This window comes from Streptomyces sp. NPDC017936 (genome assembly GCF_044328485.1).
Classification (GTDB): Bacteria; Actinomycetota; Actinomycetes; order Streptomycetales; family Streptomycetaceae; genus Streptomyces.
Genome location: NZ_JBIRHK010000004.1, coordinates 357560 through 470246 on the forward strand (window position 1 = coordinate 357560; position 112687 = coordinate 470246).

Below are 112687 nucleotides of genomic sequence, written 5' to 3' on the forward strand. Positions count from 1 at the left end.
CCCCGCCGGCCCTGGCGGCCCGGGGCTTGCCCCCCCCCCCGGCCGGGGGGCGGGGGGCGGGGCGGGGGGGGCGGGGGGCCCCCCCCCCCCCCGCGCCGGGGGGGGGGGGGGGGGGGCCGCCGCGGTCGCAAGGGGCTACTTCACGAACAGCCGGCGCGGGTCGACGCCGCCGATGACGTCGTCGTACACGAGGCCGCCGATCCGGGAACCGGCGATCTGGGTCTGCTTGTAGTAGGCCGTGGGAACGTTGGAGACGACGTCCTTCACGATGTACTCGTTGATGGCGTTCCACGCCTCCGCGGCCTTGACCGGGTCGGTGACGACGCTCGCCTTGTCGATGTCGGCGTTGACCTTCTCGTCGTCGATGTGCGAGTAGTTCGAGGCGCCGTCCTGGATCTGGCGCCCGTCGTACAGCGGCGGGATGACGGTCGAGGCGCTCGGCCAGTCGGCTCCCCACGCGGTGTGGAAGATGTCGAAGTTGTTGTCGACCTTGCTGACCTGGTCGTAGTACGTCTCGGCCGGGATCTCCTGGCGCTGCACGTCGAAGCCGGCCTTCTCCAGGCCCGCGGCCATGGCGGTGGAGTACTGCTGGCCCTCGGGGGTGTTGATGTAGCCGAAGGTCAGCTTCAGGCCCGTCTTGCCGGCCTTCTCCAGCAGTTCCTTGGCCTTGGCCGGGTCACCGGCGGGCTTCTTCTTCTTGCCGAAGGGGTCGAAGGACGGGTCGTAGCCGGAGACGGTCGGGCTGATCAGGCCGCCGGCGACCTCCATCGCCTGGGTGCCTCCGAAGGCGCGCACGAACGGCGTGATCGGCAGCGCGTGGGCGATGGCCTCGCGGACGGTCCTGTCCTGCATCTCCTGGTGGCTCAGGTTGATGTTGATCTGGCCGACGTACGGCTGGTAGCCGGAGACCGTGCGGGGCTTCAGCGCCGGGTCCGCGAGCACCTTGGACAGGTTGCCGGCGTCGACCTGGTTGTTGAAGCTGATCGCGGTCGCGTTGGCCCCGGAGTCGTCGAGGATGGCCTTGGTGGAGTCCTCGTACTGCTTGTTGAACGCGATGTCGAACCGGTCGACGTACTGGTGCCGGATGGGGTCGGAGGCGGGGTCCCAGTGGGAGTTCTTCACCAGCGTCATGGACTTGCCGGACTTGAACTCCTGGATCTTGTACGGGCCGGCCGTCATCGGGGCCTTGTCGTACCGCTCCTTGGTGTCCTTCTTCTGGGAGACGATCGAGTAGCCGGCCATGGCCAGCGCGTACGGCAGGTCCGGCCTGGCCTTCTTGAACGTGAAGACGATGGTCTTGGCATCCGGTGTCCGGAGGACGGTGTCCGGCAGGTGCTTGCCGCCGTACGGACCGCCCTTGAGCAGGTCGCGGTATCCGGTGCCCGGCGTGTCGGCCAGCCACTGCTGGATGTAGGTCGGGCCCTGGGAGATGAACGGCGCGAACAGGCGCTCGAAGGTGTGGCGCACGTCGGCGGAGGTGATCGCGGAGCCGTCGGCCCACTTGACCCCGTCCTTGAGCGTGTACTTCCAGGTCTTGCCGCCGTCCGAGGTGGTCCCGCTGTCGGTGGCCAGGTCGCCGACGACCACGTGCCCCTTGCCGTCGTCGCCGGTGGCCTTGTAGCCGGTCAGGCCTCTGTGGATCAGCTGCGACAGGGCCATCTCGTCGGAGACGTAGATCTGCCCGGGGTCGAGGTGCGCGTAGCTGTCGCGCTGGAGGACCGTGACCGTGCCGCCGGGCTTGGCGCCGGGGATCTCCGCGGCCGGGCCGGCCGAGGCCTTGGCGTCGCCGAACTCGATGGACGACTGCTGCCGTTCGGCGTTCTCCTTGTCCCCCTTGTCGCTGCCTTCCTTGCTGCCGCCCTCGCTGCAGCCGGAGAGCACGAGGGCTCCCGCCGCGAGCAGTGAGAGCGCGCCGTACGCGCGGCGTCCACGCTTACCCATCACTCAATTCCCACCCATCCGTGTGTTCACAGGTGCCGACGAAGTGCTGTCCGGTGTGCGGGCCGGCGCGGTGCGGGCCGGCCGGAAGGTGGGGCGAGGACGCCCCGACGTGCTGGTCAGCGGGCCGTCTTGGGATCGAAGGCGTCCCGGACCGAGTCCCCGAGCAGGTTGAACGCCACGATGAAGACGATCATCGAGACGCCGGGGAAGAACATGTAGGTGATGTCGTTCTGCATCACGAGTTCGGTGGCGGCCTTGGAGAACATCTGGCCCCAGTCCGGGGTCGGTTCGACCAGGCCCACGCCGAGGAAGGACAGGCCGGCCTCCGCGGTCACGAAGTTCGGCAGCATGTAGGTGGCCTGCACCAGGATCGGCGTGACCACGTTGGGCAGGATCTCCCTGCGGATGATCCGGCCCGGGGGCGCCCCGCTCACCTTGGCGGCCTCGATGAACTCCCGCTCCCGCAGGGCGAGACTGGTGCCGCGCAGGATGCGGGCCAGGCTCATCCAGCCGAGGAACCACTGCACCGCGATCAGCGCGACGACCCGGACGTAGACGGGTGTCTCGTCGCGCGGGCTGACGAACAGGGAGACCACGACCGGCATGCTCGCGATGAAGAACAGCTGGGCCGGGATGGCGAGCAGGAAGTCGATCAGACGGCTGATTAGGTAGTCGGTCCGGCCGCCGAGATAGCCGGCCGCGACGCCGAGCACGATGCCCGTCAGCACGGTGGCGACGGTGACCGCCAGCGAGATGCCCAGGGAGTTGCGGATGCCGTAGAGCAGTTTGATGAAGACGTCGTAGCCGTTGCCCGGTTCGAGGCCGAACCAGAACTCGCCGCTGATGCCCCCGTTGGGCTGCACCGGCACACCCGCGCTGTCGAACAACTCCGGCCGCTCGTCGGCGTAGACGGTGTACGGGGTCTTGCCGTAGAGCTTCGAGATCAGCGGGGCGAGCAGTCCGATCAGGAAGAAGAACGCCACGACGCAGGCCGACACGACGCCCGTGCGGTCGCGTTTGAAGCGGATCCACATCAGCCGGCCCGGGGACCGGCCCGCGACCACCGCGGCCCCGGGGTCCGGCCGCGGCACGTGGTCGCCGTCGACGACGACCGACGTACCGCCGCCCTCGATGTCGGTAGGACTTGTCACGGTTCGCCCATCTCACAGGTGTGGGTGCGCCGAACCGGCGGCCGCGGCAGGGTGCGCGCGATCACCGGACGGTGCGGGAAGGGACGTCAGGGCGCGCCGGAACCGGCGGGCGAACCCGCAGCCGGACGCGCGTAGTCGAACGGCCGCACGCGGCGGCCGGACGCGAGCTCAGTGACGGTCGTCGGGGGCGGGAACGGATGGACCGGCCATGGACGGCATGGAACTCCTCCTTGTGACATCACGTGTTCACCGGCAGGAGGGGGCGCTCGTCTGTCCTCCGACACCCCTGACGGAGGGTCAGACACCCCCTGGTGCTCGTGAGTCGGCGCTGTCCCCACAGCGCGAGACCCATTGACCCGAGCGCTACGCGGCTAACTATCTGCCATGCGCCAGGTGCCGACCACTGTCTTTAAATCTCAATTCAGTCACAGCTCACGCCTGGATCTTCCAAAATTCGGACAAAGTGTCTGGCGCGAGAAGGCCGCGAAACGGACGTGTTACCTGGCTATCGGGCGAGAAACTCCGCATTCCGGACACCGGGGGCGCCGACCGCCCCGGAAAACGGGTTGCGAAAAGCCCGGGCACCCCCAAGAGGGGGTACCCGGGCTCGGTGACGCGGTGCCGGCGGCTCGTGCGGCCGCCGGTCAGCCGTGCTTGGCGCGGCTCGCGGCGCGGGCGCGCTCGCGGGCGTCCAGGTTCACCTTGCGGATGCGAACCGCCTCCGGGGTGACCTCCACGCACTCGTCGTCGCGGCAGAACTCCAGCGACTGCTCCAGCGACAGCTTGCGCGGCGGCACGATCGACTCGGCCACGTCGGCCGTCGAGGACCGCATGTTGGTGAGCTTCTTCTCCTTGGTGATGTTGACGTCCATGTCGTCGGAGCGGGAGTTCTCACCGACGATCATGCCCTCGTACACCTCGGTGCCGGGCTCGACGAACAGCACGCCGCGCTCCTGGAGGTTCGTCATCGCGAACGCGGTGACGGCACCGGAGCGGTCGGCGACCAGGGAGCCGTTGTTGCGGGTCTGGAGCGTGCCGAACCAGGGCTCGTGGCCCTCGTGGATGGAGTGCCCGATGCCCGTGCCGCGGGTCTGGGTCAGGAACTCGGTCCGGAAGCCGATCAGGCCGCGGGACGGGACGACGAACTCCATGCGCACCCAGCCGGAGCCGTGGTTCGACATGTTGTCCATCCGGCCCTTGCGGACGCCCATGAGCTGCGTGACCGCGCCCATGTGCTCCTCGGGCACGTCGACCGTCATGCGCTCGACGGGCTCGTAGACCTTGCCGTCGACCTCCTTGGTGACGACCTGGGGCTTGCCGATGGTCAGCTCGAAGCCCTCGCGGCGCATCTGCTCGACCAGGATGGCCAGCGCCAGCTCACCGCGGCCCTGCACCTCCCAGGCGTCCGGCCGGTCGGTGTCCAGGACGCGGAGGCTGACGTTGCCGATCAGCTCGCGGTCCAGACGGTCCTTGACCTGGCGGGCGGTGACCTTGCGGTCCTTCACGGCCGACTTGGCGTCGGCGCCCTTGCCCGTGCCGCCACGGCCGACCAGCGGGGAGGTGTTGGTGCCGATGACCATGGAGATCGCGGGCTCGTCGACCGTGATCAGCGGCAGCGCGACGGGGTTCTCCGGGTCGGCCAGGGTCTCGCCGATCATGATGTCCGGGATGCCGGCGACCGCGCAGATGTCACCCGGGCCGGCCTTCTCGGCGGGCTTGCGGGTGAGCGCCTCGGTCATCATCAGCTCGGAGATGCGCACGTTGGTGACGGACCCGTCGCGCTTCATCCAGGCGACGGTCTGCCCCTTCTTCAGCTCGCCCTGGTGGACGCGCAGCAGCGCGATGCGGCCGAGGAAGTTGTCGGCGTCCAGGTTGGTGACGTGGGCCTGGAGCGGGGCGTCCTCGTCGTAGGTCGGGGCCGGGATGTGCTCCAGGATCGTCGAGAAGAACGGCTCCAGGCTGTCGGAGTCGCCCGGCACCGTGCCGTCCTGCGGCTTGGTCAGCGAGGCGACGCCGTCACGGCCGCAGGCGTAGACGATCGGGAACTCGATCTGGTCCTCGTCGGCGTCCAGGTCGAGGAAGAGGTCGTAGGTCTCGTTGACGACCTCGTCGATCCGGGAGTCCGGCCGGTCCGTCTTGTTGATGCACAGGATGATCGGCAGCCGCTGCTGCAGCGCCTTGCGCAGCACGAAGCGGGTCTGCGGCAGCGGGCCCTCGGAGGCGTCCACCAGCAGCACGACACCGTCGACCATCGACAGACCGCGCTCGACCTCACCGCCGAAGTCGGCGTGGCCGGGGGTGTCGATGATGTTGATCGTGATCGGTTCCCCGCCGTCCTTGGGGTGGTACTTCACCGCCGTGTTCTTGGCGAGGATCGTGATGCCCTTCTCACGCTCCAGGTCGTTCGAGTCCATCATGCGGTCGTCGACCGAGTCGAGCTGGTGCGCGGCGAAGGCGCCGGCCTGCTTCAGCATGCCGTCGACGATGGTCGTCTTGCCGTGGTCGACGTGGGCGACGATGGCTACGTTGCGAATGTCGTGGCGCGTGGCCATAAAGCGGCGTTCTCCCGGAGTGTGAGGACGGCCCTGCTGCGTACGTCCGTGTTACGCGGGCCCTGCCGGGCTTGACATGCCACGGCCTCACCCCATGGTACGTGGCCCGACGGGGAACGACCTCCACAGGGCCACGAGGCGCACGTCACCCCCCGCGCCGGCTCACCCCCCGGCCGGACTCGGCGCGATCCTCGCGCCCTTCTTCAGGAAGCCCATGTCCTCGTAGACCGGCGTCTGGAAACCGAAGGCCCCGGCGTTGACCACGTTCTTCCTCGCCGCCGTCAGCTGGGGGCGCTGGTAGAGGGGAATCGATCCGGCAGCCGCCCAGATCCGGGCGTCGGCCTTGCGCAGCAGGGACCGCTCCTCCTCCTCGTCCAGCGTCGAGATCGCCTGGTCGAAGAGCTGGTCGACCTGGTCGGTGCCGACCCGGGTGTAGTTCTGCTCGACGCTCAGCGAGCCGTCGGCGGCCGGCACGGGCTTGGCGTAGATCGGCCGGGCGTCGGTGGCCGGGAAGGCGGAGGACGGCCAGGAGTACAGCGCGAGGTCGTACTCGCCGGAGGCGATGTGGTCCTTGAAGTAGCTCTCGTCGGAGACCTTCGTCAGCTCGGTGCGGATGCCGACCCTGCCCAGCATCCGCGCGATCCGCCCGGCGACCGCGTGCAGCGGCTGCGCGCCCGGGCCGGACGGCAGGACGAACCGCAGGGTGAGCGCCTTGCCGTTCTTGGCCAGCGTCCCGCGCGCGGCGCCGGCCGGGGCGGCGGTGCCCCGGGGGGCGTAGGCGCCCGGCGCGCCCTGCCGGCGGAGGGAGTGCTTGCCGTCCTGGGCGAGCCGGCTGCCGTGGTCCTCGTGCCCGCGCCCCGGCGCCTTGTCGTCCTCGCCGACGATGTACGTGCCGTCGTCGTCCTCGGCGGCGTCCTGTCCGGCCCTGCCTCCCCGCGGCCTCTCGCCCTCGGACCCGGCCGCCTTCTCCGTCTTCCCCCGCTCCTCGACCGGGCCGCCGGGGACCCAGCCGGCGTCCGCGAGCAGCGCCTGCGCCTCCTTGGTGTCCTGGCCGCCCAGCGCTCCGCTGCCGTCGGCGTAGGCCTCCTGCCCGGACAGGGCGAGGTGGCTGCCGACGGGCACCGCGGGCAGGCCCAGCGGCTTGAGCACCGTCTCGACGAGTTCCTCGCGGTCGAGCGCGCGGGCCACCGCCCGGCGCACCCGCTCGTCGGCGAGCGGGCCGTCGGCGCCGTTCAGGGCGAGCTGGGTGTAGGCCGGCTCCAGCGACTTGCGCACCTCGAAGTCGCGCAGCGCCTTCTGCTCGCGTTCCCAGGTCGCGACCGCCTTGCCCAGTTCCTTGCGGGCGTACGTCTCGTCCTCGGCCGTGCCCTCGCCGGAGTCGTCCGCGAGGACCCGGGAGCCCGGCGCCTTCGGGGCGGAGCGGCCGCCGCCGGGGCCGGCCAGCGGTCCCGCCCCGCCCTGGGCGGCGCCGTCGATGCGCTGGACCGCGGCCACGTCGATCTCGGCCAGGTCGATCTGCCCGGCGGCGAGCGCGGCGGCCCGCCGGTCGCGCTTCACGGACGTCAGCACGATCTCGGAGAGCTTGGCGGGCCGTCCCCACCAGCGCGGGTTGGGGGTGAGCCGGATCCGGCCCTGCCCCCGGTCGACCTGCTTCACGGCGAACGGCCCGGCGGTGACCTGGAGCTTGCGCCGCGCCCCGTCGTTGAAGGAGTCGGGCGTGCCCATGACGTCCTTCGGGTACAGCGGGGAGAACAGCGACCGCCAGTCCGCGTAGGGGCGGCCGAAGGTGACCCGGACCTCGAGGTCGTTCGCACCGCGCTCGATCTTCTCGATGCGGTCGTAGCCGGCGTTGCGGGCGGTCCAGTAGGCGCTGTCCTTGCCGGACAGGGCGCGCCACTGGGCGGCGAAGTCGGCGGCGCCGATCTCCCGGCCGTCGCTCCACACGGCCTGCTGGTCGAGCCGGTAGAGGACGACCTGCTTGGGCTCGGTCTCGACGACCTCGGCGGACTCCAGGTAGTCGGCGTTGCGCGCGGGCCGCCCGTTCGCGTCCACCCGGTACATCGACGGCAGGACGGCCTGGGCGACCCGGGTGGTCGTGGCGTCGGCGTCGGCCTGGAAGGTGTTGAAGGTCTCCGGCACGGAGTCCACCGCCCAGCGCAGGGTGCCGCCCTCGGCGACCCGGTCGCGGGCGGCCCGGGCGATGTCCTGGGCGGCCAGCGGCTTCCCGGCCCGGTCGTCCGCGCCGCAGGCGGTCAGCACCGGGACGGCGAGCGCGCCCGCGGTCAGGAAGGCGACCGCGCGCGTGACCGCGCGCAGTCCGACGCCGTCGTGGGACATCTCAGGTACCTCCGGGGGGCCGCTGCCGCCGATGGCAGGAGTGCGTTATGTTCACCTATGGCGCTATTTTGGTGTTGATCTGATCTACAGCCCACTGAAGAGGAAAGGGTTCGCCTGCCGGGGGCGACACGGCGGCGGGGCCCCACAAGCCCACTCGCGCGGAGCAACGCCTCCCCCGGCGCACACAGAGCGCGTCCAGGCGTGCGCGGAGGGCGTGCGATCGGCCAATCGCTGCACACGCCTTCACATCCGCAGGTGTGACGCGCAACACTCTCAGGCGCATGAGCGTCGCCGTCCAGGGCCCGAGGGCCCGCGGAAGTGAGGTCACGTCATGTCCGTGCACGACGATCTGACAACGGTCCAGCGCTGCCTCGACGACCTGGCGCGGTCCGTGGGCCGTCTGGAGCAGCACCTCGGCCGCGGCGGCCTCGACATGCGCCGCGTCCGCACCGACGCCGACCACCTGCGCGAGAGCGTCGCGCTGCTGCGCGCGGCGGCCACCACTCCCGCCGCCGTCCAGCGCCCGGACCTCGTCACCATCCCCGACACCCCCTACGACGACTCCCTCTGGATCGACACGGACGACGAGGGACTCGGCGCCCGTGACCGCCGTGCCCCCTGAACCGTCCGGAGTCCCGAGCCGACCGGAGTCATGAAGTGGCCACTGGTACGGAACCTCCCGCCACCGACCCCCATCCGTCCCGCGGCGTGCGCTCCCCCGCGCGCGCCGCGATCGCCGCGCCCCACCTGCGCACCGACCGCTGGTGGCTGGCCCCCGCGGCCACCGCCGCCGGCCTGCTGGCGTTCGTCGTGTACTCGACCTGGCGGGCCTTCGCCGACGCCCACTACTACGCGGCGCCGTACGTGTCGCCGTTCTACTCGCCCTGCCTGGCCGAGCGCTGCGCGCCCATGCGCGCGGGCCCCAACTGGGAGGTCTTCGGCAGCTGGTGGGGCATCTCCCCGGCGATCATCATCCTGGTCTTCCCGCTGGGCTTCCGCCTGACCTGCTACTACTACCGCAAGGCGTACTACCGGGGCTTCTGGGCGTCCCCGCCGGCCTGCGCGGTGGCCGAACCGCACAAGAGGTACACCGGCGAGACCCGCTTCCCGCTGATCCTGCAGAACGTCCACCGGTACTTCTTCTACGCGGCCCTCCTGGTCGCCGGGATCCTGACCTACGACACCGTGCTCGCCTTCCGCGACGAGCACTACGCCTGGGGCCACATGGGCCTCGGCACCCTCGTCTTCCTGGTCAACATCGTGCTGATCTGGGCCTACACGGTCTCCTGCCACTCCTGCCGGCACATCGTCGGCGGCAAGCTCAGGCACTTCTCCCGGCACCCCGTGCGCTACCGGATGTGGCAGTGGATCGGGAAGCTCAACGCCCGGCACATGCAGCTCGCCTGGGCGTCGCTGGTGAGCGTGGCGCTCGCCGACTTCTACGTCTACCTGGTCGCGTCCGGCGCCTTCGACGATCCGCGCTTCTTCTAGACGAGTGGGGACTGACTGATGTCCGTGGTGGACCGGCAGGAGTGGGACGTCGTCGTGGTCGGGGCCGGCGGCGCCGGCCTGCGCGCCGCCGTCGAGGCCCGCGAGCGGGGCGCCCGTACGGCCGTGATCTGCAAGTCGCTGTTCGGCAAGGCGCACACGGTGATGGCCGAGGGCGGCATCGCGGCGGCGATGGCCAACGCCAACGAGCACGACACCTGGCAGGTCCACTTCCGCGACACGATGCGCGGCGGCAAGTTCCTCAACCAGTGGCGGATGGCCGAACTGCACGCGCAGGAGGCCCCGGACCGGGTGTGGGAGCTGGAGACCTGGGGCGCCCTGTTCGACCGCACGAAGGACGGCCGGATCTCCCAGCGCAACTTCGGCGGCCACGAGTACCCGCGCCTCGCCCACGTCGGCGACCGCACGGGCCTGGAGCTGATCCGCACCCTCCAGCAGAAGACCGTCGCGCTCCAGCAGGAGGACTTCCGCGAGACCGGCGACCACGAGTCCCGGCTGAAGGTCTTCCAGGAGTGCACGGTCACCCGGATCCTCCAGGACCCCTCCGGCCGGGTCTGCGGCGTCTTCGCCTACGAGCGCGAGAGCGGCCGCTTCTTCGTCCTGGAGGCCCCCGCCGTCGTGATCGCGACCGGCGGCATCGGCAAGTCCTTCAAGGTGACGTCGAACTCGTGGGAGTACACCGGCGACGGGCACGCGCTCGCGCTGCTCGCCGGGGCGCCCCTGCTGAACATGGAGTTCGTCCAGTTCCACCCGACGGGCATGGTCTGGCCGCCGTCGGTCAAGGGCATCCTCGTCACCGAGTCGGTGCGCGGCGACGGCGGGGTGCTCAGGAACTCCGAGGGCAGGCGGTTCATGTTCGACTACGTCCCCGACGTCTTCAAGGACAAGTACGCCGAGTCCGAGGACGAGGGCGACCGCTGGTACGACGACCCCGACCACAACCGGCGGCCGCCGGAGCTGCTGCCGCGCGACGAGGTCGCCCGCGCCATCAACGCCGAGGTGAAGGCGGGCCGCGGCTCCCCGCACGGGGGCGTCTTCCTCGACGTGTCGACGCGGATGCCCGCGGAGGTCATCAAGCGCCGGCTGCCCTCGATGTACCACCAGTTCAAGGAGCTGGCGGACGTCGACATCACGGCGGAGGCGATGGAGGTCGGTCCGACCTGCCACTACGTGATGGGCGGCATCGCCGTCGACTCCGACACGGCCGCCGCGCGCGGGGTGCCGGGACTGTACGCGGCCGGCGAGGTGGCCGGCGGGATGCACGGCTCCAACCGGCTCGGCGGCAACTCCCTCTCCGACCTGCTGGTGTTCGGCCGCCGGGCCGGACTGCACGCGGCCCGGCACGCGGCCGCCCTGGCCTCCGCGCGCCCGGCGGTGGACGACGCCCAGGTGGACGCGGCCGCCGCGGAGGCGCTGCGCCCGTTCTCGGCCGAGGGCGCCGAGCCGGCGGGGGCGCCGCCGGAGAACCCGTACACCCTGCACCAGGAACTCCAGCAGACCATGAACGACCTCGTCGGCATCATCCGTCGCGAGGGCGAGATGGTCCAGGCCCTCAGGAAACTCGCGGAACTGCGGGTCCGGGCCCGGCGGGCCGGGGTGGAGGGCCACCGCCAGTTCAATCCCGGCTGGCACCTCGCCCTGGACCTGAGGAACATGCTGCTGGTCAGCGAGTGCGTGGCGCGGGCCGCGCTGGAGCGCGCCGAGTCGCGCGGCGGCCACACCCGCGAGGACCACCCGGCGATGGACCGTGCCTGGCGCAACGTGAACCTGCTGTGCCGGCTCACCGATCCGGCGGCCGCCGACCCGGCGCAGGGCCGGATCACCCTCACCCGCGAGACCACCGACCCCATCCGCCCCGACCTGCTCGCCCTCTTCGAGAAGGAGGAGCTGGTCAAGTACCTCGCCGAAGAGGAGCTGTACGAATGAGCAGCTACGAGGCCCGCTTCCAGGTGTGGCGGGGTGACGCGCGGGGCGGCGGCCTGGAGGACTTCCGGGTCGAGGTCAACGACGGCGAGGTCGTCCTCGACATCGTCCACCGCCTGCAGGCCACCCAGGTCCCCGACCTCGCCGTCCGCTGGAACTGCAAGGCGGGCAAGTGCGGTTCGTGCTCGGCGGAGGTCAACGGCCGGCCCCGCCTGATGTGCATGACCCGCATGTCGGTGTTCGACCGGGACGAGACGATCACCGTGACGCCCCTGCGCGCCTTCCCGGTCGTCCGCGACCTGGTGACGGACGTCGGCTTCAACTACCGCAAGGCGCGCGAGGTCCCGGCGTTCGTACCGCCCGCCGGGGTGGGCCCGGGCGAGTACCGCATGTTCCAGGAGGACGTGGACCGCCCGCAGGAGTTCCGCAAGTGCATCGAGTGCTTCCTGTGCCAGGACACCTGCCACGTCGTGCGCGACCACGAGGAGAACAAGGAGGCCTTCGCCGGCCCCCGCTTCCTCATGCGGATCGCCGAGCTGGACATGCACCCGCTGGACGCGGCGGAGGAGGCCGGCCTGGACCGCAGGAGGACGGCCCAGGACGAGCACGGGCTCGGCTACTGCAACATCACCAAGTGCTGCACGGAGGTCTGCCCCGAGGGCATCAGGATCACGGACAACGCGCTGATCCCCCTGAAGGAACGGGCCGTGGACCGCAAGTACGACCCACTCGTGTGGCTCGGGAACCGGATCAGGCGGCGGACCTCCCCGGGCTGATCCCGCCCGGCGGCTACGCCCCCGGCGCCGTCCCGTCCCGCCCGGCCGACGCCAGCACCCACCGGAGGTTCGCCTCCGCGACGGCCCGCATCGGCGCCGGGTCCGGCCAGTCGCCGTCCAGCAGGCGCAAGGGGCCCGCGACGAGGGAGAGGCGCACGGCCAGGCGGTGGAGGGCCATGCGGTCCTCGTCCAGACCGGGGGCGCGCAGCATGTCGTACCAGGGGCCGAACCGCAGCTCCAGGAAGGCGTGCTCCCCCTCCGCGTCGAAGTACTTCAAGCCCTCGATGTCGATCAGCACGGGTTCGCCGCCGGGGGTCAGCAGGACGTGGTCCGGGCCGAGTTCGCCGTGGACGAGGGAGCAGGTGTCGCGCGGGGCGAGGGCGTGCCGCAACCGCCGCACCCGCTCCCGCAGCCGGTCCTGGACGGCCGCCACCCGGGGGTCGCGCACGCACAGCTCGTCGATGTCGCGCAGCGCGTGGTCGGCGGTGGCCTGCGCGCAGTCGGCGGCGAGCGGCGTCCCGCCCTCCTCCACGAGGGTGACCTCGCCGTGGCCGGCGGCGGTGCACGACCGCAGCACGCGCAGCGTCTCCGCCAGCCGCCGGACGGCCGGGCGGGCCCTGGCCGGGTCGTCGCGCAGGGCGTCCTCCAGGGTGCCGCCCGTGACGTCCTCGACGACCGCCGCGTACGCCGGCAGGTGCACGGCGTCCTCGTCGAGCAGCAGCAGGCGCGGGACGCGGACGCCGAGGGCCGTCAGCCGGGCGTGCGCCGAACGGAACAGGCCCGGGCCGGTGGCGTCGGAGAGGCTGTCGGTGACGTCGGAGGCCGGCCGCGCCCAGTAGTCCTCCTGCGGGGACCAGACGTACGCGATCACCGTGGAGTCGTCGTCGAAGGCGAGCCGGTAGACGCCCTTGCGGCTGCCCCCGGTGAGACGGGTGGCGGCGGCGAGGGTCCGGTGGCCGCCGACGGCCTCACGGGCGAGCGGGACGAAGTCGGCGGCGGCGAGGTGCTGTCGTCGGGTCACCGGGCCCAGTCTCCCCGGCCGCGGTCAACGGACCCAGCCCTTTTCGTACGACGTCCAGTCGGACTCCGTGGCCGCGAAGTCGACGTAGGCGGCGACGCCGAAGTTCGCGCGGTCCACGTCCGTGCGGGACAGGCCCAGGCGGACGCCCCGCACGGCGGCGGCGACGGTCTCCGCGTGCTCCCAGTGGCCGAAGCCCTTCTCGTGGTAGAAGGGCAGGCCCATCAGCAGGTCGGTGGTGTCCGGGGTGACCTCCAGGGCCAGCGAGGTCTGCTGGGCGACATAGCCGCCGTACGTGCTCTCCAGCGGCTGCATGGTGTCGTACGACATGAGGGCGATCTGGTCGACGCGGCGGGCCACCTGGCCGAAGAACTCCTGCGACCACCACTTCGGGTGGCCGGTGAGGGTCCCCCGGACCGAGTGCAGGTACGGGAGCGGGTCGATCTGGTGCGCGGCGACGGAGAGCAGCGCTCCCCGTGCCGCGGTGACGGAGCGCAGGGCGTCGAGGAGGGTGAGGTAGTCCCGGTCGTCGGAGTGCAGGGGCTCCAGGTCGAAGTGGGCGCCCTCGAAGCCAGCGGCGAGGATCTCGCGGGTCGACCGCACCACGGCGTCCCGTGTCCGCGCGCGCTCCAGCCGCATGCCGCGGGAGCCCTCACTGGCGAGCACGTCCCCGAGCCAGGCCTGGACCCGGACCCCGGGCATCTCGCGGTGGACGGCGTCGATGAACCAACGGGCGTTCGGGTACGCCGACCCGGGCAGCGTCCCGTCGTGCTCCAGGGGGCCGGCGTGGACGTACAGGTCGCGGAAGCCGGTCCCCTTCAGCCGGGCGGCCAGGGCGGTGACGTCGGCGTCCTTCTTGCGCCCGTCGACCCAGGCGTGCCCCAGCCAGATGGCGTCCTTGCCGCGGGTACGGGCGCTCTCGTCCGGGTCGCCCAGGTAGTTCACGCGCAGGGCGGTGAGCGAGGCGAGCAGCGGCAGCAGGACGAGCAGGCCGACCGCGAGCAGCCCCCGCCGCACCCACCGCCGCCGCGACCGCGCGCGCCCCGCCGGCTCGCCGCCGCCTCCGCCCTCCTCGCCGCCACTCCCCCGGCCGCCACCACCACGGCCGGCACCGGCGCCGTCGTCCGGACGCCCGGAAGCGTCGGCCTCCGACTCGGGGGCGGCCTCCGACTCGGGGGTGGACTCCGACTCGGGGACGGACACCGACTCGGGGGTGGACTCCGACTCGGGGACGGACACCGGCTCGGGGACGGACACCGGCTCAGGAGCGGACACCGGCTCGGGAGCGGACACCGGCTCGGGAGCGGGGTCGGAGGGGGGCGCGGATGCGCGCGCCGACGCGGGCGCGGGCTCGGACCCGGACTCGGGTATGCGGGCCGACGCGGACGCGGGCGCCGTGGTCGGTGCGGGCGCCGTGGCCGGCGCGGACGCGGCTTCGGGGTCCGGGGCGACCTCGGGTCCCGGTGTGGTGCCGGGTGCGGACGCGGGCGCCGGGGCCGGCGCGGACGCGGCTTCGGGGTCCGGGGCGACCTCGGGTCCCGGTGTGGTGCCGGGTGCGGACGCGGGCGCCGTGGCCGGCGCGGACGCGGCTTCGGGGTCCGGGGCGACCTCGGGTCCCGGTGTGGTGCCGGGTGCGGGCGCCGGGGCCGGGGCCGGCGACGACTCGGGCTCCGACGCGCGGGACGGCGTGGGCCGCGGCACGGACCCGGGGTCCGGGGACGGCCGCGCGGCGGCCTCGGGGTCCCGGGCCGGCTCCGTCGTCCCGTCCGTCCGCGGTGTCGCGGCGCGGGCCTTTTCCGGCTCCCCTGCCGGCGAGCGCTCCATCCCCGTGTCCCCTTCCGTGTCGGCCTGTCGCACGGCCCCCGCCTCGGACGCATCCCGGTCGCGTGGCCGCACCGGCGGTCCTACGCTCCGAAAGGTGACGTCGTCCTTGTTCCGAGGCCGGCCACGGCGTGCCGGGTCGCGGCTGCGCGCGCGGGTGGCTCATGCCGCGTTGGGCGGTGCGGCGGGGGTCGTGTGGCTGGTGTCACCCGGGACGACGCCGGGAACGGGCGCCGCGGTTGCGATCACCCGCCCCGTGTCCGCCGCGCCGGCGGAGGACGGGACGTCCACGGCCGATCTGGTGCTGCCGCTCGTGGCGGTCGGCGCCGCGGGCGCCGCCGCCGGCTACGGGTACGTACGCCGGGTCCGCCGCACCCGGGGCCGGACCACGCCCGGCGGGACGGCGGCCCCGTCGCGGTCCCGTTCCGCGCCCCGGCCGGCCGACCTCGACGAGCGGGCCCGCGCGGCCCTCGTCGAGGCCGACGACCGTGTCCGCGCCGCCCGCGAGGAACTCGGTTTCGCCGAGGCCCGGTTCGGACCGGAGGCCGTGGCTCCGTTCGCCTCCGCGCTGCGGGAGGCGGAGGGCGAGCTGACGGCCGCCTTCCTGATGCGGCAGCGCTACGACGAGGGCGTGCCCGGGGAGGAGGCGGCCCGGCGACACGCGCTCGCCGGGGTCGTCGGGAGGTGCGAGGAGGCGGGGCGCCGGCTGGACGCGGCGGCCGGCGACCTCGGCCGGCTGCGGGGGCTCGAGGAAGGGGTGGGCGAGGCGCTGGAGGTGGCGGAGACACGGTTCCGCGAGCTGACGGGGCGTACGGGCGCGGTCGACGCGGTCCTCGCCGGGCTGCGGGCGCGGTACGCGGCCACCGCGACCGCCTCCGTCACCGGGCACGTCGAACAGGCCAAGGACCGGCTGCTCTTCGCCACCGACTGTCTCAACCAGGCCCGGCAGGCAAACGACACGGGACGCCGGGAGGAAGCCGCCCGGCGCCTGCGCGCCGCGGAGGGCGCGACGGCCCAGGCGGCCGTCTTCCTGGACGGCGTGCGGCGGCTCGCCGCCGAGCTGCGGGAGGCCGCGTCGATGGTTCCGGCCGTGCTGACCGGCGCCGAGGCGGAGCTGGCGGCGGCGCGCGCCCGGGCCGCGTCCGGGGACGGGCCCCCGGACCGGTTGTCGCACGCCGACTCCGTCCTCGCCTCCGTGCGCCGGGAAGTGACCGCCGGGCAGCCGTACGACCCGGTCGGCGTGCTGCGCCGGATCGTGCGCGCCACCGCGCCGCTCGCCTCGGGACGGTCCGGGGTCCTCCCGGCCGCCGCGCTGCTCACCGCCCGCGCCGCCACCGCCGCGGCGGACGCCTTCGTCACGACCCACCGGGGCGCGGTGGACGCCGCGGCCCGCACCCGCCTGGCGGAGGCCCGGCGCCTGCTGTCGTCCGGCGCCCCGGGGGACCGTCCGCGCGCCGACGTCCTCGCCCTGGAGGCCCGGGAGCTGGCGGAACAGGACGTGCGGGTGCGCGGGAACCCGTACGCGGGGGCGGCGCCCGGCGCGACGACCGCGGCGCCCGGCGCGCGGGTCCCGGCCGGCGCCGCCGGAGCCGTCCTCGGTGGCCTCCTGCCCTCCGGCGGCCGGGGGGACGGCCCTCCGGCGGACTCCGGTCCGCCGGACGTCAGAACAGACTCAGCAACGCCTCCGCCGGATCGGTGAGGCCGTGCTCCCCGTCGGGCAGGGGCAGTTCGAACCACACCGTCTTGCCCCGCGGGGTGCGCCGGGAGCCCCACGCCGCCGAGAGCAGACCGACGAGCTGGAGGCCGCGGCCGCCCTCGTCCGTGTCACGGGCACGGCGGCGGCGCGGCTGGACCAGGCCCGCGTCCCAGACCTCGCACACCAGCGTGCGGTCCAGCAGCAGGCGCAGCCTGATCTCGCCCTCGCCGTACCGCAGGGCGTTCGTCACCAGCTCGCTGACCAGCAGCTCGGCCGTGTCGACCAGCGGTTCCAGGTCCCAGGCGAGGAGCTGGGCGCGCGCGTACTCCCGGGCGCGGCCCACGCTGCGCGGCTCGCGGGGCAGGGTCCAGTCGCCGACGGACTCGGCGGGCAGTCCCTGCACACGTGCCATCAGCAGCGCGATGTCGTCCTCGCCGTGGTGCGTGTCGAGCGTGTGGAGCACGTGGTCGCAGACGTCCTCGAGGGGGCTGGAGGGGTCGGTGAGCGCGCCCACGAAGGCCTGGAGGCCCTCGTCCAGGGGGTGGTCGCGGGACTCGACGAGACCGTCCGTGTAGAGCGCGAGCAGCGCGCCCTCGGGGAGCTCGACCTCGACCTCCTCGAAGGGCTCGCCGCCGACGCCGAGCGGCATGCCGGGCGGCACGTCGAGCATCAGGGCGGCCTCGCCGGGTTCGACCAGCACCGGGGGCAGGTGGCCCGCGTTGGCGAACGTGCAGCGCCGGGTGACGGAGTCGTAGACGGCGTAGACGCAGGTCGCGAGGTACACCTCGGACAGGTCGGCCTCGCGGGGGCGGCGGGCGGCCCGGGTGGCCTGCTGGACGCCGCCGGGGGTGCCGAGCCCGCGGGCGATCTCGTCCAACGCGGAGAGCACCTCGGCCGGTTCGAGGTCCAGCAGCGCCAGGGTCCGCACCGCCGTGCGCAGTTCGCCCATGGCGACGGCCGCGCGCAGACCGCGGCCCATCACGTCGCCCACCACCAGCGCCGTGCGGTGGCCGGGGAGTTCGATGACGTCGAACCAGTCGCCGCCGACCTCGCTGGGGCGGTCGGTGGAGGCGTTGCCGGGCAGGTAGCGACAGGCGATGTCGAGGCCCGAGGCGACGGGGTCGCCGGGCGGCAGCAGCGACCGCTGCAGTATCAACGCCCGCTCGTGCTCCCGCCGGTACAGGCGCGCGTTGTCGATGCAGACGGCGGCGCGGGCGGCCAGTTCCACCGCCAGGTCCCGGTCCCGGTCCCCGAACGGCTCGCTGCCCTTCGTCCGCGAGAACTGCGCGAGGCCGACGACGGTGTCGTGGGCGACCATCGGGACGGCGAGCGTGGACTGCACGAGGCCGCCGTCCTCGCCGGGGACGGTCTGCGGGCGGGCGGTGCGCAGGGCGTCCGCGCAGGGCGAGTGGAACGGGTAGTGGTGGACGGCGCCGACGGCGACGGGCGCGCCGGTGCCGGCGAAGGGCGCGTCGGAGACGGCGGACGCGAAGGCGACCCGGCGCAGTTCGGCGCTGCCGTCGGCGAGTCCGGGCGGGGTCTCGTCGCCGGCCAGGAGGCCCTGGTAGAGGTCGACGGTGGCCAGGTCGCAGAAGCCGGGCACGACCACGTCGAGGAGTTCGCGCGCGGTCGTCTCCAGGTCGAGGGAGTTCCCTATGCGGGCGCCCGCCTCGTTCAGGAGGGCGAGATTGCGCCGGGCGGCGGCTGCCTCGCGGGCGGCGGCACGGCGGGCGGTGATGTCGATGCCGAGCCAGGCGATGCCGATCGGGCGGCCGGAACCGCTGTGCACGCGGTAGAGGTTGACGGACCAGTGGCGGCGCTCGTCGGACCCGGGCAGGTAGCCGGTGACGTGCATGTCCGTGATGGACTCGCCGGTCTGCAGGACGCGGCGCAGGGTCGCGCTGACCCGGTCGGCCTCGGACCGGGGCAGGTAGTCGTGCACGCCCTTGCCGCGGTGGTCGTCGGGGCCGCCGCCGAACAGGGAGGCGAACCGCTGGTTGGCGCGGCGGACCCGCAGCTCGGGGTCGATCAGCAGGAAACCGAACGGGGATTGACCGAAAATGGCCTGCGAGGCGGCGAGGTCGGTCTCGATGCTGCGCAGGGTGCGGACGTCGACGACGATGCACACGGCGGCCTTCTCGCCGTCCTGGGTGCGCGTCGGCATGACGTACACCTCGGCGAGGCCGTCCTCGCCGCGCCGCCCGTCGGCGGGGTCGGGCATCCGGAAGGGGACCACTCCGGTCCACTCCCGGCCGTCGAGGATTTCGGCCATCTTGCGCTGGCCGCGTTCCCTCAGGTCCGGGTCGATGAACGCGTCGATGGGGTCCATGCCGACCGCCCGCTGCGCCGGGATGCCGAAGATCTGCTCGGCCCGCAGGCTCCACTGGGTGACCAGCCCGTCGGGGCCGATGGAGAACGACGCGACCCTGATGTAGTCGTAGATCGAGCCGGGCGGACTGCTCTGCCACAGGGCGTCCCCGGTCGGCGCCGTGCCCTCGCCGCCGGCGAGGGTGCGTGCGGAATCGGCTGCGAGCGCGCCCGCGGCCTCAGCCCTCGCGCCGTCCGACGGGTCCTCGGACTCCGTGGCCTTCGCTGGTATCTCGCTCACGCGAACCGTCCCCTCCAGCTCACCGCGCCCGGCACCGGTCACCGGAAGCGGCTGCCCGCAGTATCCAGCACTACGGCGCCGCACGACACGGTGTTCACGATCACAGCACGGTCCAGGCGCTTTCCGGACCGTTCCGTGACAACACTTCCAGTCTTCTAACCAGCCGACACGTGGTCGAACCACACCTTCCGGCACGGGTCGCCGACGGGCGCGCGCACCGGCCCCCTCCCTCGTGCGGGCGGGGCGGCCGCCTCAGTCGGACACGGCCAGTTCGAACCACACCGTCTTGCCGGTGCCTCCGGGCCGGGTGCCCCAGCGGCGCGCCGAGGAGGCCACCAGTTGCAGTCCGCGCCCGCCCTCGTCGTCGGGCCGGGCGGCGCGTTCGCGGGGCGGGTCAGGCAGCGGGTCGGAGACCTCCACCAGCAGGACGCCCTCCAGCCGGGCGGGGCGGACCAGGCGGACGCCGATGGGCCCGGTGGCGTGCCGCAGGGCGTTCGTCACCAACTCGCTGACCAGCAGGGCGGCGAGGTCGCCCACGCTCTCCATGCCCCAGCCGTGCAGCTGTCCCCGCACCGCGCCGCGGGCGGTGCGCACCGCGCCGGGATCCGCGGGGAAGGTCCACTCGGCGCAGTTGCCTTCGGTGTCGATCACGCCGATCACTTCCCGGGCCAGCGAGGTGCACCCATGTCCGGTTTCGTGGGGTTAATGGGCCCATACCCGATATACGGAGAGCGCTACCGCGAGGAGGGGCGCGCCGTGGCGCCGACGGCGTACCGGGACGGCGGGGTCAGCGCGCCCCGGTCCGCAGCCGGGCGACCGTCTCCCGCACGGCCGGCACGTCCTGGTCGAGCCACTCCACGTCCCAGATCTCGTCGGGCGTGAGCCAGCGCAGGGCGTCGTGGTCCTCCAGGGGCTCGGGGGCCGGGGAGCCGGGGAGCAGGCGGGCGGTCCAGACGTGCAGGACGTAGGGCGGCCTCAGGGGCCATTCACCCGGCACGCGCGCGACGGCCTCGGCGGTCACGCCGAGTTCCTCGCGCAGTTCGCGCACGAGGGCCGCGTCGGGCCGCTCTCCCGGCTCCACCTTGCCGCCGGGCAGCTCCCAGCGTCCGGCCAGTTCGGGGGGCGCGCTGCGGCGCGCGGCGAGCAGGCGGTCGCCGTCGAGCAGCGCGGCGCCGACCACCACGGTCCGTTCCGTCATGGGCCGGAGCCTACGGGACCGCCGGGGAGGCCTCTGCGGGGACGCCCGGGGCCGGAGGCGGGAGGGCCCGCGCGGGGCGCGGGGTCAGTTCCGGGTGGGGTCGCCGGCCTGGCCGATGCGTTCGACCCAGTAGAGCTGCTTGTGGCCGCGGGTGTCGAGGCTGTCGGCGATCTTCTGGGCCTCGGCGCGCGTCGCGTACCGGCCGATGCGGTAGCGATTGCCGTTGTCGTCCTGCCGCACGACGAGCCAGGGCAGCGAGACGGTGCTGTCGTTCATCACGCCCCACGCCCCCTTCTCCCCCAGCACCAGCCGGATCCCGTCCGCGGCACGCCTCGCGCCCCACCTTCTAAGGAAACCGCAATCCGCATATGCCCGAGCGTACGCCTAACCTTTACGCAGCGAACACGCCTTTTCACGAACAGGTACGCAACCGGCCAAGACGGAGGGGGCGCACGGGACCGAACGCGCCGTGTGCGCGGCGCGACGTCTCCGGTCGGCGGCGTGTCGCTCATCCGTCGGGCGACCTGCGGGAACGAGGGAAATCGACCGGATTCCGACGGCGCGCCACCGGCCCCGCGGAGGGCGGTTTCCGGAGGCAGTTGCCGGAAGGGTGTGCGCTGCCTCACGCACCGCGCCACCCGTCGGGCCGCCGCGGCCCCGGCGACGGCCCGGATTCCCGCCCCCGCAGCCGGGGAGCCCCGCCGCCCGGGGGACCCGGAGGGCGCCTCGCACGACGCGGCGCGGGAAGGAGGAGGGGCGTGCGCGCCCCCTGGCCGACGGGTCCCGCGCGGCCCGGCTACTTCACCGGAAGGTGGTACGCGACGCGGTACCGGTCCGCCGGGATCACCACGTCCGCCGTCTCGACCGGGCGCCCCGACGCGTAGTACGTGCGCTGGACGACCAGCACGACATGGCCGGGGACACCGCCCAGGGTGAGCAGTTCCTCCGCGAGGCCGGGGCGGGCGCCGACCTCCTCGGTGACGTTGTCCACGATGACGTCGATGGCGCGCATCCGCTCGACGACGCCCATGCCGCCGAGCGGGCCCTCCTCGGGCAGCATGACGGGCGTGCGGCCGGTGAGGGCCAGGGGCTCCCAGGAGGTGGAGAGCATCATCGCCTCGCCGCCCTCCCGGAAGACGTACTTCGTGCGCATCACCCGCTCACCGGCCTGGATGCCGAGCCGTTCGGCGACGGCCCGGCTCGCCTCGGTCTGCTCGCTGCCGGACTCCCAGGTCCCGCGCGCGCGGGCGTCCGCCTGCTCCTGCCGGAACGGCGTCGCGCCGCCGACGGGCCGGTAGCCGGAGCGGGCGATCCGGCGCGGCACGGGCCGCTCGCGGACGTACGTCCCGGATCCGGAGCGGCCCTCGACGAGCCCCTCGGCCATCAGCACCTTGCGCGCCTCCAGGGCGACGGTGTCGGAGACGCCGTACTCCTCGCGGATTCTGGCCTGGGAGGGGAGGCGGGTGTGCGGTGGCAGCGAGCCGTCGACGATCTTCTTGCGGAGATCACCCGCGACGCGCAGGTACGCCGGCTGCTCACCGAATGTCACTGGCCGCTCCCATCAGGTTGTACAGACAGCGACAGCCTGGCAACCGTGGGTTGTGCCGTGCAAGCGAAGGCCAGAGAATCACTCGATGTGATGACTTATCTCGGGGGGAGGCTTTACCCAGGCGCTTTCTCCCCGCTATGGGCGTGATCACACATCCAGGCCGCCCTCGTCGCCGCCGCCGCTCCCGCTGTCGGCGTCCTCGTCGTAGGTCGGCGGGGTGGTGGCCAGCCCCAGAGCCTCGCGCGCCGTGACGGTGCTGGCGCCGTCGACGTAGTCGTAGGCGTTGTCGTAGTGCTCGTAGAAGGCGTCCGGGTCGGAGGCGTCCGCCGCCTTCGTCCACTCCGCGCTCGCGTCCCGCATGTCCTTCACCAGGGCGGCCAGCGGCGCCCGCGCCCCGGCCGGCCAGGTGTGCCCGCCCAGCGCCTCGGCCTGCTCGCCGGTCACGTCGCCGGTCTCGCCCGCCCAGGTCCGGTTGACGTCCAGGTCCTCCTCGGCGTACTCCTCGGGCTCCTCGTAGAGCGCCTCGTCGACGGCGGCCATCGCCTTCAGGAACGCCAGCTGGTCGGCGTCGAGGGTCGTCTCGTCGGCGCGCAGCGAGCCGGTGAGGGTGCCGCGCTCGTCCGCGTCGGCGAAGACGCAGGTGATCTCGCGGTCGCCCCAGCGCCAGCTCTCCCGGGTGGGCGTGAGGTAGTAGACGTCGACGTCGTCGCCCAGCGCCCAGGGGTCCATCGCGTACCCGTCCCGGAGCCTCCAGCACTGGTCCTCGGCCGTGTCGCCGACCTGGTCGTCGCCCGGGTAGTCGTTCCCGGGCAGCGGGATCGTGCCGAAGACCTCGCCGTCGTGCTCCTCGGCGCACGGCACCTCGTCGACGTCGTAGACGTCCTCGCGGAAGGTGTCGCCGGGCACGTCGAAGCAGTCGCCCTCGGCGAGCGAGAGGGCGGAGTTGCCGTTCGCGCCCTCCTTGAACCCCTCCCAGACGGCGGAGGCGCCCCCGGTGGCCAGCATCACCACCCACAGGGCGAGGCCGAGGGAGGACAGCACCGTGCCCGCGATCGCCATCCCCCGGCCGCGCTCCCCGCGCCGGCGGATCTGCACGAGCGCGATGACGCCGAGGACCAGCCCCACGGCCGGCAGGAAGCAGAGCACACCGAGGACGAGCGCCGCGATGGCGACCCCGTTGACCGGCGCGGGCCGGTTCAGCGGCAGGAACCCCTGCCCCCACATCGGGTACGGCGGCCCTCCGTACGGCCCCTGGGGCGCCCCCGGGACCGGCCCCTGGGGCCGGGCAGCGTACGGCCCCTGCGACTGCGGGGGCCGGTACGGGTCCTGGGGCTGCTGCGGCCCGGGGGGCGGGGGTATGGACACGGGTACCGTGCTCCTGACTGGCGCTGAACCGACGTACGACTGGGCGCATGGTAAGCGCGGCGCGAGCGGGGGCGGTATCGGGGTCGCGAACGCGACGATCCGGGCGGCGGACGGGCCGACCGCACGGTGACCACGGCCGTCGAGGACGGCTCGTTCCTCCCGTCGACGGGTGAGCCGCCGGCCGGAGCCGTGCCCCGATCCCCCGCGACGCCGGCCGCGTCGCGCGGTCCCCCGGCGACCGCGACCCGGCCGGCGCGCCACCTCTCCCCGGCCGGCGCTCAGTCGTCGAAGCCGGTGGCCCGGGTCCGCTTCTCCCAGGCCGCGACGTCGGCCCGCACGGCGTCCAGGTGGCCGAGCACGGCCGTGACGCCGTCGTCGCCGAGGGGCAGGCGCAGCGGGGTGTCCTCCGCGTCGAGCGCGGCGAGGATCAGGGCGGCCGCCTTGGCCGGGTCGCCGGGCTGGCTGCCGTCGCCGCCGGAAATGAAGCCGCGGGTGTCGCTCACCTTGGCGTAGACCCCGCTGTCGGCGCTGGCCCCGGCCCGGCCGGGCTCGAACAGCCCGGTGCGGAAGGCGCCCGGCTCCACGATCAGCACCTTGATCCCGAAGTCCCGCACCTCGTCGGCGAGCCCCTCGCTCAGGCCCTCCAGCGCGAACTTCGTCCCGCTGTACGCCGAGAAGCCCGCGAACGACATCTGCCCGCCCATGCTGCTCATCTGCACGATCGCCCCCGAGCGCCGCTCCCGCATGTGCGGCAGGACGGCCCGGGTGAGCGCGGCCGGGCCGAAGACGTGCACGTCGAACAGCGCCCGCAGCTCGGCCTCGGTGGTCTCCTCGAAGGCGCCGACGTGGGTCCGGCCCGCGTTGTTCACGAGCACGTCGATCCGCCCGTGCCGCGCCACCACGTCCCGTACGGCCGCCTCGGCGGCGGCCGTGTCGGCGACGTCCAGCCCCAGCGCCTCCACCTGGTCGGGGTGGGCGGCCACCAGGTCCGCCAGCGCCTCGGGCCGCCGGACCGCGCCGACCACCACATCGCCCTCGGCCAGCGCCGCCTCGGCGATCGCCCGGCCGAAACCGCTGCTCGCGCCCGTCACCAGCCACACCTTGTTCATGTCGCTCCCCGTCCTGTCGGCGTCCGGCGGTCCGATCCGCCGACGCTCCACCGACGAGCCTGCTGCGTACGGCGGTTGCCCGTCCAAGGCTTTCGGTGATAGCCGATGGTCATGACAACCGACGTTCATGTCCGGGACCTGCGCTACTTCGCCGCGGTGGCCGAGGAACTGCACTTCACGCGGGCCGCCGAGCGCCTGTACGTCTCCCAGCCCGCGCTGAGCAAGCAGATCCGGGCGCTGGAACGGCAGCTGGGCGTGGAGCTGTTCCGGCGCGACCGGCGGAGCGTGACCCTCACCGCGGCGGGGACGGCCTTACTGCCGCACGCCCGGCGGGTGCTGGACGCCTGGACGGAGGGCGCGGCCGCGGTGGAGCGGGCGCGGACGGCGGAACGCGGCACGCTGGTCGTCGGGATGAGCACCAGCCCGGGCCGCGGCGGTCTGCTGCCCGCGATCCGGTCCCGCTTCACGGCCGACCACCCGGGCACCGTCGTCCGGCTGCGCCAGGTGAACTGGGAGGACCCGACCGCCGGCCTCGCCGACGGCGACGCGGACGTCGCCTTCGTCTGGCTGCCGCTGCCCGACCAGGACCGCTACGCCTGGACCCCGGTCGCCGAGGAACCCGTCCACGTCGCCCTCCCGGAGGGCCACCCCCTGGCCGCCCGCCGGGAGGTCGACTTCGCCGACCTGCTGGACGAGCCGTTCCTCGCCCTCCCCGAGAGCGCCGGCCCGCTGCGCGACCACTGGCTGGCCCTGGACGCCCGCGCCGGGCGCCCGCCCGTGATCGGCGCCGAGATCGCCGGCACCGAGGAGACCTACGAGGCGCTGCTCGCCGGCCTCGGCGTCTGCCTGGTGGCCAGGGGCAACGTCCCGCTCCTCACCCTGGGCGGCGTGGTCACCCGCCCGGTCCGCGGCGTGCCCCCCGCCCACTACGTCCTGGCCCGGCGCCGAGAGGACGACCACCGTCCCCTCGTGCGCGCCTACACCCGGGCCTGCCGCCTGGCCGTGGCGGGCGGAGCGGCGCATCCCGAGCCGTAGGCGCGACGGCCCCGCCGGGGACCGGCGGCCCCGGACCGCCCGGACATCACCTGCCCGGAGCGCGGCCGAGGTGGACCGATCGGCCACACGTGAGGCGGAACGTCCACCACAACGCTCTCACCTGCGGAAACGGGCTTCTGGGAGATCCGAGTCAGCACAGGATCGGCACGGACGGCAGGCCTGAGGGTTCAGGACGGCCCGTGAGGCGGCCGCCCACGACGGCGACCGCACCTGGTTCACCCCCGATGAGGTGCGACTCGTCGTCGAGGTCGTCTCACCCGAGTCCGCGCACCGGGGCCGCACGGTCAAGCTCCGCAAGTACGCGGAGGCCGGCATCCCGCACCACTGGTGCATCGAGGACGAGGACGGCGCCCCCGTCGTCCATGTCTATGAACTCGACGAACCGGCCGGCGCCTACGCGCCCGCCGGCATCTTCCGGGGCACCCTGAAGCGGCCTGTGCCTGTCGAGATCAGCCTGGACCTCGACAGGCTCACCCCGCCGAGGAGCGGGCAGGAGTCCGCACCACGTCGACACGGGAACGCAGAGGGGGCCGGACTCACCAAGCCCGGCCCCCTCCGACCCGCACATGTGACGAACCGCTCAGCTCACGGCGACAAACCGCTCACACGTTGAAGCGGAACTCCACCACGTCCCCGTCCTGCATGACGTACTCCTTGCCCTCCATGCGGGCCTTGCCCTTGGCGCGGGCCTCGGTGACCGAGCCGGTCTCGACCAGGTCGTCGAAGGAGATGACCTCCGCCTTGATGAAGCCCTTCTGGAAGTCGGTGTGGATGACACCGGCGGCCTCGGGGGCGGTGGCGCCCTTCTTGATGGTCCAGGCGCGGGACTCCTTGGGGCCGGCCGTGAGGTACGTCTGGAGGCCGAGGGTGCGGAAGCCGACGCGGGCGAGGGTGGCGAGGCCGGGCTCCTCGGCGCCGACCGACTCCAGCAGCTCCAGGGCGTCCGCCTCATCGAGCTCGGCGAGGTCGGCCTCCAGCTTGGCGTTGAGGAAGATCGCCTCGGCGGGGGCGACCAGGGCCCGCTGCTCCTCCTTGAAGGCCTCGTCGACCAGCTCGTCCTCGTCGACGTTGAAGACGTAGAGGAAGGGCTTGGTGGTGAGCAGGTGCAGGTCGTGGAGGAGTTCGTTGCGCTCGGTGCCCTGGACGATGCCGTGCGCGAAGAGCGTGTCGCCCTTCTCCAGGATCTCCTTGGCCTCCTCGACGGCCTTGACCTTGGGCGCCACGTCCTTCTTGATGCGCGACTCCTTCTGGAGGCGCGGCAGGACCTTCTCGATGGTCTGCAGGTCGGCGAGGATCAGCTCGGTGTTGATCGTCTCGATGTCGTCCTTCGGCGAGACCTTGCCGTCGACGTGGACGACGTTCTCGTCCTTGAAGGCACGGATGACCTGGCAGATCGCGTCGGACTCGCGGATGTTGGCCAGGAACTTGTTGCCGAGGCCCTCGCCCTCGCTCGCGCCGCGCACGATGCCCGCGATGTCGACGAAGTCGACGGTCGCCGGGAGGACGCGCTGCGACGAGAAGATCTCCGCCAGCTTCGTCAGCCGGGCGTCGGGGACGCCGACCACGCCGACGTTCGGCTCGATCGTGGCGAACGGGTAGTTGGCCGCCAGCACGTCGTTCTTGGTCAGGGCGTTGAACAGGGTCGACTTGCCGACATTCGGCAGACCGACGATTCCGATCGTGAGCGACACGTTGCGACTTCCCGTAGTGAGAGGGTCAGGGGGCCGGAGGGCGGCCGATCCACCAGTTTACGGGGTGCGCGCGCCCCGCCCGGCGGACCTGTCGAACGCACGGCTGAGGTCTCTCCCCCGGCGTGTCCCGCTCCGGATTCAGCACATAAACAGACCTAAGTTGGACCGATGGAGCAGCACAGGACGCGCTCGCCGCAGCAGGGGACGCGACGCGGGACGCCGCCCCTCCCGCCGCAGGCGGGCCGCGGCGGGGGCGCCGGACGGGGTGGGGGCGCCGGACGCGGCCGGGGCGCGGGCGGCGGGAACGCCGCCGGGCGGACCGCCGACGCTCCGCGGACCGCCCGGCCCGGGGGACCGCCGAGGCGGGGCTCCTCCGCCGGCGCGGGCACCCGTTCCGCCGCGCGCTCCGGCGCCCCGCCGAAAGCCGGCCGGTCTGCCGGGCTCCCCCGGCCCGCGGCGTCGCCCGGGGCGTCCGTTCCGCGTCCGCCGGACGCCGTGCGGCGGACGCCCGGCCCCCGGCTCACGGGGCTCGGCGGCGGGCTGTTCAGCGGGGCGGCGATGCTGCTGGTCGGCTGGGTGGACCAGGTGCTGTTCGGCTCGTCGCTCGCGGTGTACAGCGTGCTGTTCCTGCCGGTGTGCCTGCTGACCGGCCTGTGGGTGCGCCGGGCCGAACCGCTGTCCGCGCCCGTCGTCGTGCCGATCGCCTTCGCCGTGGGGCTGCTGCCCGTCGCCGACGGCGGCGACGGGTTCGGCTCCCGGCTGATGGGTCTGGTCACCGCCCTCGCCACGGAGGTCGGCTGGCTGTACGGGGGGACGCTGCTGGCGGCCCTGGTGATGCTGGTGCGCCGGATCGGTGCGGCGGGCCGGGCGCGCCGCCGGGCGGGAAGCCGCCCCGCGACCCGGCGGTGAGCCCGGCGGGCCCGCGCGCTAGCTCTCCTTCGCCGCCCGCATCGCCGCTCCCACGATCCCGGCGTTGTTCTGCAGCTGGGCCGGGACGATCTCCGCCCTGATGCCCTCGACGAAGGGCAGGAACTTCTGCGCCTTGCGGCTGACGCCGCCGCCGATGATGAACACCTCCGGCGAGAACAGCATCTCCACGTGGGCGAGGTACTTCTGGACCCGGCCCGCCCAGTGCTCCCACGTCAGGTCGCCGTCCTCCTTGGCCTTGCTGGAGGCGCGCTTCTCCGCGTCGTGGCCGTCCAGCTCGAGGTGGCCGAGCTCGGTGTTGGGGACGAGGACGCCGTCGACGAAGAGGGCGCTGCCGATGCCCGTGCCGAACGTCAGCAGGATGACCGTGCCGCTGCGGTCGCGGCCGGCGCCGAAGGCGACCTCGGCGACGCCCGCCGCGTCCGCGTCGTTGACGACCGTCACCGGCAGCCCGCCCAGCCGCTCGCCGAACAGGGCCCGCGCGTCCGTGTCGATCCAGCTCTTGTCGACGTTGGCCGCCGTACGGATGGTGGAGCCGCCGGTGACCACGCCCGGGAAGGTGAGCCCCACCGGCCCCGTCCACCCGAAGTGGTCGACGACCTGCTTCACGCCGTCGGCCACGCCGTCGGGCGTCGCCGGGTGCGGGGTGAGCACCTTGTGGCGCTCCTGGGCCAGATCGCCCCTGTCCAGGTCCACAGGGGCACCCTTGATCCCGGATCCACCGATGTCCACGCCGAAGATCTGCATGGCTCCACGTTACGACGACCGACTGACGGTCACCGCGCCGGTCGGTCCGTCCTCACCCGGCCCTCACGTCGCCGACGGGTCCTGCGCACCGCTCCCGCCGCGCCCGGCGACCAGCGCCGCGGCCTCTTCGCGCAGGTCGCGGCGGAGTTCCTTGGGCAGCGAGAAGGTGATGTGCTCGTCGGCGGCCTTGACGAGCTCGACGTCGCCGTAGCCACGCTCCGCGAGCCGGCCCAGGACCTCCTCGACGAGGACCTCCGGGACGGAGGCGCCGGAGGTGACGCCGACCGTGGTCACGCCCTCCAGCCAGGCCTCGTCGATCTCGCTCGCGAAGTCCACGAGGTACGCCTGGCGCGCGCCGGCGAGCTTGGCGACCTCGACGAGCCGCTTGGAGTTGGAGGAGTTGCGGGAGCCGACGACGATCACCAGGTCCGCCTCGGCGCCCATCTGCTTCACCGCGAGCTGACGGTTCTGCGTGGCGTAGCAGATGTCGTCGCTCGGCGGGGAGAGCAGCTGCGGGAACTTCTCCTTCAAGGCGTCGACGGTCTCCATGGTCTCGTCGACGGAGAGGGTGGTCTGGGAGAGCCACACGACCTTGGACGGGTCGCGCACCTCGACCTTGGCGACGTCCTCGGGGCCGTCGACCAGCGTGATGTGGTCAGGGGCCTCGCCGGAGGTGCCGATGACCTCCTCGTGGCCCTCGTGCCCGATCAGGAGGATGTCGTAGTCCTCCTGGGCGAAGCGGACGGCTTCCTTGTGGACCTTGGTGACCAGCGGGCACGTCGCGTCGATGGTCGCGAGCCTCCCGCGCGCGGCCTCCTCGTGGACGACGGGGGCGACGCCGTGCGCCGAGAACATCACGATGTTGCCCGGCGGGACCTCCTCCGTCCGCTCGACGAAGATCGCGCCCTTCTTCTCCAGGGTCTGCACGACGTACTTGTTGTGGACGATCTCGTGACGGACGTAGACGGGAGCGCCGTACTGCTCCAGGGCTTTCTCGACGGCGATCACGGCGCGGTCCACACCCGCGCAGTAGCCCCGGGGGGCGGCGAGCAGGACACGGCGGCCAGGCGAAGCGGTCATGGGTCCCATCGTAAGGCCGGGTGCGGCCGCCGACGGCGGGCCGGGGTCGCCGCCCCCGGGCCCCGGCCGCGGCCCCGGACGGGCTGGTCCGCCTGCCCTGGGTTGTCGGTGGGGGCCGATACCCTCGGGCGCATGGCTGTGAACACGTCCGCGGACGCCCCGCTGCCCGTCGGCGAGGTCTCCCGGCTCATCGGCGGGTGGATCGACCGGCTCGGCGCGGTGTGGGTCGAGGGGCAGATCACCCAGCTGTCGCGGCGCCCGGGCGCGGGCGTCGTCTTCCTGACGCTGCGGGACCCGTCGTACGACGTCTCCGTGAGCGTGACGTGCTTCCGGCAGGTGTTCGACACGGTGGCGGACGTGGTCGGCGAGGGCGCGCGGGTGGTCGTGCACGCCAAGCCGGAGTGGTACGCGCCGCGGGGGCAGCTGTCGCTGCGGGCGGCGGAGATACGGCCGGTGGGGGTCGGGGAGCTGCTGGCCCGGCTGGAGCAGCTGAAGAAGACCCTCGCGGCCGAGGGGCTGTTCGCGGCGGAGCGCAAGAAGCCGTTGCCGTTCCTGCCGCAGCTCGTCGGGCTGGTGTGCGGGCGAGCCTCCGCCGCGGAGCGGGACGTGCTCGAGAACGCCCGGCGCCGCTGGCCCGCCGTCCGCTTCGAGGTGCGCAACGTGGCCGTGCAGGGCGTGCACGCCGTGCCGCAGGTCGTCCAGGCCGTGAAGGAGCTGGACGCGCTGGAGGACGTGGACGTGATCGTCGTCGCGCGCGGGGGCGGCAGCGTGGAGGACCTGCTGCCGTTCTCGGACGAGCAGCTGGTGCGGGCGGTCGCGGCCTGCCGTACGCCGGTCGTGTCCGCGATCGGGCACGAGCCGGACAACCCGCTGCTGGACCATGTGGCCGACCTGCGGGCGTCGACGCCGACCGACGCGGCGAAGAAGGTCGTGCCGGACGTCGGCGAGGAGCTGGAGCGGGTGCGGATGCTGCGCGGCCGGGCGCGGCGCAGCGTGGAGGCGTTCGTGGAGCGGGAGGAGCGCGGGCTCGCCCACGCGCTGGCCCGGCCCGCGGTACAGGATCCGCACCGGATGGTCGACGAGCGGGCGGACCACGTCGCCTCGCTGGTCGACCGGTCCCGGCGCACCCTCGGGCACCTGCTGGACCGCGCGGACTCCGAGCTGGCGCACACGCACGCGCGTGTGGTGGCACTCTCGCCGGCCGCGACGCTGAAGCGGGGGTACGCGGTGCTGCAGAGGGCGGACGGGCACGTGGTGCGGGATCCGGGCGAGGTGTCGGCGGACGAGGCGCTGCGCGCGCGGGTCGCCGAGGGCGAGTTCAGTGTTCGAGTCGACGGTTGACGAGGGATGGGGCGCATGACGGGCAAGACGGACGAGGCGCTCGGGTACGAGCAGGCGCGCGACGAGCTGATCGAGGTCGTCCGCCGGCTGGAGGCGGGGGGGACGACGCTGGAGGAGTCCCTCGCCCTGTGGGAGCGCGGCGAGGAGCTGGCCAAGGTGTGTCGCCGCTGGCTGGAGGGCGCGCGGGCGCGGCTGGACGCGGCCCTGGCCGAGGAGGAGGAAGAGGACGGGGAGCAGGGGTAGGCGCCGCGCCGGCGGGCGCCGGTGCGGGGCGCGCCCGGGGAGCGGAGGGCGGGGCTGTGAGGCGGGTCACCGCACCGCCCCATTTGATTGAAGCTTGAACTTCTTTGGCGTACCGTCGTGGACGTCAGCCGGTCCGGCGTTCCGGATCCGGACGCACACCCGAGGAAAGTCCACGCATGTCTCTCGTTCTTGACCCCGCCGCCCAGGACCTGCTGTTCCGTGAGGCCCGCACCGCGAACACCTTCACCGACGAGCCGGTGACCGAGGAGCAGGTCCAGGCGATCTACGACCTGGTCAAGTTCGGCCCGACCGCCTTCAACCAGACGCCGCTGCGCATCACGCTGGTCCGCTCCGCCGAGGCCCGCGAGCGCCTGGTGCGGCACATGGCGGAGGGCAACCAGGCCAAGACGGCCTCCGCCCCGCTGGTCGCGATCCTCTCCGCGGACAACGAGTTCCACGAGGAGCTGCCGACCCTGTTCCCGGCCTTCCCGCAGGCCAAGGACGCCATCTTCGCCGAGCGCCCGGTCCGGGAGGGCTCCGCCTCGCTGAACGCCGCCCTGCAGGCCGCGTACTTCATCGTCGGCGTCCGGGCCGCGGGCCTCGCCGCCGGCCCGATGACCGGCTTCGACCACGAGGGCGTCCGCAAGGAGTTCCTGGACGACGACCACACCCCGCTGATGGTCGTCAACATCGGCAAGCCCGGCGAGAACGCCTCCTACCCGCGCTCCCCGCGCCTGGCCTACGAGGACGTCTTCACCACGGTCTGATCCCGGCCCGGCCCGCGTCGGCCGAGTCCGCCCGGACGTGCGAGGAGGCCCCCGGCGATCACCGCCGGGGGCCTCCTCGCGCCCGCGGACGGGGCGCTCACGCCGTCCCGCGCACCCGCGCCCTCGCTCCGCCGCGCTCGCTCCCGCGCCCTCACTCCGCCATGCGCAGGGACGCCGCCATCTGCGCCAGCTTGCCGAACGGCGCCGTGCCGGCCACCACCGTCGTCGAACCGTCGGCGCTCTCCAGGACGAAGGCGTCGTAGCGGCCGTCGGTGTAGCGCGTCCACGTGCGGCCGCCCAGCTGCTCGGTGACGTTCGTCTTCCGGGCGCCCTGGGTCGCCTCGTCGATGAACTCGGCCCGCTTCGCCCGAGCGGACTGCTCGATCTGGACGTACTCGTCGTCGGGGGTGTGGAAGCCGAGGTGCCAGGCGTCGGAGTCCGCGCCGTCGAAACGCACGGAGGTCGCCTTCCAGCTCGACGGCAGGCCCTCCGGCGCGGCCACCGGGTACGAGGCCGCGCGGCGCGCCGTGAGCAGCTCCACGCGGTAGTCGACCCGCTTGACGTCGGGAGCCTTGTCGTCGTGCGGAATGAAGAGGTACATGACGAACCCGGCGACCATGATCAGGCCCAGCGAGAGCACCATGTCCCGGACCGTCTGCGTCTTGCCTTTCGAACCTGCCACGCCCCTATCGTCGCAGGTGCCCGGTGCGCTCATCCGTGGGGTCCCCTGCTCATTTTGTCGGACTGACGATAGAGTCGGGCTCGAACCCTCATCCGGCCGTCGTCGTATCAGAAAGGTGCGCTCCGATGACCGAGCACCATCATCTGCCGTCCGAACTCGATGTCCCCTCCGAGGCTCCCGACCGCAACCTCGCCCTGGAACTGGTCCGGGTGACCGAGGCGGCGGCGATGGCCGCGGGCCGCTGGGTGGGGCGCGGCGACAAGAACGGCGCCGACGGCGCCGCGGTGCGTGCGATGCGGACCCTCGTCTCCACCGTCTCGATGAACGGCGTGGTCGTCATCGGCGAGGGCGAGAAGGACGAGGCGCCGATGCTCTTCAACGGTGAGCGCGTCGGCGACGGCACCGGGCCGGAGGTCGACATCGCCGTCGACCCGATCGACGGCACCACGCTGACGGCCAAGGGCATGCCGAACGCGATCGCCGTCCTCGCGGCGACCGAGCGGGGCGCGATGTTCGACCCGTCCGCCGTTTTCTACATGGACAAGCTGGTCACCGGCCCGGAGGCCGCCGAGTTCGTCGACATCAACGCCCCCGTCGAGGTCAACATCCGCCGGGTCGCCAAGGCCAAGCGCGGCACGCCGGAGGACGTCACCGTCGTCATCCTGGACCGGCCGCGGCACGAGGGCCTCATCAAGGAGGTCCGGGACACCGGTGCGCGCATCAAGCTGATCTCCGACGGCGACGTCGCCGGCTCCATCCTGGCGCTGCGCGAGGGCACCGGCATCGACCTGCTGCTCGGCATCGGCGGCACGCCCGAGGGCATCATCTCGGCCTGCGCCGTGAAGTGCCTGGGGGGCACCATCCAGGGCAAGCTGTGGCCGAAGGACGACGAGGAGCGGCAGCGGGCGCTGGACGCCGGGCACGACCTCGACCGCGTGCTGACCACCGAGGACCTGGTCACCGGGGAGAACGTGTTCTTCGTGGCCACCGGGATCACCGACGGCGAACTGCTGCGGGGCGTGCGGTACCGGTCGGAGACCGCCACGACCGACTCGATCGTGATGCGCTCCAAGTCGGGGACGGTGCGGCGGATCGACTCCGAGCACCGGCTGAGCAAGCTGCGGGCGTACAGCGCGATCGACTTCGACCGGGCGAAGTAGACGTCCGCGGTCGCCGCGGACCGTACGTCTGCGGGACTCCGGCCGGCGCTCGCCGGCGCGGTCCCGCATCCCTCGGGTCGCTCACCGACCCGCATCCCCGGAAAGGGGGCGCCCCCGGTGCGGAGGGGGCGCCCCCTTTTCGTGTCCGTGCGGGTCAGCCGGCGGCGGCTATGTGGCCCGCGGCCGTCCTGGCCGCCTTCTTCAGCTCCAGGTCACGGCGGCGGCGGCGGGCGAGGACGACGCGGCGCTCGGCGGCGGTGAGACCGCCCCAGACGCCGTAGGGCTCGGGCTGCAGCAGGGCGTGCTCGCGGCACTCCACCATGACCGGACAGCGGGCGCAGACCCGCTTGGCCGCTTCCTCACGGGAGAGACGGGCGGCGGTGGGCTCCTTGGAGGGGGCGAAGAAGAGGCCCGCCTCGTCGCGCCGGCACACGGCCTCGGTGTGCCAGGGTGCGTCCTGGTCCCTGTCGCGCGCTGGCACCCGCTGGGCCGGAACGGCGGCTACCTGCAGGGACGAATGCGGCGGTTGCAGCACGGTCTACTCCTGACGACGGCTTCGCGAGCGAGAGACGATGCAGCAAGCCCTACCCGCTGTGCGCGCGCCTATGCACTGAGTCCCCAACCGCCGCTACGGGGAGGCGAGTCGGCGTTTTCCCGCGAGGGCCGACCGCTTCCGCGCCCGCCGGCACGCACGCCGGCGTTCACGACCGTCAACGGTCCAGGTGTTTGCGCACACCCCTGTCGACCTTGCGATGCACCCGGTCGAGGATGTCGGCGACGATCCGGCCGCGCTTCGGCCGGCCCTCGATGCTGCCGAGGACGGCCCATCCGTCGACGTAGACGACCGGGGCGTCGGGGTCGGCGGAGTCGAGCGTGTCGACCTCGAAACTGCCGAGGACGCCGCCGCCGGCGCCGCGCAGCGAGACGTTCTCCGGGACGCGGACCTCGACGCTGCCGAAGACCGAGATCGCCTTGATGACGACCTGCTGGTACTCGAAGAGCGCCTCGCTCAGGTCGATCTCGACGCTGCCGAAGATCGCGTACGCGTGGATGCGGCGGCCGGCGCGCCAGCGGCCCCTGCGGACGCTGCTGCTGAAGACCGCGACCAGGTTGTCGTCCGGGTCGACGGGGATCGCGCCGGCCGGCGGACGGTTCGGGGCCGGGGCGTGCGGCGGGGCGTGCCGCCGGTGGGCGGCGGGCAGGTCCCTGATGAACGCGTCCAGCTCCCCGACCGTCTTGGCGGCCAGCACGCCCTCGACGCGCTCGGCGTGCTCCTCGGCGGTGAGGCGCCCCTCGGCGAGGGCGTCGCGCAGGATGTCGGCGATGCGGTCACGGTCCGCGTCCGAGGCGCGCAACTCGGCCACGGAGGCGCGCGGTTCGGCGACGGAGGCACGCGGTGCGGGCTGCTTCTGAAGGTCCACGACAGCAGCGTACCGAAACACGATAGATCGCGATACCCCTCCTTCGTGTCCGCGGTCCGCCCACGGCCCCGTCCCCGCCCGCCGCCGAACTGAGCCTTACCTCACAGGTTCGCCGCCGACGGCAGGTTCTACGCTGGTGGGCGCTGCCAATGGAGGTCAGCCGCGGGTGGCCAGCCGGGGGCCGGCCGCGCTGTCTGTCGAAGAGGAATGGGCACCGATGCCTGAGTTCGCGTACACCGATCTGCTTCCCATGGGAGAGGACACCACCCCCTACCGGCTGGTGACCTCCGAGGGTGTCTCCACCTTCGAGGCCGACGGACGGACCTTCCTCAAGGTGGAGCCGGAGGCGCTGCGCAAGCTGGCCGAGGAGGCGATCCACGACATCCAGCACTACCTGCGCCCGGCCCACCTGGCCCAGCTGCGCCGCATCATCGACGACCCCGAGGCGTCGGCCAACGACAAGTTCGTCGCCCTCGACCTGCTGAAGAACGCGAACATCGCGGCGGCGGGCGTGCTGCCCATGTGCCAGGACACCGGCACGGCGATCGTCATGGGCAAGCGCGGGCAGAACGTGCTCACGCGGGGCGGCGACGAGGAGGCCCTGTCCCGGGGCATCTACGACGCCTACACCCGGCTGAACCTCCGCTACTCGCAGATGGCTCCGCTCACCATGTGGGAGGAGAAGAACACCGGCTCGAACCTGCCGGCGCAGATCGAGCTGTACGCGACGGACGGCGGCGCGTACAAGTTCCTGTTCATGGCGAAGGGCGGCGGCTCCGCCAACAAGTCCTTCCTCTACCAGGAGACGAAGGCCGTCCTGAACGAGGCCTCCATGATGAAGTTCCTGGAGGAGAAGATCCGCTCGCTGGGCACGGCCGCCTGCCCGCCGTACCACCTCGCGATCGTCGTCGGCGGCACGTCCGCCGAGTACGCGCTGAAGACCGCCAAGTACGCCTCCGCGCACTACCTGGACGAGATCCCCGCCGAGGGCTCGCCGCTGGGCCACGGCTTCCGCGACAAGGAGCTGGAGCAGAAGGTCTTCGAGCTGACGCAGAAGATCGGCATCGGCGCCCAGTTCGGCGGCAAGTACTTCTGCCACGACGTCCGCGTGGTCCGCCTCCCCCGGCACGGCGCCTCCTGCCCGGTCGCCATCGCCGTCTCCTGCTCGGCCGACCGGCAGGCCGTCGCGAAGATCACCGCCGAGGGCGTCTTCCTGGAGCAGCTGGAGACGGACCCGGCGCGGTTCCTGCCGGACACGACCGACGAGCACCTGGAGCAGGACGGCGACGTCGTGCGGATCGACCTCAACCAGCCGATGGAGTCGATCCTCGCCGAGCTGACGAAGTACCCGGTCAAGACGCGCCTGTCCCTCTCCGGTCCTCTGGTCGTGGCCCGCGACATCGCGCACGCCAAGATCAAGGAGCGGCTGGACGCCGGCGAGGAGATGCCGCAGTACCTCAAGGACCACCCCGTGTACTACGCGGGCCCGGCCAAGACCCCCGAGGGCTACGCGTCCGGCTCCTTCGGCCCGACGACCGCCGGGCGCATGGACTCCTACGTCGAGCAGTTCCAGGCGGCGGGCGGCTCCAAGGTGATGCTGGCCAAGGGCAACCGCTCCCAGCAGGTCACCGACGCCTGCGGCACGCACGGCGGCTTCTACCTCGGCTCCATCGGCGGGCCCGCCGCGCGCCTCGCCCAGGACTGCATCAAGAAGGTCGAGGTCGTCGAGTACGAGGAGCTCGGCATGGAGGCCGTCTGGAAGATCGAGGTCGAGGACTTCCCCGCCTTCATCGTCGTCGACGACAAGGGCAACGACTTCTTCAAGGACCCCGCCCCGGCCCCGACCTTCACGACGATCCCGGTCCGGGGACCCGGCCTGGCGTAGTACGGCGCGCGGCGGGGGCGGCGGGGTCGTCCGCCCCCGCCGCCCCTTCCCGTCCCCCGGAGGTCCGGGGGACGGCCCCCGGCAGGGAGCGGGGACCCTCGAACGGCTCACCCCCGGAACAACCGCGCCCCCTCCCACGCTGAACCGGACATGACCGACTACCGCATCGAACACGACTCCATGGGCGAGGTCCGCGTCCCCGCGCACGCGAAGTGGCGGGCGCAGACCCAGCGCGCGGTGGAGAACTTCCCCGTCTCCGGCCAGCGCCTGGAACGGGCGCACATCGAGGCGCTCGCCCGGATCAAGGCCGCCGCCGCCAAGGTCAACGCCGAACTGGGGGTCCTGGACAAGGACGTCGCGGAGGCGATCCAGGAGGCGGCCGCCGAGGTCGCCGAGGGCCGCTGGGACGAGCACTTCCCCGTCGACGTGTTCCAGACGGGCTCGGGCACCTCGTCCAACATGAACACCAACGAGGTCCTCGCCACCCTCGCGAGCGAGCGCCTGGGCCGGGACGTCCACCCCAACGACCACGTCAACGCCTCGCAGTCGTCCAACGACGTCTTCCCGTCGTCCCTCCACATCGCCGCCACCGCCGCCGTCACCCGCGACCTGATCCCCGCTCTGGAGCACCTGGCCGCCGCCCTGGAGCGGAAGGCGGAGGAGTTCGCCGACGTGGTGAAGTCCGGACGGACGCACCTGATGGACGCCACCCCCGTGACGCTGGGGCAGGAGTTCGGCGGGTACGCCGCGCAGATGCGGTACGGCGTCGAACGGCTGCGGGCCTCCCTCCCCCGGCTCGCCGAACTGCCGCTGGGCGGCACCGCCGTGGGCACCGGCATCAACACGCCCCCCGGCTTCTCCGCCGCCGTCATCCAGGAGGTCGCCCGCGCCACCGGACTGCCCCTGACCGAGGCGCGCGACCACTTCGAGGCGCAGGGCGCGCGCGACGGCGTCGTCGAGACCAGCGGGCAGCTGCGGACCGTCGCGGTCGGACTGACGAAGATCGCGAACGATCTGCGGTGGATGGCGTCCGGGCCGCGGACCGGCCTCGCCGAGATCAGCCTCCCCGACCTCCAGCCCGGCTCCTCGATCATGCCCGGCAAGGTCAACCCGGTGATCCCGGAGGCCGTGCTGATGGTCGCCGCGCAGGTCACGGGGAACGACGCCACCGTCGCCGCGGCGGGCGCGGCCGGCAACTTCGAGCTCAACGTCATGCTGCCGGTCATCGCCAAGAACGTGCTGGAGTCCGTCCGGCTGCTCGCCAACGTCTCCCGGCTGCTGGCCGACCGGACCGTCGACGGCGTCGTCGCCCACCGCGACCGCGCCCGCGAGTACGCCGAGTCCTCGCCGTCCGTGGTCACCCCGCTCAACAAGTACATCGGCTACGAGGAGGCCGCTAAGGTCGCCAAGAAGGCCCTGGCGGAACGGAAGACCATCCGGCAGACCGTGCTCGAGGGCGGGTACGTGGAGCGCGGGGACCTGACGCTCGAACAGCTCGACGAGGCGCTGGATGTCCTGCGGATGACACACCCGTAACCTTTCGCGCCCCGCCGCGAGAACCGCGACGCTCGCCGCAGCGTCGTATGCCCATGGCACCTAATATCTGTCCATGGCAGACGGTGGAGCGATGAGACGCGTGGGAACGGGCGGTGCGGCGGCCTTCTGGGAGCCCGGGGACCAGGTCCTGTGGCGGTACCGGGAGAACGGCGGCGAGAGCATCCACATCGCCCGGCCCGTCACCGTCGTGCGGGACGACGAGGAGCTCCTCGCCGTGTGGATGGCCCCCGGCACCCAGTGCGTCAAGCCCGTGCTCGCCGACGGCACCCCCCTGCACCAGGAGCCGCTGCGGACCCGGTACACCAGGCCGCGGAGCGTGGTGCTCGACCGCTGGTTCGGCACCGGTGTGCTGAAGCTGGCCCGGCCCGGTGAACCCTGGTCGGTGTGGCTGTTCTGGGAGCCGGGCTGGCGGTTCAAGAACTGGTACGTCAACCTCGAGGAGCCGCTGGCCCGCTGGGACGGCGGTGTGGACTCCGAGGACCACTTCCTGGACATCTGCGTGTACCCGGACCGCACCTGGGACTGGCGCGACGAGGACGAGTTCGCGCAGGCCCAGCAGGACGGCCTGATGGACGCGTCGGTGGCCGAGCGGGTCCGGGAGGCGGGCCGGTCGGCGGTGGCGGTGATCGACGCCTGGGGGCCGCCGTTCGGCGACGGCTGGCAGCACTGGCGCCCGGATCCGTCCTGGGCCGTACCGTTGCTGCCGGAGGACTGGGACCGCACACCCGCGCGCCTGTCCACATGAGACCCTTGCCGCGTCCCCGGGCAACAAACGTAGGATCGTCCTCCGCAAGGGCAGGAACCAGCAACTCCCGGGGCAGGCACCGGGTCTGACCGAACGTCACCGAGGGGCGGCAGGACGTGAGCGAGGGGTACGAGGGGGACACCGAGGGCCGCGCGCGGTCCACCGGTGGCACAGGAACAGCCTCTGACCACGCGGGAAATCCGTTCCGGGGACACGTATTCCGGGTATCGGGTTCTCTGCGGGACCGACTGCACGCGCGGCGCGCAGCCCCGGACGGACGGATTCGACACGCGTGACGGAGCAGCCCACCTCCTACGAACGCCCCCAGGGCGTCGACCCCACGGACGCCCGCGGGGCGCTCCTGCGTTCCCCGGCTCCCGCGCCGGACTCCTCCCCCTTACCCTCTCCCGCGGACCGGGCCCGGACCGACGGGGCGCCGGGCACGGCCTCGCCGGGCGTCCCGGCCCGGAGCGGCAAGAGCGGGACCCGAGGCAAGGCAGGCAAGGGAGGCACGGCAGGCATGGGGGCCAAGGGAATGGATCCGGCCGGTTCGGACGCCGAGCACTCCCAGCTCTCGGCCGCCGAGACCGACGCCCACCGGCCGCGTCCCGCGCCCGAGTCCATCCCGGTCCAGCCGGGCGGCGAGGCGCGGTCCGAGCGCGGCCCGGAGGGGCAGGAACGCCGTACCGGGCAGGGTCTCGCGCCCGGCCGGCCCACGCCGATGCGGCGGGACGGGGACCGGCTGCGGTTCGTGGGCGCGGCCACCCGGCGGATCGCCCGGGGCCTGGACCTGGACGAGATCGTGATGGGGCTGTGCCGGGCCACCGTGCCGACCTTCTCCGACGCGATCCTGGTCTATCTGCGCGACCCGCTGCCGGTGGGCGACGAGCGGCCGGCGGCGGACCGGGTGGTGCTGCGGCTGCGGCGCACCGACCGGATCCCCGAGGAGCGCGACCAGGAGACCGGGTTCGCGCTGCTGGCCGCTCTGCCGCAGGAGTCGCCGGAGCTGTCCGAGCTGTCGGCGGCGGTCGCCGAGCTGTGCGAGGTGCGGCCGGGCGGGGCGCTCGCGGAGGTGCTGCGCGGGGTGCGTCCGGTGTTCGCGGACACTCCGGCGGCCCGTGCCGCGCTGCCGGAACTCATCGGTGAGGACAGCCAGTTGGTCGTCCCGGACGACCAGCGGGCGATCCTGGCCCCGTTGCGCGGCCGGCGCCGGGTGATCGGCGCCGCGGTCTTCGTCCGCCGCCCGGACCGCATGCCCTTCGAGAACGACGACCTGCTGGTCGCCGCCCAGCTGGCCACCCACAGCGCCCTGGGCATCGACAAGGCGGTGCTGTACGACCGTGAGGCGTACATCGCCGACGAGCTCCAGCGGACCATGCTCCCGGAGACCCTGCCGCGCCCCACGGGCGTGCGGCTGGCCTCCCGCTACCTGCCGGCCGCGGAGACCGCGCGGGTCGGCGGCGACTGGTACGACGCCATCCCGCTGCCGGGCAGCCGGGTGGCGCTGGTGGTGGGCGACGTCATGGGTCACTCCATGACCAGCGCGGCCATCATGGGGCAGCTGCGCACGACCGCGCAGACCCTGGCCGGGCTCGACCTGCCGCCGCAGGAGGTGCTGCACCACCTCGACGAGCAGGCCCAACGGCTGGGCACCGACCGCATGGCGACCTGCCTGTACGCCGTCTACGACCCGGTCTCGCACCGCATCACCATCGCCAACGCCGGCCATCCGCCGCCCGTCCTGCTGCACCTGGGGGGCCGGGCCGAGGTGCTGCGGGTGCCGCCGGGCGCGCCGATCGGTGTGGGCGGCGTCGACTTCGAGGCCGTGGAGCTGGACGCGCCCGCCGGGGCGACCCTCCTGCTGTACACGGACGGTCTGGTGGAGTCCCGGCTGCGGGACGTGGCGACGGGCATAGAGCAGCTGCGGGAGAAGCTCGCGGCGACCGCGCAGCTGACCGGGCCGGACCATCCGCCGCCCCTGGAGGCCCTGTGCGACGAGGTGCTGGACATGCTCGGGCCGGGCGACCGGGACGACGACATCGCGCTGCTCGCCGCGCGGTTCGACGGGATCGCGCCGAGTGACGTGGCGTACTGGTTCCTGGACCCGGAGGACGCGGCGCCGGGGCACGCCCGGCGGCTGGCCCGGCGGGCGCTGACCCGCTGGGGCATGGAGGAGCTGACGGACTCCGTGGAGCTGCTGGTGAGCGAGGTGGTCACCAACGCGGTGCGGTACGCCTCCCGGCCGGTGACGCTGCGGCTGCTGCGGACCGACGTGCTGCGCTGCGAGGTCGGCGACGACGTGCCGCAGCTGCCCCGGCTGCGGCAGGCGCGGGCGACGGACGAGGGCGGGCGCGGGCTGTTCCTCGTCAACCGGCTGGCCCGGCGGTGGGGGGCCACGCGGCTGAGCACCGGGAAGGTGGTCTGGTTCGAGCTGAACCGGGGCTGACGGGTCACCCGGAGAGCGCGTGAGGGGCGCCCGGCCCGAGCCGGGCGGCCCCCAACCGGCTGCGGCGGGCCCCCCTGGGGGGGCGCGGGGGGGCGGGGGGGGGCGGGGGGTGGTGGGGGGGCGCCGGGGGGGGGGGGGGGGCCGGGGGGGGGGGGGGGGGGGGGCCGGGGGGGGGGGGGGCCCCCCCCCCCGCGTCTCCTCCTGGCCCTACTGGTTCGACTGCTGGCTCAGTTGGGGGTCGAAGGGGTTCTCGGGTTCCTCCGTCGAGGGTTCCTGCGTAGTGGGCTCCTCCGACGGCTCCTCGGTGGTGGGCTCCTCCGACGGCTCCTGGGTGGTCGGCTGCTGCGACGGTGTCTGGGACGTCGAGGGCCGGCTGCTCGTCGGGGCCTCGGTGCTCGGCTCCTCCGACGGCTCCGCGGACTGCGACGGGGAGGCGCTGGGGGTGACGCTCGGCTGGACCGCGGCGCCCTGGTCGGTCTCCAGGTCGAACTTGGTGACCTTGGTGGAGACGCCGAAGGTGTACGCCGCCCAGATCTGCGCCGGGAAGCCGCCGCCGTTGACCCGGCCCGCGTCGGAGGTGAGGCCGTTCGTCGCGCCGGTCAGGGGGACCTGGGGGTGCGGGGCCTTGGCGGACTCGCCGAACAGGCCGACCGAGGTGACCAGGTCGGGGGTGTAGGCGGTGAACCAGGCCGACTTGTTGTTGTCGGAGGTGCCCGTCTTGCCGGCGACCTTCTGGCCCTTGCGCAGGGGGTTGTCCCGCACGGACTTCTTGGCGGTGCCGTCGTCGACCACGCCGGTCAGCACGGAGGTGACCGAGTCGGCGGCCTCGCGGCTGATGACCTGCTCGCCGATCGGGTCGGCGAGCTGCACCGCGTGGCGGCTGTTCTCCACGGACTTGATGAGGGCCGGGGTGACCTTCTTGCCGTGGTTGTCGAGGGTGGCGTAGACGCCGGCCATCTGCAGGGGGCTCGCGCCCATGGTGCCGAGGGTCTGGGCGGGCACGGCCTTCAGGTCCTCGGTGTCCATGCCGAGGTCCGCGGCGGTCTTGAGCACCTTGTCCATGCCGACGTCGACGCCCAGCTGCGCGAAGACGGAGTTGATCGACTTGTTCATGGCCGTCTGGACGGTGACGGGGCCGTAGTCGACGTCGTCCTCGTTCTCCGGGGCGAAGCCGATGTCGCTGCCGACGACCGGGCGCTTGCTGGTGCCGTCGTACATCGTGTCGGCGGTGATCTCGACGCCGTCCTGGGTCTCGGCGCCCTGGTCCAGGGCCGCGGCGAGGATCACCGGCTTGAAGGTGGAGGCGGGCTGGTAGTCGGTGCGGGTGGCGTTGTTGGTGTAGTGCTCGACGTAGTTCACGCCGCCGTACATCGCCACGACCGCACCCGTCTTCGGGTTCACCGAGACGGCGCCGGCCTGGACGTCGCCGTCGACCGAGCGCTTCTTCTTGTCGAGCTTGCTGGTCAGCTGGTCCTTGACGGACTGCTCCAGCGCCTTCTGCTTCTTCTTGTCGATGTTGAGCGTGATGTTCCAGCCGCCGGCGCCGACCATCGCCTCGGCCTCCTTGCGGCTCTCCGCGACGCCCTGTTCCACCAGCTGGCGCTCCAGCTCGCTGTTGGCCGCGTTCATCAGGTAGCCGACCTGGCCCTCCTGGCCGGGGGCGGCCTTGGGCTCCTTGGGCACCGGGAACGTCATGGCGTCGCGCTCGGCCTTCCCGAGCCAGTCCTCCTCGACCATGTTGTTCAGGACGTAGTTCCAGCGCTGCTGGACCAGCCGCTTGCCGGTGTCGGAGGCGACGGCCCAGTCGTACTGGCTGGGGGCCTGGAGCAGCGCGGCGAGGTAGGCGCCCTGGGGGACGGTGAGCTTGTCGGCGTCGACGCGGTAGTAGGCCTGGGCGGCGGCCTGGATGCCGTAGGCGCCGCGGCCGTAGTAGCTGGTGTTGATGTAGCCGGCGAGGATGTAGTCCTTGGACTTCTCCCGGTCCAGCTTCAGCGAGATGACCAGTTCCTTCAGCTTGCGCGTGACGGTCTGTTCCTGCGTCAGGTAGTAGTTCTTGACGTACTGCTGGGTGATCGTCGAACCGCCCTGCGCGCCCTTGCCCATGAGGGTGTTGAGCATGCCCCGGGCGGTGCCCTTCAGGTCGACGCCGACGTCGTTGTAGAAGCTCTTGTTCTCGGCGGCGACGAAGGTGCGCTGGACGGCCTTCGGGACGTCCGCCAGGTCGACGTTCTCGCGGTTGAGCTTGCCGTCCCGGGTCAGGATCGTGCCGTCGCTGTACTTGTAGACGTTGCTCTGGAGCTGGGCGTCCGCGTTCGCCGTGTCGGGGATCGGCGTCGTCAGGTACAGCAGGACGAAGGCGCCGACGCCGAGCAGCACGACGCCGAGGAAGGCGCCGAGCATCTTCTTCCAGGTGAAGAGCCGGCGTATGCGGCCTTTGTCGCCCTTGGCCTTGGCGCCGCCCTTCTTCGCGCCCCTGCGGGCCGCCGCGCGGCCGCCGGCCGGGGCGGTGCCCGTGGCGGTGTCCGCCGGGGACACCGACTCGTTGCGGGAGGCGGGGGCCTCCGTCCGCGACGGGCGGTTCCTGGGCGCGGCGCGGCGGCCACCGCGCTGTCGCGCTCGTCTCTCGTCCGCTCGTCCCATGAGTCCGCTCGCTCCGCTTCCTACTCGGCAGTCACACCCGTGCCCGGAGGCAGGTCAGCTTTGAAAGCTAACACCGCTCTCTGTGACGAAGGGGGCTCGGTCCTGTGCTGTGCGGGCGTGAGAATCAGCACCCCGCACGGCGGAACCGTCACACCGTTCCCCCGATAACCGACGTACGAGAGAGGCGCAAGGTTGCGATCTCACGATAAAGTGATATCACTTAGATAGAACGAAGCTAAGGAGCCGCGAGCACCGCTCGCGAGAAACGGGGGACCTCCATGTCCACGCGCGACCCGCACGTCCCACAGCACCCGCCGGCCGCCTCCGAGGCCGTGACCGGCGTGGACCTGCCCGAGATGCCCGCGCCGCGCGTGCGGGAGTTCCCCGCGCGCAGCGTGGGCGGCGGGGTCGCGCTGCTGCTGGGCCTGCTCGGGCTGCTCGCCGGCGCCGGACTGGTCGCGGCCGCGACGGCGGTGGCCGCGACGGCCGCGCAGGCCGCGCTGATCGTCGGCGGCATCCTCGTCGGCCTCGCCGCGCTCCTGGCGATGGGCGGGCTGAACATGGTGGCCCCGGGCGAGGCCCGGGTGGTCCAGCTCTTCGGCCGCTACCGCGGGACCATCCGCGAGGACGGGCTGCGCTGGGTCAACCCCCTCACCTCGCGCGCGAAGATCTCCACCCGCATCCGCAACCACGAGACCGCGGTCCTGAAGGTCAACGACGCCTACGGCAACCCGATAGAGCTGGCCGCGGTCGTGGTGTGGAAGGTGGAGGACACCGCCCAGGCCACCTTCGAGGTGGACGACTACTTCGAGTTCGTCTCCACCCAGACCGAGGCCGCCGTCCGGCACATCGCCATCGAGTACCCCTACGACGCCCACGACGAGGGCGGGCTCTCGCTGCGCGGCAACGCCGAGGAGATCACCGAGAAGCTCGCCGTCGAGCTGCACGCGCGCGTGGAGGCGGCCGGGGTGCAGATCGTCGAGTCCCGCTTCACCCACCTCGCCTACGCCCCGGAGATCGCCTCCGCGATGCTCCAGCGGCAGCAGGCGGGTGCGGTGGTCGCGGCGCGCCGCGAGATCGTGGACGGCGCGGTCGGCATGGTCGAGGCGGCGCTCGCCCGCATCGCCGAGCGCGACATCGTGGAACTGGACGACGAACGGAAGGCGACGATGGTCTCCAACCTGATGGTGGTGCTGTGCGGCGACCGGGCGCCCCAGCCGGTGCTCAACACGGGAACGCTCTACCAGTGACCGATCCCGCCGGGGGCGCATCCCCGCAGCGCCGGCCGCAGCAGCGCAAGCAGGTGCTGCTGCGGCTGGACCCGCTGGTGTACGACGCGTTGGCCCGGTGGGCCTCGGACGACCTGCGGTCGGCGAACGCGCAGATCGAGTTCCTGCTGCGCAAGGCGCTGAAGGACGCGGGGAGGCTGCCCGGGGAGACCGGGCCGATGCCCCGCCGCGGGCGGCCGCCCGGCGGCTCCGGCCCCAGGCCCCCGTCGGCCTGAGCGGCCCGGGAGCCCCGGCCCGGGCCCCGTCGACCCGAGCGGCCCGTCCGCCTGTAGCAGGACCGTGACAATCGGCCCCGACCTGCGCGGCCGCACCCCCTGCCACCGGCTGTCCACTCCGCGTATACACACCGCGTATACACCGTGTGTAGAGTCCCTCCCATGTCCATCGGTCACACCCTCCTGGGACTCCTGGAGTCCGGGCCCCGTCATGGTTACGACCTGAAGCGGGCCTTCGACGAGAAGTTCGGTCACGACCGGCCGCTGCACTACGGCCAGGTCTACTCGACGATGTCCCGGCTGCTGAAGAACGGGCTCGTCGAAGTCGACGGCATCGAGGCGGGCGGCGGCCCGGAGCGCAAGCGGTACGCCATCACCGACGCCGGGATCACCGACGTCGCCCGCTGGCTCGCCACGCCCGAGAAGCCCGAGCCGTACCTGCAGTCGACGCTCTACACCAAGGTCGTCCTCGCGCTGCTCACCCACCGGGACGCGGCCGACATCCTCGACACCCAGCGCTCCGAGCACCTGCGCAGCATGCGGATCCTCACCGACCGCAAGCGCAAGGGCGACCTGGCCGACCAGTTGATCTGCGACCACGCCCTGTTCCACCTCGAGGCCGACCTGCGCTGGCTGGAGCTGACCGCGGCGCGTCTCGACAGACTCCGCGAGGCGGTGGCCCGATGACCGTGCCCGCTCCCCCCGGCTCCCTGCTCACCGCGCGGGACCTGCGCAAGGTCTACGGCCCGACGACCGCGCTCGACGGCGCCGGCTTCTCCATCCACCCCGGCGAGGTCGTCGCCGTGATGGGACCCTCCGGGTCGGGCAAGTCGACGCTGCTGCACTGCCTCGCCGGGATCGTCACCCCCGACTCCGGTTCGATCACGTACAACGGGCGTGAGCTGACCACCATGAGCGACACCGAGCGCAGCGCGCTCAGGCGCTCGGAGTTCGGCTTCGTCTTCCAGTTCGGGCAGCTCGTCCCGGAGCTCACCTGCGTGGAGAACGTCGCCCTGCCGCTGCGGCTGAACGGCACGTCCCGCAAGGAGGCCGAGCGGGCCGCGCTGACCTGGATGGAGCGCCTCGAGGTCGACGACGTCCGCAAGAAGCGGCCCGGCGAGGTCTCCGGCGGCCAGGGCCAGCGGGTCGCGGTGGCCCGGGCGCTGGTCACCGGCCCGCGGGTGCTGTTCGCCGACGAGCCGACCGGCGCGCTCGACTCGCTCAACGGCGAGCGCGTCATGGAACTGCTCACCGACGCCGCCCGCTCCGCCAACGCCGCCGTCGTCCTCGTCACGCACGAGGCGCGGGTGGCCGCGTACTCCGACCGCGAGATCGTCGTGCGCGACGGCAGGTCCCGGGACATGGAGCGCGCCGTATGAGTGCGGGCCGGTGGGCGCGGGACCTCGGCATGGGGATCCGGTTCGCCTTCGCCGGCGGGCGCGAGGGGTGGATCCGGGCGGTGCTCACCGCCGTCGGGGTCGGGCTGGGGGTGGCGCTGCTGCTGCTCACCACCGCCCTGCCCGGCGCGCTGGGGGAACGCAGCCGGCGCGAGGACGCGCGCCTCGACTACACCTACAGTTCCACGGTCACCGAGAAGGCCGACGACACCCTGGTCATCGCGGACAACGACACCGAGTTCGACGGCCGGGACGTGCGCGGCCGGCTGGTGCAGCCGGACGGCGACCGGGCCCCGCTGCCGCCGGGCCTCGAGGAGTACCCGGCGCCGGGCGAGATGGTCGTCTCCCCCGCCCTGAAGGAGCTGCTCGCCTCGGACGGCGGCCGGCTGCTGCGGGAGCGGCTGCCGTACGACGTCGTCGGGACCATCGGCGAGCAGGGGCTCATCGGCTCCCGGGAACTCGCCTACTACGCGGGCGGCGAGGACCTCGAGCGGCGGATCGACAACGCGACGGTGGCGCGCATCGGCGCCTTCGGGAACCCCAACCCGACCGAGGAGGAGACCGACCCGGTCCTCGTGCTGCTGGTCCTGGTCGTCTTCGTGGTGCTGCTGATGCCGGTCGCCGTGTTCATCGCCGCGGCCGTGCGGTTCGGCGGCGAACGGCGCGACCGCAGGCTGGCCGCGCTGCGGCTGGTCGGCTCCGACGGCGGCATGACCCGGCGGATCGCCGCGGGAGAGGCGCTCGGCGGAGCGCTGCTGGGGCTGGTGCTCGGCACCGGGTTCTTCCTGGCGGGACGCGAACTCGCCGCCTCCTTCGAGGTGTTCGGCATCAGCGTCTTCCCGAGCTACCTGAACCCCTCGCCCCTGCTGGCGCTGCTGGTCGCGGTGGCGGTCCCGGCCGCCGCGGTGCTGGTGACGCTGCTGGCGCTGCGCGGCGTGGTCATCGAGCCGCTGGGCGTGGTGCGCGCGGCGCGGCCCGCCCGCCGCCGGCTGTGGTGGCGGCTGCTGCTGCCGCTGGCCGGGGTCGGCATGCTCACCCCCATGATCGGCCAGGGCCGGGAGAACGGGGACTTCAACCAGTACCTGGTCACCGGTGGCGTCATCTGCCTGCTCGTCGGGGTCACCGCGCTGCTGCCGTGGATCGTGGAGACGGTCGTGGCCCGGCTCGGCTCCGGCAGTGTGTCCTGGCAGCTGGCCGTGCGCCGGCTGCAGCTGAGCAGCGGCACGGCGGCCCGCATGGTCAACGGCATCGCAGTGGCGGTGGCCGGCGCGATCGCCCTGCAGATGCTGTTCGCCGGCGTCGAGGACGACTACACCGAGAGCACGGGCTACGACGTGACGCGGGCCCAGATGCAGGTGGAGCTGGAGCAGGGCACGGAACTCGCCGCGGCGGCCGCGAAGTTCGAGAGGACCGAGGGCGTGCGCAAGGTGTACGCGCTGTCCGAGGACTACCTCGCCGACCGGCCCTCGCGGCAGGAGCCGGAGCACTACGCCTCGCTGACCATCGGCGACTGCGCGACGCTGCGCGAGGTGGCGAAGCTGCCCTCGTGCGAGGACGGTGACGTGTTCACGGTCCGGGGCGGCGCGTACGACACCGACACCCCGGCCCTGAGCAAGCCGGGCCGGAAGCTCTACCTGGAGCGGTCCTCCGACGGCGCCGGCGAGGAGGAGGACGTCGTCTGGACCGTCCCGCAGGGGCTGAAGCAGGCCGACTCCGTCGAGGACCCGACGGGCAACCTGCGCGGCGGCTTCCTGATGACCCCGGGCGCGGTGCCCCCGGCCGTCGCGGAGTCGGCGAGGGGAGAGCTGTACCTGGCGGTCGACGACTCGGTGCCGTACGCCCACGAGCACGTGCGCAACACAGCGGCCGCGCTCGACCCGATGACCGATGCGTCGGTCTGGTACGCCACCGAGCGCTCCGAACGCTACGACACCATCCGCACGGGCCTGTTCGCCGGCGCCACCGCCGTACTGGCGCTGATCGGGGCGAGCCTGCTGGTCTCCCAGCTGGAGCAGCTGCGGGAACGCCGCAAGCTGCTGTCGGCCCTGGTCGCCTTCGGCACCCGGCGGCGCACGCTGAGCCTGTCGGTGCTGTGGCAGACGGCCATCCCGATCGGCCTGGGCCTGCTGCTGGCCTCGGCGGTGGGCATGACCCTGGGCGCCGTGCTGCTGAAGATGACCTCGACGCCGATCGGCGTGGACTGGCCGAGCGTGCTGCGGATGACCGGCATGGGCGCGGGCGTGGTCCTCGTGGTCACCCTGCTGAGCCTGCCCCCGCTGCTGCGCATGATGCGCCCGGACGGGCTGCGCACCGAGTAGGCCGCGACGCGCCGCCCGGCCCCCCGCCCGACGTGGTGGGGGGCCTTCGGCGTGCCGTGGGACCGGGGCTCACAGCCGGTACTCCTTCACCACCCTCCGCACCTGCGCGAACAGCATCCCCACGTTGACGGACTTGCGGCAGACGACCACCGCGACGACGTCCTGCTGCTCGTTCATCCGCACGAACAGGTGGGTGAGGTTGTCACTGTTGACGAGGATCTCCTGGAAGAAGTGGTTGTCGCCGGTGATGCCGCGGCGCTCCTTGAAGACGTCCTCGATCATCACGACCGTGCGGCCCTGGAACAGGTCGAGGGTCGCGCCCGCAAGCAGGTCCAGCACCTCCGGCGGATGGTTGTCGACGGTCTCGTAGGAGAGCAGCATGCCGGTCGACATGTCGACGACGCCGGAGGCGACGCAGTCGGGTGCGTCCGTACGCAGTGACTTGACCAGGCCCATCACCTGGTCGGAGAAACCGGGGGTCATACGCTTCGTCGCCATCCCTTCAGACTCCTTCGGAGGCTTTCTCCGGCCTTGCGGTGAGGATCAGGTCGATGCGGCGCAGGGCCGGCTGGGTCGCCCGGTGCAGACGGTCCACGTCCATGCCCTCGTCGCCGAGCACGACCATGAGCGCGCTGTCGCCGACCGCGTAGAAGGCGGCGCAGCCGTGGCTGCCGTACGTCACCGTGCGGTGCAGGGCGCCCCGGTCGGTGGCCTCGGCGGTGCGGCGGGCGAGGCCGAGGCCGGCCGCGGCGAGGGCGGCGAGGCCCTCGGGGTCGATGGAGTCGGCGGTGTCGGCGGCGATGAGCAGCCCGTCGGCCGCCGCGACCGCGGTGTCGGTGATGCCGGTCACCTGCTCGCGCAGGCCGCGCATCTCCCGCGCGAGGGCTTGGTGGTCCATGGGTGCAACTCCCCTATGTCGTAGGAACTTCACGTGGGGGGACGGTCAGCTACCGGCCGGATTGCGCAGCCGGAAGAACTCCTTGATGCCGCTGGCGCCGGGCCTGCGGCGGGGCAGGGCGGCCGGGTCCGGGGGCGGTGCCGTCGGCGGGGACGGGGGCGGGGCGGGGTCGCGGGGCCGGATGCCGGCGCCGTCGGGCGGCAGCCGTACCGGGATCGGGGCGGGCGCGCCGGGGCACTCCAGCAGCCCTTCGGCGAGCATCCGGGCCACCTCGACCGTGACGGTGTAGACCCCGCGCCCGGTGAGGAAGGCGAGGTCACGGGCGGTGCGGCGGCCGTCGGCGTGGGTGAGCAGCTCGTGTCGCAGCGCGGTCAGCCGGTCGGCCGGGAAGGACGGGGAGGCCGGCACGGGACGCTCGCGCTCCGGGCGTACCGGACAGGGCAGCGCGAGCAGGGCGTCGAGCTTGCGGGCCGCGTCCTGCAGGAGCCGGGTGGGCGGCTCGCCCACCGCGACCGCGGCGGGCGGCGGTTCGGTGGCCGGACCGCGTTCGCAGTCGTCGACGCTGCCCGCGACGACCGCGAACGCGGCGTCCTGGAGGGCCATCGCGCAGACGACCCGGAGCTGGGCGGCCCCCGTGTAACCGCGGGCGATGAGCCCCGCGGCCGGCCAGCGCGCACCGCCGGACTCGCGCACCAGGCCGGCCCACTCCTCGCCGCCGATCCGCCCGGAGCGCAGCAGCAGGGCCTTCGGCCCGGGCGCGCCCGGCGACTCGAGGGCGACGACCAGGCCCCCGCGCAGGTGGACGGTGCCGCCGGGCGAGCCGGACACCCGCACGTCCCCGGTGAATCCGTCACGCCCGCACGCGGCCAGGTGGCGCGCCAGCAGCTCGTAGCCCGACATCACACCCCTCGCCCTGTCGCACACACGCCTGACGCGTAGCGCTGAGGAGGGAAGGTGTATCAGCCGGAACGTGTGTTCCAGCGGCGGGTTTCCGACCTGCTCTCAGCTGACGGAAGTTGCTCCGTCGGTGGCCCCGAATCTCTTTGTCCGACGCTCATTTGACCGACTCGGGGGCATCACGCGTCCGCGTCGAGCACCCGTACCGGCAGCGGCCGCAGCGCCTCCCGCAGGGCGGCCGCCAGCTCCTCGTACTCCGCTCCGCGCGCGGCGCCCGTGCGCATCGCGAAGGCGATCCGGCGGGTGGGGGCGGGGTCGGCGAAGGAGCCGGTGCGCAGCCGGGTGGAGCGGCTGGTCTCGACGGTGACGGCGGTGCGCGGCAGCAGGGTGCAGCCGAGCCCGCCGGCGACCAGCTGGACGAGCGTGGACAGCCCGGCGGCCGTCGTGGTCACCGGGGCGTCCGCGCGGCCCGCCTCCCGGCAGATGTCCAGGGCCTGGTCGCGCAGGCAGTGCCCCTCGTCCAGGAGCAGCAGGTCGAGCTCCTTGAGGGCCTCGCGCCGGATGCCCTTCCTGCCGCCCAGCTGGTGCCCGAGCGGGGTGACGAGCACGAAGTCCTCGTCGAACAGCGGCAGTTCGGTCGTCCCGGGCACCCCGAGGGGCACGGCGAGCAGCAGCAGGTCGAGCCGTCCGCTGTTCAGGCCGTCGACGAGGGCGGCGGTCTGCTCCTCGTGGACCTGGAGGTCGAGCTGCGGGTAGCGGTCGTGGACGAGCCGCAGGACGGCGGGCAGCAGGTAGGGCGCGACCGTGGGGATGACCCCCAGGCGCAGCGCCCCGGTGAAGGGCGCCCGCACCGCCTCGGCCTCCTCCATCAGCGCCCCGACCTCGTCCAGCACCGCCTTGGCCCGGACGGCGAGCCGCTCGCCGGCCGGGGAGAGCAGCACCTTGCGCGTCGTGCGCTCCAGGAGGGTCACCCCGAGCACTTCCTCCAGCGCGGAGACGGCTCCGGACAGGGCCGGCTGGCTCATGCCGATGGCGGCGGCCGCGTCCCGGAAGTGCAGGTGCTCGGCGACGGCCACGAAGGCCCGCAGCTGGGCCAGACTGGGCCGGCGCCGCTTGGCCGGCACCCCGCCCGCATTCTTGGCACCCGCATGGCCCGCCGTCACTGATAACCGCCTCCGATCAACACGACCGAGTGTAATCATTTCCATGATCAATGGACCATGTGTCACGATCGCAGTCGTCCCACCCCCGGGAAGCGCCCGCGATCCGGACGCTTCCTCGCTGCGAGGAGAGCGCGTGCCCCCTGTCGGTGACAAGTTCCCCGAGGCCGGACCGACCGCCCGTGTCTCACCGGAGAAGGGCGAGGACACCCTCGACCCGGTCGCGCTGCCGGCCGGGGAGTGAGCCGGGATGTCGCTGGACGCGCTGAAGGCCGCCGTACCGGACTACGCCAAGGACCTGAGGCTCAACCTGGACTCCGTCATCGACCGCTCCGGCCTGCCCGCGCAGCAGCTGTGGGGCACCGTGCTGGCGACCGCGATCGCCTCGCGCTCCCCGATCGTGCTGCGCGAGCTGGCGCCGGAGGCGAAGGCGAACCTCTCGCCGGAGGCGTACACCGCGGCCCGGTCGGCCGCGGCGATCATGGCGGTGAACAACGTCTTCCACCGCACCCGCCACCTGCTGTCGGACCACGCGTACGGCACCCTGCCCGCGGGCCTGCGGATGAACGTCATCGGCAACCCCGGTGTCGACAAGGTCGACTTCGAGCTGTGGTCGCTCGCCGTCTCCGCCGTCAACGGCTGCGGCGCGTGCCTCGACTCGCACGAGCGGGTGCTGCGCAAGGCGGGCGTCGAGCGTGAGGTGGTCCAGGAGGCGTTCAAGATCGCCTCGGTGATCCAGGCGGTCGGCGTGACGCTGGACGCGGAGGCGATCCTCCCCGAGTAGGCCGGCCCCGTGCCGCGGGCCCCGTTCACCCTGGTGGTGGCCGGGGCCCGAGTGCGTTTCCGCCCCCGCCGCCCTCGTCCTCCCCGCTCACGGCTCCGCCCGAACGGGGGCACCCCCTTCGTCCCCGGGGGCCGGCTCCGGGGGCGGGCTCACCGGGGCCACCGGCGCGGCGTCCACCGCCGTCGCCCCCCGCGGCCGCGGCGCCTGCCGCAGCGCCGACTCCCTGGAGTGCGCGTGCAGGTAGCCCACCACCGTGTTGGTCACCGCCACCAGCGGCACGGCCACCACCGCGCCCCCGATGCCGGCCACCATGCCGCCGGAGGCGACCGCGAGGACCACTGCCAGCGGATGGACGCGCACCGCGCGGCCGAGGATGAACGGCTGGAGGATGTGGCCCTCGATCTGCTGCACGGCGAGGACGACCACCAGGGTCATCACCGCGGTGAACACCCCCTGGGTCACCAGCGCGACCACGACGGCCAGCGCGCCGGAGGCGACCGCGCCGACCAGCGGGATGAAGGAGAACAGGAAGATGAACACGGCGAGCGGGACGGCCATGGGCACGTCGAGGAAGTAGATGCCGAGCCCGATGAAGATGGCGTCGATCAACGCGACGATCACCGTGCCGCGGACGTAGGCCGTGAGCGTCGCCCAGGCCCGCGGACCCGCGCCCGCCACGCCGGGCCGGGCGGCGGCCGGGACCAGCCTGAGCGTCCACTGCCAGATGCGCTTGCCGTCGTAGAGCAGGAACAGCGTCGCGAAGAACGCCAGCAGGATGCCGGTGAGGGTCTCGACGACGACGGTGACGCCCTCCAGGCCCGCCGAGGTGATCTCGTCGGTGTTGGCGCCGACCGCGTCCCGCAGGTTCTTGGCGATGCCGTTGATCTGCTTGTCGGTGACGTGGAAGGGGCTGTTGAGCAGCCACCGCCGCAGATCGTCGATGCCGTCCTGGACCTGGTCGGACAGGTCGTCGATGTTCTCCATGACCTGCCAGGTCACGAACCAGCCCATCAGGCCGATGACGACGAACCCGAGGATCGCCGTCAGCGCGGTCGCGGGCCCCCGCGGGACGCCCAGCCGCTTGAGGCGGGCGACGGTCGGCTCCAGCAGGGCGGTCAGCAGCAGCGCCACCACGAAGGCCAGCACGACGAGCTGGACGGCGCTGATGACCTTCATCAGCACCCAGACGGTCCCCGCGAGCACCAGCAGCCGCCAGCCCGCCTCGGCGGCCACGCGGACACCCCACGGCACGACCTGCGCGGGGTCGGGGCGGGGGGCGGGGGGCGGCAGTTCCTCGACGGGGTCCACGGGGGTGCCGGGCGGCGCCGCGGCGGGCTCGTCGCCCTCCCCGTCGTTCCCCCGGACCTCGGCTCGGCGTTCGTCGAGCCGCTCCCCCATCTCCGTCAGCCCTGCGCCGAGCCGGCCGAGCCACCCTGGCAGTCGCGACATGATCCGTCCTCTTCCCCCGTCTCTCCCCACCACTCCCCCTGGAGTCGTCGGTTTACGACCGTACAGGGCGAGAGCCCCTCTCCCTAGGACGGGGAGGGGCCGGCGGAAGGTTGAGCGGCCGCGCGGGCGGGACTCAGTAGGAGCCGTTGGCCTGCCAGAAGGCCCAGGCGTCGCAGGGGCTGCCGTACCGCTCGTTCATGTAGTTCAGGCCCCACTTGATCTGGGTGGCCGGATTGGTCCGCCAGTCGGCGCCGGCGGACGACATCTTCGAGGCGGGGTAGGCCTGGACGAGACCGTAGGCGCCGGAGGACGGGTTGACGGCCCGGTAGTTCCAGGTCGACTCGTGGTCCACGATGTTGCTGAAGCACTGGAACTGGTCGCCGGGCACGATCCGGCGGGCGATGGCCTGGACCTCGGCGACGGTGTACGACGACTGCTGGGCGAGGCCGACGACGGCGCCGGCCGAGTCGCCGCCGGTCTCCGTGCGCGCTTCCGCTTCCGCCTTCGCGCGGTCCTCGGCCTCCTGGAGCGCCTTGGCCTTCGCCTTGTCCGCGGCGGCCTTCTGCTTGGCCACCGCTTCCTCGGCCGCCTGCTTGCGGGCCGTCTCCTCCGCCGTCTTCCTGGCGGTCGCGTACGCCGCGAGGCCCTGGGCGTCCGCCTGCTCGGTCAGCGCGGCGTCCTGCACCCGGACCTGCTGCCCCTCGGGTAAGTCCGCCAGGAGGGTGGACTCGCCCGCCGTCGTCAGGGCGTCGTCGGAGTGCTGTGCGGCGCCGCCCTGGGCCACCCCCACGACCGATCCGACCGCCGTGACCGCGGTCGCCGAGGCCACGGCGAATCCCCGGACCGATATCCCGTTCACACGCTTTCCTTACTGCCGCTTCGTCAGGTGGAAGGAGGAACGGCCCGGGCCGCGTGGGCTCAGTACCAGTGGTTGGCCTGCCAGAACGACCAGGCGTCGCAGGGACTGCCGTACCGGTCGTTCATGTAGTTCAGGCCCCACTTGATCTGGGTGGCCGGGTTCGTCTGCCAGTCGGAGCCGACGGACGACATCTTGGAGCCGGGCAGGGCCTGGAAGAGGCCGTAGGCGCCGGAGGACGGGTTGACGGCCCGGTAGTTCCAGCTGGACTCGTGGTCCACGATGTTGCTGAAGCACTGGAACTGGCCGCTGGGGACCATCTGTGCCGCCATCGCCTGGATCTGCGCGATGCTGTAGGAGCTCTGGACCGGGAAGTCGGACGCGCTGCGGCTCGCCGCGGCCTTGGCCTCGGCGCGCTCCTTGGCTTCCTCGGCCGCCTTCTCGGCGGCCTCCTTCTTCGCGACCGCGGTCTTGGCGGCGGCCTTGCGGGCCGCCTCCTCGGCGTCCTTCTTGGCGCTCTCGTCCGCGGCGATCGCCTGGACGCTGGCCTGCTGCGTGAGGGACGCGGTCTGCACCTGGGCCTGCTGGCCGACAGGTATGTCCATGAGGAGCGTCGAGTCGCTCGCCGTCGTTTCGGCGTCGTTGGTCTGCGCGGTGCTGCCCGAGGCAACGCCGACGACGCTTCCGACGGCGGTGACCGCGGTGGCCGAGGCCACTGCGAATCCCCGGACCGAGATCCGGCTCACACGGTTTCCTTCCAGCATCGCCCGCTTCGGTGACCCTGGCGGACGCAATCGTGCCCCTGGCACTGGCCTCCCAACTGCGGGTCACGGAGGCGCGGGCCCGGTGGGCAACTCCCCGCTGGGGAGCGCCGCGTGGTGCTCGGGCGGCATACGACGGCCGTTATGGAGTTGACGGTGGAGCTCTGTGGTGCCGCACCTCCCCCACCGCCCGAAAGCCGTTGGGGAGCCGGGGCCCGGTACCCCTGGAGGTACAGGTGTGTCGTATGCGGGGCCTGACAGGATGGAGACTCTAGCCGTAACCCGACACCGCAAGGCAATTCCGGGTTGCGTGTGAAAGCTCACATCCCTTTCCGCCCCGGGGATTTCACCGTTCGACTACATGACAAGGCGCCGTCCGGCTAGGCTCACAGCCTTTGCCGGACGGCGCCGGCCGTCCCGTGGGCCCGGTGCATTCGGGCGGTCCGGTCAGATCTGTCCGTCCTCCAGCATTTCGGTCACCAGGGCGGCGATCTGGGACCTCTCGGACCGGTTGAGGGTGACGTGCGCGAAGAGCGGATGCCCCTTCAGCTTCTCCACGACGGCGACCACTCCGTCATAACGGCCGACCCTCAGATTGTCCCTTTGCGCCACATCGTGGGTCAGAACGACCCGGGAATTGGCGCCGATCCGGGACAGAACGGTCAGCAGCACGTTCCTTTCCAGCGACTGGGCCTCGTCCACGATCACGAACGCGTCGTGCAGCGAGCGGCCGCGGATGTGGGTGAGCGGGAGGACCTCCAGCATGCCGCGGGCGGTGACCTCCTCGATGACCTCGCGGCTGGTGACCGCCGACAGCGTGTCGAACACCGCCTGCGCCCACGGGCTCATCTTCTCGGCCTCGGTGCCGGGCAGGTAGCCCAGCTCCTGCCCGCCCACCGCGTACAGCGGACGGAAGACCATCACCTTCTGGTGCTGGCGGCGCTCCAGGACCGCCTCCAGGCCCGCGCACAGGGCGAGCGCCGACTTTCCGGTGCCGGCCCGGCCGCCCATGGACACGATCCCGACGTCCGGGTCGAGCAGCAGGTCCAGCGCGATGCGCTGTTCGGCGCTGCGGCCCTTGATGCCGAACGCCTCCCGGTCGCCCCGCACCAGGCGGACGTTGCCCTCGGGCGTCACCCGGCCGAGCGCCTTGCCCCGCTCGGACTGGATGGTCAGGCCGGTGTGCACGGGGAGGTCGGCCGCCTCCGGCACGTACACGTGTCCCTCGTCGAAGAGGACGTCCACCTGCTCGCCCGACAGGTTCAGTTCGGACATCCCGGTCCAGCCGGAGGCGTCCGTGATGGCGAGCTCCGCCCGGTACTCCTCGGCGAGGAGCCCGACCGAGGACGCCTTGATCCTGAGCGGGAGGTCCTTCGACACGACGGTGACGTCGAACCCCTCGGCCTGCAGGTTGCGGGCGACCGCGAGGATGCGTGAGTCGTTGTCACCCAGGCGGTAGCCGGTGGGCAGCACGCTGGGGTCCGAGTGGTTGAGCTCGACACGGATGGTTCCGCCCAGTTCCCCGATCGGGATGGGGGCGTCGAGGCGTCCGTACTTCACCCGGTAGTCGTCGAGCAGGCGCAGGGCCTGCCGGGCGAAGTAACCGAGTTCGGGATGGTGCCGCTTGGCCTCCAGCTCCGTGACCACGACGATGGGGAGCACGACCTCGTGCTCGTCGAAGCGGGTCAGGGCGTTCGGGTCGGCCAGCAGGACGCTGGTGTCGAGAACGTAGGTGCGCCGGTCGGGCTTGTGGCGCTTTGTGCTGGTCACCACGGAAGGACGTACCCCCTCGGATGAGGTCGGGGAGCGACGGAGTGGAGCTGGACCGGAAGTCGGCCGCCCTGCACGGGCCGAAAACCGGCCCTCCGCTGCGTCCGTGCTGACCGCACGATCGGGCTGGTGCAAAGGGCCTCCCGGGCGGACGGCCCCGTGCCGTCCGCTGAGGATCCGGCACCCGTGGTTCGGGCGCCGACCTGCTTGGTCTATGCCCTCGAACAAGCGCCGCCATGCCACGGCATATGACGGCGCGCCGGTGAACACCTCGTTACTTCCGTCCCGTACGGCTCCCCGGGAGGTGTTCCCGGTGCTGCTCACCGGGGTGCGGCGGGTGTGGCGCGTGCGGCGGGACGCGTGCGTCAGCCGCCGTAACGGCGGTGCCGGGCCGCGTAGTCGCGCAGGGCGCGCAGGAAGTCGACCTTGCGGAAGGCCGGCCAGAACACGTCGCAGAAGTAGTACTCCGAGTGGGCCGTCTGCCACAGCATGAATCCGGACAGCCGCTGCTCGCCGCTGGTGCGGATCACGAGGTCGGGGTCGGGCTGGGCGCCGGTGTAGAGGTGGCGGCCGATCATGTCGATGTCGACGGACTCGGCGAGCTCCTCCATGGAGACGCCCTTGTCCTGGGCGTCGAGGACCATCGAGCGCACGGCGTCGGCGATCTCCTGGCGGCCGCCGTAGCCGATGGCGACGTTGACGAGTATGCCGTCGGTCTCGGCGGTGGCCTCCTCGGCCTCCTTCAGCGTGCGCTGCATGCCGGCCGGCAGGAGGTCGCGCGTGCCGACGTGGTGCACGCGCCAGCGGCCGTCGGCGGCGAGGGTGCGCACGACGTCCTCGATGATGCCGAGGAGGGGGACGAGCTCTTCCTGGGCGCGGTCGAAGTTGTCGGTGGACAGCAGCCAGAGGGTGACGACCTCGACGTCCGTCTCGGAGCACCAGCCGAGGAACTCCTCGATCTTGTCGGCTCCGGCCCGGTGGCCGTGCACGGTGGTGGAGCCGGCGGCCTTCGCCCAGCGGCGGTTGCCGTCCATGATGACGCCGATGTGCTTGGGCACCTGAGCGTGGTCCAGGTGGCCTTCCACCCGGCGCGCGTACAGCCTCACCAACAGGCCGCGCAGCTTGTCGCGCAGGTTCACGTGATTGTCAGCCCCTCCGTGCGGATGCGGTCCCCGCGGGCCGCAAGCCTACCCCCGCGGGGCGCCGGGTCGCGCGGGTGGGTGGCGGCGCGCTCCGGGGCCGCCCGCGCGAGCGCCTCTTCGGCGGGCGACGGGCGGACAAGAAAAACGGGCCGGTCCGTGGGGGGGAGACGGACCGGCCCGAGGGGGGGTTTCCACCATAACCCTTCGTGAGGGATGCCGCGTGCATCGGCGCGGAACAATTACTCTCCGAAATCGCGCGGCGACGGTTCGGTGGCCACCGGGGGCCGGGATTTCGGGTGGTTCATGGCCGGAAGACGGCGGATTCACAGGCGAACGGGGCCGTTCGGCGGCGAAGTGGAGGTATCGACCCCACTTCGGCCTGCGTCGGACACGCGCGCGCTTCCGCACGGCGGTCCCCCCGACGGGCTACACCGGATCCGCGTGTCCCTTGACGCACGCGTCACCGCGCAGCCCCCTCCACTGCGCGGTGACGCCCGCGCAGCTTTGCTCACGCGAATTGCCTGGGCCTGAACTTACGTGAGGCCGGACGGAGATGCGAGCCGTTCGCGGTAACGATGTGGAAACCCTGTGCAGATGACAGCCGTTCTGTCGTGAACTTTCCAGGATTGCACCATTCCGCCGCCGCTCTTCGCCGTCCTTCGTCGCCCTTCGCTGCCCTCCGCCGTCCGTCGCCGCCCGTCGAGGACGGGGGTCCCCCCTCCGCCGGGCGTGGCATCGGCGCCGTGACCTCCACGAGCAGCCGGCGCGAGCGGAACGCGCGGCGGCCGCGGGCGGCGGTTCCCGGCCAACTCCCCGGCAGGGGGCCGCGGGGCCGCGCGGAGGCGGTCCCGCCGTACGCGGGGCCCGCCCGCCGGACGCTCCCGGCCGCCGGACCGCCGGCCGGACGGCACGGCCCGCTTTCCGGCTTCCCGCCCGTGAACTCCCCCACGCCGAAGCGGAGTTACCGACACCGACGAGGGGCCGGGTCACCGGTTCGGCTTACGGGCCTCGAAGAGGTGGCGGGTGCTGTGCGCGACGAACGGGCCCTCCGACTCGATCCTCCGGTGCAGCGCGCGGAGCCGGGGCTCGTGGGCCGCCACCGTGAAGCCCGGCACCATCCACACCACCTTGCGCAGGAAGTGGACGACGGCGGCGACGTCGTGGAACTCCACGCGGAGGCGCTCGGCCCGCAGGTCGACGACCTCGAGGCCGGCCGCCTCGGCGTCGGCGCGCTCCCGGTCGGGGTGGCGTGCGCCGCGCACCTCCTCCGGCAGGGGTCCCAGGAAGTGCTCGACGAGTTCGAAGACGCTGCGCGGTCCCACGTGCTGGGCGAAGTACGTGCCGCCCGGCCGCAGGACGCGCGCGATCTCCTCCCACAGGGGCCGTACCGGGTGGCGGCTGGAGACGAGGTCGAAGGCGCCGTCCGCGAAGGGCAGCGGCGCGTCCTCGGCGGAGGCCACGACGGCGACGCCGCGCGGGCGGAGCAGGGCGGTGGCCCTGGCGACGTTCGCCGGCCAGCCCTCGGTCGCGACGGTGAGCACGGGCGCCTTCGGGGCGGCCCGGCCGAGGGCGAAGTCCAGGACCTCCCCTCCCCCGGTCTGCACGTCCAGTGCCGCGCCCGCGCCGGCCAGCCGCTCCGCGAGGGACACCGCGTACCCCCACGAGGGCCGCGCCTCGGTGGCGCGCCCCTCGAACCAGGAGAAGTCCCATCCCTCGGTGGGCACGGCGACCCCTTCGGCGACGAGGTCGTCGAAGGAACGGCTCCCGCGGTCGCCCGTCCCGGCCACGCCGCCACCCGCCCCCGTCCCGTCACCACCCGTCCCGGCCACGCCGCCACCCGCCCCCGTCCCCGTCTCGTCCCGTCGCCACGCGTCCCCGGTGGCCTCACTTCACCAGCGGCCGTACCTCGTCCCCGGCGAAGCGCACGAAGCCCTCGGGGTCGGGCTCGTCGGCGGTCGGGAGGAGGACGACCGTGTCGGCACCGGCGTCGGCGAAGCGCTGCACGGTCTCGGCGACCCGGGCGGCGTCGCCCGCGACACCCAGGCCGGTGACGTCGGTGAGTCCGGTCGCGCTCAGCTCGCGCCCGAGGCGGGCGGAGGCGTCCGGCCCGGTGGCGGCGAAGAGGTAGACGACCGTCCGGTGCGCGCGCTCCGGGTCGCGTCCGGCCGCCGCCCGTCCCTCCCCGACGATCCGGCGGGCCTCGCGCACACCGTCCGGTGAGAAGACCTCGTTGAGGATGGTGCCGTCCGCGACCTCGCCCGACAGCCGCAGGGTGCGCGGCCCGATCCCGCCGACCAGCACCTCGGCGCCGCCCTGCGGGGGCCAGTCGAGGGCGACGTCGTCCAGCGTCACGTACCGCCCCCGCGTCGTGATCCGCTCCCCGTTCAGCAGGCCGCGCAGCGCCACGGTGTACTCGCGCAGCAGCGTCAGCGGGGACTCGACGCGGGCACCGACCTGGCCCATCCAGTCCTGGACGCCGTGGCCGACGCCCAGGGTGACGCGTCCCGGGAACATCCGGTGCAGGGTGGCGGCCTCCATCGCGGTCAGGGCGACGTTGCGCAGCGGCACGGGCAGCAGCCCCACCCCGACCCGCACCCGTTCCGTCCACGCGAGCGCGGCCGCCGCCGCGGAGATCCCGCCCTCCAGGAAACAGTCCTCCCACAGCCACAGCTCGTCGAGCCCGGTGCGGTCGGCCAGCCGGGCGATGTCGCGCAGCCGCTCCGGGGGCAGTTGGGGTCGGTAGATGGCGCCGAGTCGGGTCATGGGATCTTCCTAGCGGCCGGTCGGTGCGGCGACAACCGCTTTACGAACCCGCGCTCAGCGCGTCACCGCGTAGCGCAGCAGGGCCACCCCTCGTGTCCCGGCTCGCTACCGTGCAGAGGGTAGCCACACGGCCGAGGGGAGACCGGGCATGGCGCGCTGGCGTGACGGGCGGGGGGAACTCGTCGTGGGCGGGGAGGCCGGCCCCCGGGTCCCCCTGGAGATCGCCGCCTCCTACCGCGCCCGCAGGAGGGGACTGCTCGGCCGGGACTCGGTGGACGGGGCGATGCTCCTGTCCCCCGCGAACAGCGTGCACACCTTCGGGATGCGGATGGCGATCGACGTGGCGTACCTCGATCGGAGGATGAGGGTGCTCACCGTGCGCACCATGCGCCCCGGCCGCCTGGGACTGCCCCGCCTCCGGGCACGGCACGTCCTGGAGGCGGGGGCGGGGGCCATGGCGGGGTGGGGGGTGCGGGCCGGAGTGGTGGTCGGCGTGCGGGCCGACGAGGGGCCGTAGGCGGTGGTTTCGACCGCGAGCTCGGCGCGCACTGGGGGCGGAGGCGGCCACAGCGGAGTGGGGGCGCGGGCGGGTGTGCGGTTTCAGCCAATTTCCCCTCATGCCGGAAGCGATTCCTCCACGCTGGTCGCAGACGTGGACCACCTCGTCCGCCCGATCAGGGTCCTGTCGTACGAGTACAAGAACTCAGCCAGTCAGGAACCAGCTGCGAAGAGAGCACCGTGGGTGACGGTAACGTGATCGTCGGTGACGCTGTGGCGTGACGCCAGTTCACCACCACTGTGTGCAGCAGTCGACGCTGTGCGCATCACGGGGTCGAGGAGTCCGGCATCGACCGCGACAGAAGTGACTCCGGCCAGGATCCGGAAGAGGTCCTCAGCAGTGGGCGCCAGAAGTGAGATGCGATGGAGACGCCGGCCTTCCCGACAAGTTCACGATGCCACCCGAAGTACCGAAGGTCGGCATGTCCTCATGAGCGAGGACGTGATGACCCTCACACGGCGGGCTCCAACAGGCGCGGAACCGCGCGTTCTCACCCGGTCGGGCGGTTGTCCGAGTGCATGGGATCGGACAGTCAGGTACCGGTCGCTGATGAGGTCATCGGCAGCGCCTATCAGCGTAACCGCAGGTCATGAAAATGCCATGAGTTCGTTCACAGTCACTCGGCGAACAGAGCAGCCACCTCGAGACACCTTGGCAGGGAGGTCATCCGCATGGCGTGGGACGAGTGGGAGCAGCTCAAAAGTGCGGCTGCGGAGCAGCACTCGACGCAGATGCAGCTGAACCACGTACCACTCGATCCCGGAGGTGGCGGCGGAACGCTGGTGTCGAACAAACCGGCTTGGACGAAGGCCGGTCAGGACGTCGGCTCGTTACGTGACGACATCAGCAAGGCGATGGGGAAGCTGGAGGACGGCCAGAAGGGCCTCGGCAAGGACGCCGGCTGCCTGACCGCGGCGGCCCACAAGGACGTGTACGCCTCCTGGGAGACCTACATCGGGAAGGTCAGCGGGCGTTGCGGGAAGATGTCCGGTCTGCTGGAGAAGGCGGGCAGCGACCAGCTGAAGACCGACGAATCGATCCAGGTCGAGATCGGAAACCTGAAGGTCGAGTACGCGGACACGCCGGCGGTCGGCGGTCAGGGCAAGGAACGGTGACGAGAGGTCATGGATCTCGCAACGCTCAAGTCCCTCAAGCCGAACGAGTACTCCGAAGCAGCGGACGGATACCGCAGTGCTTCCGACATGGCGAGCGCGGCCAAGGACCGAATCGAGAACCAGATCTCCGTGGCCATGAGGAACTCCCTGAAGGGCGAGGCAGCCACCGCGGCTGTCAAGCAGTTGGGGGAGTTGGGCAAGAACTTCCACTACATCCAGGTCGAGTGCGGTCTCGTCAGTACGGCGCTCGAAGCCTTCTCCTACGAACTGGGAGCTGCCAAGAACAAGTTGGACGCTGCCCTTGAGGGCGCCAAGGCCGCGAACCTGACGGTCAACAGTGACGGCTCGATCACCTATCCGTCGGCAGGAGAAAAGGGTGAGGACGGCAAGATCCCTGAAGGCGGCACGGCGAGTGGCCTGACGGATCCCGCGGCCTCCGCAGTGAGCCGTCAGGCGGCCCGGTTCGATCCCAATCCCCACCGCGTCCTCGCCCAGGACTACGCGGACCAGATCGCCGCTGCCCTCAAGGAAGCCACGGAAGCCGACGAGAAATGGGCACCGAAACTGCGGGCGCTGAAGGCGGACGACGATCTCACCGTTTCTGACAGGGACTGGGCCGACGCGTCCTCGGACACGAAGGGCGTGAGTGACGCGGGCAGGAAGTACCTCGACTCCCTGCCGCAGCCACCCAAGGACGGCGGCCCGAAGGACAACGCGGAGTGGTGGAAGGGGCTCACCGCGGAGGAGCAGGTCGCCTGGGTCTCCATGCAGCCTGCCGCCGTGGGCGCGCTCGACGGGTTGCCCGCCACGGTTCGGGACGAGGCGAACCGGATGGTGCTGGCCGAAGCCCGCGGCGTCGCGCAGGGTGAGTACGACACCTGGCTGAAGAAGCACCCGGAGCCCGAGCGGTTCCAGCCCTACATCAATCCCTATACCGGGACTGTGATGAAGGGTGTCAATGTCGAAACACAGGCGTGGAAGGACTGGGAAGAGGCGCGGAAGAACGCTCACAAGTCTCTCGACGGCATGGATGCGATCCAGAGACGCTTCGACGCCACCGGCACGAACGGACTGCCCGAGGCCTACCTGCTGGGATTCAGCACAGAAGGCGACGGGCGCGCGATCGTCGCCAACGGCAATCCGGACACCGCGGACCACACGGCGGTTTACGTTCCGGGCACGACGTCGGAGCTGGGGAACATCGAGGGCAACATGAACCGGATGGCTGACGTCTGGCGCACAGCAAATAACGAAGCTGACGGAAAGTCCGTTTCCACCATTACCTGGCTCGGCTACGACGCACCTGACAGCGTTGCCAAGGACGCACCGTTCGAACACTACGCATACGACGGTGCTCCAGCATTCCGTGGTTTCATGGACGGACTCGACACGTCACATTCGGGAGCCACGCCGTCGCATACCACTGTGATCGGCCACTCATACGGATCGACCCTGGTCGGTTCTGCGGCGCAAACGGGGCAACTCAACGCCGACGACATCGTCTTCGCAGGCAGTCCTGGCGTGAAAGTTTCCGGTGCCGATGAGATGGACGTCCCCAAGGGGCACGTGTGGAACCAGGAGGCCGAGAGAGACCCTGTTCCGGACCTCGGCCGCTGGGGCCACGGCGGGGACGGCTTCATCATCCCCAGCGATCAGGAATTCGGTGCCAACCAGATGACCACGGACACCGAAGGCCACAGTAGTTACTGGGATAAGGACGACAAGGGTCCCTCCCAGAGTCTGCTGAACCAGGCCTTGGTCGTCGTCGGGAAGGGAGACAGCGTGGCGCTGAAGCCGCCGCCCGACCCCTGGGCGCATGTGAAGTAGAGCAGACCGACGCACAGCCCGACAACGTAAGGCTCTCCGATATGAAGACCAAGATAAGTGCTTTGGCGCTCGCCGTACCCATTACCCTCGCTACCCTTACCGGATGCAGCATGACCGACAACAACTCCGATGAAATCCCCTTCGCCGGCACGAGCAATTCAAGGGATGCATCCGATGCGATGGAAAAGGTCTCCAGCGGTATCTACGACCTGATCGGCGTCAAAGGAAAGGCATCCGACAATCGTCCGGGAGTCTCAGACTGCTCGGACAAGGATGCGAAGACACACTTTCGCATCTTCCACCCATGGAGCTTTTACCCTGCATCAGCGAGCGACCTCGACGTAGCAATGGAACGACTCAAGAGGGAACTGCCGAAGCATGGGTGGGAGATCGTCACATATGGGCCGGATACCAGCAAGAACAAGAACATCAACCTGGTCGCTGACAACGACAATGAGAAATCCAGCGTAAAAATCACTCAGATGTCGAAGAACGACCCTCCGAAACTGAGCCTGATGGTCGTGTCCGGCTGTTACAAGGTCCCGGACGGCGAAGAAGTAGAGCGCTTCTGAAAATGAAGAGCCTCCAGGATGCCCGGTGCGCGGGCTGGTCCACGTCCCCGCGCACCGGGCGTCCGGCTCTCAGCCCGCTGTTCCCTCCCCCTCCCGGCAACGGAAGCAGCGGCAAGGTGGCCATGAGAAGGCGTCCCCTAGGGCGGTCGGGTCATCGCCGCCGCCATGGACGCTGACCCGGGTCGTGCTGACGCGCCGTCCGTTCCCGTCCACGCGGTACGTGCGCAGCATCAGGCGGGAAGCGCCCGGTTCCGGTGGGGTGCCGGCGTTCACCGCTTCCCCTCCCCCGCCGGGGAACGGTGGCAGGCGCAGTCGCAGCGGCGCACCAGCGGCAGGCGGCCCCCGGTGTGCGGCACCGGGATGTCCCCTGGGCGACGGCATTCGCCGTGTACGTCCTCGTATTCCGGCCGGTGTGCCAGCATGCACTCCGGGGACAGTTCCCGGGCGCTCACCCCTCGCCCCCTGCTCGGCCGGACGGCGACAGGACGGTGAGGACGTCCGACTGCGGCGGGTAGTGCGCGGCGCACGCCTGGCACGCGTACACGACGAAGCCCGGCCCCGAGTTCTGGTGCACCACGGCGACCACGACCGGGGCCCCGGTGGTCACCTCGCACCGCACGCACATCCGCACGGACGGGCGGGGCGCCTTGTCCTGTGCCCCCATCACGCAGCCCTCTCCGTGCCGAGCGCACGCCGGTCGAGGTCGACACCGAAGTCCGCCGCGAGGACCAGGGCGGCACGGCGCCGCGCCTACCGCGCCCGCTCGCGTTCCCTCTCCCTGTCCTCCCGTTCCGCCGCGAGCACGTAGGGGCGTACGGAGACCGTGGCCCGGCCGTCGAGCGGCACGGGGAGCCCGTACGGGGAGCGGTGGGCGGGAAGCGGTACGGCGACCGCCTCCGTCGTCTCCGCCTCGCACGCGAGGAACCCCACGGTGGGACTCGCGCCTGCCCGGTGCCGGCCGTTGCCGGGCGTGCACGCGCCCAGGATCCAGCGCAGCAGCGCATGGATAATGCTCACTGTCATCAGCTCCTCAGAGGCTGGTGGCCATGCCCCCGGACGGCGCCTACCGTCGCGGGGGTCTTCTGTCGGCATCGACTGTACGGCAACTTGGTACGTGTTAGCACGTCTTTAGACGTGAAGGGTCGACCTATGCTGGCTTGAGCTGCCCTTTTACGCTCCAGGGCATGATAGAGATCGACCGGGAGAGCATCATCCCGATGTACGTGCAGCTGGCCTCCGCCTTGCGCGAGCGCATCCGACGCGGCGAGATCCCGGTCGGCCGGCGCATTCCCTCTCACCACGAGCTGGAGCAGGAAACGGGCGGAGCGGTCAGCCGCCGCACCATCAAGTCCGCCATCGAGGCGCTGCAAGCCGAGGGAATCGTTCAGGGAGTTCAGGGCAAGGGCGTATTCGTCATCGCCATGCCCGCCGCTACATCAGAGGGCGATGAGTCCAGCGACTGAGGGGCACGTCCGTATCACGCTGAATTCGCTCATGGGGCTGGCCCCCGGATCGCAGGACCCGACGGAGTCGTAGGGAGAGGCAGCCGCCCTCGCGTTCAGCTCCCTGTGCGGGGGAACGTCACCTCCACGCGGCGGTTCTTCTTGCGGCCGGCCTCGGTGGAGTTGTCCGCGATGGGGTACTGCTCGCCGTAGCCGCGTACGTCGAAGGTGATGTCCGGGTCGTTCAGTTCGTCGTCCAGGGCCGCCTGTACGGCGTTGGCGCGCTGGCGGGACAGGACGTCGCCGTGGGCCGAGGAGCCCAGGTTGTCGGTGAAGCCGAAGACGCGGATCCTCGTGGCGTTCTGCTTCTTGATCTCCTCGGCGATCGCTCCGATGCGGGCCTTGGACACCGCGTTCAGCTTGGCGCTGTCCTTGCCGAAGAGGACCTCCGCCTGGAGGGCGAACGTCACGTCCGCGTTGGTGTCCTCCCGGCGTTCCTCGCCAGTCTGGTCCTCCACGACTTGCTTGATGTCGAGGACCTTGGGTTCGGCCAGGGTGCCGCCTTCGGGAAGCTTGAGGTCGGGGTCGTTGGGGTCGACCTCCACCGGGGCGGTGGCGGTGGGTTCGGTGCCCGGGGGGACGCTGGGTGCGTCGTCGGCGTGTGCCGCGGGGGTGGCGAGCAGGCAGGTGGCGGCCATTGCCGTCGCCACGGCCAGGGCGGTTCGGGTAGAGATCATGGGGAGCCTCACCCGGAGATCTGGACGGGGGCCGAGGCGAAGGTGGGCAGCTGGAAGGTGACTTCGGTCGTGTCGGTTGGCGGTGCGGGGAACTGCAGGAAGACCGAGAGCGATTCACCCGCCTTCAGGGAGGAGAAGCCCGTGGTGGTGAGCGGTCGTCCATCCGTGTCACGCAGGACGTAGTAGCGCTTCTTCGTCTTGCTGTCCACGAGCGTGGCACCGCCGAGCGACATGCCGTGGCGCAGGATCTCCGTCTCGTTTCCCCGCACCGCAGCAGGCACCGTGATCCGTTCTGCCCCATCGTTCTTCAGAGTGCCGCTTACGGTGAGGAACCCACCCGAGTCCCGCTCGGCAGCGGTCACTTGGAAGAGCAACCCGTTGGACCCCTTGAGCTCAGCCAGGGGGGTCTCAGCCTCCCCTTCTTGGGTACTGGGCTTGGGTCCACCTTCCTGGGAAGCGGACGCTGAGGTCTCCGGCTTCTTGTCGTCGTCACCGCCGGCTCCGCAACCGGCCACACCGAGGGCCAGAGCGGCCGCAACGGTCAGAACCGCCATCCCCCTGCGAGCCTTTGTTGTGAACCGCATGCTCATGAATCCGCTTCCTTCATCGTTCGTCGTCGCTTGTCAGTCGGCCAGGTGAACGTCGAAGAGGTCCTGGGGTTCCGGGAGGCCAGTCGGGTCTTCCGGATCCGGAGTCCAGGTGCCGCCGCCCTCACACGTGAGCTGCGGCAGCTCGTCGTCCTCCGCTCCCTCGGCAGGCGGTTCGGTCTCCCCACCCTCAGCAGGCGGTTCGGTGCCCCCGCCCTCGACAGGCGGCTCGAACGTACAGAGCGCCTCGATGACGGCGGATGCGCTCTCGGTGGACTTCATGCTTTCGGTGCCGGGCACGATGGAGTCCCCGACGGTCTTGTTGGTCTCGACGGTGACCGTGTAACCGAGGAGACCGTCCGCGTGGCACCCGTCCACAGCGGCATCGTTCTGGGCGGCGAGTTCGGACGCCCGCCAGCACGAGTCGACGATGCCTTCCGCGTCACCCTCGAAGATGCGCTGCCACACCGCCGGGTCTCGTACGTTCTCCACCCAGGCGTCGGCGAGCTGGTCCCGGGTGTCCTGAGCCGCCGCCAGCGCTGCCGCGTCGGCTGCCGTCTGGGCCCCGTTCCGATTCGCCGCGGCCTGGCCGACCGCCAACCAGGCGAACGCGAGAAAGAGCAGGCCCGCCACCACCATGATGTAGATGGGGAAGGCCTGCCCTGCGTCGCCGGTCGAACGAACGCGCCTCAGCCGCCGACGACCTCGTTGATCTTGTCCGTGATCGCGGTGTAGATCGTGTTGCCGATGTCCGTTCCCGTGATGGCCAGCACGATGGCCACCACCACCGCGATGATCCCCAGGTACTCCACCGCCGTCTGGCCCTGGTCCCCCCGGCCGGCTCGGGCGGCTCGGGTCCTGAGGGACGCGACGGTGGTGTCGATCCAGTTGGTCATGGGGGTTCCCTCCGCTGGTCGCGCTGCCGGCGCGAGCAACGTACGTCGTGGGGGTGGGGGCGGCCGAGGGTCCCGGGGCCCATTTCCGGGCCCAATCCGGGCCCATTCGTCCGCTCATCACATGGCTCCCAGCCACTTGGCGGCCGCCTGCGCGCGGTCGGTGCTGTGGAGCTTGGCGAAGATGCGGTTGATGTGGTTCTTGACCGTCTTCTCGCTGATGAAGCAGGTGGCGGCGATCTGCTGGTTGTTCATGCCGGATGCGATGAGGTCCATGATCTCCGCCTCCCTCACGCTGAGTCGGAACCCCCGACGTGACTGTCCCACAGGCGATTGCAGTTGCGAAAGCCGTTTTCGGGAATCCGCGAGAAATGGGGATGGTGAGGCTACGTCATGATGTGCAGTCGCACTGGAGCGCAGTCGGGTCAGGACCGCTGTCGCCGCCGTCGGGGTGAAGTGGGCCCGGCCTCGCCTGATGTCGTGCACCGCCGACAGCAGTTCCTCCACGGTGAACTCCCCGTGGACCAGGTAGCCTCCGGCGCCCCGGCGCAGCGCCTCCTCGACGATCTCCGACTCGCCGCTGTAGGTGAGCATCAGGACCGGGGCGATCGGCACCAGGTGGGGCAGGGCGGAGAGGCCGTCCACGCCGGGCATGCGGACGTCCAGCAGGACGAGGTCGGGCCGGTGGTCGCGGGCGGCCTCGTAGGCCTCGCGGCCGTCGGCCGCCTCCGCGACGACGGTGATGTCGTCGCGGCCGGAGAGGAGGGCCGTGAGGCCGGCGCGGACGACGGGGTTGTCGTCGGCGATCACCACGCGCAGCGGTGTGCGCGGGGTCGGCGGCGGCCGGAAGTCCTCGAAGGGGTCGGGGAGCGGGGGCGCGGGTGGTGACTGCGGTGGCCGGTCCGGCATGGGGGCCTCCTTTCGTCGTGTCCTCGTCGTGTCTGCGTCGTGTGTTCGGCTTGCTGACGTCTTGTGGGGTGCTTCATGGGCGGTGGGCTCCGGCCCCCTGTTCGGGGGGCGGCGGATCCAGCGGGAGTTCCAGGCGGATCTCCGTTCCCCGGGCGGCGGGACCGCGGCCGATGTGCAGGCGGGCGCCGAGGGAGGCGGCCCGTTCCGCCATGCCGACCAGGCCGAAGTGGCCGTCCCTGCGCAGTCGTTCGAGGGTGGTGCCGGGGGGCAGGCCGGGGCCGTCGTCCCGCACGCTGAGGCGGAGCAGGCCGTCGTGCGCTTCGGCCCGCACCTCGACGTGGCGGGGATCGGCGTGGCGGTGGGCGTTGTCCAGTGCCTCCGAGGCGATGGTGCGGAGCTGGCGGGCGACGGGGGGCGGCACGGGGAGGGTGCTGCTCCCCGCCGGTGGGTGGAACGTCGCCGGGCGGCCGGTGCGGGCCGTGAACTCCGCCACGGCTGACGACAGTTCCTGCAGGAGGTCGGCGCTCCGGGCCGGGGCCGGGTCGCGGCGCAGGTCCGTGAGGAGTTCGCGGGACTCGGCGGCGGCCCGGCGTGCGGCCCTGGCGACCAGGTCGGCCTGCTGCCGTACCCGCTCCGGGTCCGTGGTCGCCGCGCCCGCCGAACGGGCGAGGCCCTCCGCCGCGAGCGCCAGGCCGTGCAGGGTCTTGGCCACGGAGTCGTGCATCTCGCGGGCCAGCCGGGCGCGCTCGGCCGCGACCGCCTCGGTGGCGGCGAGACGGGCCCGGACGGCGCTCAGGGCCTGGGTGGCCGAGCCGAAGCGGAGCATGAGGCTGCGCAGGGTGGACCCCATGGCGCCCGTGATGACGCACAGCCCGGGCAGGAGCAGCCGTTCCGCGAGGCTCGTCTGCGGGCCGTCCTTCAGGGCCGCGTAGACCAGCAGCAGGATCAGCGACTGGAGGGAGGCGAAGCAGGCGGCGCCCCGCCAGCCGTAGACGATGCCGGCGAGGAGCGGGGTGCAGACGCTGACGTAGGCGAGGGTCGTGTCCGGGCCCGCGGAGACCAGCAGCAGGGAGCCGAAGAGGGTGTCCACGGCCAGCAGGGTGGGGTGGCGCAGGAGGAGGGCGCCGAAGCGCTCCCAGTCGCGGAAGAGGACGTAGGAGCCCATGAAGGTGACGACGACGGCCGCCCCGACCAGGCGGACGCCCAGGCCCGGGGAGGCGTTGAGGAGGGCGGCGGGGGCGGCCAGGGCGATCATGGCGAGGCGGAAGCCGAAGACCTGGCGGCACATCGCCTGGAGGGCGTTGAGCTGGAGCGGGATGGGTGTGCCGGGGCCGTCGCCGCCCTGTGAGGCGGTCGCCGATGCGCCGGTGGCGGTCGCAGCCGTCGTGGTGGTGGCGTCCGCGGCTGGCGTGCCGGTGGCGCCCGCCGTGGTGGCGTGCCCCAGCGGGGAGGCGTCCGCCGCCGTGGCGGTCGCGTCCGCCGTGCCCGTGTGCTCCGGCGTTCCAGTGTGCTCCGCCGCGCCGGTGGACCCCGCCGGGGCGGCGTCGGCCGGGTGGGTGCCGGTGTCGGTGCCGGTGTCGGGTGGGGCGTCGTCGTGCGGGGAGTCCGCGGGGTGGGGCTCGCGGTGTGTGACGTGGGCCGTGCGGGCCGGGGCCGGTACGGGCGGACCGGGGCGGCGCCTCAGCAGGCCGCCGTGTCCCCTCGTGAGCGCCGTCAGCGTCGTCATCGCCGTCACCCCGTCCGCCTAGTCGCCCGTGAGAGGGCTGAAGTCCGTGCCGGAGCCGAGCAGCAGGCCCGCGCCGAGCAGGAGCATGGTGGCCGGGACCATGAACGTGGTGATCATCAGCGTGGCCCGGGGAACCGCGCGGGCCGCCCGCCGCCGGGCGTTCTGGGCGTCCGTCCGGCGCATGTCCTTGGCGATCGCGACCAGCGTGTCGACGATCGGCGCGCCCAGTTCCTCGCCCTGCTGGAGCGCCGTGACGAACATGGCGACCTGCTCGGAGTCGTTGCGGCGGCGCAGCTCGGCGAAGGCCTGGCGGCGGCTCATGCCGAGGTCCATCTGGCGCAGGGTGATGCGGATCTCGTCCGCCCAGGGGCCCTCGTACTTCGACGCCACCCGGTCCAGGGCCTGCCGGAAGCCGAGGCCCGCGCTGACCACGACCGCGAGGACGTCCAGGAAGTCCGGGAGCGTCCGCTCGATGACGTCCTTGCGGACGCGGATCGCCGACCAGATGCCGACCTCGGTCCAGAACACCCCGAAGGCGAAGAGGAGGAGGGCGACGAGGAGGTCGCCCCGCAGCAGGAACACGATGCCGCCGAAGCCGCCCAGGGCGCCGTACACCGCGCGGCGGGCCGCGTAGCGGTCGATGGTCAGGCCGCCCGGGTTGCCCGCCAGGTCGATCCTGCGGCGGTACTTGGCGACCTGCCTGGGGCCCATCAGGCGCAGCACGGCGGGCGCGTACCGCATGCCGAGCCGGTCGACGAGCGAGTCGACGGCGCCCGTGCGGGTGGAGCCGACCTCCAGGGCGAGTGCCAGGTCGGGGGGCAGCCGGGCGTCCGACCGGTACATGCGCAGGCCGGTGAAGACGCCCCAGACGGCGAGGCCCATGACGAGTGCGAGCAGGAGTCCCATGGTCCGTGTCCCTCCCCGCCGCTCAGACGTCGATCCGGGACATGCGGCGGATGAGGAGGAAGCCGACCGCGTACAGGGCGAAGGCGGTGATCACGGCGGCCTGGCCGAGCGGGGAGCCGGTCATGCGGTCCAGGGCGCCGTCCTTCACCCCGTTCATGAGGAAGAGGGAGCCCACCCCCAGCACCGGCACCGCGTACGACGTCATGCTCACCTGCGACAGCTGCGTCCGCACCTCCCGCCGGGTCTCCTTGCGCTCCTCCAGCGTCTCCGTCAGGTTCCGCAGCGCCCCCACGACCTGCCCGCCGGCCCGGTTGGACAGCACCAGCGTCGTGACGAGGACGACGAGCTCGCGGGACGGGAGGCGGTCGGCGAGTTCGCCCAGGGCGTCGTCCAGGGAGTGGCCGACGGCCAACTGGTCGGCGACCTTGGCCAGTTCCTCGCCGGCCGGGGCCTCCAGCTCCTCCGCGGCCATGCCGATCGCGGTGCGCAGGGCGAGGCCGGCGTGGGTGGCGTTGGCGAGGATGCGGGCGAGTTCGGGGAGTTGGTTGATGAAGCGTTCGATGCGTTTCTGGCGCTGCCAGTTGAGGAACTGCCAGGCCGCCCAGACGCCGAGGAGGCCGGCCAGGGGGCCGAAGAAGGGAGCCAGGGTGGCCTGGCCGATGAGCCAGAGGGCGGCGACCGCCGCCAGCATGCCGGCGAAGAACTCGCCCGGCGTGACGTCCAGGCCCGTGGCGGTCAGTTTCCGCTCCAGGGTGCGGCCCAGGTTCGTACGGCGCAGGCGGCGGTCCAGGTCGCGGAAGCGGCGCCGGCGGCCGGTGCGCGGGGGCTGCCCGGTGGCGGAGAGGCGGTCGACGAGCGCCGCGCGCTGGGCGCGGCCCCGTGCGTAGGTGTGCAGGCCCGCGACGGCCAGGACGCAGGTCAGGAGGGTCACGCCGGTGGTGAGGGTGATCAGGTTGTTCAGATCCATGGGCCGCGTCCTGTCCGTCCTGTCTGTCCTGTCCGTGCTTGCGGGCGAGGTGTGCTGCGGTGCCGGGGCGCCGGCCTACCTGGCCTCCCGGGTCGTGAGTTCGTCGAGCGTGCGGGCCACTCCGAAGGCCTGCGGAACGGGCTGGCCGGCCATGTAGAGGCGGTCGGCGGCGCGGCGCGGGAGGGGGGAGTACGCGAAGGCGCCGTGGATCCGGCCGTCGGCCGTCATGGGCCGGGCGTCGAAGCGGGCGATCGTCGCGAGGCGGTACGGTTCGCCGCCGTGGCTGTCGAGGAGCGCGATCTCCGTCACCCGCCGTGCCCCGTCGGCGAAGCGGGTGAGCTGGACGATGACGTCCACCGCGCTGTTGATCTGGTCGTGCAGGGCGACGAAGGGGATCTCGACGTCGGACATCGAGGCGAGGGTCTGCAGCCGCATGAGGGCGTCCTCCGCGCTGTTGGCGTGGACCGTGGCCAGGGAGCCGTCGTGGCCCGTCGACATCGCCTGGAGCATGTCGAGCGACTCGCCGCCGCGGACCTCGCCGACGACGATGCGGTCGGGGCGCATGCGCAGCGAGTTGCGGACCAGGTCGCGGATGGTGATGCGGCCCTTGCCCTCGACGTTCGGGGGGCGGGATTCCAGGCGGACCACGTGGGACTGCTGGAGCTGAAGTTCCGCCGAGTCCTCGATGGTGATGATGCGTTCGCCGTCGGGGATGAGGCCGGAGAGGGCGTTCAGCAGCGTCGTCTTCCCCGTGCCCGTGGCGCCCGAGACGATCACGTTGAACTTCGCCTGCACCAGGCCCGCCAGCAGGTAGAGCATGGGCTCGTCCAGGGAGCCGAAGCCGACCAGCTCGTGCAGGGTGAAGGAGCGCGGGAAGCGGCGGATGGTGAGGATCGGGCCGGTCAGGGAGAGCGGGGGGATGATGACGTTGACGCGTTCGCCGGACGGGAGGCGGGCGTCGACCATCGGGTTGGTCTCGTCGACGCGGCGGTTGACCGTCGAGACGATGCGTTCGATCGTCTGCATCAGCTGGTCGTGCGACGCGAAGCGGAGGGGGAGCTGCTCCACCCGGCCCGCCCGCTCCACGAAGATCGCGTCGGGGCCGTTCACCATGATCTCGGTGATGGACGCGTCCTCCAGGAGCGGTTCGAGGATGCCGAGGCCCAGGGCCTCGTCCACCACCCGGCGGATCAGCTGCGCGCGTTCCCCCGTGGACAGCACCGGGCCCTCGCGGCTGATGATGTGCCCCAGCACCCGTTCCAGGCGGGCCCTGCGCTCGGCCGCCGCCAGCGAACTCATCTCCGCGAGGTCGATCTCCTCCAGCAGTTTGGCCCGGTAGGAGGCGACGAGGTGGCCGTCCTCGCCCCGGCCGCGGGTCTCCTCGGGTGAGGTGATGCGTGCGCGCAGACTCATGTCCGGTGCCTTCCTTCCCCGACCGTCAGTGGTCGACCGGCATCGTGGCGGTCCTGTGGGCCTGGCCGAAGTCCCCGATGCCGGGGATGACGGACGGGATCGTGACGCTGGAGGTGACCCGGACCTCGTCGCCCAGGTCGTCGGGCGAGCAGCTGGTGCCGTCCGCCAGCCAGCCGCTGACCGCGTTCCGGCAGGCACCCTGGACGCCCTCGTCGAGCGACGCGCTGCGGGCCCCGGCGCGGGCCGCCGTCCCCGCCTGCTGGGCGGCGTACGCGACCAGGCCCAGCTGTACGGCGGCCAGGGCGACCAGCAGCAGGACCGGGAGGAAGCCGAGGTACTCCAGGGCGACCTGGCCCCGGTCACGCCTGCCGCGTCCGTACGCCATGTCAGTCGTCCTCTTCCTCTACGGCTCCGGCGTGGCCCTTCACGTCGAACGAGAAGGCGAACGCGCCCGGGAAGAGGACCGGGACGTGCAGGGTGACCGTCGCCGTCACGTACCCCGTCGACGACGGGCAGCTGACCTCGGCCCCGGAGGTCCACGCGTCCGGCAGCTTGTCCCGTCCCGCCTGTTCGCACACGGCCTGCCGCTCCCCCCGGTGCGCCGCCGTCCCCGCCCGCACCGCCTCGTCGGCAGCATTCCCCGCGAGCGTGAAGGTGTACCCCAGGAGCACGAACTGCCACACGACCACCAAGGTGATGATGATCAGCGGGGTCATCCCGAGGAACTCGACGGTGACCTGACCCCGGTCCCGGGCGCTCCGCCCGGCCCGGAACGGCACGATCCGCCCGGCGCGGAGGGTCGCTGCCCGTCCGGCCCGGGAGGTCGCGATCCGTCCGGCCCGGAGGGCCCCTGCCCGCCCAGCTCGCAAAGGCACCGTCAGTCCCTCCTCCGCCGGAAACCCGCCGCTCCCCCGTCGCCGCCCCGTCCCCGTCCGCCCCGGCGCTGCACGGCGCCTTCCGGCGCCTTGACCAGCCCCAGCTCCCCCGCGAGCGCCCACATCGCCTGGCGGACGGTGCTCTTGGCGTCGATGGCGTGCACGCGGCCGGCGTCGACCGCGGCCTGGAGTTCCTTGAAGTGCGCGGGGATCGTGGTCGTGGCGATGCCCGTGCCGGTGATCTTCTGGATGAGCGCGGGCTGGATCTCGGTGGCGCGGCTGTGCCGGTTGACGACGACCGTGGTCTCCTCGGCCTTGCGGATCTGGAGGCGGTCCCACATCCGGACGGTGCGCTTGGCGCCGCGGACGGCGACCACGTCGGGGGTGGTGACCAGCAGGGCCGTGTCGGCCATCTCCACGGCGGCCGCGCCGGCGCCGCCGAGCTGGGCGCCGCAGTCGACGACGACGACCTCGTAGCGGGAGCGCAGGGCGCCGAGGATCTGGCGGGCGGCGCGGTCGGTGACCTCCTCGCCGCGTTCGCCCTCGCCGGGGGCGAGCAGGAGGGCCACTCCGGTGTCGTGGCGGAAGACGGCCTCGGCGAGGATGCGGGGCGAGATGTCGGTGATGGCGGCGAGGTCGGCGACCGAGCGGCGGAACTGGACGTCCAGGTAGGAGGCGACGTCACCGGTCTGGAGGTCCATGTCGACGACGGCGGTGGGGCGGCCGGAGGCCTGGGCGGCGAGGGCCAGCTGGACGGCGAGCAGGGTCGTGCCGACGCCTCCCTTGGCGCCGCTCACCGTCACGACGGTGCCGCCGACGCCGGTGAACACGTCGGCGCCGTGGCCGAGGTGCCGTCGTACGCCGACCGACCACTGGGCGACCGCCTGGACGCGGCTGGCCAGCTCCTCGTAGTGCAGCGGGAGGGTGACCAGGCCGCGTGCGCCGGCGTCCATGGCCGCGGCGAAGAGGCCGGAGCTCGCGTCGGTGGTGACGAGGATGACGCCGACCGCCGGGAAGCGCAGGGCGACCTCGCGGACCAGCTCCAACGCCGGTACGGGACCGATGCGTTCGTGGACGATCACGACCTCGGGCAGTTCGTCGACCGACTCGGCGGCGAGGCGGGCGAGGGTGTCGGCCAGTTGGGTGGAGTCGGCGACCGGGGTGACCGGTTCGGCGTCCGGGAGCTGGCTGAGCAGGGTGGTGAGGGAGCGGACCGCGTCCGCGTCGCCGACGGCCGGGAGGATCCTCGTGGGCATGGCGGGCGGCCTCTCACTTGTCCGTGGCGAGTTCGTACGTGCGGTCCTGCTCGGGGACCGTGGTGGCGCTGCCGGGCGCCACCAGCGCCAGCCGGACCCGCTTGGCGAACGACTCGGCGTAGGTGATGCGCTGGGCGTCGAGGGTGGACAGCGCGAAGGTGATGGGGACCGCGTCGGTGGGCTGCTGCCCGCGCTTGTCGGGGTCGGGCTCGAGGGCGGTCAGTTCGCCGACGTCGAGGACGCGGGCGTGGGTGACGATGATCTTCGACTGGTCGGGGTCGGTCTCCTTGGCGCCCTCGAAGGTGGCGTAGACGTTGACGGAGGAGCCCGGGGTGATCTTGCCGGCCACGCCGGTCGCCGCGTCGATCATGATGGCGACCTCCTGCTGGCCGGGCTGGAGGGCGGGCTGGTCGACGACCATGTCGCTCTGGAGCAGGGAGCCCTTCTTCAGGGTCGTCACGGCGATCTTGCCGCGGACGGCGGCGAGGTCGGTCACCGCGTTCTCGGAGAGCCACCGCTCGGGCATCTCGATCTTCTCGAACTGCCCCGGGGTGAGCGCGGTGTAGGGCGCGATGTCGGACTTGATCCGGTACGCGGCGACCTCGGGGCCGACCTTGGACTCCACGTCGTCGATGACGGAGAGGACGCCGGCGAAGGCGCCGAGGGCGCACAACACCGACAGGAGCAGGAGGATCACGCCGCGGCGCTGACGGGAGTTCATGAGCCGTGCAACCTCGTCGGGGGTCGGGTCGAGCGGACGGGAACGGGCGGAGCGGTGGATCTCGTTCAGTCACCGGCGGTGAGCGCGCGGCTGTGGCGGCCGCCGGCGCCGAGTGCGGGACCGTTGCGGTTGCCCGCGCCGAGCGCGGGACCGTGACGGCCGCCCGCGGCGAGTGCGGGACCGTGACGGCCGCCCGGGGTGAGTGCGGGGCGGGCGGTCTCGTGGGCGGGTGGCGGGGTGGCGGAGCAGAAGACGCAGCGGTCGCCGATGACGTCGATGCCGCACCAGTGGCAGACGGTCTGCCGCACGGAGGTGACCAGTTGGTAGAGGACGGACAGGTCGGGCAGGTAGGCGCAGAACTCGATCAGCTTGGCGGTCCCCCACCAGCCGGCGGACTCGGCGGGCAGTTCCGCCTCGCGCAGGCCCTGGGCCTTCCAGGCGGGGGCGAGGGTGCCGGTGACCCAGTCGGAGGCGAGCTGTCCCCTGGCGACCAGCATCCAGGTCCCGAACTCGGGCCCCTCCAGGGTGGTGTCCGGGCCCGCCTTCACCAGGTGCGGCTGGGGGTGGGCGAGGACGCCGAAGTGGCTGCCCGGGACCCATGACCTGGCGTGCGACTTCAGGCCTACGGGGATCCGGTCGAGGCGGGCGACGGAGGCGAGCAGGGCGCCGGCGTGGACGTAGTGGGTGAGCAGCCGGCCCGCGGAGGCGAGCACGCCGGGGCTGAGGTCGCAGGAGGCGAGCTGGCGCAACTGCCGGGCCAGGACGGCGACTCCGAGCGGGGGGAGGTCGGAGCGGAACAGCGCGACGCGGTCGCTCTCCAGGAGGGAGCGGACGGTGTGCAGCCGGTGCTCGACGGCGGCGGGGACGGCCCGCGAGTACACGACGACGACGTGCCCGTGCTGCTCGACGAGCATCTGGACCTCGGCGACGGCCTGGTCGAGGGGCCGGCGGTCGAGGCCGTCGAGGACGGCGGCGGGCAGGGTCCGCTCGTCCTGCGGCGGCAGTGCGAGGTCGGCGCCGGTCACGGCAATGGCAGTTGGCACGCGCAGCTCCCCGATTCCCGCGGTCCGGCCCACCGGCGTTACTCCGGTGCACCGGGGTGACTTCATTGCGTGACTACCTCAGCACTGTATCCACGCCCCTGTGGCCGGAGAACCACTTTCCGTGGCTGTACACCAACTGCTCTTCCCTCGATTCCAGCCATACCGGGACATGTCGTGCACACGGACCCTCCACGGGCGCACGTCTTGACAACACAATTGGTCTGGACCAACTTGTTGTCATGTCCCCACACAGACGATCGACACGACTCTGGTCGGGCGCGGTGACCGCCGCCCTGGCCCTCTCCCTGGCGGGCGCGGCTCAGGCGTCCGCCGCGGACACCAACAACATCCGCAACGCCGGCTTCGAGTCCGGTCTGGCCGACTGGACCTGCTCCGCGGGCAGCGGCACGACCGTCTCCTCCCCTGCGCACGGCGGCACCGCCGCCCTCAGGGCCACCCCGGCCGGCCAGGACAACGCCCGCTGCTCCCAGACGGTCGCCGTCAAGCCCGGTTCCACCTACACCCTGAGCGCCTGGGTCCAGGGCGGCTACGCCTACCTGGGCGCGACCGGCACCGGCACCACCGACGTCTCGACCTGGACCCCGGACTCCAGCACCTGGAAGCAGCTGTCGACGACCTTCACCACCGGCGCCTCGACCACCTCGGTCACCGTGTACCTGCACGGCTGGTACGGCCAGGCCGCCTACCTCGCCGACGACGTCTCCGTGTACGGCCCCGACGGTGGCGGTGGCGGCGGCCCGGCCCCCACGGTCCCGGCCGCCCCGAGCGGGCTCGCCGTCTCCGGCACGACGTCCTCGTCGGTGTCCCTCACCTGGAACCCGGTGTCGAACGCCACGGGTTACAGCGTCTACCGCGACGGCACGAAGGTGACGGCGGTGACCGGCACGACGGCGACCGTGACCGGACTCGCCGCCTCCACCTCCTACGGCTTCCAGGTCACCGCGACCAACGCGGCGGGCGAGTCGGTGAAGTCGGCGGCGGTGACGGGCAGGACGGCCGCGCCCGGCACGGGCGGCGGAGGCTCGCTGCCCAAGCACGCCGTCACCGGCTACTGGCAGAACTTCAACAACGGCGCCACGGTCCAGAAGATCTCCGACGTCCCCGCCCAGTACGACATCATCGCCGTGGCCTTCGCGGACGCGACGACGACACCGGGCGCCGTGGCCTTCACCCTGGACTCCGCCGGCCTGAACGGCTACACGGTCGACCAGTTCAAGGCCGACATCAAGGCCAAGCAGGCCGCCGGCAAGAAGGTCATCGTCTCGGTCGGCGGCGAGCGCGGCACGGTGTCCGTGAACGACTCGGCGTCCGCGGCCAACTTCGCGAACTCGGTGTACGCGCTGATGCAGACGTACGGCTTCGACGGCGTCGACATCGACCTGGAGAACGGCCTCGACGCGACGTACATGACCCAGGCGCTCAGGTCGCTGTCCGCCAAGGCGGGCCCCTCCCTGATCCTGACCATGGCCCCGCAGACGATCGACATGCAGTCGACGTCCAACTCCTACTTCCGGACGGCCCTGAACGTGAAGGACATCCTCACGGTCGTCAACATGCAGTACTACAACAGCGGTTCCATGCTGGGCTGCGACGGCAAGGTCTACAGCCAGGGCTCGGTGGACTTCCTGACCGCCCTCGCCTGCATCCAGCTGGAGAACGGCCTCTCCCCGTCCCAGGTGGGCCTCGGCCTGCCGGCCTCGACCCGGGGCGCGGGCAGCGGATACGTCTCCCCGACCGTCGTCAACAACGCCCTCGACTGCCTGACGAAGGGCACGGCCTGCGGCACCTTCAAGCCGTCACGGACCTACCCCGACCTGCGGGGCGCGATGACCTGGTCGACGAACTGGGACGCGACGGCCGGCAACGCGTGGTCGAACGCGGTGGGCCCGCACGTGCACGCCCTGCCGTAAGGCTCGCCGGAGGCCGAACGAACGGAGCCCGGTCCCCGGCGACACCGGGGGCCGGGCTCCCCTGCTGAGGAACGTCAGTCCAGGGGGAGCAGGGCGATCACGCCGACGGGGCGCTTCGACAGGGGCCTGCCCGGGTCGAGCGGCGGACGGCCGCCGCCCCAGGCGGTGGGTTCGGGGAGACGCAGCAGCGTGGAGCGGGCGCCGAGGTTCATCAGCAGGGTGACCGGGGGGATGAACAGCGACAGCGGGCCCCACCAGCCCCGCAGCGGGGTGTGGGCCCGCATCTCGCGGAAGGCCGCCGTTCCGCAGGGACGGCAGTACGCACCCTGCCGCCGCGGGAAGCGCGTCAGCACGATGACGCCCTGACGGCCCCGGACCGTCACGAACGCGGCGGGGGCGGCTCCGCAGACCTGGCACAGGGGGCGGGGGCCGGTCCCGGGTGCCGGTGCTGGTACGGCGTGGGTCCGGGCGCCGGGTGGTGGGGAGGTGGGGGTGTGCCCACGACGTCTCCGGGGTCGATCAGGCGGTCGGTGAAGCACCCTGTCCAGGCCCCGCCGGCTACCCCATCGGCCGGTAGTGACCGAGGACCCAGGCCAACTGGGCGAACCAGCCCGCCAGTCTCTCCCGCGGCCTGGCGTCCACCACGGTCTCGTAGAGCATGCCGTCGGCGTGGACGACCGCGACCATCAGCGCCTTGCCGTTGGGGCTCGCCTTGTAGTGGACGCTGCGGATCTCGGGCCAGTCGAAGTCCGCCGACACCCCGTCCACCTCGAAGGCGACGCCCGACGCGTCGACGACGATCGAGTTGTGACTGTCGACCGCCAGGAACTCCGGCCCGGTGGAAGCAGATCGGGGCGGCGGCACGGCGTACTGGGGCGCCTGGGCGGGATACGGGGGCGGCGGAGCACCGTAGTGCGGGGGCGGCGGGGCGCCGTACTGCGGGGGCGGACCGTACTGCGGCGGGGGCGGGCCGAAACCCGGGGGCGGCGGCTGGTGGGTCATCCGGTCGGTTCCTCGTGTGTCGCGGGCGGGGACGGAGTCTGTGCACATTCTTTCCCTCCCCTCTGAAACATTCCCCCCGCCCCGCCCCATCAATGAGGTGAGGGCAGTGTGGTGGAGGACGGCTCCACGGACCGGAGGGAGCTACATGAGGCAGGCCCGCGCGGACGAGTACGCGGAGTTCGCTGCGGCGCGCGCCGGGCAGTTGTACCGGTCGGCGTGCCTGCTCACCGCGGGGGACACGCACCTCGCCGAGGATCTGGTTCAGGAGACCCTCGGCAGGCTGTACCTCCGCTGGGGGCGCGTCTCCCGGGCCGACAACCCCGCCGGGTACGCGCAGACCGTCCTCACCCGCACCTTCCTCGCCCACCAGCGGCGGCGCAGCAGCACCGAACGCGCGGTGGACGTCTTCCCGGAGCGGGCCGACGGTTCCGCCGCCGACGTACCGCTGCGGCTCACGCTGATGCAGGCCCTCGGCCGGCTGCCCGCGAAGGACCGTGCCGTCGTCGTCCTGCGCTACTGGGAGGACCGGTCCGTCGAGGAGACCGCCGGCGCGATGAACGCCAGCTCGGCCGCCGTGCGGACGCGGTGCGTGCGGGCCCTCGGACGGCTGCGGGAGCTGCTGGGCGAGGACATCGGCGAGTACGCGCGCCCCTGAGAACTCCGCCCCCTACGACTCACTTTGCCCCTTTCGAATCGGAGACGGTGGTGTGCCATGCCCGTTGACCAGCACGATCCCTTCGAGGACCGGCTGTCCGCCGCCCTGCACCAGGCCGGCGGCGCCTTCGACGCCGACCGTGCCGCGCTCGCCGCGGCCGGCCGGGTGCGCGGGCGCCGGCTGCGGCTGCGGCGGCGGGCCGCCGTGGCGGGGGGTGCGGCGGGCCTCGCCCTCGTCGGGGTGGGCGGGGCGCTGCTCGTGCCCTCCGACGGGGACGGTACCGCGCGGAACGGTTCGGTCGCCGCGGCCGGGTCCGGCAGGCCGACGGCCACCGCCGTCCCCGCGGTCTCCGCCGACGAGATGGTCCGTACGCTCACGGAGCTGCTCCCCGAGGGGGAGGTGACCCGCGGCGCGGCGCGGGGGACGAACGGTGCGCTGCCGCCCTTCGCGCAGGTCGTCTTCGACGACGGCAAGGGCGCGGGGTCGATCTCGCTGCTCGTGGACCGGGTCACGCGCGGGAGCGGGAACGGAGAGGCCTTCGACCCGGCGGCCGAGGTCACGCCCTGCCCCGAGATGCAACTGCCCGACGCGGGCCCGGACAGCTGCGTCACGCAGACCCTGCCCGACGGGTCCGCGGTGACCCTCGTCCAGGGTTACGAGTACCCGGACCGCCGCGCGGACACCAAGGCGTGGAGCGCCGACCTGGTCACTCCGGCCGGGCAGCGGGTGAGCGTGAGCGAGTGGAACTCCCCCGCCGAGAAGGGAGAGCCCGTTTCGCGGCCCGAACCACCGCTGACCCTCGACCAGCTGAAGACGCTGGCCGCGGCGCAGGAGTGGCGCCGGGTCGCCGACGCCATCCCCGAGAAGACCCGGAAACCGTCACCGGCGACGTCGGACTCCGCCGGTGACACGACGGGCTTCGGGGGCCGGCGGATCCTCGCCGTCCTCACCGACTCGCTGCCCGACGGCCTGGAGGTCGTCTCCAGCGACCACCAGGAGACCGAGTTCGCCTACGCCGTCGTGGACGACGGCGAGGGCAGGAGCTACGTCCAGGTCAACATGCAGCACGACATGTCCGACGCCGCAGCCGAGCTCTACGGCTCCGACGCCGAGACCCTCCCCGACGGCACGCGCGTCACGACGCGGCAGGGTCCGGGCGAGAAGGGCGGCGAGGGCGTCGTGATGTGGACCGTGGACACGATGCGCGCGGACGGCAGGCGCGTGGTGGTCAGCGCCTTCAACTCCGGCAGCCAGACCGCGGCCGCGACCCGGCCCGAACCGGCCCTCACCGTGGCCCAGTTGCGGGAGATCGCGCTCAGCCCGCAGTGGGAGGTGCTCGGCGGCTGACCGGTGACGGGGCCGGCCGCCGCCCGCGGCCGGCTCCGTCGGCGGGCGGCGGGCGGCGGGTCCGGGGCCTCCCGGCCGTGCCGGGCTCGCCGGTCAGCCGTCAGCCGTCAGCCGTCAGCCGTCAGCCGTCAGCCGTCAGCCGTCAGCCGTCAGCCGAAGAAATCCGACCACGGCTGGTCCCAGATCTGCTTCACGCACAGCACCAGGAACAGCAGCCCGGCCGCCGCGAGCATCACGTTGCTCACCCACCCGTTGCGCCACTCCCGCGGCGTGCGCGCGGAGTTGAGGAGCCAGATCAGGGTGACCGCGAGGAAGGGCAGGAAGGCCGCGCCCAGCACGCCGTAGAGGATGATCAGGCGGAAGGGCTGGCCCTGGAAGAGCAGGACGATCGGCGGGAAGGTCAGCCACAGCAGGTAGGCGCGGAACGGCCAGGAACGCTCGCGCTCGCCGGAGGCGACCTCCGCGCCGGTCGTCCGCTCACCGCCGCGGGAGCGGGCGACGAAGTCGGCGAACATCAGGCTCACGCCGTGCCAGACACCGATCAGGGAGGTGTAGGAGGTGGCGAAGAAGCCGATGAGGAAGAACGTGGCGGTCGCCGAGCCGTACTCCTCCTCCAGGATGTCGCCGAGCTGGATCAGGCCCTTGTCGCCGCCGGCGATGGCCACGTTCGCCGAGTGCAGCAGCTCCGCGCCGACGAAGAGCATCGCGATGACGAAGACGCCGGTGGTGGCGTAGGCGACGCGGTTGTCCAGGCGCATCACCTTCATCCAGCCGGTGCCGGTCCAGCCCTTGGCGTTCACCCAGTACCCGTAGGCCGCGAGGGTGATGGTGCCGCCGACGCCGCCGATCAGACCGAGGGTGTTGAGGACCGAGTCCTTCTCGTCGGGGAGGACGGGCAGCAGGCCGGCGAGGGCGTCGGGGAGGTTCGGGGTGACCCGGACCGCCAGGTACACGGTCACCACGAACATGACGCCCACCAGGACCGTCATGACCTTCTCGAAGACCGCGTACTTGTTGAACCAGACGAACACCAGGCCCGCCAGTCCGCAGGCGACGCCCCACCACTCGAGGTCCATCACGCCGGGGAACAGCGCCTGGAGCGGCAGCGCGCTCGACGACATCGCCGCCGCGCCGTAGACGAAGCCCCAGACGACGGCGTAGACGGCGAAGAAGGACGTCGTCCAGCGGCCCAGGCTCGCCCAGCCGTCGAACAGGGTGCGGCCGGTGGACAGGTGCCAGCGGCCGGCCGCCTCCGCGAGGGAGATCTTCACCAGGCAGCCGAGGATCGCCGCCCACAGCAGCGTGTAGCCGAAGTTGCTGCCCGCGATGAGGGTGGCGACCAGGTCGCCGGCGCCCACGCCGGTCGCGGCGACCACGATGCCGGGGCCGATGTGGCGCCAACCGGACGTGCGGGGGGCACGGTGGTCGTCGTCGCGGCCGGATGGTGCCTCGGTGTCCGTGGGGTTTCCCGTGGTGTCCGCCATGAGGTTCAAGAAAACCCGACGGGGCCGGACCCGCAAGAGGGCGTGCGCCGTCTCCACCCGATGCGCTCATGCGCCGGCCGGACGCGTCCGGTGTGCCGGACGGGGGCGGGACGTGGGCAGGACGCCCGGCGGGGGCGGGACGTAGGCGGGACGCCGGACGGGGGCGGGACGTAGGCGGCACGCCCCCGCCCGGCGGGGGCGGGACGGGCGGCACTCCCCCGCGGGCGGCCGTTCCGGCATGGATCCGGCCATCCGGCGGTTTGTTCTCTCTTGACCTGACCATGTCAGGCATCGACGATGAGCGGTACCCCGCACGCCGCACAGCAAGCGCACAGCATCCCGTACGTCGCACGAAGCAGCACCCCCGCTCCACTCCCCCACACGTCCGGTGATCCCGGACTCCCGGAGAACCGAGGAGAGTTCATGCGACTCCGTACACGCGGCTCAGGAGCGCGCACCGCGCGCACAGGCGGCTCAGGCGCCGGCGGCACGAGGGGCTCCGACGGCGGCCCCCGCGGCCGCGGACGGGCCGCCGCCCTCGCCGCCCTGATGGCCCTCGCCCTCGCGGCGCCCCTCTCGGCGACGGCCACGAACGCGGCGGCGGGCAGCGCCCCGAAGGCGGCCCCCGCAGCCGACGACATCCGGCAGTACGAGATCCACGTCCCCCACAGCACGCCCCGGACGCGCACCGCGATCGCCGCCGCCGGGGTGAGCGTCGACGAGGCCGACGACGAGACCGTCGTCGTCTCCGGCCGCGCGGCCCAGATCGAGAAGCTGCGCGCGCAGGGCTACGAGGTCGCGCCGCTGGGCGCCGCCCCGGACCGCACCGCCGAGGGCGAGGTGCGGCTGTACGACTTCCCGTCCGCCGACTCGCGGTACCACAACTACGCCGAGATGACCGCGGAGATCGACCAGCGGATCGCGGCCCACCCGAACATCATCAGCAAGCGGGTGATCGGGAAGTCCTACCAGGGCAGGGACATCGTCGCCGTCAAGATCAGTGACAACGTCGGCACGGACGAGGCCGAGCCGGAGGTGCTGTTCACCCACCACCAGCACGCCCGTGAGCACCTGACCGTGGAGATGGCCCTGTACCTGATCCGCGAGCTGGGCGCCGGCTACGGCACCGACTCCCGCATCACCGGCATGGTGAACAGCCGGGAGATCTGGATCGTCCCGGACCTCAACCCCGACGGCGGCGAGTACGACATCGCCACCGGCTCCTACCGCTCGTGGCGCAAGAACCGCCAGCCCAACTCCGGTTCGTCGTCCGTCGGCACGGACCTCAACCGCAACTGGGCCTACCGCTGGGGCTGCTGCGGCGGCTCCTCGGGCTCGACGTCCTCCGAGACCTACCGGGGAGCGGCGGCCGAGTCGGCGCCCGAGGTGAAGGTGGTCGCGGACTTCGTGCGCGGCCGGGTCGTCGGCGGCGTCCAGCAGATCAAGGCCGGCATCGACTTCCACACGTACAGCCAGCTGGTGCTGTGGCCCTTCGGGTACACCACCGCCGACACCACCACCGGGATGACGGCGGACGACCGCAACGCCTTCGCGACGGTGGGCCGGTCGATGGCCGCCAGCAACGGCTACACCCCGGAGCAGGCGAGCGACCTGTACATCACGGACGGGTCGATCGACGACTACCTCTGGGGCACGCACAAGATCTTCTCGTACACCTTCGAGATGTACCCCGGCTCCGCGAGCGGGGGCGGTTTCTACCCGCCCGACGAGGTGATCGAGCGGGAGACCGCGCGGAACCGGGACGCCGTGCTGCAACTGCTGGAGAACGCGGACTGCATGTACCGGTCCATCGGGAAGCAGGCCCAGTACTGCGGCTAGGCGCGCCCCGCGGCACAGCCGCGGGGGGTCACCGTCGCGGCCCCGCGCGCCTCAGCCGGCGTCCTTGGCGTCGTCCTCGGCCTTGGTCTCGGCTTCGGTGTCGGCGTCGGTTCCGGCCCTGACGTCCGCCGCGTCCTCGGCGTCGGTGTCGGCTTCGTCCCCGTCTTCGAAGTAGGCGTCGAGGACCGCGTCCAGTTGCTCGTCCCACTCCTTGAAGCGCGACCTGGCCGTCGCCTCGATCTCGATCGGGTACCAGCGGCGGTCAGGGGTGTGGACCGTGATGGTGAGCCGCTTGCCGAAGCGGGGCACCTCGGTCTCCACCGCGCCGATCTCGTCCCAGCGGAACTCGCACTCCTCCTCGTCGAGGCGGAGGCGGACGCCCCGGGCGTCGGCGACGATCCGCGCCCGGCGGTCGGCGGCCTCGAAGACGGGACCGTCGGAGGACTCGTCCGGCTCCTCGGAGGGGGTCTCCTCCGTCCCGGCCGCCGCGGCCCCGCCGTCCACGCCCGCGTCCTCGACGGCCTCGTCCCGGACGCCGCCGGCCCCGGCCTCCTCGGCCGGCGCCTCGTCCTCGGGCTCCGCGGTCACGGGCGACGTGAGCCCGGGGATGAAGGCCGGGTCGAATCCGGCGCCCTCCAGGGGCTTGCTGCTCGAACCTATCCGCTGCTGCTCCACAGCGCGAAGTATGGTCGAAGATCCTGTGCCGGACACAGCCAGCCCCTGTTTCGTTATCGGGACGCGGAGGACTCCGGCGTCCGCGCCGGGGACGAACGCCTTTCCGGGCCGCTGCGGCCCGCGGGTTGAGGGGCCGTCAGTCCAGGACGGCGAGCGCGTCGATCTCGATGAGCAGGCCGGCGGGCAGGCCGACGTAGACGGTGGTGCGGGCGGCGGGGACCTCGGTGAGGTCCGCGAAGTACTCGTTGTAGATCTCGTTCATCTCCGCGAAGTGGTCCACGTCCGTCAGGTAGACGCGGATCATCACCACGTCCTCCCAGCGCGCCCCGCCCTCCTGCAGGACCGACCGGACGTTGGCGAGGGTCTGGAGGGTCTGCTCGCGCAGGGTGGGGCCGGCGGGCGTGGGGGGCTCGCCCTCCACGGCGGGGAGGAAGCCGACCTGGCCGGCGACCTGGAGGATGTTGCCCTTCCGCACGCCGTGCGAGAACTTCGCCGGGGGGACGGTGTGGGTCTTCGGGGTGAGCGCGATCTTGTCGGTCATGGGGTGCCCTTCATGCGGTGTCGTTCTTCACTGGATCCTGCCGGAGCGCTCGCCGCCGACGTCGTCGGCCGTGCGGCGCGTGCGCGGGAGGAGGGTGCGGAGTTCGGCGCGGACACCGGCAGCGCGGGGCCGACGAGGGCGCCGTCTCCCCCACGCCTCGTCGGCGACGTCGGCGTGCGGGGCGCGCACGAGGGTGCCGTCGGCGTCGGGGGCGTCGCGGGAGCCGACGGCGGTCACGATCGTCGTGGCTCCTCGGTGGGGTGGCGGCGGCCTCGTTGACCCCGCGTGGCCGGGATGTTAGACAGCGGCCAGCGGCATGTGCAACAAGTGTCGCAGGCAATGCAACGCGCCTGATCAGGAGGCTCTGCATGAGCAGCGAAGCCCTCGCCCGCCTTGCCGGGGAACGTGTCGACCACCGTTTCAAGGGCCTCCCGCCGGACGCCGACGGCCTGACGGTCGGCGAGCTGGCCGCCCAGCGCCGCAATCTCTTCACCGGCGGCTTCACCACGCCCGTCCTCGCCCTGTCCGCCGAGCGCCTGGAGCACAACCTGCGGCTCATGGAGACGTACGCGGCCCGCCACGGTCTGGCCTTCGCGCCGCACGGCAAGACGTCCATGGCCCCGCAGCTCTTCCGGCGCCAGATCGAGCACGGCGCGTGGGGCGTCACGCTCGCCGTGCCGCACCAGGTGCGGGTGGCGCGGGCGTTCGGGATCGAACGGGTGTTCCTCGCCAACGAGCTGGTGGACCCGGCGGCCCTGCGCTGGGTGGTCGCCGAGCTCGCCGCCGACCCGGCCTTCCGCTTCGTCTGCTACGTCGACTCCGTGCGCGGTGCGGAGCTGATGGACGCGGCCCTGCGCGGGGCGTCGCGCCCGCTGGACGTCGTCGTGGAACTGGCCGCCGGCGAGGGCGCCCGCACCGGGGTCCGTACGGAGGCGGAGTGCGCGGCGGTCGCGGACGCGGTGGCCGCGGCGCCGACCCTGCGGCTGGTGGGGGTCGCGGGGTACGAGGGCGAGGTGCCGCGGGCCACGCCGGAGCGGGTGCACGCCTGGCTGCGGCGGCTGGTCGCCCTCGCCGTGGACCTCGACGAGGCCGGGCGGTTCGCGGACGTGGACGAGATCGTGGTCAGCGCGGGCGGCAGCGCCTGGTTCGACGCGGTCGCCGACGTGTTCGCCGGGATCCCCGACCTCTCCCGGCCGGTCCTGAAGCTGCTGCGCTCGGGCGCGTACGTCTCGCACGACGACGGCCACTACCGCAGGCTGACCCCGTTCAACCGGGTCCCCGAGGAGGGCGCCCTGGAACCGGCGTTCCGGCTGTGGACCCAGGTGGTCTCCCGGCCCACCCCCGAGCAGGCCTTCGTCAACGCGGGCAAGCGCGACGCGGCCCACGACCTCGACCTGCCCTCCGCCCGAACGATCCGCCGCGACGGCGCGGAGCGCCCCGCCACCGGCGTCTCCGTCACCGCCCTGTCCGACCAGCACGCCTGGCTGCGCACCACCGGCGAGGCGGACCTGGAGGTGGGCGACTGGGTCGGGCTGGGCCTGTCGCACCCGTGCACGTCCTTCGACAAGTGGCCGCTGATCCCGCTGGTCGAGGCGGACGGCACGGTCGTCGACTACATCCGCACGTTCTTCTAGGGGGGTCCGGCGTGGACCAGCTCGTCATCCGGGACGCGGACGTCGTGGACGGCTCCGGGGAGCCGTCGTACCGCGCGGACGTGGTGGTCGACCGCGGCCGGATCACGTCCGTCGTCAAGGAGGCCGCGGCGGCCGGCTGCCAGCGGCCGAAGGCCGTGCGGGAGCTGGACGCCGAGGGGCTGGTCCTGTCCCCCGGCTTCATCGACATGCACGCCCACAGCGATCTCGCCCTGCTGCGCGACCCCGACCACGTCGCGAAGGCCGCGCAGGGCGTCACGCTCGAGGTGCTGGGCCAGGACGGCCTGTCGTACGCCCCGGTCGACGACCGCACGCTCGACGGGGTGCGCCGGGCGATCGCCGGCTGGAACGGGCCCGGCGACGACGTCGACTTCACCTGGCGGTCGGTGGGCGAGTACCTGGACCGGCTCGACCACGGCTTCGACGGCCGGGGCATCGCCGTGAACGCGGCCTACCTGATCCCGCAGGGCACGGTCCGCGCCCTCGCCGTCGGGTGGGAGGACCGCCCGGCCACCCCGCGGGAGCTGGACCGGATGCGGCAGTCGGTCGCCGAGGGCCTGGAGCAGGGCGCGGTCGGCCTGTCGTCCGGTCTGACCTACCCGCCCGGGATGTACGCCGGGAACGCCGAACTGACCGAACTGTGCCGGGTGGTGGCGCGCTACGGCGGCTACTACTGCCCCCACCACCGCTCCTACGGCGCCCATGCCCTGCGGGCCTACGCGGAGATGGTGGAGCTGACCCGGGAGGCGGGCTGCGCCCTCCACCTCGCGCACGCCACCCTGAACTTCGGCGTGAACCGGGGCCGCGCCCCCGAGCTGCTGGCCCTGCTGGACGACGCGCTCGCCCGGGGCGCCGACATCACGTTCGACACCTACCCCTACACCCCGGGCAGCACCACCCTCGCCGCCCTGCTGCCGGGCTGGGCGAGCGAGGGGGGCCCGCAGGAGCTCCTGCGCCGCCTCGCCGACGACGACACGGCCGAACGCATCCGTCACGACCTGGAGGTGACCGGCGCCGACGGCTGCCACGGCGTGCCGGTGGAGTGGGACACGATCGAGGTCTCGGGCGTGGGCGACCCGGCCCTGGCGGACCACGTCGGCCGTACGGTCCTGGAGTCGGCCCGGGCGCGCGGCGAGACCCCCTGGGCGACGGCCCGCGCCCTGCTCCTGGCGGACCGCCTCGGCCCGACGGTCCTCCAGCACGTCGGCCACGAGGAGAACGTGCGGGCCGTCATGCGCCACCGCGTGCACACCGGCGGCTCGGACGGCATCCTCCAGGGCGCGAGGCCGCACCCGCGCGCGTACGGCACCTTCCCGCACTACCTGGGCCACTACGTGCGGGACCTGGGGGTGCTGTCGCTGGAGGAGTGCGTCGCCCACCTCACGGGGCGCCCGGCGGCCCGGCTGCGCCTGCCGGATCGCGGGCTGGTCCGCGAGGGGTACCGCGCGGACCTGGTGCTCTTCGATCCCCGGACGGTGGCGGCGGGGTCGACGTACGACGCCCCGCGCACGCCGCCGGCCGGCATCCCGTACGTCCTCGTCGACGGCCGTTTCGTGATCGAGGACGGCCGGCGCACGGACGTGCTGGCGGGGCGGGCGGTCCGTCGCAGTCCCGTGTGACGGAACGCCCCCGCGCGTGCCCCTACGGCTTGGGCAGGGTGCAGCCGCTCGCGCTGAGGTTCAGCTGGTTGCGGGTCGTGAAGCAGGCCGGGAACTGGTAGGTCTCCTGGGCGTAGTTGATGCCCTCGCGGACGGTCACCTTGCCGCTCGCGTCGACCTCGCAGGGGTTGTTCTCGGTGCAGGACCCGCCGTCCTCGTTGCCCGTGTTGTTGACGGCGACGACCTTGCCGGTGGCCTGGTCGACGACGGGCGAGCCGGAGGTGCCGCCGATGGTCTGGCAGGCGGAGGTGTAGCGGACCGAGTCCTTCCAGGTCCAGTCGCCCTCCTTCAGCCGGTACACGAACCCGTCGATGGCGCAGCTGTAGAGCCGCTTCCAGTAGCCGGAGGCGACGGTGATCGCGGTGCCGGCGGTGGGGTGCGTGTCCTGCACGGTGAGCGCGCTGATGCCGTAGGAGCTGCGGATGGTCGCGTACGTGGAGGTGAGCTGGTAGATCGTCGCGTCCGTGTCGGTCATCGTGGAGTAGGCGATCTTGCTCGCCCGCAGCGTCGCGACCCGCGTGCCGGCGGAGTTGAGCAGGCCGAAGGTGCGGCTGGACGCCTGGTTGACGATCACCTCGCCGGGCTCCGGGAAGCCGGTCTCCAGGCAGTGGCCGTTGGTGAGCACGAGCGCCGGATCGGTGTCGAGCGAGTTCGGGAAGCGCACGACGGAGCCGGAACAGTTGCTCAGCGCCACGGTCCCGGCGAGGGTCACGGCCTGGAGGGTGGGCGACGCGGCCTTGGTGTCCGCCGGGGCCGCGGCGGTCCGCGCGGTGTCCGCCGGGGTGGCGGTCGCGGGCGCCGCGACCGCGGGCGCCGCACCGGCCCCGGCGATGGCCAGGGCGAAGAGCGCGGCGACGAGAGGCTTGCTCATGTGGGGGTCCCCTCTGACGACGAGGCGACCGGAGATCTTCCGGCCGCCCGCTGATTTGTCATGCGCATTGTTAGTGCACGGAGGGGAGAGGACAAGCAGTGCTTTTCGGCCGCGGGAGGGTCCGGCCTACCGGGACCCCTTGGGCTCCCCGTGCCCGCGGCCCCTGCCCTTCGTCCACTCCGTGGACGTCGCCGACGCCGACGGCGAGGAGGTGGGCGCGGAGCTCGTGGCGGCTCCGGCCGAGGACGCGGCCGCGGGCGCCTCGGAGGTCCCGGACGCCTCGGGCGCCTCGGACGCCTCGGGCGCGGCCGAGGACGGCGCGGTGGCACGGGGACCGGGAGCCGTCCCGCCGGAGGCACCGGCGCCGGGCATGCCCGCCGAGCCGGAGGGGGAGGCCCCGGACGCCGGCTCCGCGGGGCCGGCGGGGTCGTCCGTCGCCGACCGCGTCCCCGCCTGCCGCTCCTGCCGTCCGGCGTCGGATCCCGCGGGAAAGCCCAGCCCGGCGACCACCGCGGCCGCGGACACGACGCCCACCGCCCCGGCGGCGACCGCCACCCGCCGCGAGCGCCGTCCCCCGGCCCGGCGGGCCGCGCGCCGCCGGTCCGCACGGCCGCCCGCCGCACCGTCGCGGCCGGCCGCGGGGAGAGCGCCCGACGGGCCGATGCTCGGCAGTTCGGCCGTCTCGTCGTACGCGTTCTGCCAGCCGTGGGCGGCGGCCGGATCGGCGTACGCGTCGTACGCCGGCGCGTCCGTCCCGCTCGGGAGGTACACGTTCGGCCGCATCTGGGGGATTCCGCTTTCACCTGGCCTGGACATGGCCGCGCATTGTAGATACCGGTGGGACGCCTGGGACAGCGGCGGGCGATACCCACCCAAACCGCTCGTCTCACGTGGCGGAAAACACCCCCCGGGAAGCGTTACCGAGCCGTAAGCTCCCAGGCATGCAGGTGATCCAGTCGACCAAGCTCGCCAACGTCTGTTACGAGATCCGGGGCCCGGTTCTCGAGGAGGCGATGCGCCTGGAAGCAGCAGGGCACCGCATCCTCAAGCTGAACACCGGGAATCCGGCGGCGTTCGGCTTCGACTGCCCGCCGGAGATCCTGGAGGACATCCTCCGCAACGTCTCCACGGCCCACGGCTACGGCGACGCCAAGGGCCTGCTGGCCGCGCGCCGGGCGGTCGTCATGCACAACCAGACCCTGGGCATAGAGACGGACGTCGAGCACGTCTTCATCGGCAACGGCGTCTCCGAGCTGATCGTGATGGCGATGCAGGGCCTGCTGGACGACGGGGACGAGGTCCTCGTACCGGCCCCCGACTACCCGCTGTGGACGGCGGCCGTCTCCCTCTCCGGCGGCACGGCCGTCCACTACCGGTGCGACGAGCAGGCGGACTGGACGCCGGACCTCGCGGACATCGAGCGCAAGGTCACCGACCGCACCAAGGCGATCGTCATCATCAACCCGAACAACCCCACGGGCGCGGTGTACGACGAGGAGGTGCTCAAGGGCCTGACCGACATCGCCCGGCGGCACAACCTGCTGGTCTGCTCGGACGAGATCTACGACAAGATCCTCTACGACGGCGCCACGCACACCCCGACCGCGAAGGTCGCCCCCGACCTGCTGACCCTCACCTTCAACGGCATGTCCAAGGCGTACCGGGTGGCCGGCTACCGGGTCGGCTGGATGTCCATCTCCGGGCCCCGCGCCCACGCCGACTCCTACATCGAGGGCCTGACGATCCTGGCGAACATGCGCCTGTGCGCGAACATGCCGGGCCAGCACGGGGTCGTGGCCGCGCTGAGCGGCCGCCAGAGCATCAACGACCTGGTGCTGCCGGGCGGGCGGCTCAAGGAGCAGATGGACACGGCGTACGAACTGCTGACGCGGATCCCGGGTGTGACCTGTGTGCGGCCGAAGGGCGCGCTGTACCTCTTCCCGCGGCTGGACCCGGCCGTGTTCAAGATCAAGGACGACCGGCGGATGGTCCTGGACCTGCTGCGGCGGGAGAAGATCATGGTGGTCCACGGCACGGGCTTCAACTGGCCGGAGCCGGACCACTTCCGCGTGGTGACCCTGCCGACGGTGACGGACCTGCGGGACGCGATGGGCCGGATCGCCCGCTTCCTCGACGGCTACGGCCAGCCCTGACCGCAGCCCTCACCCCTGGTGATCGGACGGGTCTGTTTTTGCGATCGACTCAACTTTAGACGAAATCCAAGCTAGGATGGTTTCCTGTCAGAGCACGGGAGGCCATCTTCATGTACGAACCGATCCGCACCAAGTCGGTCCACAGCACGATGGCCGGCACCACCTCCGACTTCCCCCACCGGTCCCGCGAGGAGGAGCTGGACATCCAGCTCGCGGGACATCTCGGGGCGCTGCTGGCCGTCACCGACGAGCTGCGCGCACAGGCGCCGTCCGGCGACCTGGACACCGCGGCCGAACGGCTCGCGCAGCAGGTGACCCGGCTGCGGGGAGGACGGACGCCGGTCCGTACGAACCCGACCGCCGACCGGTCGCGGCCGCCGGTGGCGGCCCTCCACGCACGGGCGCACACCCTCGCGGGCCGTGCCCTCGTCGTCGCCGCGTCCCGCGCGGACACGGCGGCGGCGATCCTGGCGGCCGAGCGCATGGACGCGCACGCCGCCGCGCCGACGGAACAGGAACTGACCACCGCCGGCTGACCCTCCGCGGGTCCCCCGAACGGCCCCGGTCCACGTGCACCCGCAGCGACGCGCGGACCGGGCGCCACGGCACCGCGCCGGCTTCGGTCGGCGTCCGCCGTTCCACCCCGGGGCGTTGCTCGGCCCCCGTGTCGTACCGGGACCGGTACGACACCCACCGTTCACCCCGGTCGACAGGGAACGTTGGATTCCGCGAGCACGCTCCCCGGCGTGGGACGTATCGCAGGAGTCGTCCTCGCGGTGCTGCTGATCGGTGGCGTGGTGGCCGCCGTCGTGGCGGGCCGCAGCAACGAGGACAAGGCCACGGCAACGAAGACCGTGCGCATGGTGATCGGATCGGAGAGGGCGGAGTTCTTCGCGGATCCGGACGTGGTGAAGGCCCTCGCCGCCAAGGGCTACACCGTCAAGGCGGAGACCTCCGGGTCGTGGGCCATGGAGGGGCTGGACCTCAAGGGGTACGACCTCGCCTTCCCTTCCAGCCAGGCGCCCGCCGCCGCACTCGCCGGGAAGTACGAGGTCCGCGGGACCCTCCCGCGTCCCTTCTGCTCGCCCCTCGTCGTCGTGGCCCACCGCGGGACCGCCGGGGTGCTCGCCGGGAACGGGCTCGCCACGCTCGACGAGAAGAACCGCGGCACCCTCAGGATGGCCGCCTGTCTCGACGCGGCCGGGCACGACCGGACCTGGCAGCAGCTCAAGGGCGCGGACGAGTACGGGGAGCTGACCGGCACCCCGTACATCTCCAGCACCGACCCGGAGACCTCCGACTCCGGCGCCCTGTACCTGGCGGCGGCCTCCTGTGTCGCCAATGGCGGCAAGGTCGTCGCCGGTGACGCCGAGGTCGAGCGCGCAGCGCCCCTGCTGCGCAAGCTGGTCGGCGTGCAGGGCGCCCAGCAGTCGAGCACGGACGCGGCCTTCCGGGACTTCGTCAGCGGCGCCGGCAACCCGCTCGTCCTCGTCTACGAGTCGCAGGTCGCCGCCCTCCTCGACGAGCAGCCGAACCCGGACGACCTGGTGGTCCTCTCCCCGGACACCACGGTCAACAGCGACCACACCGCCGTCCCGCTCACCGAGAACGGCCGGGGCCTCGCCGAACTGCTCAGCGGCGACCCGCAGCTGCGCCGGCTGGCCGTCCGCCACGGCTTCCGTCCGCAGGGCGACCCCGCCGAGCTCGCGGCCGCCGCCGCGAGCCGCACCGCGTACCTGAAGCAGCAACTGACCGGCGTCCGCCAGGCGCCCGTGCCCACCTCCGCGGTGCTGCACGAGCTGGCGCGACGGGCGCGCGGACGAGGGGGGGAACACCACGTGAGCACCACCGAGAACGACTTCACCCTCACCCCGCCGGAGGCCGTCGCGCCCGTGCCGCGGGAGAAGGCCGGCGGGCTCGTCCCGGTCGACGACGGCGTCCGCACGGACATGGCAGCCAAGGCCGCCGCGTACGTCGAGGGCCTGGCCGCCCTGGACGCCCGCTCGCCCGAGTTCGCCGGCGAGGTCGGCGAGATCACCGCGCTCGGCGCGGGCGAGATGCGCACGGCGACCGCCCAGTCCAACCGCATGCTGGAGCGCACCGTCCGCAGCCTGCCCGGCAAGGGCGGGGACGCCCGGTCGCAGGTCGCCGGCTCGCTCGTCGAACTGCGGCGCGTGGTGGAGGACCTCGACTGGAGGGCGACCGCCTCAGTCGGCTGAAGGACGCCCTCACCGGCCTCACCGGCGACTTCCGCGACCGCGAGGAGGTCACCCTGATGCCGTTCGGGTCCGAGGTGAAGAGCGTGCTCACCCATGTGGTCTCCCCCGCCGGCCCGGAGGAGGGCCTCGCCGCGATCCGCCGCGACACCGAGCGCTTGGAGGCCGACGGCGACACCGCGATCTACACCTCGCTGGAGAAGGCCTACGGCCATCTCGGCGCCGACCGGGACACGTTCACGTCGATCGTGCTGATGACGGACGGCGAGAACACCACGGGCGCCGACGCGGAGGACTTCGACGCCTTCTACCGGGGGCTCACCGGCGACCGGCGGGACATCCCTGTCTTCCCGATCCTCTTCGGCGACTCCGACCGCGCGGAACTGGAGCACATCGCGGAGCTGACCGGCGGCCGTCTCTTCGACGCCCAGCTAGGTTCGTCGGGTACCTGGAGTCCCGCAAGAACATCGCCGGGAGCGCGTGCGGGCTGGTCGGCCTGGTCCTGACCTTCGCGGGGGTGGCGGGCGCGCACCGGCCGGTCGTGGTCGCCGGGCTCTACGGCGCGGGCGCGCTGATCGCCCCGCCGGAGCGGCCCGCGCTCCCCGACTTCCCGGATCCGTCGGCGCAGCTCGACGAGGTGCGGGACGACTTCGAGAAGCTGCGCGGCTATCTGACGGACGTCGAGCTGTCGGCCGCGGCCGCCACCCGGCTGCGTGGACTCACCGACCTGCTGGCAGCGTTGCTCGACCGGGGCTGGGCGGCCGAGCTGCTCACGCACGACCCGGAGGGCGTGCACGTGCTCTCCCGGATCGTGCGGCGCGATCTTCCCGAGACCGTCGACGGTTTCGTACGGACGCGGTGGTGGACGCGGATGGCCCCCGGCTCCGAGTCTCCCGAACTGCACCTGGAGCGGCAGCTCGGCCTGCTGACGGAGGACGCCGAGCGTCTGGCGGCGGGTCTGCGCGAGGCGGAGGCCCGCCGCCAGGAATCCCACACCCGGTACCTGGAGGAGCGGGGCGGGACGGTGTGACCCGGCGGGTCACCGCGTGCCGGGGACGGGCGAAGGCCCGCCGTCGCGCGTTCCGTCGGGGCGGACGGTGCGTGACGACGGGCCCACAGTTCCGCACGCCGTTGTGCGGAACCTCGCCGGTCCGTGGTGCTCACCGCGGCCGACCGTGACGATGTTGCTGGTCAGGGCACGATCGGAGCCGGCCGCGGCGTCTTGGGGGGGTGGTCAGCCCAGGCGCTGCACCAGTGCGCGGTACTCGTCCCACAGCTCCTTGGGAGTGTGGTCGCCGAAGGTGTCGAGGTGCTCGGGGACCAGGGCGGCCTCCTCGCGCCACACCTCCTTGTCGACGGTGAGCAGGAAGTCGAGGTCCTTGTCGGCCAGGTGCAGGCCGTCGGTGTCCAGGGACTCCTTGGTCGGCAGGACGCCGATCGGGGTCTCGACGCCCTCGGCCTTGCCCTCGAGGCGCTCCACGATCCACTTCAGGACGCGGCTGTTCTCACCGAAGCCGGGCCAGACGAACTTGCCCTCGTCGTCCTTGCGGAACCAGTTGACGTAGTAGATCTTCGGCAGCTTGGACTGGTCCTTGTCCTTGGCGACGTCGATCCAGTGGCCCATGTAGTCGCCCATGTTGTAGCCGCAGAACGGCAGCATGGCGAACGGGTCGCGGCGCAGCTCGCCGACCTTGCCCTCGGCGGCGGCGGTCTTCTCGGAGGCCACGTTGGCGCCGAGGAACACGCCGTGGTTCCAGTCGAAGGACTCCGTCACGAGCGGGACGGCGGTGGCGCGGCGGCCGCCGAAGAGGATCGCCGAGATCGGCACGCCCCTGGGGTCCTCCCACTCGGGCGCGATGATCGGGCACTGCGCGGCGGGGGTGGTGAAGCGGGCGTTGGGGTGGGCGGCGGGCGTACCGGACCCGGGGGTCCAGTCGTTGCCCTTCCAGTCGGTGAGGTGGGCCGGGGTCTCCTCCGTCATGCCCTCCCACCACACGTCGTTGTCGTCCGTGAGCGCCACGTTGGTGAAGACGGAGTTGCCCCAGAGGGTCTTCATCGCGTTGGCGTTGGTGTGCTCGCCGGTGCCGGGCGCGACGCCGAAGAAGCCGGCCTCGGGGTTGATCGCGTACAGGCGGCCGTCCTCGCCGAAGCGCATCCAGGCGATGTCGTCGCCGATCGTCTCGACGGTCCAGCCGGAGATCGTCGGCTCCAGCATGGCGAGGTTCGTCTTTCCGCAGGCGCTCGGGAAGGCGGCGGCGACGTACTTGGACTCGCCCTGCGGCGGGGTCAGCTTGAGGATCAGCATGTGCTCGGCGAGCCAGCCCTCGTCGCGGGCCATGACGGAGGCGATGCGCAGGGCGTAGCACTTCTTGCCGAGCAGGGCGTTGCCGCCGTAGCCGGAGCCGTAGGACCAGATCTCGCGCGCCTCGGGGAAGTGCGAGATGTACTTGGTCCGGTTGCAGGGCCAGGGGACGTCCTGCTCGCCGGGCTCCAGCGGGGCGCCGAGGGTGTGCACGGCCTTCACGAAGAAGCCCTCGGAGCCGAGCTCGTCCAGGACCGGCTGCCCCATCCGCGTCATGGTGCGCATGGAGACCGCGACGTAGGCGGAGTCGGTGATCTCGACGCCGATCGCGGAGAGCGGGGAGCCGAGCGGGCCCATGCAGAAGGGCACGACGTACATGGTCCGGCCGCGCATGGAGCCGCGGAAGAGGCCCTTCTCGCCCTGGAAGATCTCCCGCATCTCCGCGGGGGCCTTCCAGTGGTTGGTCGGGCCCGCGTCCTGCTCCTCCTCGGAGCAGATGAACGTGCGGTCCTCGACCCGGGCGACATCGGTCGGGTCGGAGGCCGCGTAGTAGGAGTTCGGGCGCTTGATCGGGTCGAGCTTCCGGAAGGTGCCCTTCTCGACCAGTTCCTCGCAGAGCCGCTGGTACTCGGCTTCGGATCCGTCACACCAGACCACGTTGTCCGGCTGGGTCAGTTCGGCGATCTCGTTGACCCACGAGATCAGTTCCTGGTGCTGGGTGGGGATGACGGGGGGAGCCGCGATGTCGCGCGCCACGATCGCTCCTAGGTGAGGGTTTTTGTCCTTGTCTGCCCCGTGGGGGCCGCGACCCGGATGCTTCGCAGCGAGCTGCTGAGCGCTCATCCGGTGCCGACCGCACTCATTTGATCATCCGACGCTCCGGCGCATCTGTCCAGAGGGCGTCACAGATGAGCAGGGTGAGGCTCGCCACGTGTACCCCTGGAGCGCCCGGCCCACACGCCGGACGACGGCGGGCCCCACGCCGGACGGCCCCCGAGTCCCTCGCCGGGCGGCCGTGAGCCCCACGCCGGACGGCCCCGAACCCCCACCGGGCGGCCGTGAGATGATGGCCACTCTTCGGCCCTCGTCCAGCCGCACTGATCCGTGACTTACGGTCACGTAGGTACCATGCGGCGTATGACTGCGTCCGCCCCCGACGCGCCCGAGGACCTGCCGGCCGGTGGCCACGGTCCCGTCGCGCTCTCCCTGCCGCATCCGGTCAAGCCCAAGCTCCGCGGCTGGTTGCACCTCGGCATGTTCCCGGCCGCCCTCATCGCGGGCCTCGTGCTCACCGCGCTCGCCGACTCCCCCCGCGGCCGTCTCGCCTGCGGCATCTACGCCCTGACCGCGTGCCTGCTGTTCGGCGTGAGCGCGCTGTACCACCGGGGCGACTGGTCGCCGCGCATGGACGGCGTCCTGCGCCGCCTCGACCACGCGAACATCTTCCTGATCATCGCGGGCACCTACACCCCGCTCACCCTGCTGCTCCTGCCGGACGCCAAGGGCCGATGGCTGCTGTGGAGCGTCTGGGCGGCGGCGGCGGCCGGCATCGCCTTCCGCGTCTTCTGGGTCGGCGCCCCGCGCTGGCTCTACACCCCCTGTTACATCGCCATGGGCTGGGCGGCGGTCTTCTTCCTCCCGGACTTCCTGCGCACCGGCGGCATCGCCGTCCTCGTCCTGGTGGTCGTCGGCGGGCTCCTCTACAGCGCGGGCGGCGTGATCTACGGCATCAAGCGGCCCAACCCCTCACCGCGCTGGTTCGGCTTCCACGAGGTCTTCCACTCCCTCACGCTGGCCGCGTTCGTCGTCCACTACGTGGGCATCTCCCTGGTGGCGTACCAGCACGCGTGACGCCGCTCCCCCACCGCCTTCCCGGCCACGGCTTCCGAGCCGTGGCCTTTTTTCGTGCCCGGGGCAGCCCGCCGCGGCACCCCGACCCGACGAGAGCGGAACTCTATTGACAGAGACTCGATTTTGAGAGGTACTCTCATTTCATGTCAGCTGTCACGAACGTTTCCGAGGTGGGGCGCGACCCCCGCCGCTGGTGGGCCCTCGGGGCCCTGGTCGCGAGCATGCTCACGCTCGGTTTCGACATGACGATCCTCAACGTCGCGCTGCCGACGATGGCGCGGGACCTGGGCGCCACGACCGGCGAGCAGCAGTGGATGGCGGACGCGTACGTCGTCGTCTTCGCGGCGCTGATGCTTCCCGCCGGACTCCTCGGCGACCGGTTCGGGCGGCGCCGGATGCTGATCGCCGGGCTCGGGATCTTCCTCGCCGGCTCACTGCTGGGCGCGCTCGCCGGCGACGTGAACTGGGTCGTCGCGGCCCGCGCTTTCATGGGCGTCGGCGGCGCGCTCGTCACCCCGCTCGCCCTCTCCGTGCTGCCCTCGCTCTTCGGTCCCGACGAGCGCACCAAGGCCATCGGCGTCATCTCCGCCGCCTCGGCGCTCGGACTGCCGCTCGGCCCGGTCATCGGCGGCTGGCTGCTGGACCACTTCTGGTGGGGCTCGGTCTTCCTGGTCAACGTGCCGATGGCCGCGATCGGCATCGCCGCCTGCGTCCTCCTGCTCCCCGAGACCCGCGACCCCGCCTCCCCCGAGGTCGACGCCCTGTCCACCGCGCTCACCGCCACGGGGCTCGGCGCGCTCATCTACGCGATCATCGAGGCGCCCGAGCGCGGCTGGGCCGACCCGCTCGTCCTGGGCGGGCTCGGTGCGGCCGTGGCCCTGATCGGCGCCCTGGTCCTGCGCGAACGGCGGGTCGAACGGCCCATGCTCGACATGTCGTTGCTCGCCGACCGCGGCTTCCTGTTCAACACGCTCGCCGCGACCCTGGTGATGTTCGTCCTGTCCGGCCTGATGTTCGTGCTGCCCCCGTACCTCCAGGCCGTCCTCGGCCACGACGCCTTCGGCACCGGGGTGCGGCTGCTGCCGCTGATGGGCGGTCTGCTGGTCGCCTCCCGGGCCGCCCAGCCGATCGTCGCGCGGTTCGGCCCGCGCGCCGTGGTGAGCGCCGGCCTGATGGTGCTGGCCTTCGCCGCGCTGCTCGGCACCCGTACGACGGCCGACTCCGGCTACGGCTTCACCGCTCTGTGGCTGTCGATCACCGGCATCGGCTTCGGCTTCTCGATCGTCCCCGCGATGGACGGCGCCCTCGGCGCCCTGCCCGCCGACCGCGCCGGCAGCGGCTCCGGTCTGCTGATGACGCTGCGCCAGGTCGGCGCCGCGATCGGCATCGCCCTGCTCGGCAGCGTCCTCGCGGGCGCCTTCCGCGACCGCCTGGACGTCACCGGCCTGCCCGCCGGGGCCGCCGACACCGCCGGGGACTCGGTCGTCGCCGCGCACCTGGTCGCCCAGGAGACCGGAGCCGCGCACCTGGTGGCCTCCGCGGACGCCGCCTACGTGCACGGCATGACCCTCGCCCTGCTGGTGTGCGGCGTCGCCGCCCTGGTCGCGGCCCTGCTGGCGGCGGCGTTCCTGCCCGGTTCGCCCGCCGAGCGCCGCACGGCGACCGCCGGCACCGTCATGGCCGACGCGATGACGGATGCCCGACAATGAACACCATGACGGCCGCACGCACCTCGTCCCCCTCCGACCGCCCCCGCCTGGGCCTGCGGGAACGCAAGAAGATCAAGACCCGCGAGGCGATCCGCACCGCGACCTACGCGCTGGTCAGGGAACAGGGGTACGACGCCACGACGATCGACCAGATCGCCGAGCGGGCCGAGGTGTCGCCGTCGACGGTCTTCCGCTACTTCCCGACCAAGGAGGACATCGTCCTCACGGACGAGTACGACCCGGTCATCCTGGAGAAACTGCGGGCCCGTCCGACGGACGAGCCGTGGACGGACACCATCCGCTTCGTGATGCTGGACGCCGCCCGCGCCGGCGTGGAGGAGGACATGGAGGTCGCCCGGATGCGCACCCACCTGCTGGTGCAGGTGCCCGCGGTGCGCTCGCGGATGATGGAGAGCATGTCGGTCACCGGCCGGATGTTCGCCACCGCCGTCGCCGAGCGCACCGGTCTCGACCCGGACGGCCTGGAGGTGCGCGCGTACACGATGTCGATGATCGGCGGCCTGATGGAGACCTCGATGTACTGGGCCGAGCACGGCCACCAGGACGACTTCATCGCCCTCCTCGACCGCGCCCTGCACGTCCTGCAGCACGGCCTGCCCCGGGAAAACCCCTGAGCCCGGCCCGGCGCACCGTGCCATCCTGACCAGGTGAACGCACCCGAGATCCACGTCGAAGTCGCCCCGGGACTGGCGGTGTTCGTACCGCACGCCCGGCGGGCCGGCGCCCACCCGCTCTCCGTCGACGGAGTCTCCACCCTCGGCCATGTCATCGAGTCCCTCGGGGTCCCGCTGACGGAGGTCGGCGCCCTCGTGGTCGACGGCCACGAGGTCCCGGTCTCCCACATCCCGTCGGACGGCGAGCGGGTCGCGGTCCGTCCGGTCGTCCGCCCGCAGCGGGTGCCCGGCGCCCCGCTGCGCTTCCTGCTCGACGTCCACCTCGGCACTCTCGCCCGCCGGCTGCGGCTGCTCGGCGTGGACACCGCCTACGAGTCGACCGACATCGGCGACCCGGCGCTCGCCGCCCGCTCGGCCGCCGAGAAGCGGGTCATGCTCAGCCGCGACCGGGGTCTGCTGCGCCGGCGCGAGCTGTGGGCCGGCGCCTTCGTCTACAGCACCCGCCCCGACGACCAGCTGCGTGACGTCCTCGACCGGTTCGCGCCCGAGCTGCGGCCGTGGACGCGCTGCACCGCCTGCAACGGGCTGCTGCGGGAGGCCTCCAAGGACGAGGTCGCCGACCAGCTCGAGCACGGCACGCAGCGGTCGTACGACGTGTTCGCGCAGTGCCGGGAGTGCGGGCGGGCCTACTGGAAGGGCGCGCACCACGAACAGCTGGAGGCCATCGTGGAGCGCGCCCTGGAGCAGTTCGCGGGCGACCGCTAGCCCGTTCCCGCCCTACGTCCTCGACACGTCGCCCGAACCGCCGGACCCGGCGAGAACACCCACGTCAGGGGCGCGGGGCCGCATCACCGTGCGGCCCCGCCGCGTGAGCGCGACGGGTCACCACGGTCCCGCGTTCCGCGACGCGCGGCCCCCTTCGGACCCCCCGGCCGCCCACCTCACGGAGTGAGCTTCGCCCGCAAGGCCTCCGCGTCCGTCACCGGCGCGTCGCACACGAAGTGCCGGCACACGTACGCCGTCGCCGCTCCCTGGGCCGGCACCCGGTCCGCGAGCAGCGGGAACTCCTCGCTGTCCGGCGTGCCGCAGGCCACCACCGCCCCCGGCGCGGTCCCCAGCAGCGCGGTCCGGTGCAGCTCGCGCGTGCCGGGATCGTCGGTGGACGGTCCGACGACGGCCACCTCGCGCGGTCCGTCCAGCAGTGCCTCCGCCGTGGCGAGCCCCCACCCGATGAACCGCGGCACCCGCGGCCCGAGCGCCCGCACCACCCCCAGCGCCCGCTCCGCCGCCGCGCGATGCGGCTCCGAGCCGGTGTGGGCGGCGTAACCGAGCAGCGCGCCCGCGGCGGCCGACCACCCGGAGGGCGTCGCGTTGTCGGTGGGGTCCTGGGGCCGGCGGATGAGCTGCTCGGCGTCGGCGGCGGTGTCGTACAGCGCGCCGGAGCCGGGGTCGGTGAACCGCGTGAGGACGTGGTCGAGCAGGAAGCCCGCGAACTCCAGCCACACCCCCTCGCCCGTCACGGCGGCCAGCGCCAGGAAGCCCTCGGCCACGTCGGCGTAGTCCTCCAGCACCCCCGCGTTGGCCCCCGTCCGCCCGTCCTTGCTGGTGCGGGCCAGCCGCGCCTGGTCGTCGAGGTGGACGCGGACCAGCAGGTCGGCGGCGGCGACGGCCGCGTCGACCAGGTCGGGACGGTCGAAGTACGCGCCGGTCTCGGCGAGCGCGGCGACGGCGAGCCCGTTCCACGCGGCGACGACCTTGTCGTCCCGGCCGGGCGCGGGGCGCCGCCCGCGGGCGGCCAGCAGGCGCTCCTTCACCGACGCGATCCGCTTCGCGTCGAACACGCCCTCGTCCTGCGGCAGTTGCAGGACGGAGGCGCCCTCCTCGAAGGTGCCCTCCTGGGTGACGCCGTAGTAGTGCGCCGCCACTTCCGCGTCCTCGGCGCCGAGGACCTCGGTGAGCTGCGCGGGCGTCCACACGTAGTACGCGCCCTCGACGTGCCGGCCGGTGCCGTCGTCGCTGTCGGCGTCGAGCGCGGAGGCGAACCCGCCCTCGGCGGTGCGCAGTTCGCGCACCATGAAGTCGGCGGTCTCCAGCGCGACCCGGCGGGCGAGCTCGGAGCCGGTGGCCCGCCACAGGTGGGCGTACACGCGGCACAGCAGCGCGTTGTCGTACAGCATCTTCTCGAAGTGCGGCACCGTCCAGTCGCGGTCCACGGAGTAGCGCGCGAAGCCGCCGCCGAGCTGGTCGTAGAGGCCGCCCCGGGCCATCCGCTCGCAGGTGTCCCGGGCCATCTGCAGCGCGCCCTCCGCGCCCGTGCGGGCGTGGTGCCGCAGCAGGAACTCGATCACCATGGACGGCGGGAACTTCGGCGCCCCGCCGAACCCGCCGCGCTGCGGGTCGTACTCCCGGGTCAGCCCGAGCAGCGCCTGCGCGAGCTCCTGCTCGCCCGGCACCACGCTGTCGCCGTAGGAGAACTCCCGGCCCGCGAGGTCCCGCACGATCTTCCCGGCGACCTCGGCGACCTCCTCACGCCGATCGGTCCAGGCCTGCCGGACGCCCTCCAGCACCTGCCGGAAGGACGGGATGCCGTGGCGGGGGGCGGGCGGGAAGTACGTGCCGAAGTAGAAGGGTTCGGCGTCCGGCGTGAGGAACACGGTCATGGGCCAGCCGCCCTGACCGGTGGCGGCCTGCACGGCCTCCATGTAGACGGCGTCGACGTCGGGGCGTTCCTCGCGGTCCACCTTGACGCTCAGGAAGTGCTCGTTGAGGTAGTCGGCGGTCGCCCGGTCCTCGAAGGACTCGTGGGCCATGACGTGGCACCAGTGGCAGCTCGAGTAGCCGACGCTCAGCAGCACCGGCACCCCCCGCCTGCGCGCCTCCTCGAACGCCTCCGCCGACCACGGCCACCAGTCGACCGGGTTGTCGGCGTGCTGGAGGAGGTAGGGGGAGGTCTCGTGCGCCAGTCGGTTCGCCATGGGGTCCATCCTGCCGCAGTACCCCTCCCGGCACGCGTCAGGCGGCTCCCGCCCGGCACACCCGGCGACCGGGCCGCGTCCGCACCCTCGCGCCGGACGCCAGGTGCCGGGCCTGCGGCGCGGAGACGTCCCGCGCGCGCACCGAGCTGCGCCGAGCGCTCGATCCGTACGGCCGCACCCGCGACGGCCGCGGCGGGCCCGGGCGCCGGCCGGGTCGGCCGCGCCCGCCCGGGCGCCGGCGATCCGGACCCGGGCGGAGGCGGGGCGGGCTCACGGGGAGACCCTCACCGGCGGCACGGAGGCACGCCCGGGGCGGGCCGGGCCCCCGCGGGGACCGGGCCTGCCTAGTGCCGGGCTCGGCGAAGACCCCGGCGCCGGCGCCCTGCGCCGGACCTCACGGGGCGCCGGCCCGCGCCGCGGACCGGGCTCGCTCAGCCCTGTGCCGGGGAGGCCTTGCCCGTGGCGCCCTTGCCGGACGCGCCCGTGTCGGCGGTGTCCTCCGGCGACTCCTCGAAGTCCACCTTGCCCATGTGCTTGTTCATGGACTTCATCAGGCCCCACACGGCCAGGGCCAGCACCGCGAAGACGAGGAAGCCGAGGACGCCGGGGGTGACCTTGTCCTCGTCCACCTCCTTCGCGAGGGTGGCGAACTGCGTCACTGCCAGGCTCACGCTTGCGCTCATGTCAGGCATTGTCCCGGACCCCCGCGAACAGGTCGTCCTCGGGGAGGGAGGTGTCCACCCGCGACTTCGCGAGCTCGTACTCCTCCGTCGGCCAGACCTCCTTCTGGACCTCCATCGGCACCCGGAACCAGCCCCCGTCGGGGTCGATCTGGGTGGCGTGGGCGATCAGCGCCTTGTCGCGGATCTCGAAGAAGTCGGCGCACGGCACGTGCGTGGTGAGCGTGCGGTCCTTGTGACCGGACCGGTCCCAGCGCTCCAGCCACTCCCCGTAGGGGGACTCCAGGCCGCGGTCGAGCATCGCCCGGTGCAGCGCCTCGGTGCGCGGACGGTTGAAGCCCTGGTTGTAGTAGAGCTTCAGCGGCCGGTACGCCGGGCCGTACTCGGCCTCGGGGTACTTCTCGGTGTCGTCCGCGCCCTCGAAGGCCACCATCGAGATCTTGTGGGTCATGATGTGGTCGGGGTGCGGGTAGCCGCCGTTCTCGTCGTAGGTGGTGATCACCTGGGGACGGAAGGAGCGGATCTGCTTCACCAGCTCGCCGGCCGCCTTGTCGAGGTCCTCCAGGGCGAAGCAGCCCTCGGGCAGCGGCGGCAGCGGGTCGCCCTCGGGGAGGCCGGAGTCGACGAAGCCGAGCCACTCCTGCCGGACGCCGAGGATCTCCCGGGCCTCGTCCATCTCCTTCTTGCGCACCTCGTGGATGTGCTCCTCGATGTACGTGTCGCCCTGGAGCTTGGGGTTGAGGATGGAGCCGCGCTCCCCGCCCGTGCAGGTCACGACCAGCACGTCCACCCCCTCGGACACGTACTTCGCCATGGTGGCCGCGCCCTTGCTCGACTCGTCGTCGGGGTGCGCGTGGACGGCCATCAGTCGCAGCTGGTCAGTCAAGACTCAATCCTCGGTAAGTCGGCGCCCCCGTGGGTTGGGGTGCGATCGGCGGCTTCTATAGTGACCGAATCGGGGGGCGAATAATTCCGGAGCCGGGCTCCGGGAGCCCTTTCGGGACATTCGTCCCGTCCCCGGCCGAGAGGACGATCATGAGTACGGCGAGCACGCGAGCCCCCGAGGGGCGCTACGGCCGTTCCTCGGACGAGCGCGCCGACCGCACCCTCAAGGTCGCCGGCGCCGTCCTGGGCACGCTCCTGCTCGCCCTGGTGGGCTACTTCGGCTACCACTACGTCGTCGGGAACAAGTTCAGCGGTGAGCTGATCGCCTTCTCGATCTCGGACGACGCGGTGAAGGTGCACCTGGAGATCCGCAAGGACGCGGGCGCGAGCGGCTACTGCACGGTCCGTTCCCAGGCGGAGGACGGCGCCGAGGTGGGCCGGGCCGACTTCCGTTTCTCCGGCTCGGACACGCGCATCGACAAGGTGGTCACGCTCCGTACGACGGCGCGGGGCACGTCGGCGGAGCTGCTCGGCTGTCACGCCGACTGACCCCGGCCGCCACCGGCCGGCGCACCGGCTGACACGACGGCCAGGTCCCCCGGAATACGTACGCACTGACCTGCGTTGACGTAATTCTGATGGCTTATGTCCTCCCCCTTGGGCCGGCTAATTGTTAGGCTCGTGGTTTCGCCCATCCCTGGAGGAACATGCTTCCGGGCAGGGCGATGCTTTGTATTCCCAGTACCGACGAGGAGCACCCTGTGACCCAGACCAGCGAGAACGTCACCTGGCTGACCCAGGAGGCGTACAACAAGCTCAAGGACGAGCTTGAGTACCTTACTGGTCCTGCGCGCACGGAGATCGCGGCCAAGATCGCGGCGGCGCGCGAGGAGGGCGACCTGCGCGAGAACGGCGGGTACCACGCGGCCAAGGAGGAGCAGGGCAAGCAGGAACTCCGTGTGCGCCAGCTGACCCAGCTCCTGGAGAACGCGAAGGTCGGCGAGGCCCCGGCGTCCGCGGACGGCACGGTGGCGCCCGGCATGGTCGTGACGATCGCCTTCGACGGTGACGAGGACGACACCCTGACCTTCCTGCTGGCCTCGCGCGAGTACGCGAGCGCCGACATCGAGACCTACTCGCCGCAGTCCCCGCTGGGCGCCGGCGTGATCGGCCACAAGGTCGGCGAGGACGCGGAGTACGAGCTGCCGAACGGCAAGAAGGCCTCCGTGCGCATCCTGAAGGCCGAGCCCTACAGCGGCTGACGGCCCTCCTCTCCGCCACCGGGAACCCCCGGCGCCCGTCGCGCCGGGGGTTTCCTCATGCGGTCACGCGGGCCTGCGGTCACACGGCGGCCGAGCGGTACTTGCGGACCGCCAGGGTGCGGAAGATCAGGACGATCAGCACCGAGTAGATCAGCGAGGCCCAGACCGGATGCTGCATGGGCCAGGCGTCCGCCGTCGACTGGCCGGGGTTGGCGAACAGGACGCGGCAGGCCTGCACGGTCGCGCTGAACGGGTTCCACTCGGCGATGTGGCGCAGCCAGGGCGTCATGTTGCTGGTGTCCACGAACGCGTTCGAGAGGAAGGTCACCGGGAAGAGCCAGATCAGTCCGCCGGAGGTGGCCGCCTCGGGGGTGCGCACGGACAGGCCGATCAGGGCGCCGATCCAGGTGAACGCGTAGCCCAGCAGGAGCAGCAGACCGAAGGCGGCCAGGACCCGGGCGGCGTCGGTCTCGCCGTCGGATCCGACGCGCCAGCCGACCAGGAGGGCGACCACGGCGAGGACGAGCAGGGTCAGCGCGGTCTGCACGAGGTCGGCGAGGGTGCGGCCGGTGAGCACCGCGCCGCGGGCCATGGGCAGGGAGCGGAACCGGTCGATCAGGCCCTTGTGCATGTCGTCGGCGATGCCCGCGCCGGCTCCGGCGGTGGCGAAGGTGACGGTCTGCGCGAAGATCCCCGCCATGAGGAAGTTCGTGTAGTCGGAGGCGCTGGTGCTGCCGCCGACCCGCATCGAGCCGCCGAAGACGTAGGTGAACAGCACCACGAACATGATGGGCTGGATCAGCCCGAAGATGACCATCTCCGGGATTCTGGACATTCTGATCAAGTTGCGTTTTGCAACGACCAGGGAGTCCCTGACGGCCTGCCCGAACGGGCGGGCGGGCACCGCGCTCCGGACGGCCTCGGTGACGGCGCTCATTTCACGGCCTCCTTGCCGCTCTCGTCGTTCTCCTCGTGCCCGGCCTCGGCCACGTGCCCCGTGAGGGACAGGAAGACGTCGTCGAGGGTGGGGCGACGCAGGCCGATGTCGTCGATCTCGATGCCCCGGACGTCCAGCTCGCGGATGACCTCGGCGAGGAGCTTCGCGCCGCCCGTGACGGGCACGGTGAGCTTGCGGATGTGCTCCTCGACGGCGGTGTCGCCCTTGCCGAAGCCGGCCAGCACCTCGGCGGCGGTGGCGATGTGCTCGCGCTCGTGCACCACGACCTCCACGCGCTCCCCGCCGGTGCGGGCCTTGAGCTCGTCCGAGGTGCCGCGGGCGATGACCCGGCCGTGGTCGACGACCGCGATGTCGTGCGCGAGGTGGTCGGCCTCCTCCAGGTACTGCGTGGTGAGCAGCAGGGTCGTGCCGCCGGAGACCAGGCGCTTGATGACGTCCCACAGCAGCTGGCGGTTGCGCGGGTCGAGGCCGGTCGTCGGCTCGTCCATGAACATCACGGGCGGTGAGACCACCAACGCGGCCGCCAGGTCCAGGCGGCGGCGCATGCCGCCGGAGTAGGTCTTCACGGGACGGTCGGCGGCGTCCGCGAGCTCGAACTGGTCGAGCAGTTCGGCGGCGCGGGCCTTGGCCGCCGCCGCCTTCATCTGGTACAGCTGTCCGACCATCCGGAGGTTCTCGCGGCCGGTGAGGTACTCGTCGACCGCGGCGAACTGTCCGGACAGTCCGATCGAGCGCCGGACCTCGTCGGGGTGTGCGAGCACGTCGATGCCGGCGACCACGGCGCGGCCGCGGTCGGGGCGCAGGAGGGTGGTCAGGCAGCGGACCGTGGTGGTCTTGCCCGCGCCGTTCGGCCCGAGGAGGCCGAGGACCGTGCCCTGCGGGACGTCGAGGTCGACGCCGTCCAGAGCCGTGACGTCACCGAAGGTCTTCACCAGGCCTTCGGCATGGATGGCGCCTGGCATATGAGTCTCCACGTCGTCGGGGATTCTTCGGGAAAGCCTAGGGTTCGCACCTTTCGTTCCGCCCCGGTTCGGACGAACAGGGCCCGGACCGGCGGCACGCGACACACCATAACGCGATGTATCGCGTCCCTCAATGGACTTGCTCGAACGAGTGACGACGGGATCGACGGGGCGGCCCGGGACCGGGCCGGGGGTCAGTCGATGACGAGGTAGCCGGCCCCGCGCAGGGCCTGGCCGACCTCGACGCAGTGCGCCG

Annotated in this window: 103 protein-coding genes and 4 pseudogenes (1 of these 107 only partly in view); 45 read left to right on the plus strand and 62 right to left on the minus strand. The window is 72.4% G+C overall.

What is annotated here, in order from left to right; genetic code table 11:
• Positions 1-135 precede the first annotated feature (135 nt).
• From ACH4F6_RS11055 to ACH4F6_RS11070, 4 genes are all read right to left on the minus strand, one after another.
• Complete coding sequence (locus ACH4F6_RS11055; protein ID WP_397959688.1) at positions 136-1941, minus strand: ABC transporter substrate-binding protein; 1806 nt, start codon at positions 1939-1941, stop codon at positions 136-138.
• 116 nt (positions 1942-2057) lie between these two features.
• Positions 2058-3092: an ABC transporter permease gene (locus ACH4F6_RS11060; protein ID WP_397959689.1), complete on the minus strand. Its 1035-nt coding sequence runs from the start codon at positions 3090-3092 to the stop codon at positions 2058-2060.
• Positions 3093-3736: 644 nt separating this feature from the next.
• On the minus strand, positions 3737-5644 hold the full coding sequence (typA, locus tag ACH4F6_RS11065) for a translational GTPase TypA (protein ID WP_397959690.1): 1908 nt from the start codon (positions 5642-5644) through the stop codon (positions 3737-3739).
• 162 nt (positions 5645-5806) lie between these two features.
• Positions 5807-7981, minus strand: a complete 2175-nt coding sequence (locus ACH4F6_RS11070) for an ABC transporter family substrate-binding protein (protein ID WP_397959691.1) — start codon at positions 7979-7981, stop codon at positions 5807-5809.
• 331 nt (positions 7982-8312) lie between these two features.
• Between ACH4F6_RS11070 and ACH4F6_RS11075 the strand changes: the two genes are divergently transcribed.
• From ACH4F6_RS11075 to ACH4F6_RS11090, 4 genes are read left to right on the plus strand one after another with little or no spacing between them, the layout of a single operon-like run.
• The gene (locus tag ACH4F6_RS11075; RefSeq protein ID WP_397959692.1) at positions 8313-8603 is read left to right on the plus strand and encodes a hypothetical protein; all 291 of its coding nucleotides are present in this window, start codon (positions 8313-8315) and stop codon (positions 8601-8603) included.
• A gap of 35 nt (positions 8604-8638) precedes the next feature.
• On the plus strand, positions 8639-9472 hold the full coding sequence (locus tag ACH4F6_RS11080) for a hypothetical protein (protein ID WP_397959693.1): 834 nt from the start codon (positions 8639-8641) through the stop codon (positions 9470-9472).
• An 18-nt stretch (positions 9473-9490) separates the two neighbouring features.
• Entirely contained in the window at positions 9491-11416 is a 1926-nt protein-coding gene (locus tag ACH4F6_RS11085) for a fumarate reductase/succinate dehydrogenase flavoprotein subunit (protein ID WP_397959694.1), read from the plus strand.
• Positions 11413-12189, plus strand: coding sequence for a succinate dehydrogenase/fumarate reductase iron-sulfur subunit (locus ACH4F6_RS11090; protein ID WP_397959695.1), 777 nt, complete (start codon positions 11413-11415; stop codon positions 12187-12189). The genes ACH4F6_RS11085 and ACH4F6_RS11090 overlap by 4 nt, the downstream gene beginning before the upstream one ends.
• A gap of 13 nt (positions 12190-12202) precedes the next feature.
• Here ACH4F6_RS11090 and ACH4F6_RS11095 read toward each other — a convergent pair whose 3' ends face one another.
• Positions 12203-13210 (minus strand): phosphotransferase family protein, encoded by a 1008-nt coding sequence (locus ACH4F6_RS11095; protein WP_397959696.1) that lies wholly within the window; start codon positions 13208-13210, stop codon positions 12203-12205.
• A 24-nt stretch (positions 13211-13234) separates the two neighbouring features.
• Positions 13235-14482: a hypothetical protein gene (locus tag ACH4F6_RS11100; protein WP_397959697.1), complete on the minus strand. Its 1248-nt coding sequence runs from the start codon at positions 14480-14482 to the stop codon at positions 13235-13237.
• A gap of 802 nt (positions 14483-15284) precedes the next feature.
• On the opposite strand from ACH4F6_RS11100, the gene ACH4F6_RS11105 reads away from it, so the two are divergent.
• The gene (locus tag ACH4F6_RS11105; RefSeq protein ID WP_397959698.1) at positions 15285-16727 is read left to right on the plus strand and encodes a hypothetical protein; all 1443 of its coding nucleotides are present in this window, start codon (positions 15285-15287) and stop codon (positions 16725-16727) included.
• Here ACH4F6_RS11105 and ACH4F6_RS11110 read toward each other — a convergent pair.
• From ACH4F6_RS11110 to ACH4F6_RS11140, 7 genes are all read right to left on the minus strand, one after another.
• Positions 16690-19332, minus strand: a complete 2643-nt coding sequence (locus ACH4F6_RS11110; RefSeq protein WP_397959699.1) for a SpoIIE family protein phosphatase — start codon at positions 19330-19332, stop codon at positions 16690-16692. The two genes, ACH4F6_RS11105 and ACH4F6_RS11110, sit on opposite strands and share 38 nt — an antisense overlap.
• A gap of 252 nt (positions 19333-19584) precedes the next feature.
• On the minus strand, positions 19585-19992 hold the full coding sequence (locus tag ACH4F6_RS11115) for an ATP-binding protein (RefSeq protein ID WP_397959700.1): 408 nt from the start codon (positions 19990-19992) through the stop codon (positions 19585-19587).
• Positions 19993-20119: 127 nt separating this feature from the next.
• Positions 20120-20530, minus strand: a complete 411-nt coding sequence (locus tag ACH4F6_RS11120; RefSeq protein WP_397959701.1) for a (deoxy)nucleoside triphosphate pyrophosphohydrolase — start codon at positions 20528-20530, stop codon at positions 20120-20122.
• An 84-nt stretch (positions 20531-20614) separates the two neighbouring features.
• On the minus strand, positions 20615-20806 hold the full coding sequence (locus tag ACH4F6_RS11125) for an SPOR domain-containing protein (protein ID WP_397959702.1): 192 nt from the start codon (positions 20804-20806) through the stop codon (positions 20615-20617).
• Between the two features lie 520 nt (positions 20807-21326).
• A complete protein-coding gene (locus ACH4F6_RS11130) occupies positions 21327-22079 on the minus strand; it encodes a GntR family transcriptional regulator (protein WP_397959703.1) in 753 nt (250 codons plus the stop codon).
• Between the two features lie 147 nt (positions 22080-22226).
• The gene (locus ACH4F6_RS11135) at positions 22227-23444 is read right to left on the minus strand and encodes a DUF4190 domain-containing protein (protein WP_397959704.1); all 1218 of its coding nucleotides are present in this window, start codon (positions 23442-23444) and stop codon (positions 22227-22229) included.
• Positions 23445-23722: 278 nt separating this feature from the next.
• Positions 23723-24553: an oxidoreductase gene (locus ACH4F6_RS11140; protein ID WP_397959705.1), complete on the minus strand. Its 831-nt coding sequence runs from the start codon at positions 24551-24553 to the stop codon at positions 23723-23725.
• 111 nt (positions 24554-24664) lie between these two features.
• On the opposite strand from ACH4F6_RS11140, the gene ACH4F6_RS11145 reads away from it, so the two are divergent.
• Positions 24665-25588 (plus strand): LysR family transcriptional regulator, encoded by a 924-nt coding sequence (locus ACH4F6_RS11145; protein WP_397959706.1) that lies wholly within the window; start codon positions 24665-24667, stop codon positions 25586-25588.
• Positions 25589-25796: 208 nt separating this feature from the next.
• Positions 25797-26096 (plus strand): annotated as a pseudogene (locus ACH4F6_RS11150) (Uma2 family endonuclease); the annotation flags it as partial.
• Positions 26097-26211: 115 nt separating this feature from the next.
• Here ACH4F6_RS11150 and ychF read toward each other — a convergent pair.
• On the minus strand, positions 26212-27300 hold the full coding sequence (gene ychF / locus ACH4F6_RS11155) for a redox-regulated ATPase YchF (protein ID WP_397959707.1): 1089 nt from the start codon (positions 27298-27300) through the stop codon (positions 26212-26214).
• A 495-nt stretch (positions 27301-27795) separates the two neighbouring features.
• Between ychF and ACH4F6_RS11160 the strand changes: the two genes are divergently transcribed.
• Complete coding sequence (locus ACH4F6_RS11160; protein WP_397959708.1) at positions 27796-28209, plus strand: DUF6542 domain-containing protein; 414 nt, start codon at positions 27796-27798, stop codon at positions 28207-28209.
• Between the two features lie 18 nt (positions 28210-28227).
• On the opposite strand, the gene ppgK is transcribed toward ACH4F6_RS11160, so the two are convergent.
• The gene (gene ppgK, locus ACH4F6_RS11165) at positions 28228-28974 is read right to left on the minus strand and encodes a polyphosphate--glucose phosphotransferase (protein WP_397959709.1); all 747 of its coding nucleotides are present in this window, start codon (positions 28972-28974) and stop codon (positions 28228-28230) included.
• Between the two features lie 63 nt (positions 28975-29037).
• Positions 29038-30054: a 4-hydroxy-3-methylbut-2-enyl diphosphate reductase gene (locus tag ACH4F6_RS11170; protein ID WP_397959710.1), complete on the minus strand. Its 1017-nt coding sequence runs from the start codon at positions 30052-30054 to the stop codon at positions 29038-29040.
• Between the two features lie 132 nt (positions 30055-30186).
• On the opposite strand from ACH4F6_RS11170, the gene xseA reads away from it, so the two are divergent.
• The 3 genes from xseA (at position 30187) to ACH4F6_RS11185 (ending at position 32405) form a co-directional block, all read left to right on the plus strand.
• Positions 30187-31395: an exodeoxyribonuclease VII large subunit gene (gene xseA / locus ACH4F6_RS11175; RefSeq protein WP_397959711.1), complete on the plus strand. Its 1209-nt coding sequence runs from the start codon at positions 30187-30189 to the stop codon at positions 31393-31395.
• 15 nt (positions 31396-31410) lie between these two features.
• Complete coding sequence (locus ACH4F6_RS11180) at positions 31411-31638, plus strand: exodeoxyribonuclease VII small subunit (protein WP_397959712.1); 228 nt, start codon at positions 31411-31413, stop codon at positions 31636-31638.
• 176 nt (positions 31639-31814) lie between these two features.
• Positions 31815-32405 (plus strand): malonic semialdehyde reductase, encoded by a 591-nt coding sequence (locus ACH4F6_RS11185; protein WP_397959713.1) that lies wholly within the window; start codon positions 31815-31817, stop codon positions 32403-32405.
• A gap of 151 nt (positions 32406-32556) precedes the next feature.
• On the opposite strand, the gene ACH4F6_RS11190 is transcribed toward ACH4F6_RS11185, so the two are convergent.
• The gene (locus ACH4F6_RS11190; RefSeq protein WP_397959714.1) at positions 32557-33087 is read right to left on the minus strand and encodes a DUF4245 domain-containing protein; all 531 of its coding nucleotides are present in this window, start codon (positions 33085-33087) and stop codon (positions 32557-32559) included.
• Positions 33088-33212: 125 nt separating this feature from the next.
• Between ACH4F6_RS11190 and glpX the strand changes: the two genes are divergently transcribed.
• Positions 33213-34247 (plus strand): class II fructose-bisphosphatase, encoded by a 1035-nt coding sequence (gene glpX / locus ACH4F6_RS11195; RefSeq protein ID WP_397959715.1) that lies wholly within the window; start codon positions 33213-33215, stop codon positions 34245-34247.
• A 154-nt stretch (positions 34248-34401) separates the two neighbouring features.
• Here glpX and ACH4F6_RS11200 read toward each other — a convergent pair whose 3' ends face one another.
• A complete protein-coding gene (locus ACH4F6_RS11200; protein WP_397959716.1) occupies positions 34402-34782 on the minus strand; it encodes a WhiB family transcriptional regulator in 381 nt (126 codons plus the stop codon).
• 175 nt (positions 34783-34957) lie between these two features.
• Positions 34958-35668, minus strand: a complete 711-nt coding sequence (locus ACH4F6_RS11205; RefSeq protein WP_397959717.1) for a DUF1707 domain-containing protein — start codon at positions 35666-35668, stop codon at positions 34958-34960.
• 217 nt (positions 35669-35885) lie between these two features.
• Here ACH4F6_RS11205 and ACH4F6_RS11210 point away from each other — a divergent pair, with 217 nt between their 5' ends.
• From ACH4F6_RS11210 to ACH4F6_RS11225, 4 genes are all read left to right on the plus strand, one after another.
• The gene (locus tag ACH4F6_RS11210; RefSeq protein ID WP_397959718.1) at positions 35886-37553 is read left to right on the plus strand and encodes a fumarate hydratase; all 1668 of its coding nucleotides are present in this window, start codon (positions 35886-35888) and stop codon (positions 37551-37553) included.
• Between the two features lie 150 nt (positions 37554-37703).
• Positions 37704-39089 carry a class II fumarate hydratase gene (locus ACH4F6_RS11215; RefSeq protein ID WP_397959719.1) on the plus strand — a complete coding sequence of 462 codons (1386 nt, stop codon included), beginning with the start codon at positions 37704-37706 and terminating at the stop codon, positions 39087-39089.
• A 73-nt stretch (positions 39090-39162) separates the two neighbouring features.
• Positions 39163-39855 carry a DUF402 domain-containing protein gene (locus ACH4F6_RS11220; RefSeq protein WP_397959720.1) on the plus strand — a complete coding sequence of 231 codons (693 nt, stop codon included), beginning with the start codon at positions 39163-39165 and terminating at the stop codon, positions 39853-39855.
• A 292-nt stretch (positions 39856-40147) separates the two neighbouring features.
• Entirely contained in the window at positions 40148-42301 is a 2154-nt protein-coding gene (locus ACH4F6_RS11225) for a SpoIIE family protein phosphatase (protein ID WP_397959721.1), read from the plus strand.
• Positions 42302-42508: 207 nt separating this feature from the next.
• On the opposite strand, the gene ACH4F6_RS11230 is transcribed toward ACH4F6_RS11225, so the two are convergent.
• On the minus strand, positions 42509-44941 hold the full coding sequence (locus ACH4F6_RS11230) for a transglycosylase domain-containing protein (protein ID WP_397959723.1): 2433 nt from the start codon (positions 44939-44941) through the stop codon (positions 42509-42511).
• A gap of 356 nt (positions 44942-45297) precedes the next feature.
• Between ACH4F6_RS11230 and ACH4F6_RS11235 the strand changes: the two genes are divergently transcribed.
• From ACH4F6_RS11235 to ACH4F6_RS11255, 5 genes are all read left to right on the plus strand, one after another.
• The gene (locus tag ACH4F6_RS11235) at positions 45298-46191 is read left to right on the plus strand and encodes an SPFH domain-containing protein (RefSeq protein WP_397959843.1); all 894 of its coding nucleotides are present in this window, start codon (positions 45298-45300) and stop codon (positions 46189-46191) included.
• Positions 46188-46445, plus strand: coding sequence for a hypothetical protein (locus ACH4F6_RS11240; RefSeq protein WP_397959724.1), 258 nt, complete (start codon positions 46188-46190; stop codon positions 46443-46445). The genes ACH4F6_RS11235 and ACH4F6_RS11240 overlap by 4 nt, the downstream gene beginning before the upstream one ends.
• A gap of 162 nt (positions 46446-46607) precedes the next feature.
• Positions 46608-47132, plus strand: a complete 525-nt coding sequence (locus ACH4F6_RS11245; RefSeq protein WP_397959725.1) for a PadR family transcriptional regulator — start codon at positions 46608-46610, stop codon at positions 47130-47132.
• A gap of 2 nt (positions 47133-47134) precedes the next feature.
• Positions 47135-47824 (plus strand): ABC transporter ATP-binding protein, encoded by a 690-nt coding sequence (locus ACH4F6_RS11250; RefSeq protein WP_397959845.1) that lies wholly within the window; start codon positions 47135-47137, stop codon positions 47822-47824.
• Entirely contained in the window at positions 47821-50160 is a 2340-nt protein-coding gene (locus ACH4F6_RS11255) for an ABC transporter permease (protein ID WP_397959726.1), read from the plus strand. Before ACH4F6_RS11250 ends, ACH4F6_RS11255 begins: the two co-directional genes overlap by 4 nt.
• 69 nt (positions 50161-50229) lie before the next feature.
• Here the strand turns inward: ACH4F6_RS11255 and ACH4F6_RS11260 are convergent, their stop codons facing one another.
• The 4 genes from ACH4F6_RS11260 to ACH4F6_RS11275 all read right to left on the minus strand — a co-directional run bounded on the left by ACH4F6_RS11260 (position 50230) and on the right by ACH4F6_RS11275 (position 53079).
• Positions 50230-50658 carry a hypothetical protein gene (locus ACH4F6_RS11260; protein ID WP_397959727.1) on the minus strand — a complete coding sequence of 143 codons (429 nt, stop codon included), beginning with the start codon at positions 50656-50658 and terminating at the stop codon, positions 50230-50232.
• A gap of 4 nt (positions 50659-50662) precedes the next feature.
• Positions 50663-51058 (minus strand): roadblock/LC7 domain-containing protein, encoded by a 396-nt coding sequence (locus ACH4F6_RS11265; RefSeq protein ID WP_397959728.1) that lies wholly within the window; start codon positions 51056-51058, stop codon positions 50663-50665.
• A 45-nt stretch (positions 51059-51103) separates the two neighbouring features.
• Positions 51104-51958: a MarR family transcriptional regulator gene (locus ACH4F6_RS11270; protein ID WP_397959730.1), complete on the minus strand. Its 855-nt coding sequence runs from the start codon at positions 51956-51958 to the stop codon at positions 51104-51106.
• 176 nt (positions 51959-52134) lie between these two features.
• Positions 52135-53079 carry a LysR substrate-binding domain-containing protein gene (locus ACH4F6_RS11275; RefSeq protein ID WP_397959732.1) on the minus strand — a complete coding sequence of 315 codons (945 nt, stop codon included), beginning with the start codon at positions 53077-53079 and terminating at the stop codon, positions 52135-52137.
• A 286-nt stretch (positions 53080-53365) separates the two neighbouring features.
• Between ACH4F6_RS11275 and ACH4F6_RS11280 the strand changes: the two genes are divergently transcribed.
• Complete coding sequence (locus ACH4F6_RS11280; protein ID WP_397959734.1) at positions 53366-53899, plus strand: alkyl hydroperoxide reductase; 534 nt, start codon at positions 53366-53368, stop codon at positions 53897-53899.
• 87 nt (positions 53900-53986) lie between these two features.
• Here the strand turns inward: ACH4F6_RS11280 and ACH4F6_RS11285 are convergent, their stop codons facing one another.
• From ACH4F6_RS11285 to ACH4F6_RS11315, 7 genes are all read right to left on the minus strand, one after another.
• Positions 53987-55348, minus strand: coding sequence for an AI-2E family transporter (locus tag ACH4F6_RS11285; RefSeq protein WP_397959736.1), 1362 nt, complete (start codon positions 55346-55348; stop codon positions 53987-53989).
• 133 nt (positions 55349-55481) lie between these two features.
• Entirely contained in the window at positions 55482-56207 is a 726-nt protein-coding gene (locus tag ACH4F6_RS11290; protein ID WP_397959738.1) for a transglycosylase SLT domain-containing protein, read from the minus strand.
• Between the two features lie 59 nt (positions 56208-56266).
• Positions 56267-56950 (minus strand): transglycosylase SLT domain-containing protein, encoded by a 684-nt coding sequence (locus tag ACH4F6_RS11295; RefSeq protein WP_397959740.1) that lies wholly within the window; start codon positions 56948-56950, stop codon positions 56267-56269.
• A gap of 462 nt (positions 56951-57412) precedes the next feature.
• Positions 57413-58738, minus strand: a complete 1326-nt coding sequence (locus tag ACH4F6_RS11300) for a PhoH family protein (protein WP_397959742.1) — start codon at positions 58736-58738, stop codon at positions 57413-57415.
• A 362-nt stretch (positions 58739-59100) separates the two neighbouring features.
• On the minus strand, positions 59101-59874 hold the full coding sequence (locus ACH4F6_RS11305; protein WP_397959743.1) for an isoprenyl transferase: 774 nt from the start codon (positions 59872-59874) through the stop codon (positions 59101-59103).
• A 989-nt stretch (positions 59875-60863) separates the two neighbouring features.
• A complete protein-coding gene (locus tag ACH4F6_RS11310) occupies positions 60864-61664 on the minus strand; it encodes a class I SAM-dependent methyltransferase (RefSeq protein ID WP_397959744.1) in 801 nt (266 codons plus the stop codon).
• A gap of 97 nt (positions 61665-61761) precedes the next feature.
• Complete coding sequence (locus tag ACH4F6_RS11315; RefSeq protein ID WP_397959745.1) at positions 61762-62640, minus strand: LLM class flavin-dependent oxidoreductase; 879 nt, start codon at positions 62638-62640, stop codon at positions 61762-61764.
• Between the two features lie 148 nt (positions 62641-62788).
• On the opposite strand from ACH4F6_RS11315, the gene ACH4F6_RS11320 reads away from it, so the two are divergent.
• From ACH4F6_RS11320 to ACH4F6_RS11335, 4 genes are all read left to right on the plus strand, one after another.
• Positions 62789-63157, plus strand: coding sequence for a DUF192 domain-containing protein (locus tag ACH4F6_RS11320; RefSeq protein WP_397959746.1), 369 nt, complete (start codon positions 62789-62791; stop codon positions 63155-63157).
• A gap of 713 nt (positions 63158-63870) precedes the next feature.
• Positions 63871-64314, plus strand: coding sequence for a hypothetical protein (locus tag ACH4F6_RS11325; protein ID WP_397959747.1), 444 nt, complete (start codon positions 63871-63873; stop codon positions 64312-64314).
• A 9-nt stretch (positions 64315-64323) separates the two neighbouring features.
• Positions 64324-66141: an alpha/beta hydrolase gene (locus tag ACH4F6_RS11330; protein ID WP_397959748.1), complete on the plus strand. Its 1818-nt coding sequence runs from the start codon at positions 64324-64326 to the stop codon at positions 66139-66141.
• 110 nt (positions 66142-66251) lie between these two features.
• On the plus strand, positions 66252-66713 hold the full coding sequence (locus ACH4F6_RS11335) for a hypothetical protein (RefSeq protein WP_397959749.1): 462 nt from the start codon (positions 66252-66254) through the stop codon (positions 66711-66713).
• A 448-nt stretch (positions 66714-67161) separates the two neighbouring features.
• On the opposite strand, the gene ACH4F6_RS11340 is transcribed toward ACH4F6_RS11335, so the two are convergent.
• Complete coding sequence (locus ACH4F6_RS11340; RefSeq protein WP_397959750.1) at positions 67162-67377, minus strand: hypothetical protein; 216 nt, start codon at positions 67375-67377, stop codon at positions 67162-67164.
• Between the two features lie 86 nt (positions 67378-67463).
• Entirely contained in the window at positions 67464-67730 is a 267-nt protein-coding gene (locus tag ACH4F6_RS11345) for a hypothetical protein (protein ID WP_397959752.1), read from the minus strand.
• Positions 67731-67897: 167 nt separating this feature from the next.
• On the opposite strand from ACH4F6_RS11345, the gene ACH4F6_RS11350 reads away from it, so the two are divergent.
• A complete protein-coding gene (locus ACH4F6_RS11350) occupies positions 67898-68176 on the plus strand; it encodes a GntR family transcriptional regulator (protein WP_397959753.1) in 279 nt (92 codons plus the stop codon).
• Between the two features lie 95 nt (positions 68177-68271).
• On the opposite strand, the gene ACH4F6_RS11355 is transcribed toward ACH4F6_RS11350, so the two are convergent.
• From ACH4F6_RS11355 to ACH4F6_RS11420, 14 genes are all read right to left on the minus strand, one after another.
• Positions 68272-68892: an OmpA family protein gene (locus tag ACH4F6_RS11355; protein WP_397959754.1), complete on the minus strand. Its 621-nt coding sequence runs from the start codon at positions 68890-68892 to the stop codon at positions 68272-68274.
• A gap of 8 nt (positions 68893-68900) precedes the next feature.
• The gene (locus ACH4F6_RS11360; protein WP_397959755.1) at positions 68901-69482 is read right to left on the minus strand and encodes a hypothetical protein; all 582 of its coding nucleotides are present in this window, start codon (positions 69480-69482) and stop codon (positions 68901-68903) included.
• A gap of 33 nt (positions 69483-69515) precedes the next feature.
• Entirely contained in the window at positions 69516-70118 is a 603-nt protein-coding gene (locus ACH4F6_RS11365; protein WP_397959756.1) for a pilus assembly protein TadG-related protein, read from the minus strand.
• A gap of 50 nt (positions 70119-70168) precedes the next feature.
• Positions 70169-70375, minus strand: a complete 207-nt coding sequence (locus ACH4F6_RS11370; RefSeq protein ID WP_397959757.1) for a hypothetical protein — start codon at positions 70373-70375, stop codon at positions 70169-70171.
• 117 nt (positions 70376-70492) lie between these two features.
• The gene (locus ACH4F6_RS11375) at positions 70493-71281 is read right to left on the minus strand and encodes a response regulator (protein WP_397959758.1); all 789 of its coding nucleotides are present in this window, start codon (positions 71279-71281) and stop codon (positions 70493-70495) included.
• Positions 71282-71354: 73 nt separating this feature from the next.
• A complete protein-coding gene (locus tag ACH4F6_RS11380) occupies positions 71355-73007 on the minus strand; it encodes a sensor histidine kinase (protein ID WP_397959759.1) in 1653 nt (550 codons plus the stop codon).
• Positions 73008-73025: 18 nt separating this feature from the next.
• On the minus strand, positions 73026-73913 hold the full coding sequence (locus ACH4F6_RS11385) for a DUF5936 domain-containing protein (RefSeq protein ID WP_397959761.1): 888 nt from the start codon (positions 73911-73913) through the stop codon (positions 73026-73028).
• A gap of 22 nt (positions 73914-73935) precedes the next feature.
• Entirely contained in the window at positions 73936-74880 is a 945-nt protein-coding gene (locus tag ACH4F6_RS11390) for a type II secretion system F family protein (RefSeq protein WP_397959762.1), read from the minus strand.
• Positions 74881-74955: 75 nt separating this feature from the next.
• Positions 74956-76293, minus strand: coding sequence for a CpaF family protein (locus ACH4F6_RS11395; RefSeq protein WP_397959763.1), 1338 nt, complete (start codon positions 76291-76293; stop codon positions 74956-74958).
• A 25-nt stretch (positions 76294-76318) separates the two neighbouring features.
• The gene (locus ACH4F6_RS11400) at positions 76319-76678 is read right to left on the minus strand and encodes a TadE/TadG family type IV pilus assembly protein (protein WP_397959764.1); all 360 of its coding nucleotides are present in this window, start codon (positions 76676-76678) and stop codon (positions 76319-76321) included.
• Position 76679: 1 nt separating this feature from the next.
• On the minus strand, positions 76680-77009 hold the full coding sequence (locus ACH4F6_RS11405; protein ID WP_397959765.1) for a pilus assembly protein: 330 nt from the start codon (positions 77007-77009) through the stop codon (positions 76680-76682).
• 161 nt (positions 77010-77170) lie between these two features.
• Positions 77171-78424, minus strand: coding sequence for a CpaE family protein (locus tag ACH4F6_RS11410; RefSeq protein WP_397959766.1), 1254 nt, complete (start codon positions 78422-78424; stop codon positions 77171-77173).
• A gap of 13 nt (positions 78425-78437) precedes the next feature.
• Positions 78438-79145: a Flp pilus assembly protein CpaB gene (cpaB, locus tag ACH4F6_RS11415; protein ID WP_397959767.1), complete on the minus strand. Its 708-nt coding sequence runs from the start codon at positions 79143-79145 to the stop codon at positions 78438-78440.
• Positions 79146-79210: 65 nt separating this feature from the next.
• Positions 79211-80170: a hypothetical protein gene (locus ACH4F6_RS11420; RefSeq protein ID WP_397959846.1), complete on the minus strand. Its 960-nt coding sequence runs from the start codon at positions 80168-80170 to the stop codon at positions 79211-79213.
• A gap of 257 nt (positions 80171-80427) precedes the next feature.
• Between ACH4F6_RS11420 and ACH4F6_RS11425 the strand changes: the two genes are divergently transcribed.
• Positions 80428-82119, plus strand: coding sequence for a chitinase (locus ACH4F6_RS11425; protein ID WP_397959768.1), 1692 nt, complete (start codon positions 80428-80430; stop codon positions 82117-82119).
• A 74-nt stretch (positions 82120-82193) separates the two neighbouring features.
• On the opposite strand, the gene ACH4F6_RS11430 is transcribed toward ACH4F6_RS11425, so the two are convergent.
• Positions 82194-82472, minus strand: a complete 279-nt coding sequence (locus ACH4F6_RS11430; protein WP_397959769.1) for a hypothetical protein — start codon at positions 82470-82472, stop codon at positions 82194-82196.
• Positions 82473-82677: 205 nt separating this feature from the next.
• The gene (locus tag ACH4F6_RS11435) at positions 82678-83121 is read right to left on the minus strand and encodes a hypothetical protein (protein ID WP_397959770.1); all 444 of its coding nucleotides are present in this window, start codon (positions 83119-83121) and stop codon (positions 82678-82680) included.
• A gap of 145 nt (positions 83122-83266) precedes the next feature.
• On the opposite strand from ACH4F6_RS11435, the gene ACH4F6_RS11440 reads away from it, so the two are divergent.
• Entirely contained in the window at positions 83267-83776 is a 510-nt protein-coding gene (locus tag ACH4F6_RS11440) for a SigE family RNA polymerase sigma factor (RefSeq protein WP_397959771.1), read from the plus strand.
• A 57-nt stretch (positions 83777-83833) separates the two neighbouring features.
• Complete coding sequence (locus tag ACH4F6_RS11445) at positions 83834-85123, plus strand: hypothetical protein (RefSeq protein WP_397959772.1); 1290 nt, start codon at positions 83834-83836, stop codon at positions 85121-85123.
• A 149-nt stretch (positions 85124-85272) separates the two neighbouring features.
• Here the strand turns inward: ACH4F6_RS11445 and ACH4F6_RS11450 are convergent, their stop codons facing one another.
• Entirely contained in the window at positions 85273-86607 is a 1335-nt protein-coding gene (locus ACH4F6_RS11450) for an Nramp family divalent metal transporter (protein WP_397959773.1), read from the minus strand.
• A gap of 423 nt (positions 86608-87030) precedes the next feature.
• On the opposite strand from ACH4F6_RS11450, the gene ACH4F6_RS11455 reads away from it, so the two are divergent.
• On the plus strand, positions 87031-88446 hold the full coding sequence (locus ACH4F6_RS11455) for a M14 family metallopeptidase (RefSeq protein WP_397959774.1): 1416 nt from the start codon (positions 87031-87033) through the stop codon (positions 88444-88446).
• A 51-nt stretch (positions 88447-88497) separates the two neighbouring features.
• On the opposite strand, the gene ACH4F6_RS11460 is transcribed toward ACH4F6_RS11455, so the two are convergent.
• The 3 genes from ACH4F6_RS11460 to ACH4F6_RS11470 form a co-directional block, all read right to left on the minus strand.
• A complete protein-coding gene (locus ACH4F6_RS11460; RefSeq protein WP_397959775.1) occupies positions 88498-89121 on the minus strand; it encodes a hypothetical protein in 624 nt (207 codons plus the stop codon).
• A gap of 136 nt (positions 89122-89257) precedes the next feature.
• Positions 89258-89662 (minus strand): RidA family protein, encoded by a 405-nt coding sequence (locus ACH4F6_RS11465; RefSeq protein WP_397959776.1) that lies wholly within the window; start codon positions 89660-89662, stop codon positions 89258-89260.
• A gap of 27 nt (positions 89663-89689) precedes the next feature.
• Entirely contained in the window at positions 89690-89899 is a 210-nt protein-coding gene (locus ACH4F6_RS11470; protein WP_397959777.1) for a hypothetical protein, read from the minus strand.
• Between the two features lie 131 nt (positions 89900-90030).
• Here ACH4F6_RS11470 and ACH4F6_RS11475 point away from each other — a divergent pair, with 131 nt between their 5' ends.
• Positions 90031-91296, plus strand: a complete 1266-nt coding sequence (locus ACH4F6_RS11475) for an amino acid deaminase (RefSeq protein WP_397959778.1) — start codon at positions 90031-90033, stop codon at positions 91294-91296.
• 11 nt (positions 91297-91307) lie between these two features.
• Complete coding sequence (locus tag ACH4F6_RS11480; protein WP_397959779.1) at positions 91308-92933, plus strand: amidohydrolase family protein; 1626 nt, start codon at positions 91308-91310, stop codon at positions 92931-92933.
• A 22-nt stretch (positions 92934-92955) separates the two neighbouring features.
• Here the strand turns inward: ACH4F6_RS11480 and ACH4F6_RS11485 are convergent, their stop codons facing one another.
• On the minus strand, positions 92956-93843 hold the full coding sequence (locus tag ACH4F6_RS11485) for a serine protease (RefSeq protein WP_397959780.1): 888 nt from the start codon (positions 93841-93843) through the stop codon (positions 92956-92958).
• A 126-nt stretch (positions 93844-93969) separates the two neighbouring features.
• The gene (locus tag ACH4F6_RS11490; RefSeq protein WP_397959781.1) at positions 93970-94659 is read right to left on the minus strand and encodes a hypothetical protein; all 690 of its coding nucleotides are present in this window, start codon (positions 94657-94659) and stop codon (positions 93970-93972) included.
• 125 nt (positions 94660-94784) lie between these two features.
• Between ACH4F6_RS11490 and ACH4F6_RS11495 the strand changes: the two genes are divergently transcribed.
• From ACH4F6_RS11495 to ACH4F6_RS11520, 6 genes and pseudogenes are all read left to right on the plus strand, one after another.
• Positions 94785-95996 carry a pyridoxal phosphate-dependent aminotransferase gene (locus tag ACH4F6_RS11495; protein WP_397959782.1) on the plus strand — a complete coding sequence of 404 codons (1212 nt, stop codon included), beginning with the start codon at positions 94785-94787 and terminating at the stop codon, positions 95994-95996.
• Between the two features lie 110 nt (positions 95997-96106).
• A complete protein-coding gene (locus ACH4F6_RS11500; RefSeq protein ID WP_397959783.1) occupies positions 96107-96532 on the plus strand; it encodes a hypothetical protein in 426 nt (141 codons plus the stop codon).
• Between the two features lie 210 nt (positions 96533-96742).
• Positions 96743-97816, plus strand: a pseudogene (locus ACH4F6_RS11505) (hypothetical protein); the annotation flags it as partial.
• 18 nt (positions 97817-97834) lie between these two features.
• Positions 97835-98194, plus strand: a pseudogene (locus ACH4F6_RS11510) (toxic anion resistance protein); the annotation flags it as partial.
• Positions 98191-98718, plus strand: a pseudogene (locus ACH4F6_RS11515) (hypothetical protein); the annotation flags it as partial. The pseudogenes ACH4F6_RS11510 and ACH4F6_RS11515, both read left to right, overlap by 4 nt.
• Entirely contained in the window at positions 98661-99242 is a 582-nt protein-coding gene (locus tag ACH4F6_RS11520; RefSeq protein ID WP_397959847.1) for a hypothetical protein, read from the plus strand. The pseudogene ACH4F6_RS11515 and the gene ACH4F6_RS11520, both read left to right, overlap by 58 nt.
• 204 nt (positions 99243-99446) lie before the next feature.
• On the opposite strand, the gene ACH4F6_RS11525 is transcribed toward ACH4F6_RS11520, so the two are convergent.
• Positions 99447-101270 carry a phosphoenolpyruvate carboxykinase (GTP) gene (locus ACH4F6_RS11525; RefSeq protein ID WP_397959784.1) on the minus strand — a complete coding sequence of 608 codons (1824 nt, stop codon included), beginning with the start codon at positions 101268-101270 and terminating at the stop codon, positions 99447-99449.
• Between the two features lie 381 nt (positions 101271-101651).
• On the opposite strand from ACH4F6_RS11525, the gene ACH4F6_RS11530 reads away from it, so the two are divergent.
• The 4 genes from ACH4F6_RS11530 (at position 101652) to ACH4F6_RS11545 (ending at position 105474) form a co-directional block, all read left to right on the plus strand.
• Positions 101652-102365 carry a hemolysin III family protein gene (locus tag ACH4F6_RS11530; protein ID WP_397959785.1) on the plus strand — a complete coding sequence of 238 codons (714 nt, stop codon included), beginning with the start codon at positions 101652-101654 and terminating at the stop codon, positions 102363-102365.
• A 143-nt stretch (positions 102366-102508) separates the two neighbouring features.
• Positions 102509-104074 carry a DHA2 family efflux MFS transporter permease subunit gene (locus ACH4F6_RS11535; protein ID WP_397959786.1) on the plus strand — a complete coding sequence of 522 codons (1566 nt, stop codon included), beginning with the start codon at positions 102509-102511 and terminating at the stop codon, positions 104072-104074.
• Complete coding sequence (locus ACH4F6_RS11540; RefSeq protein WP_397959788.1) at positions 104071-104709, plus strand: TetR/AcrR family transcriptional regulator; 639 nt, start codon at positions 104071-104073, stop codon at positions 104707-104709. The genes ACH4F6_RS11535 and ACH4F6_RS11540 overlap by 4 nt, the downstream gene beginning before the upstream one ends.
• A 33-nt stretch (positions 104710-104742) precedes the next feature.
• On the plus strand, positions 104743-105474 hold the full coding sequence (locus ACH4F6_RS11545; protein WP_397959789.1) for a Mut7-C RNAse domain-containing protein: 732 nt from the start codon (positions 104743-104745) through the stop codon (positions 105472-105474).
• 176 nt (positions 105475-105650) lie between these two features.
• Here ACH4F6_RS11545 and ACH4F6_RS11550 read toward each other — a convergent pair whose 3' ends face one another.
• The 3 genes from ACH4F6_RS11550 to mca all read right to left on the minus strand — a co-directional run bounded on the left by ACH4F6_RS11550 (position 105651) and on the right by mca (position 109229).
• On the minus strand, positions 105651-107684 hold the full coding sequence (locus ACH4F6_RS11550) for a thioredoxin domain-containing protein (RefSeq protein ID WP_397959790.1): 2034 nt from the start codon (positions 107682-107684) through the stop codon (positions 105651-105653).
• Positions 107685-108115: 431 nt separating this feature from the next.
• The gene (locus ACH4F6_RS11555; RefSeq protein WP_397959791.1) at positions 108116-108376 is read right to left on the minus strand and encodes a hypothetical protein; all 261 of its coding nucleotides are present in this window, start codon (positions 108374-108376) and stop codon (positions 108116-108118) included.
• A complete protein-coding gene (gene mca / locus ACH4F6_RS11560; RefSeq protein ID WP_397959848.1) occupies positions 108369-109229 on the minus strand; it encodes a mycothiol conjugate amidase Mca in 861 nt (286 codons plus the stop codon). Before mca ends, ACH4F6_RS11555 begins: the two co-directional genes overlap by 8 nt.
• Before the next feature lie 170 nt (positions 109230-109399).
• Here mca and ACH4F6_RS11565 point away from each other — a divergent pair, with 170 nt between their 5' ends.
• Together ACH4F6_RS11565 and greA are read left to right on the plus strand one after the other, a co-directional pair.
• Positions 109400-109798, plus strand: a complete 399-nt coding sequence (locus ACH4F6_RS11565) for a DUF4307 domain-containing protein (protein WP_397959792.1) — start codon at positions 109400-109402, stop codon at positions 109796-109798.
• 212 nt (positions 109799-110010) lie between these two features.
• Complete coding sequence (greA, locus tag ACH4F6_RS11570) at positions 110011-110511, plus strand: transcription elongation factor GreA (protein WP_393858903.1); 501 nt, start codon at positions 110011-110013, stop codon at positions 110509-110511.
• Positions 110512-110590: 79 nt separating this feature from the next.
• On the opposite strand, the gene ACH4F6_RS11575 is transcribed toward greA, so the two are convergent.
• From ACH4F6_RS11575 to ilvA, 3 genes are all read right to left on the minus strand, one after another.
• Positions 110591-111448, minus strand: a complete 858-nt coding sequence (locus ACH4F6_RS11575) for an ABC transporter permease (protein WP_397959793.1) — start codon at positions 111446-111448, stop codon at positions 110591-110593.
• Positions 111445-112431 carry an ATP-binding cassette domain-containing protein gene (locus ACH4F6_RS11580; RefSeq protein WP_397959794.1) on the minus strand — a complete coding sequence of 329 codons (987 nt, stop codon included), beginning with the start codon at positions 112429-112431 and terminating at the stop codon, positions 111445-111447. Before ACH4F6_RS11580 ends, ACH4F6_RS11575 begins: the two co-directional genes overlap by 4 nt.
• A 194-nt stretch (positions 112432-112625) precedes the next feature.
• Positions 112626-112687, minus strand: partial view of a threonine ammonia-lyase gene (gene ilvA / locus ACH4F6_RS11585; RefSeq protein ID WP_397959795.1) — the 3' portion only. 1168 nt of this gene lie beyond the right edge of the window; only the last 62 of its 1230 coding nucleotides appear in the window; its start codon lies off the right edge, out of view; the stop codon is at positions 112626-112628.

Coding starts and splice junctions, on each gene's coding strand:
- ACH4F6_RS11055 (WP_397959688.1), bottom strand. CDS start 1,941: ATGGGTAAGCGTGGACGCCGCGCGTACGGCGCGCTCTCACTGCTCGCG.
- typA (WP_397959690.1), bottom strand. CDS start 5,644: ATGGCCACGCGCCACGACATTCGCAACGTAGCCATCGTCGCCCACGTC.
- ACH4F6_RS11070 (WP_397959691.1), bottom strand. CDS start 7,981: ATGTCCCACGACGGCGTCGGACTGCGCGCGGTCACGCGCGCGGTCGCC.
- ACH4F6_RS11075 (WP_397959692.1), top strand. CDS start 8,313: ATGTCCGTGCACGACGATCTGACAACGGTCCAGCGCTGCCTCGACGAC.
- ACH4F6_RS11085 (WP_397959694.1), top strand. CDS start 9,491: ATGTCCGTGGTGGACCGGCAGGAGTGGGACGTCGTCGTGGTCGGGGCC.
- ACH4F6_RS11090 (WP_397959695.1), top strand. CDS start 11,413: ATGAGCAGCTACGAGGCCCGCTTCCAGGTGTGGCGGGGTGACGCGCGG.
- ACH4F6_RS11120 (WP_397959701.1), bottom strand. CDS start 20,530: ATGACGGAACGGACCGTGGTGGTCGGCGCCGCGCTGCTCGACGGCGAC.
- ACH4F6_RS11125 (WP_397959702.1), bottom strand. CDS start 20,806: ATGAACGACAGCACCGTCTCGCTGCCCTGGCTCGTCGTGCGGCAGGAC.
- ACH4F6_RS11140 (WP_397959705.1), bottom strand. CDS start 24,553: ATGAACAAGGTGTGGCTGGTGACGGGCGCGAGCAGCGGTTTCGGCCGG.
- ACH4F6_RS11145 (WP_397959706.1), top strand. CDS start 24,665: ATGACAACCGACGTTCATGTCCGGGACCTGCGCTACTTCGCCGCGGTG.
- ppgK (WP_397959709.1), bottom strand. CDS start 28,974: ATGCAGATCTTCGGCGTGGACATCGGTGGATCCGGGATCAAGGGTGCC.
- ACH4F6_RS11170 (WP_397959710.1), bottom strand. CDS start 30,054: ATGACCGCTTCGCCTGGCCGCCGTGTCCTGCTCGCCGCCCCCCGGGGC.
- xseA (WP_397959711.1), top strand. CDS start 30,187: ATGGCTGTGAACACGTCCGCGGACGCCCCGCTGCCCGTCGGCGAGGTC.
- ACH4F6_RS11180 (WP_397959712.1), top strand. CDS start 31,411: ATGACGGGCAAGACGGACGAGGCGCTCGGGTACGAGCAGGCGCGCGAC.
- ACH4F6_RS11185 (WP_397959713.1), top strand. CDS start 31,815: ATGTCTCTCGTTCTTGACCCCGCCGCCCAGGACCTGCTGTTCCGTGAG.
- glpX (WP_397959715.1), top strand. CDS start 33,213: ATGACCGAGCACCATCATCTGCCGTCCGAACTCGATGTCCCCTCCGAG.
- ACH4F6_RS11210 (WP_397959718.1), top strand. CDS start 35,886: ATGCCTGAGTTCGCGTACACCGATCTGCTTCCCATGGGAGAGGACACC.
- ACH4F6_RS11215 (WP_397959719.1), top strand. CDS start 37,704: ATGACCGACTACCGCATCGAACACGACTCCATGGGCGAGGTCCGCGTC.
- ACH4F6_RS11220 (WP_397959720.1), top strand. CDS start 39,163: ATGGCAGACGGTGGAGCGATGAGACGCGTGGGAACGGGCGGTGCGGCG.
- ACH4F6_RS11230 (WP_397959723.1), bottom strand. CDS start 44,941: ATGGGACGAGCGGACGAGAGACGAGCGCGACAGCGCGGTGGCCGCCGC.
- ACH4F6_RS11235 (WP_397959843.1), top strand. CDS start 45,298: ATGCCCGCGCCGCGCGTGCGGGAGTTCCCCGCGCGCAGCGTGGGCGGC.
- ACH4F6_RS11245 (WP_397959725.1), top strand. CDS start 46,608: ATGTCCATCGGTCACACCCTCCTGGGACTCCTGGAGTCCGGGCCCCGT.
- ACH4F6_RS11255 (WP_397959726.1), top strand. CDS start 47,821: ATGAGTGCGGGCCGGTGGGCGCGGGACCTCGGCATGGGGATCCGGTTC.
- ACH4F6_RS11260 (WP_397959727.1), bottom strand. CDS start 50,658: ATGGCGACGAAGCGTATGACCCCCGGTTTCTCCGACCAGGTGATGGGC.
- ACH4F6_RS11265 (WP_397959728.1), bottom strand. CDS start 51,058: ATGGACCACCAAGCCCTCGCGCGGGAGATGCGCGGCCTGCGCGAGCAG.
- ACH4F6_RS11270 (WP_397959730.1), bottom strand. CDS start 51,958: ATGTCGGGCTACGAGCTGCTGGCGCGCCACCTGGCCGCGTGCGGGCGT.
- ACH4F6_RS11280 (WP_397959734.1), top strand. CDS start 53,366: ATGTCGCTGGACGCGCTGAAGGCCGCCGTACCGGACTACGCCAAGGAC.
- ACH4F6_RS11285 (WP_397959736.1), bottom strand. CDS start 55,348: ATGTCGCGACTGCCAGGGTGGCTCGGCCGGCTCGGCGCAGGGCTGACG.
- ACH4F6_RS11315 (WP_397959745.1), bottom strand. CDS start 62,640: ATGACCCGACTCGGCGCCATCTACCGACCCCAACTGCCCCCGGAGCGG.
- ACH4F6_RS11320 (WP_397959746.1), top strand. CDS start 62,789: ATGGCGCGCTGGCGTGACGGGCGGGGGGAACTCGTCGTGGGCGGGGAG.
- ACH4F6_RS11325 (WP_397959747.1), top strand. CDS start 63,871: ATGGCGTGGGACGAGTGGGAGCAGCTCAAAAGTGCGGCTGCGGAGCAG.
- ACH4F6_RS11330 (WP_397959748.1), top strand. CDS start 64,324: ATGGATCTCGCAACGCTCAAGTCCCTCAAGCCGAACGAGTACTCCGAA.
- ACH4F6_RS11335 (WP_397959749.1), top strand. CDS start 66,252: ATGACCGACAACAACTCCGATGAAATCCCCTTCGCCGGCACGAGCAAT.
- ACH4F6_RS11340 (WP_397959750.1), bottom strand. CDS start 67,377: ATGGGGGCACAGGACAAGGCGCCCCGCCCGTCCGTGCGGATGTGCGTG.
- ACH4F6_RS11350 (WP_397959753.1), top strand. CDS start 67,898: ATGATAGAGATCGACCGGGAGAGCATCATCCCGATGTACGTGCAGCTG.
- ACH4F6_RS11355 (WP_397959754.1), bottom strand. CDS start 68,892: ATGATCTCTACCCGAACCGCCCTGGCCGTGGCGACGGCAATGGCCGCC.
- ACH4F6_RS11360 (WP_397959755.1), bottom strand. CDS start 69,482: ATGAGCATGCGGTTCACAACAAAGGCTCGCAGGGGGATGGCGGTTCTG.
- ACH4F6_RS11365 (WP_397959756.1), bottom strand. CDS start 70,118: ATGGTGGTGGCGGGCCTGCTCTTTCTCGCGTTCGCCTGGTTGGCGGTC.
- ACH4F6_RS11370 (WP_397959757.1), bottom strand. CDS start 70,375: ATGACCAACTGGATCGACACCACCGTCGCGTCCCTCAGGACCCGAGCC.
- ACH4F6_RS11375 (WP_397959758.1), bottom strand. CDS start 71,281: ATGCCGGACCGGCCACCGCAGTCACCACCCGCGCCCCCGCTCCCCGAC.
- ACH4F6_RS11380 (WP_397959759.1), bottom strand. CDS start 73,007: ATGACGACGCTGACGGCGCTCACGAGGGGACACGGCGGCCTGCTGAGG.
- ACH4F6_RS11385 (WP_397959761.1), bottom strand. CDS start 73,913: ATGGGACTCCTGCTCGCACTCGTCATGGGCCTCGCCGTCTGGGGCGTC.
- ACH4F6_RS11390 (WP_397959762.1), bottom strand. CDS start 74,880: ATGGATCTGAACAACCTGATCACCCTCACCACCGGCGTGACCCTCCTG.
- ACH4F6_RS11395 (WP_397959763.1), bottom strand. CDS start 76,293: ATGAGTCTGCGCGCACGCATCACCTCACCCGAGGAGACCCGCGGCCGG.
- ACH4F6_RS11400 (WP_397959764.1), bottom strand. CDS start 76,678: ATGGCGTACGGACGCGGCAGGCGTGACCGGGGCCAGGTCGCCCTGGAG.
- ACH4F6_RS11405 (WP_397959765.1), bottom strand. CDS start 77,009: ATGACCCCGCTGATCATCATCACCTTGGTGGTCGTGTGGCAGTTCGTG.
- ACH4F6_RS11410 (WP_397959766.1), bottom strand. CDS start 78,424: ATGCCCACGAGGATCCTCCCGGCCGTCGGCGACGCGGACGCGGTCCGC.
- cpaB (WP_397959767.1), bottom strand. CDS start 79,145: ATGAACTCCCGTCAGCGCCGCGGCGTGATCCTCCTGCTCCTGTCGGTG.
- ACH4F6_RS11425 (WP_397959768.1), top strand. CDS start 80,428: ATGTCCCCACACAGACGATCGACACGACTCTGGTCGGGCGCGGTGACC.
- ACH4F6_RS11435 (WP_397959770.1), bottom strand. CDS start 83,121: ATGACCCACCAGCCGCCGCCCCCGGGTTTCGGCCCGCCCCCGCCGCAG.
- ACH4F6_RS11440 (WP_397959771.1), top strand. CDS start 83,267: ATGAGGCAGGCCCGCGCGGACGAGTACGCGGAGTTCGCTGCGGCGCGC.
- ACH4F6_RS11445 (WP_397959772.1), top strand. CDS start 83,834: ATGCCCGTTGACCAGCACGATCCCTTCGAGGACCGGCTGTCCGCCGCC.
- ACH4F6_RS11450 (WP_397959773.1), bottom strand. CDS start 86,607: ATGGCGGACACCACGGGAAACCCCACGGACACCGAGGCACCATCCGGC.
- ACH4F6_RS11455 (WP_397959774.1), top strand. CDS start 87,031: ATGCGACTCCGTACACGCGGCTCAGGAGCGCGCACCGCGCGCACAGGC.
- ACH4F6_RS11465 (WP_397959776.1), bottom strand. CDS start 89,662: ATGACCGACAAGATCGCGCTCACCCCGAAGACCCACACCGTCCCCCCG.
- ACH4F6_RS11475 (WP_397959778.1), top strand. CDS start 90,031: ATGAGCAGCGAAGCCCTCGCCCGCCTTGCCGGGGAACGTGTCGACCAC.
- ACH4F6_RS11485 (WP_397959780.1), bottom strand. CDS start 93,843: ATGAGCAAGCCTCTCGTCGCCGCGCTCTTCGCCCTGGCCATCGCCGGG.
- ACH4F6_RS11490 (WP_397959781.1), bottom strand. CDS start 94,659: ATGTCCAGGCCAGGTGAAAGCGGAATCCCCCAGATGCGGCCGAACGTG.
- ACH4F6_RS11495 (WP_397959782.1), top strand. CDS start 94,785: ATGCAGGTGATCCAGTCGACCAAGCTCGCCAACGTCTGTTACGAGATC.
- ACH4F6_RS11500 (WP_397959783.1), top strand. CDS start 96,107: ATGTACGAACCGATCCGCACCAAGTCGGTCCACAGCACGATGGCCGGC.
- ACH4F6_RS11530 (WP_397959785.1), top strand. CDS start 101,652: ATGACTGCGTCCGCCCCCGACGCGCCCGAGGACCTGCCGGCCGGTGGC.
- ACH4F6_RS11535 (WP_397959786.1), top strand. CDS start 102,509: ATGTCAGCTGTCACGAACGTTTCCGAGGTGGGGCGCGACCCCCGCCGC.
- ACH4F6_RS11540 (WP_397959788.1), top strand. CDS start 104,071: ATGAACACCATGACGGCCGCACGCACCTCGTCCCCCTCCGACCGCCCC.
- ACH4F6_RS11550 (WP_397959790.1), bottom strand. CDS start 107,684: ATGGCGAACCGACTGGCGCACGAGACCTCCCCCTACCTCCTCCAGCAC.
- ACH4F6_RS11555 (WP_397959791.1), bottom strand. CDS start 108,376: ATGCCTGACATGAGCGCAAGCGTGAGCCTGGCAGTGACGCAGTTCGCC.
- mca (WP_397959848.1), bottom strand. CDS start 109,229: ATGGCCGTCCACGCGCACCCCGACGACGAGTCGAGCAAGGGCGCGGCC.
- ACH4F6_RS11565 (WP_397959792.1), top strand. CDS start 109,400: ATGAGTACGGCGAGCACGCGAGCCCCCGAGGGGCGCTACGGCCGTTCC.
- ACH4F6_RS11575 (WP_397959793.1), bottom strand. CDS start 111,448: ATGAGCGCCGTCACCGAGGCCGTCCGGAGCGCGGTGCCCGCCCGCCCG.
- ACH4F6_RS11580 (WP_397959794.1), bottom strand. CDS start 112,431: ATGCCAGGCGCCATCCATGCCGAAGGCCTGGTGAAGACCTTCGGTGAC.